Annotated in this window: 76 protein-coding genes, 2 rRNA genes, 4 pseudogenes and 1 riboswitch (1 of these 83 running past the window's edge); of the genes and pseudogenes, 44 read left to right on the plus strand and 38 right to left on the minus strand. The window is 68.8% G+C overall.

The window, feature by feature from the left end:
* From ABCR94_RS32580 to ABCR94_RS32635, 12 genes are all read left to right on the plus strand, one after another.
* Positions 1-1,255 (plus strand): 23S ribosomal RNA (locus ABCR94_RS32580); the annotation flags it as partial.
* Between the two features lie 73 nt (positions 1,256-1,328).
* A 5S ribosomal RNA gene (gene rrf, locus ABCR94_RS32585) occupies positions 1,329-1,445 on the plus strand.
* A gap of 147 nt (positions 1,446-1,592) precedes the next feature.
* Complete coding sequence (gene clsA / locus ABCR94_RS32590; protein ID WP_347124377.1) at positions 1,593-2,201, plus strand: cardiolipin synthase ClsA; 609 nt, start codon at positions 1,593-1,595, stop codon at positions 2,199-2,201.
* A 116-nt stretch (positions 2,202-2,317) separates the two neighbouring features.
* Positions 2,318-4,813, plus strand: coding sequence for a sugar phosphate nucleotidyltransferase (locus ABCR94_RS32595; protein WP_347124378.1), 2,496 nt, complete (start codon positions 2,318-2,320; stop codon positions 4,811-4,813).
* A 97-nt stretch (positions 4,814-4,910) separates the two neighbouring features.
* Positions 4,911-5,834: a DUF881 domain-containing protein gene (locus ABCR94_RS32600; protein ID WP_347124379.1), complete on the plus strand. Its 924-nt coding sequence runs from the start codon at positions 4,911-4,913 to the stop codon at positions 5,832-5,834.
* Positions 5,831-6,163 (plus strand): small basic family protein, encoded by a 333-nt coding sequence (locus tag ABCR94_RS32605; RefSeq protein ID WP_206964811.1) that lies wholly within the window; start codon positions 5,831-5,833, stop codon positions 6,161-6,163. The genes ABCR94_RS32600 and ABCR94_RS32605 overlap by 4 nt, the downstream gene beginning before the upstream one ends.
* Positions 6,164-6,168: 5 nt before the next feature.
* Positions 6,169-6,975: a DUF881 domain-containing protein gene (locus ABCR94_RS32610; protein ID WP_347124382.1), complete on the plus strand. Its 807-nt coding sequence runs from the start codon at positions 6,169-6,171 to the stop codon at positions 6,973-6,975.
* An 82-nt stretch (positions 6,976-7,057) separates the two neighbouring features.
* Positions 7,058-8,014 carry an FHA domain-containing protein gene (locus ABCR94_RS32615; RefSeq protein WP_347124556.1) on the plus strand — a complete coding sequence of 319 codons (957 nt, stop codon included), beginning with the start codon at positions 7,058-7,060 and terminating at the stop codon, positions 8,012-8,014.
* Positions 8,015-8,031: 17 nt separating this feature from the next.
* Positions 8,032-8,775, plus strand: coding sequence for a transcriptional regulator FtsR (ftsR, locus tag ABCR94_RS32620; RefSeq protein WP_347124384.1), 744 nt, complete (start codon positions 8,032-8,034; stop codon positions 8,773-8,775).
* Positions 8,776-8,828: 53 nt separating this feature from the next.
* On the plus strand, positions 8,829-9,302 hold the full coding sequence (locus ABCR94_RS32625; protein WP_006123076.1) for a bifunctional nuclease family protein: 474 nt from the start codon (positions 8,829-8,831) through the stop codon (positions 9,300-9,302).
* Between the two features lie 168 nt (positions 9,303-9,470).
* Positions 9,471-10,079 (plus strand): MerR family transcriptional regulator, encoded by a 609-nt coding sequence (locus ABCR94_RS32630; RefSeq protein ID WP_347124386.1) that lies wholly within the window; start codon positions 9,471-9,473, stop codon positions 10,077-10,079.
* Between the two features lie 57 nt (positions 10,080-10,136).
* Positions 10,137-11,651 carry a DNA polymerase IV gene (locus ABCR94_RS32635; protein ID WP_347124388.1) on the plus strand — a complete coding sequence of 505 codons (1,515 nt, stop codon included), beginning with the start codon at positions 10,137-10,139 and terminating at the stop codon, positions 11,649-11,651.
* Here ABCR94_RS32635 and ABCR94_RS32640 read toward each other — a convergent pair.
* The gene (locus ABCR94_RS32640; protein ID WP_347124390.1) at positions 11,579-11,944 is read right to left on the minus strand and encodes a PRC-barrel domain-containing protein; all 366 of its coding nucleotides are present in this window, start codon (positions 11,942-11,944) and stop codon (positions 11,579-11,581) included. The genes ABCR94_RS32635 and ABCR94_RS32640 overlap by 73 nt on opposite strands.
* A 114-nt stretch (positions 11,945-12,058) precedes the next feature.
* Positions 12,059-12,162: riboswitch (glycine riboswitch) on the plus strand.
* 210 nt (positions 12,163-12,372) lie between these two features.
* On the opposite strand from ABCR94_RS32640, the gene gcvP reads away from it, so the two are divergent.
* Positions 12,373-15,258 carry an aminomethyl-transferring glycine dehydrogenase gene (gcvP, locus tag ABCR94_RS32645; protein ID WP_347124391.1) on the plus strand — a complete coding sequence of 962 codons (2,886 nt, stop codon included), beginning with the start codon at positions 12,373-12,375 and terminating at the stop codon, positions 15,256-15,258.
* Between the two features lie 99 nt (positions 15,259-15,357).
* Here gcvP and ABCR94_RS32650 read toward each other — a convergent pair whose 3' ends face one another.
* A complete protein-coding gene (locus tag ABCR94_RS32650; RefSeq protein WP_347124393.1) occupies positions 15,358-15,555 on the minus strand; it encodes a DUF5999 family protein in 198 nt (65 codons plus the stop codon).
* A gap of 306 nt (positions 15,556-15,861) precedes the next feature.
* Entirely contained in the window at positions 15,862-16,449 is a 588-nt protein-coding gene (locus tag ABCR94_RS32655; protein ID WP_347124395.1) for a hypothetical protein, read from the minus strand.
* A gap of 483 nt (positions 16,450-16,932) precedes the next feature.
* On the opposite strand from ABCR94_RS32655, the gene ABCR94_RS32660 reads away from it, so the two are divergent.
* Complete coding sequence (locus tag ABCR94_RS32660) at positions 16,933-18,441, plus strand: glutamate-cysteine ligase family protein (RefSeq protein WP_347124397.1); 1,509 nt, start codon at positions 16,933-16,935, stop codon at positions 18,439-18,441.
* A 143-nt stretch (positions 18,442-18,584) separates the two neighbouring features.
* On the opposite strand, the pseudogene ABCR94_RS32665 reads toward ABCR94_RS32660, so the two are convergent.
* Positions 18,585-20,358: pseudogene (locus ABCR94_RS32665) on the minus strand (substrate-binding domain-containing protein).
* A 163-nt stretch (positions 20,359-20,521) separates the two neighbouring features.
* Here ABCR94_RS32665 and ABCR94_RS32670 point away from each other — a divergent pair.
* A complete protein-coding gene (locus ABCR94_RS32670; protein ID WP_347124399.1) occupies positions 20,522-21,322 on the plus strand; it encodes a CPBP family intramembrane glutamic endopeptidase in 801 nt (266 codons plus the stop codon).
* A gap of 75 nt (positions 21,323-21,397) precedes the next feature.
* Here the strand turns inward: ABCR94_RS32670 and ABCR94_RS32675 are convergent, their stop codons facing one another.
* The gene (locus ABCR94_RS32675) at positions 21,398-22,219 is read right to left on the minus strand and encodes a PhzF family protein (RefSeq protein ID WP_347124401.1); all 822 of its coding nucleotides are present in this window, start codon (positions 22,217-22,219) and stop codon (positions 21,398-21,400) included.
* A 194-nt stretch (positions 22,220-22,413) separates the two neighbouring features.
* Here ABCR94_RS32675 and ABCR94_RS32680 point away from each other — a divergent pair, with 194 nt between their 5' ends.
* On the plus strand, positions 22,414-23,004 hold the full coding sequence (locus ABCR94_RS32680) for a PadR family transcriptional regulator (protein ID WP_347124403.1): 591 nt from the start codon (positions 22,414-22,416) through the stop codon (positions 23,002-23,004).
* Between the two features lie 102 nt (positions 23,005-23,106).
* Here ABCR94_RS32680 and ABCR94_RS32685 read toward each other — a convergent pair whose 3' ends face one another.
* Positions 23,107-23,535 (minus strand): type II toxin-antitoxin system Rv0910 family toxin, encoded by a 429-nt coding sequence (locus tag ABCR94_RS32685; protein WP_347124405.1) that lies wholly within the window; start codon positions 23,533-23,535, stop codon positions 23,107-23,109.
* Positions 23,536-23,663: 128 nt separating this feature from the next.
* Positions 23,664-23,846, minus strand: a complete 183-nt coding sequence (locus ABCR94_RS32690) for a hypothetical protein (protein ID WP_347124565.1) — start codon at positions 23,844-23,846, stop codon at positions 23,664-23,666.
* A 244-nt stretch (positions 23,847-24,090) separates the two neighbouring features.
* Here ABCR94_RS32690 and ABCR94_RS32695 point away from each other — a divergent pair, with 244 nt between their 5' ends.
* From ABCR94_RS32695 to ABCR94_RS32705, 3 genes are all read left to right on the plus strand, one after another.
* Positions 24,091-24,621 (plus strand): Clp protease N-terminal domain-containing protein, encoded by a 531-nt coding sequence (locus tag ABCR94_RS32695; protein ID WP_347124407.1) that lies wholly within the window; start codon positions 24,091-24,093, stop codon positions 24,619-24,621.
* Between the two features lie 58 nt (positions 24,622-24,679).
* Positions 24,680-25,675: an EamA family transporter gene (locus tag ABCR94_RS32700; protein WP_347124409.1), complete on the plus strand. Its 996-nt coding sequence runs from the start codon at positions 24,680-24,682 to the stop codon at positions 25,673-25,675.
* 160 nt (positions 25,676-25,835) lie between these two features.
* Positions 25,836-26,843 carry a DMT family transporter gene (locus tag ABCR94_RS32705; protein WP_347124410.1) on the plus strand — a complete coding sequence of 336 codons (1,008 nt, stop codon included), beginning with the start codon at positions 25,836-25,838 and terminating at the stop codon, positions 26,841-26,843.
* Between the two features lie 33 nt (positions 26,844-26,876).
* Here the strand turns inward: ABCR94_RS32705 and ABCR94_RS32710 are convergent, their stop codons facing one another.
* Together ABCR94_RS32710 and ABCR94_RS32715 are read right to left on the minus strand one after the other, a co-directional pair.
* Positions 26,877-27,533 carry an FMN-binding negative transcriptional regulator gene (locus tag ABCR94_RS32710; protein ID WP_347124411.1) on the minus strand — a complete coding sequence of 219 codons (657 nt, stop codon included), beginning with the start codon at positions 27,531-27,533 and terminating at the stop codon, positions 26,877-26,879.
* A gap of 9 nt (positions 27,534-27,542) precedes the next feature.
* On the minus strand, positions 27,543-28,205 hold the full coding sequence (locus ABCR94_RS32715) for a pyridoxamine 5'-phosphate oxidase family protein (protein WP_347124412.1): 663 nt from the start codon (positions 28,203-28,205) through the stop codon (positions 27,543-27,545).
* A gap of 35 nt (positions 28,206-28,240) precedes the next feature.
* Here ABCR94_RS32715 and ABCR94_RS32720 point away from each other — a divergent pair, with 35 nt between their 5' ends.
* Positions 28,241-29,575, plus strand: coding sequence for an aminotransferase class I/II-fold pyridoxal phosphate-dependent enzyme (locus ABCR94_RS32720; protein WP_347124413.1), 1,335 nt, complete (start codon positions 28,241-28,243; stop codon positions 29,573-29,575).
* Here the strand turns inward: ABCR94_RS32720 and ABCR94_RS32725 are convergent.
* Complete coding sequence (locus tag ABCR94_RS32725) at positions 29,566-30,594, minus strand: DMT family transporter (RefSeq protein ID WP_347124414.1); 1,029 nt, start codon at positions 30,592-30,594, stop codon at positions 29,566-29,568. The two genes, ABCR94_RS32720 and ABCR94_RS32725, sit on opposite strands and share 10 nt — an antisense overlap.
* 74 nt (positions 30,595-30,668) lie before the next feature.
* Between ABCR94_RS32725 and ABCR94_RS32730 the strand changes: the two genes are divergently transcribed.
* Entirely contained in the window at positions 30,669-31,574 is a 906-nt protein-coding gene (locus tag ABCR94_RS32730; protein ID WP_347124415.1) for a LysR family transcriptional regulator, read from the plus strand.
* An 87-nt stretch (positions 31,575-31,661) separates the two neighbouring features.
* On the opposite strand, the gene ABCR94_RS32735 is transcribed toward ABCR94_RS32730, so the two are convergent.
* Entirely contained in the window at positions 31,662-32,129 is a 468-nt protein-coding gene (locus tag ABCR94_RS32735; protein WP_347124417.1) for a pyridoxamine 5'-phosphate oxidase family protein, read from the minus strand.
* A gap of 114 nt (positions 32,130-32,243) precedes the next feature.
* Between ABCR94_RS32735 and ABCR94_RS32740 the strand changes: the two genes are divergently transcribed.
* Positions 32,244-32,894, plus strand: a complete 651-nt coding sequence (locus ABCR94_RS32740) for a cysteine hydrolase family protein (protein ID WP_347124419.1) — start codon at positions 32,244-32,246, stop codon at positions 32,892-32,894.
* A gap of 15 nt (positions 32,895-32,909) precedes the next feature.
* Here the strand turns inward: ABCR94_RS32740 and ABCR94_RS32745 are convergent, their stop codons facing one another.
* On the minus strand, positions 32,910-33,362 hold the full coding sequence (locus ABCR94_RS32745; protein ID WP_347124421.1) for a Rieske (2Fe-2S) protein: 453 nt from the start codon (positions 33,360-33,362) through the stop codon (positions 32,910-32,912).
* A 61-nt stretch (positions 33,363-33,423) separates the two neighbouring features.
* Positions 33,424-35,454, minus strand: a complete 2,031-nt coding sequence (locus ABCR94_RS32750) for a prolyl oligopeptidase family serine peptidase (protein WP_347124423.1) — start codon at positions 35,452-35,454, stop codon at positions 33,424-33,426.
* Positions 35,455-35,982: 528 nt separating this feature from the next.
* Here ABCR94_RS32750 and ABCR94_RS32755 point away from each other — a divergent pair.
* From ABCR94_RS32755 to ABCR94_RS32765, 3 genes are all read left to right on the plus strand, one after another.
* The gene (locus ABCR94_RS32755) at positions 35,983-36,633 is read left to right on the plus strand and encodes a LuxR C-terminal-related transcriptional regulator (protein WP_347124425.1); all 651 of its coding nucleotides are present in this window, start codon (positions 35,983-35,985) and stop codon (positions 36,631-36,633) included.
* A gap of 261 nt (positions 36,634-36,894) precedes the next feature.
* Positions 36,895-37,902, plus strand: coding sequence for a nucleotide disphospho-sugar-binding domain-containing protein (locus ABCR94_RS32760; protein ID WP_347124427.1), 1,008 nt, complete (start codon positions 36,895-36,897; stop codon positions 37,900-37,902).
* 215 nt (positions 37,903-38,117) lie between these two features.
* Positions 38,118-49,040 (plus strand): type I polyketide synthase, encoded by a 10,923-nt coding sequence (locus ABCR94_RS32765; protein WP_347124429.1) that lies wholly within the window; start codon positions 38,118-38,120, stop codon positions 49,038-49,040.
* A 113-nt stretch (positions 49,041-49,153) separates the two neighbouring features.
* Here the strand turns inward: ABCR94_RS32765 and ABCR94_RS32770 are convergent, their stop codons facing one another.
* Entirely contained in the window at positions 49,154-50,152 is a 999-nt protein-coding gene (locus ABCR94_RS32770; RefSeq protein ID WP_347124431.1) for a LuxR C-terminal-related transcriptional regulator, read from the minus strand.
* A 645-nt stretch (positions 50,153-50,797) separates the two neighbouring features.
* Between ABCR94_RS32770 and ABCR94_RS32775 the strand changes: the two genes are divergently transcribed.
* The 3 genes from ABCR94_RS32775 (at position 50,798) to ABCR94_RS32790 (ending at position 53,357) form a co-directional block, all read left to right on the plus strand.
* On the plus strand, positions 50,798-51,226 hold the full coding sequence (locus ABCR94_RS32775; protein ID WP_347124433.1) for a hypothetical protein: 429 nt from the start codon (positions 50,798-50,800) through the stop codon (positions 51,224-51,226).
* A 24-nt stretch (positions 51,227-51,250) separates the two neighbouring features.
* Positions 51,251-51,604, plus strand: coding sequence for a hypothetical protein (locus ABCR94_RS32780; RefSeq protein ID WP_347124435.1), 354 nt, complete (start codon positions 51,251-51,253; stop codon positions 51,602-51,604).
* Between the two features lie 988 nt (positions 51,605-52,592).
* The gene (locus ABCR94_RS32790) at positions 52,593-53,357 is read left to right on the plus strand and encodes a thioesterase II family protein (protein WP_521978392.1); all 765 of its coding nucleotides are present in this window, start codon (positions 52,593-52,595) and stop codon (positions 53,355-53,357) included.
* Positions 53,358-53,488: 131 nt separating this feature from the next.
* Here ABCR94_RS32790 and ABCR94_RS32795 read toward each other — a convergent pair whose 3' ends face one another.
* The 5 genes and pseudogenes from ABCR94_RS32795 to ABCR94_RS32815 all read right to left on the minus strand — a co-directional run.
* Positions 53,489-54,472 (minus strand): NAD-dependent epimerase/dehydratase family protein, encoded by a 984-nt coding sequence (locus ABCR94_RS32795; protein WP_347124439.1) that lies wholly within the window; start codon positions 54,470-54,472, stop codon positions 53,489-53,491.
* Between the two features lie 51 nt (positions 54,473-54,523).
* Complete coding sequence (locus ABCR94_RS32800) at positions 54,524-55,783, minus strand: nucleotide sugar dehydrogenase (protein ID WP_347124441.1); 1,260 nt, start codon at positions 55,781-55,783, stop codon at positions 54,524-54,526.
* Between the two features lie 520 nt (positions 55,784-56,303).
* Positions 56,304-57,152 carry an ABC transporter permease gene (locus ABCR94_RS32805; protein ID WP_347124558.1) on the minus strand — a complete coding sequence of 283 codons (849 nt, stop codon included), beginning with the start codon at positions 57,150-57,152 and terminating at the stop codon, positions 56,304-56,306.
* A complete protein-coding gene (locus ABCR94_RS32810; protein ID WP_347124443.1) occupies positions 57,149-57,649 on the minus strand; it encodes an ATP-binding protein DrrA1-3 family domain-containing protein in 501 nt (166 codons plus the stop codon). Before ABCR94_RS32810 ends, ABCR94_RS32805 begins: the two co-directional genes overlap by 4 nt.
* A gap of 64 nt (positions 57,650-57,713) precedes the next feature.
* Positions 57,714-58,124 (minus strand): annotated as a pseudogene (locus ABCR94_RS32815) (ATP-binding cassette domain-containing protein); the annotation flags it as partial.
* A gap of 287 nt (positions 58,125-58,411) precedes the next feature.
* On the opposite strand from ABCR94_RS32815, the gene ABCR94_RS32820 reads away from it, so the two are divergent.
* The 3 genes from ABCR94_RS32820 to ABCR94_RS32830 all read left to right on the plus strand — a co-directional run bounded on the left by ABCR94_RS32820 (position 58,412) and on the right by ABCR94_RS32830 (position 62,649).
* A complete protein-coding gene (locus ABCR94_RS32820) occupies positions 58,412-59,182 on the plus strand; it encodes an ABC transporter ATP-binding protein (protein ID WP_347124445.1) in 771 nt (256 codons plus the stop codon).
* Positions 59,182-61,728 (plus strand): FtsX-like permease family protein, encoded by a 2,547-nt coding sequence (locus tag ABCR94_RS32825; protein ID WP_347124447.1) that lies wholly within the window; start codon positions 59,182-59,184, stop codon positions 61,726-61,728. The genes ABCR94_RS32820 and ABCR94_RS32825 overlap by 1 nt, the downstream gene beginning before the upstream one ends.
* A gap of 231 nt (positions 61,729-61,959) precedes the next feature.
* The gene (locus ABCR94_RS32830; protein ID WP_347124449.1) at positions 61,960-62,649 is read left to right on the plus strand and encodes a PIG-L deacetylase family protein; all 690 of its coding nucleotides are present in this window, start codon (positions 61,960-61,962) and stop codon (positions 62,647-62,649) included.
* 119 nt (positions 62,650-62,768) lie between these two features.
* On the opposite strand, the gene ABCR94_RS32835 is transcribed toward ABCR94_RS32830, so the two are convergent.
* On the minus strand, positions 62,769-64,091 hold the full coding sequence (locus tag ABCR94_RS32835) for a sensor histidine kinase (protein WP_347124451.1): 1,323 nt from the start codon (positions 64,089-64,091) through the stop codon (positions 62,769-62,771).
* Between the two features lie 227 nt (positions 64,092-64,318).
* Here ABCR94_RS32835 and ABCR94_RS32840 point away from each other — a divergent pair, with 227 nt between their 5' ends.
* Positions 64,319-64,939 carry a DedA family protein gene (locus ABCR94_RS32840; protein ID WP_347124453.1) on the plus strand — a complete coding sequence of 207 codons (621 nt, stop codon included), beginning with the start codon at positions 64,319-64,321 and terminating at the stop codon, positions 64,937-64,939.
* A gap of 2 nt (positions 64,940-64,941) precedes the next feature.
* Here ABCR94_RS32840 and ABCR94_RS32845 read toward each other — a convergent pair whose 3' ends face one another.
* The 3 genes from ABCR94_RS32845 to ABCR94_RS32855 all read right to left on the minus strand — a co-directional run bounded on the left by ABCR94_RS32845 (position 64,942) and on the right by ABCR94_RS32855 (position 67,654).
* A complete protein-coding gene (locus ABCR94_RS32845) occupies positions 64,942-65,730 on the minus strand; it encodes an FkbM family methyltransferase (protein WP_347124455.1) in 789 nt (262 codons plus the stop codon).
* 122 nt (positions 65,731-65,852) lie between these two features.
* Positions 65,853-66,692: an ABC transporter permease gene (locus ABCR94_RS32850; protein ID WP_347124457.1), complete on the minus strand. Its 840-nt coding sequence runs from the start codon at positions 66,690-66,692 to the stop codon at positions 65,853-65,855.
* Complete coding sequence (locus ABCR94_RS32855; RefSeq protein WP_347124459.1) at positions 66,689-67,654, minus strand: efflux ABC transporter ATPase subunit, DrrA-related; 966 nt, start codon at positions 67,652-67,654, stop codon at positions 66,689-66,691. Before ABCR94_RS32855 ends, ABCR94_RS32850 begins: the two co-directional genes overlap by 4 nt.
* A 133-nt stretch (positions 67,655-67,787) precedes the next feature.
* Between ABCR94_RS32855 and ABCR94_RS32860 the strand changes: the two genes are divergently transcribed.
* On the plus strand, positions 67,788-68,579 hold the full coding sequence (locus ABCR94_RS32860; protein WP_347124461.1) for a TetR/AcrR family transcriptional regulator: 792 nt from the start codon (positions 67,788-67,790) through the stop codon (positions 68,577-68,579).
* A gap of 80 nt (positions 68,580-68,659) precedes the next feature.
* Here the strand turns inward: ABCR94_RS32860 and ABCR94_RS32865 are convergent, their stop codons facing one another.
* Complete coding sequence (locus ABCR94_RS32865) at positions 68,660-69,475, minus strand: enoyl-CoA hydratase/isomerase family protein (protein WP_347124463.1); 816 nt, start codon at positions 69,473-69,475, stop codon at positions 68,660-68,662.
* Positions 69,472-70,602, minus strand: a complete 1,131-nt coding sequence (locus ABCR94_RS32870; RefSeq protein WP_347124559.1) for a cytochrome P450 — start codon at positions 70,600-70,602, stop codon at positions 69,472-69,474. Before ABCR94_RS32870 ends, ABCR94_RS32865 begins: the two co-directional genes overlap by 4 nt.
* A 747-nt stretch (positions 70,603-71,349) precedes the next feature.
* On the opposite strand from ABCR94_RS32870, the pseudogene ABCR94_RS39285 reads away from it, so the two are divergent.
* A pseudogene (locus tag ABCR94_RS39285) lies at positions 71,350-71,460 on the plus strand (HipA family kinase); the annotation flags it as partial.
* A gap of 575 nt (positions 71,461-72,035) precedes the next feature.
* Here the strand turns inward: ABCR94_RS39285 and ABCR94_RS32875 are convergent.
* From ABCR94_RS32875 to ABCR94_RS32885, 3 genes are all read right to left on the minus strand, one after another.
* Positions 72,036-72,335, minus strand: coding sequence for a hypothetical protein (locus ABCR94_RS32875; protein ID WP_347124465.1), 300 nt, complete (start codon positions 72,333-72,335; stop codon positions 72,036-72,038).
* On the minus strand, positions 72,304-72,669 hold the full coding sequence (locus ABCR94_RS32880; protein WP_347124467.1) for a hypothetical protein: 366 nt from the start codon (positions 72,667-72,669) through the stop codon (positions 72,304-72,306). Before ABCR94_RS32880 ends, ABCR94_RS32875 begins: the two co-directional genes overlap by 32 nt.
* A gap of 297 nt (positions 72,670-72,966) precedes the next feature.
* Complete coding sequence (locus ABCR94_RS32885) at positions 72,967-73,413, minus strand: hypothetical protein (RefSeq protein ID WP_347124469.1); 447 nt, start codon at positions 73,411-73,413, stop codon at positions 72,967-72,969.
* Between the two features lie 439 nt (positions 73,414-73,852).
* Between ABCR94_RS32885 and ABCR94_RS32890 the strand changes: the two genes are divergently transcribed.
* The 3 genes from ABCR94_RS32890 to ABCR94_RS32900 all read left to right on the plus strand — a co-directional run bounded on the left by ABCR94_RS32890 (position 73,853) and on the right by ABCR94_RS32900 (position 77,707).
* The gene (locus ABCR94_RS32890; RefSeq protein WP_347124470.1) at positions 73,853-75,202 is read left to right on the plus strand and encodes a dsDNA nuclease domain-containing protein; all 1,350 of its coding nucleotides are present in this window, start codon (positions 73,853-73,855) and stop codon (positions 75,200-75,202) included.
* A 92-nt stretch (positions 75,203-75,294) separates the two neighbouring features.
* Positions 75,295-75,771, plus strand: coding sequence for a hypothetical protein (locus tag ABCR94_RS32895; RefSeq protein ID WP_347124472.1), 477 nt, complete (start codon positions 75,295-75,297; stop codon positions 75,769-75,771).
* 1 nt (position 75,772) lies between these two features.
* Entirely contained in the window at positions 75,773-77,707 is a 1,935-nt protein-coding gene (locus ABCR94_RS32900) for a hypothetical protein (protein ID WP_347124474.1), read from the plus strand.
* A gap of 322 nt (positions 77,708-78,029) precedes the next feature.
* On the opposite strand, the gene ABCR94_RS32905 is transcribed toward ABCR94_RS32900, so the two are convergent.
* On the minus strand, positions 78,030-82,634 hold the full coding sequence (locus tag ABCR94_RS32905; protein ID WP_347124476.1) for a sacsin N-terminal ATP-binding-like domain-containing protein: 4,605 nt from the start codon (positions 82,632-82,634) through the stop codon (positions 78,030-78,032).
* Between the two features lie 1,230 nt (positions 82,635-83,864).
* On the opposite strand from ABCR94_RS32905, the gene ABCR94_RS32910 reads away from it, so the two are divergent.
* Together ABCR94_RS32910 and ABCR94_RS39290 are read left to right on the plus strand one after the other, a co-directional pair.
* Complete coding sequence (locus tag ABCR94_RS32910; RefSeq protein ID WP_347124478.1) at positions 83,865-84,854, plus strand: FRG domain-containing protein; 990 nt, start codon at positions 83,865-83,867, stop codon at positions 84,852-84,854.
* 592 nt (positions 84,855-85,446) lie between these two features.
* Positions 85,447-86,540: pseudogene (locus ABCR94_RS39290) on the plus strand (IS110 family RNA-guided transposase).
* A 411-nt stretch (positions 86,541-86,951) separates the two neighbouring features.
* On the opposite strand, the gene ABCR94_RS32920 reads toward ABCR94_RS39290, so the two are convergent.
* A complete protein-coding gene (locus ABCR94_RS32920; protein WP_347124481.1) occupies positions 86,952-87,821 on the minus strand; it encodes a tetratricopeptide repeat protein in 870 nt (289 codons plus the stop codon).
* Between the two features lie 108 nt (positions 87,822-87,929).
* Here ABCR94_RS32920 and ABCR94_RS32925 point away from each other — a divergent pair, with 108 nt between their 5' ends.
* Complete coding sequence (locus tag ABCR94_RS32925) at positions 87,930-88,100, plus strand: hypothetical protein (RefSeq protein WP_347124483.1); 171 nt, start codon at positions 87,930-87,932, stop codon at positions 88,098-88,100.
* A 77-nt stretch (positions 88,101-88,177) separates the two neighbouring features.
* Here the strand turns inward: ABCR94_RS32925 and ABCR94_RS32930 are convergent, their stop codons facing one another.
* Genes ABCR94_RS32930 through ABCR94_RS32945 form a run of 4 tightly spaced genes read right to left on the minus strand, consistent with a single transcriptional unit; the run spans position 88,178 to position 90,931 of the window.
* Positions 88,178-89,098 (minus strand): IS3 family transposase, encoded by a 921-nt coding sequence (locus tag ABCR94_RS32930; RefSeq protein ID WP_347119122.1) that lies wholly within the window; start codon positions 89,096-89,098, stop codon positions 88,178-88,180.
* Positions 89,095-89,424 (minus strand): transposase, encoded by a 330-nt coding sequence (locus ABCR94_RS32935; RefSeq protein WP_347116874.1) that lies wholly within the window; start codon positions 89,422-89,424, stop codon positions 89,095-89,097. Before ABCR94_RS32935 ends, ABCR94_RS32930 begins: the two co-directional genes overlap by 4 nt.
* A 20-nt stretch (positions 89,425-89,444) precedes the next feature.
* On the minus strand, positions 89,445-90,560 hold the full coding sequence (locus ABCR94_RS32940) for an AAA family ATPase (RefSeq protein ID WP_347124485.1): 1,116 nt from the start codon (positions 90,558-90,560) through the stop codon (positions 89,445-89,447).
* On the minus strand, positions 90,557-90,931 hold the full coding sequence (locus ABCR94_RS32945; protein WP_347124487.1) for a hypothetical protein: 375 nt from the start codon (positions 90,929-90,931) through the stop codon (positions 90,557-90,559). Before ABCR94_RS32945 ends, ABCR94_RS32940 begins: the two co-directional genes overlap by 4 nt.
* 383 nt (positions 90,932-91,314) lie before the next feature.
* Between ABCR94_RS32945 and ABCR94_RS32950 the strand changes: the two genes are divergently transcribed.
* The 4 genes from ABCR94_RS32950 (at position 91,315) to ABCR94_RS32970 (ending at position 96,120) form a co-directional block, all read left to right on the plus strand.
* Positions 91,315-92,169: an alpha/beta hydrolase family protein gene (locus ABCR94_RS32950; RefSeq protein ID WP_347124488.1), complete on the plus strand. Its 855-nt coding sequence runs from the start codon at positions 91,315-91,317 to the stop codon at positions 92,167-92,169.
* Between the two features lie 1,022 nt (positions 92,170-93,191).
* On the plus strand, positions 93,192-93,410 hold the full coding sequence (locus tag ABCR94_RS32960; RefSeq protein ID WP_347124561.1) for a hypothetical protein: 219 nt from the start codon (positions 93,192-93,194) through the stop codon (positions 93,408-93,410).
* 378 nt (positions 93,411-93,788) lie between these two features.
* The gene (locus ABCR94_RS32965) at positions 93,789-94,301 is read left to right on the plus strand and encodes a hypothetical protein (RefSeq protein ID WP_347124490.1); all 513 of its coding nucleotides are present in this window, start codon (positions 93,789-93,791) and stop codon (positions 94,299-94,301) included.
* 379 nt (positions 94,302-94,680) lie between these two features.
* Positions 94,681-96,120, plus strand: coding sequence for a long-chain-fatty-acid--CoA ligase (locus tag ABCR94_RS32970; protein ID WP_347124491.1), 1,440 nt, complete (start codon positions 94,681-94,683; stop codon positions 96,118-96,120).
* Between the two features lie 49 nt (positions 96,121-96,169).
* Here the strand turns inward: ABCR94_RS32970 and ABCR94_RS32975 are convergent, their stop codons facing one another.
* From ABCR94_RS32975 to ABCR94_RS32990, 4 genes are all read right to left on the minus strand, one after another.
* Complete coding sequence (locus ABCR94_RS32975; RefSeq protein ID WP_347124493.1) at positions 96,170-96,604, minus strand: hypothetical protein; 435 nt, start codon at positions 96,602-96,604, stop codon at positions 96,170-96,172.
* Positions 96,601-97,683, minus strand: coding sequence for a flavin-containing monooxygenase (locus ABCR94_RS32980; RefSeq protein WP_347124494.1), 1,083 nt, complete (start codon positions 97,681-97,683; stop codon positions 96,601-96,603). The genes ABCR94_RS32975 and ABCR94_RS32980 overlap by 4 nt, the downstream gene beginning before the upstream one ends.
* 212 nt (positions 97,684-97,895) lie before the next feature.
* Entirely contained in the window at positions 97,896-111,152 is a 13,257-nt protein-coding gene (locus ABCR94_RS32985) for a non-ribosomal peptide synthetase/type I polyketide synthase (RefSeq protein WP_347124496.1), read from the minus strand.
* Positions 111,153-111,285: 133 nt separating this feature from the next.
* Positions 111,286-115,343, minus strand: the final stretch of a protein-coding gene (locus ABCR94_RS32990) for a type I polyketide synthase (RefSeq protein WP_521978394.1). 5,347 nt of this gene lie beyond the right edge of the window; the window shows 4,058 of its 9,405 coding nt (coding positions 5,348-9,405); its start codon lies beyond the right edge, outside the window — the gene reads right to left on this strand; its stop codon occupies positions 111,286-111,288.

Here is a 115,343-nt window from a genome sequence, read left to right on the forward strand (position 1 = left end):
GTGAACTATGGTTAAGGAACTCGGCAAAATGCCCCCGTAACTTCGGAGAAGGGGGGCCATCACTAGTGATCGGACTTGCTCCGTGAGCTGGGGGTGGCCGCAGAGACCAGCGAGAAGCGACTGTTTACTAAAAACACAGGTCCGTGCGAAGCCGTAAGGCGATGTATACGGACTGACGCCTGCCCGGTGCTGGAACGTTAAGGGGACCGGTTAGTGCACTTTCGGGTGTGCGAGGCTGAGAACTTAAGCGCCAGTAAACGGCGGTGGTAACTATAACCATCCTAAGGTAGCGAAATTCCTTGTCGGGTAAGTTCCGACCTGCACGAATGGCGTAACGACTTCTCGACTGTCTCAACCATAGGCCCGGTGAAATTGCACTACGAGTAAAGATGCTCGTTTCGCGCAGAAGGACGGAAAGACCCCGGGACCTTTACTATAGTTTGATATTGGTGTTCGGTTCGGCTTGTGTAGGATAGGTGGGAGACGTTGAAGCATGCACGCCAGTGTGTGTGGAGTCAATCTTGAAATACCACTCTGGTCGTGCTGGATGTCTAACCTCGGTCCGTGATCCGGATCAGGGACAGTGTCTGATGGGTAGTTTAACTGGGGCGGTTGCCTCCTAAAGAGTAACGGAGGCGCCCAAAGGTTCCCTCAGCCTGGTTGGCAATCAGGTGTTGAGTGTAAGTGCACAAGGGAGCTTGACTGTGAGACCGACGGGTCGAGCAGGGACGAAAGTCGGGACTAGTGATCCGGCAGTGGCTTGTGGAAGCGCTGTCGCTCAACGGATAAAAGGTACCCCGGGGATAACAGGCTGATCTTCCCAAGAGTCCATATCGACGGGATGGTTTGGCACCTCGATGTCGGCTCGTCGCATCCTGGGGCTGGAGTCGGTCCCAAGGGTTGGGCTGTTCGCCCATTAAAGCGGTACGCGAGCTGGGTTTAGAACGTCGTGAGACAGTTCGGTCCCTATCCTCTGCGCGCGTAGGAATATTGAGAAGGGCTGTCCCTAGTACGAGAGGACCGGGACGGACGAACCTCTGGTGTGCCAGTTGTCCTGCCAAGGGCACGGCTGGTTGGCTACGTTCGGAAAGGATAACCGCTGAAAGCATCTAAGCGGGAAGCCTGCTTCGAGATGAGTATTCCCACCACCTTGAGTGGTTAAGGCTCCCAGTAGACGACTGGGTTGATAGGCCAGATGTGGAAGCCCGGTAACGGGTGGAGCTGACTGGTACTAATAGGCCGAGGGCTTGTCCTCAGTTGCTCGCGTCCACTGTGTTAGTTCTGAAGTAACGAACTGTGTATACACCGGTTGGTTAACTTCATAGTGTTTCGGTGGTCATAGCGTTAGGGAAACGCCCGGTTACATTTCGAACCCGGAAGCTAAGCCTTTCAGCGCCGATGGTACTGCAGGGGGGACCCTGTGGGAGAGTAGGACGCCGCCGAACAATTATTGTGGGAAAGCCCCGCACCTTATGGTGCGGGGCTTTCCTGCGTTCCCGACCTGGAGCCCCTCCACCCCTGTGCGGCTGCCGGCCGTGGCTGAGGGTAGGGTCAGGGGGCATCATTGGCACGTTCCAACAGGAGGCCCCCGGGTGGAGGTCCAGGAGACTCGCGTTCAGACGGACCGGGTCCTCACCATCCCGAACATCCTCAGCATGGCTCGCCTCGTCGGCGTACCTGTGTTCCTGTGGCTGATCCTTCTCCCCGTGTTTGGTGAGCCCAAGCGCGACGGCTGGGCACTGCTGGTGTTGATGCTCAGCGGTATCAGCGATTATCTCGACGGGAAGCTCGCCCGGCGCTGGAACCAGATCAGCAGCCTGGGGCGGCTGCTGGACCCCGCGGCAGACCGGCTCTACATCCTTTCCACCCTGATCGGGCTCACCTGGAGGGAGATCCTGCCCCTCTGGCTCACAGCGGCCCTTTTGGCCCGTGAGCTGATGCTTCTGGTGATGGTGGGAATCCTCCGTCGGCACGGCTATCCGCCGCCCCAGGTGAACTTCCTCGGGAAGGCCGCGACGTTCAACCTGATGTACGCGTTCCCGTTGTTGCTTCTCAGTGACGGAAACGGTTGGCTGTCATCACTGGCTGCTATTTTCGGATGGGCGTTCGCCGGATGGGGTACAACTCTGTATTGGTGGGCAGGGATCCTCTATGTGGTTCAGGTCCGCCGGCTGGTGAAGGCGGACACAGCGGCCGACTGAGCTTGCCGATAGTGGCGCAGTACAGTGCCTGGCTGTTCGCGCGCGATGCCTGCGGATCAGCCCCGGCTGGGTGAGGTCGGCCAGACCGTCGTCTCTTCAAGGAGGACCTTCCCGACATGAAGGCCGTTGTGATGGCTGGTGGCGAAGGTACACGCCTTCGCCCCATGACCTCGAGCATGCCCAAGCCGCTGCTTCCTGTGGCCAATCGGCCGATCATGGAGCATGTGCTGCGGTTGCTCAAGCGGCATGGGCTCAGTGAAACCGTCGTAACCGTGCAGTTTCTTGCCTCACTCGTCAAGAATTACTTCGGTGACGGCGAAGAGCTCGGAATGGAGCTCACCTATGCCAATGAGGAGAAGCCACTCGGTACTGCGGGCAGCGTAAAGAATGCCGAAGCAGCGCTGAAGGATGACACGTTCCTTGTTATCTCGGGCGACGCCCTCACCGACTTCGACCTCACCGACCTGATCCGTTTCCACAAGGAAAAGGGCGCAATGGTCACCGTGTGTCTGGCCCGAGTACCGAATCCCCTTGAATTCGGTATCACCATCGTGGATGAAGAGGGCAAGGTCGAGCGCTTCCTTGAGAAGCCCACTTGGGGCCAGGTCTTCTCGGACACCGTCAATACGGGCATCTACGTCATGGAGCCCGAAGTCTTCGACTACGTCGAGGCAGACACCTCAGTCGACTGGTCCGGTGATGTCTTCCCTCAGCTGATGAAGGAGGGCAAGCCGATCTACGGCTACATCGCCGAGGGCTACTGGGAGGACGTAGGCACGCACGAGAGCTACGTCAAGGCGCAGGCCGATGTCCTTGAGGGCAAGGTCGACGTCGACATCGACGGCTTCGAGATCTCCCCGGGTGTCTGGGTGGCCGAGGGTGCCGAGGTGCACCCGGACGCCGTGCTGCGCGGGCCGCTCTACATCGGCGACTACGCCAAGGTCGAAGCCGGCGTGGAGATCCGCGAGCACACGGTCGTGGGGTCGAACGTCGTGGTGAAGAACGGGGCCTTCCTCCACAGAGCGGTCGTGCACGACAACGTCTACATCGGCCAGCACAGCAACCTCCGCGGATGCGTGATCGGCAAGAACACCGACATCATGCGGGCGGCGCGCATCGAGGACGGCGCTGTCATCGGGGACGAGTGCCTGGTCGGCGAAGAATCGATCATTCAGGGCAATGTGCGGGTCTACCCGTTCAAGACCATCGAGGCCGGCGCCTTCGTCAACACCTCGGTGATCTGGGAGTCGCGCGGCCAGGCGCATCTGTTCGGCGCGCGCGGCGTGTCCGGCATCCTGAATGTGGAGATCACCCCGGAGCTGGCAGTACGGCTGGCTGGGGCGTACGCGACGACGCTCAAGAAGGGCGCCACGGTCACCACAGCGCGTGACCACTCCCGTGGTGCGCGGGCGCTGAAGCGAGCGGTGATCTCGGCGCTCCAGACGAGCGCCATCGACGTACGGGATCTGGAGAACGTGCCGCTGCCCGTCGCACGTCAGCAGACGGCGCGAGGCAGCGCGGGCGGCATCATGATCCGTACGACGCCGGGTGTGCCCGACTCCGTGGACATCATGTTCTTCGACGAGCGCGGCTCCGACCTCTCGCAGGCGGGCCAGCGGAAGCTGGACCGGGTCTTCGCGCGTCAGGAGTACCGACGTGCGTTCCCCGGCGAGATCGGCGATCTGTATTTCCCGGCCAGCGTCTTCGACTCGTACACCGGATCCCTGCTGCGGAACCTGGACACCACGGGAATCGCGGAGTCGGGGCTGAAGGTGGTCGTCGACGCGTCGAACGGCAGCGCGGGCCTGGTCCTGCCCAGCCTGCTGGGACGGCTCGGCGTTGACGCGCTGACCATCAATCCGGGGCTCGACGAGTCCAGGCCGACCGAGACCGCCGATACACGTCGGTCCGGTCTGGTGCGGCTCGGGGAGATCGTCGCGTCGGCTCGGGCGGCCTTCGGGGTGCGGTTCGACCCGGTGGGTGAGCGGCTGTCGCTCGTCGACGAGCGTGGGCGGATCATCGAGGACGACCGGGCTCTCCTGGTGATGCTCGACCTCGTTGCGGCGGACCGGCGCAGTGGCCGGGTGGCGCTGCCCGTCACCACCACGAGGATCGCCGAGCAGGTTGCGGCGTACCACGGGACGCAGGTGGAGTGGACGACCACTTCGCCCGACGATCTGACCCGAGTGGGCCGTGAGGAGGCCACGATCTTCGGTGGTGACGGCTGCGGTGGCTTCATCATTCCGGAGTCCAGCAGCGTCTTCGACGGCTCGGCCGCATTTGTGCGGCTGATTGGGCTGGTGGCAAGGACGCAGCTCACTCTCAGTCAGATCGACGCGCGCATCCCGCGGGCCCATGTGCTCAAGCGGGACCTGGCGACACCTTGGGCGGTCAAGGGGCTCGTCATGCGCAGTGTGGTCGAGGCGGCCGGCGACCGGTCGGTGGACACGACCGACGGTGTGCGTGTCGTCGAGGCGGACGGTCGATGGGTGATGGTGCTGCCCGATCCGGCCGAAGCTGTCACTCATTTGTGGGCCGAAGGGCCCGACGACGAGTCGGCCCAGGCCCTGCTCGACGAGTGGACGGCGGTCGTCGACGGTGCAGGTCACTGAGGTGTGACTGGTGTGCCGGACGTTGTCTTCATACGACGTCCGGCGCACCGGTGGGGCCATTCGGTGGTAGGGCCTTCGACGTGCGACGATGTGCGTCATGTCGCAGCAGCCGCCCGGGAGGAGCACCTCCTCCTCCCCACCACGGCGCCCGGACGCGTCCATGTCGCTGCTGACAAATGTGATGGACCACAGCCTCGACGACGGGTACGCGGAAGCGACCGCCCGCAGGCAGGCCGACGGCAGCGCGGGGATGCCGCGCACGCTTCGCGCGAAACTCGGGCTTGCCGCAGGGCTCGTGCTGGCCGCCCTGGTCGTCACTGTCGGTGCGGCGCAGGCGCGTATAGCGGCCCCTGTGGTCGCCAAGGAGCGTGAGGAGCTCATCGATCGGATCGAGGCGGAGACCTCGGCGGCCGGCAGGCTTGAGGACGATGTGGACGCGCTCAGGGCCGAGGTCGGAGAGCGTCAGCGCAAGGCACTCCAGGAACACGGCGGCGAGCAGGGCCAGTTGGTCGCGTTGCTGTCCGGTGCGACGGCGGTGCGGGGTCCGGGCGTGAAGCTCATGGTGGACGATGCCAAGGACACGGAGCAGGGTGGCGGAGGGCCGCGCGAGAGCAGCAGTTTCTCCGACACCGGCCGGGTGCGTGACCGTGACATGCAGCGGGTCGTCAACGGGCTGTGGGCGTCGGGCGCCGAGGCTGTCGCCATCAACGGGCAGCGCCTCACGGCCCTGTCGGCGATCCGGGCCGCGGGCGACGCGATACTGGTCGACAACAAGCCACTGGTTCCCCCGTACACGGTGCTCGCCGTGGGGGACGGGCGGCAGCTGAGCACCGACTTCCAGGACAGCGCCGATGGCCAGTACTTGCATGTGCTGCAGCAGAACTACGGCATCAGGACGAGCATTTCCGATCAGGAAGAGGTTCGGCTGCCGGCCGCGCCGAGCCTGATCGTACGTACAGCAGAACCGCTGGCCACGGGCGCCGGGAAAGACGTGGCCAACACAGGGAAGGGCACATCGTGATCGCCGTACTGGGCCTCGTCGTGGGAGTCGTGGTCGGACTGTTCGTTCGCCCCGAAGTGCCGGCGGTGGTCGAGCCGTATCTGCCGATTGCCGTCGTCGCCGCGCTCGACGCGGTATTCGGTGGCCTGCGGGCCATGCTCGACGGCATCTTCGTCGACAAGGTCTTCGTCGTCTCCTTCCTCTCCAATGTCGTGGTGGCCGCGCTGATCGTGTTCCTGGGTGACAAGTTGGGCGTCGGCGCGCAGCTGTCCACCGGTGTGGTCGTTGTGTTCGGCATCCGGATCTTCTCCAACGCTGCGGCGATTCGCCGGCACGTTTTCCGGGCGTGAGGCCGATGAATACGGAAGAGAACCCGCAGGGCGAGAACCCGCGGCCGGGCCAAGAGGCGCCGGATTCCCAAGAACTGGCGGCGCAGCAGGCGGAGACCGGGCGTCAGCGGCTGATCGCCGCCCTCTGGCCACCGCGTGTCACGCGGGCCCAGCTCATCGTGGCGCTGCTGCTGTTCGTGCTGGGGCTCGGGTTGGCCATCCAGGTCCGATCGACCAGCGACGACAGTGCGCTGCGCGGGGCCCGTCAGGAGGACCTGGTTCGGATCCTCGACGAGCTGGACGGTCGTACGCAGCGACTCGAAGACGAGAAGCAGCAGCTGGACGATCAGCGCACCGAGCTGGAGACCAGTTCGGACCAGGCGGAAGAGGCCCGCAAGCAGACGCTGGAGAAGGAACGGCAGCTCGGTGTCCTGGCCGGCACAGTGGCGGCGCAGGGACCCGGGATCAAGCTGACCATCAGCGACCCGACCGCCGCGGTCGAGGCGGACATGCTGCTCGACGCGATCCAGGAGCTGCGGGCGGCGGGCGCGGAGGCGATCGAGATCAACGACGTCCGCGTGGTCGCGAACACCTACTTCTCCGACGGGGACGGCGGCATCCGGGTGGACAAGCAGAAGATCGGCGCGCCGTACCGCTTCGAAGTGATCGGCAAGCCGCAGGATCTGGAGCCCGCGCTGAATATCCCGGGTGGAGTTGTGCAGACTCTGGAGAAGGAGCAGGCCACCGTCACGGTGACACGGGCCGAGAAGATCGTCGTGGATGCCTTGCGACCGGCGAAGCGGCCTGACTACGCTCGGTCGTCATCGCAGTGAGGCGGGGGTGCATGGGGGCCGTGGGACACGGGCATGAGGTTGCGGGGGGTCGGCGCATCGAAGGCTCGGTGCGTGGTGGAAACTGTTTGGCGGATACGGACGTTGTGAAGATGTCCGAGTCGGCAGGTGTGTTCATTCAGGGTTCGTCCTGCCCCACGGGCGGGTCTGTTTCGGTCAAGGGGAATCGCCCGTGAAGTTGTTTGCGAAGTTGTTCGGCAAGAGCACACGCGAGGACGGTGCCAACAGCGCCGCCCGGCACCGTGCCCCGCGCCATGGAGATGCCGAGGAACCGGGCGGGGACCGCCCGCTGTTCCGGGACGAGGTCGCTGGTCCGGGTGGTGACATTTCGGGTGGCCAGGGCGCGTCGTCTGTTGACCCTGCGGGTCCCGGCCGCATAGGTTTCGGGGAACCGTCAACCTCAAGTACGGGTGGAGGGTTTACCTCCGACCCGTATGCAACCAACGCCTCTGCGGGGCAGCCGCGGCAGGAGGATCCGTCCATGTCGGCCTTGCCGGTTTGTACGAGGTGTGGGCATCGCAATGCCGAGGCCAGCCGGTTCTGCTCCAACTGCGGAGCGCCGCTGAGGGCCGGGGCATCGCCCGAGCGCCCCTCGGAGACCACGTCGACCATCTCCATCTCGGGGCTTGAGGCGTACGAGGCGGAGGCGACGGGCCAGACCTCTGCCCCCTCGCTGTCGCCGGAGGCTCAGGCGGCCGTCGACGCGCTGCCGCTCGGTGCGGCCCTGCTGGTGGTGCGCCGCGGTCCGAATTCGGGCAGCCGCTTCCTCCTGGACGGCGAGCTGACCACCGCCGGGCGACACCCGCAGAGCGACATCTTCCTCGACGACGTGACGGTCTCGCGACGCCATGTGGAGTTCCGCCGGGGTGGGGACGGTGGGTTCACCGTCTCCGACGTCGGCAGCCTCAACGGTACGTACGTCAACCGTGAGCGCATCGACGCGGTGCTCCTGTCCAACGGTGACGAGGTGCAGATCGGCAAGTACCGGCTGGTGTTCTACGCGAGCCAGCGGGCCATGTGACGCCTACGGGAAGACCCATGCTGCGAACAGCGACAGGCGGTGCCGGAACCGGCACCGGCACCGCGGGTGACCGCCTGGTGAGTATCGGCACGGTGCTCAGCCTGCTGCGCGAGGAGTTTCCCGAGGTCTCGATCTCCAAGATTCGCTTCCTGGAGACCGAGGGTCTTGTCGAGCCGCGGCGCACGCCGTCCGGGTACCGGAAATTCAGCCCCGAGGACGTTGAGCGGCTGGCCCAGGTGCTGCGGATGCAGCGGGACCACTACCTGCCGCTGAAGGTCATCCGTGAGCATCTGGACGCGCTGGAGCGCGGTGAGCAGGTCCAGCTACCCGCCTCCGCGGGTCCGTGCGACCCGCTCGACGGTTCACCTGAATCCGGCATCGACCGCCCGACCGCGGTCCGGATCGGTCGGGCGGAGCTCCTCGCGGCCGCGGAGGTCGGCGAGGCCGAGCTCGACGCGTGGGAGTCGTATGGCCTGATCTCGCCGATGCCGGGTGGCGGTTACGACGCTGAAGCCGTCACCGTCGCCAGGCTCGTCGCGGATCTGGGACGTTTCGGCCTGGAGCCGCGGCATCTGCGCGCGGTGAAAGCCGCCGCCGATCGCGAGGCCGGCCTGGTCGAACAGGTGGTCGCTCCGCTGCGCCGGCACCCGAATCCGCAGACCAGAGCACGTGCGGAGGAGACCGTGAAAGAGCTCGCCGAGCTGTCCGTCCGGCTCCACGCCGCGCTCATTCAGACGGCCCTCGGGGTGCGGCTGCACTGAGCTTGGAGGAGCCCGACTACCCAAACCTGCCAGGCACGTCCTAGGGTTGCTGTGTGAACGAGCTCGACGTCGTAGGTGTCCGGGTGGAAATGCCCTCCAACCAGCCGATCGTGCTCCTGCGTGAAGTGGGAGGCGACCGGTACCTTCCCATCTGGATCGGGCCGGGAGAAGCGACCGCGATCGCTTTTGCCCAGCAGGGGATGGCCCCTGCCAGGCCGCTGACCCATGACCTCTTCAAGGACGTACTCGAAGCGGTTGGCCAGGAGCTCACCGAAGTGCGCATTACGGACCTGCGGGAAGGGGTCTTCTACGCCGAGCTGGTCTTCGCCAGCGGAGTCGAGGTGAGTGCGAGGCCCTCGGACGCCATAGCGCTGGCGCTGCGCACCGGAACGCCGATCTATGGCAGTGACGGTGTGCTCGATGATGCCGGGATTGCGATCCCGGACGAGCAGGAGGACGAAGTGGAGAAGTTCCGCGAGTTCCTCGACCAGATCTCTCCCGAGGACTTCGGGACCAATAGTCAGTGACCTGCGCGTCAGGGCGCGTCGGGACATTCGGGGAGCCGTTCCCGGAAGAGGCGCACGGGAAACCACTCTTAGGGTGATTATCACTCGGCGTGGCGAGCGCGGCGATCGTTGACGCACCCCAAGCGACTGCCTACCGTCGACAAGGGCAGGTCAAGGACGGAGGTCGGCGTGAGAAGCAGCGGCGACGGTACGGTGGCGGGCGGGCCGTATCCGCTTTACGGCAATGCGGTAGAACCCACCGCGAGGCAGCAGGCTGTAGCGTCGGCCACGGGTGAGGCAGCGACCGAGAGCGTGGGATACCGGGGGCCGACCGCGTGTGCGGCGGCGGGGATCACGTACCGGCAGCTCGACTACTGGGCCCGCACCGGGCTGGTCGAGCCGAGCGTCCGGCCCGCCTACGGGTCGGGCACGCAGCGTCTCTACAGCTTCCGGGACGTCGTAGTCCTCAAGATCGTGAAGCGATTCCTGGACACCGGTGTCGGACTGCAGAACATCCGGACGGCGGTCCAGCACCTTCGGGCCCGCGGGTTCAAGGATCTCGATCGGATGACGCTGATGAGCGACGGCGCGACGGTGCACGAGTGCTCGTCGCCCGATGAGGTCGTCGAGCTTCTCCAGGGTGGCCAGGGCGTCTTCGGAATCGCCGTGGGCGTGGTCTGGCGGGACGTGGAGAGCGCTCTGTCCCAGCTGCACGGCGAGCGGGTCGACACCGGCGAGACCCTGATCGGGAGCAACCCCGCCGACGAGCTCGCGCGACGCCGCAACAAGGCTGTCTGAGCGCCTGTTCGTGCTCCCGACGGTCGATTGTCAGTGCCGTACGGCAGCATCGGTGATGTGAGACCCGTACCGACCATCCTGCATCTGGACATGGATGCCTTCTACGCCGCCGCGGAGCAGGCGTCGAAGCCGAGCCTGCGCGGGAAGCCGGTGGTCGTCGGGGGGATCGGCACGCGTGGGGTGGTCGCCACCGCGTCGTACGAAGCCAGGCGATTCGGGGTGCACTCCGCGATGCCGGTGGCGCAGGCCCGGCGGCTGTGTCCGAACGCCGCGTATCTCAATCCGCGCTTCTCCCTGTACCGGGCGGTGAGCGATCAGGTCATGGAGCTGCTGGGGCGGCTCTCGCCGCTGGTGGAGCCGCTGAGCCTGGACGAGGCCTTCGTGGACCTGGAGGCGGGTGGGGTGGCCGACGACGCCGCCTCCGCCCGGACGGCCGGAGAGCGGCTGCGGGAGGACATCAGAGCCGTCACCGGGCTCACCGGGTCGGTGGGGCTCGCGGGATCCAAGATGCTGGCGAAGATCGCCTCGGAGCAGGCGAAGCCCGACGGTCTGGTGCTGATAGAGCCCGGCACCGAGCGGGAGCTGCTGGCGCCGATGCCGGTGCGGATTCTGCCGGGGGTCGGGCCGGCCACCGGGGAGCATCTGCGGCGGGCCGGGATGACGACCGTCGTCGAGCTGGCCGAGGCGGGCGAGGACGAGCTCGTACGGCTGCTGGGGAAGGCGCACGGTGCGTCGCTGTACCGGATGGCCTCCGGGTTCGACGACCGGCCCGTGGTGTCCGAGCGGGACGCGAAGTCCGTATCGGTCGAGGACACCTTCGAGGTGGATCTGCACGACCGGGTCAGGATCAGGGCAGAGGTGGGGCGGCTGGCCGACCGGTGCGTGGTGCGGCTGCGGGCGGCCGGGCGGTCGGGCAGGACGGTCGTGCTCAAGGTGCGGCGGTACGACTTCTCGACGCTGACGCGCTCCGAGACCCTGCGCGGGCCCACGGACGATCCGGGCGTGGTGCGGGAGGCCGCGGGGCGGCTGCTGGAATCGGTGGACACCACGGGCGGGGTGCGACTGCTCGGCGTGGGGGTCACCGGGCTCGCGGACTACACCCAGGAGGACCTCTTCGCCCAGGCGGCGACAGAGAAGGCTGAGACCGAGAGGGCAGCGGCGGAGGAGGCGGCAGGCGAAGACGCGGGGGCCGAGGAAGGAAATGCGGGGGAAGGAGAGCCGTACGGGGGCGGAGCGGCGCTGGAGCGGGCGCCCGAGCCGCTGCCGGAGCGGCGGTGGCACGCGGGACACGACGTACGGCATGCCCAGCACGGAGCCGGCTGGGTGCAGGGCAGCGGCCTGGGGCGGGTCACGGTGCGCTTCGAGGAGCCGACATCGAGGCCCGGGTGGGTACGGACCTTCAAGGTGGACGATCCCGATCTGGAGCCTTCCGATCCGCTTCCGCTGGTACGGGCGGCGGACGAGTCGGCGGAGCCGGGGGAATCAGGGGGCCGGGAGGCTCAGGTGGTGTCCTCGCCCGCCAGCTTGCCGAAGTCCCGGTCGGATGCGGGCGGCGAGATCTCCAGCCCGTAGTGGTGATAGAGCTGCAGCTCCTGCTCCGGGGAGAGATGGCGGCCCACGCCGAAGTCCGGGGCGTCCTTGATGAGCGCCCGCTCGAAGGGGACGTGCAGTGACTGGTCCACGACCTCGCTCGGCTCCAGGGGCACGAAGGCGTCCCGGCTGAAGAGGCCGGTGCGTACGGCCGCCCATTCCGGGACTCCCGTGGCGTCGTCGAGGTACACCTCGTCCACCGTTCCGATCTTGGTGCCATTGCGGTCGTACGCCTTGCGGCCGATCAGGCTGCGCGGATCGATGTCGGTCTGCACGGTCCCTCCAACTGATCGCAACTGCTCCGTAAACACTACGAAAGTGCACATCGGGGACCCCGGCCACTCGAGGGATGGGTGACTGGGCTCGCTGGTAGGCTGGCAAACGGCTACTGACCCCGTGCGGGAGAGTCCTCCGGCGAACGTGAACGTGCCGGAGGCGCCGAAGGAGCAAATCCTCCCCGGAATCTCTCAGGCCCCCGTACCGCATGGACGAGGTCACTCTGGAAAGCAGGGTGGGAGTCGCACGGGCATGTCTCCGCAAGGAGCACTGCCCGGACGGAGCCTTCCCTCACCGACGGTGAAAGTCGGAGCGTGTTTTTCGCGCCCCGGTGAAGCTCTCAGGTTGAGATGACAGAGGGGGAGGCCGTCCGGGTACCCGCAGTGGTGCCCTCGCAGGTCGCGTCAGACCAGGAGGCCTTCCGCAGATGACCGCAAACCGCATTCCGCTCTCACAGCTTGAGCGTGGCATCCCCTTCGAGCAGCGCCACATCGGCCCCGATGCCGAAGCGCAGGCCAAAATGCTCGCCCAGGTCGGCTACGGCTCGCTCGACGAGCTGACCGCGGCCGCGGTGCCGGACGTCATCAAGAGCACCGAGGCGCTGGCCCTGCCGGACGCGCGCACCGAGGCCGAAGTACAGGCCGAGCTGCGCACGCTCGCGGACAGCAACCAGGTGCTCGCCCCGATGATCGGGCTCGGCTACTACGGCACCTTCACGCCGCCGGTGATCCTGCGCAACGTGATGGAGAGCCCCTCCTGGTACACGGCGTACACGCCCTACCAGCCGGAAATCTCGCAGGGCCGGCTGGAGGCGCTCCTCAACTTCCAGACGATGGTGGCCGACCTGACCGGGCTGCCCACCTCCGGCGCCTCGCTGCTCGACGAGGGCACCGCCGCCGCCGAGGCCATGGCACTCTCCCGCCGGGTCGGCAAGGTCAAGAAGGGCGTCTTCCTGATCGACTCCGACGCCTTCCCGCAGACCGTCGCGGTGATCCAGACCCGCGCCGAGCCGACCGGTGTCGAGGTCGTCGTCGCCGATCTGAGCGACGGGATCCCGGCCGAGGTCGCCGAGCGCGGCGTCTTCGGTGTGCTGCTGCAGTACCCGGGAGCCTCCGGCGTCGTACGGGACATCAAGCCCGTCGTCGCGCAGGCGCACGAGCTCGGTGCGATCGTCACCGTCGCCGCCGACCTGCTGGCGCTGACGCTGCTCACCTCGCCCGGCGAGCTGGGTGCGGACATCGCGGTGGGCACCACCCAGCGCTTCGGTGTGCCGATGGGCTTCGGCGGCCCGCACGCCGGCTTCATGGCCGTGCGCGAGAAGTTCGCCCGCAGCCTGCCCGGCCGGCTCGTCGGTGTGTCCGTCGACGCCGACGGCAACAAGGCCTACCGGCTGGCGCTGCAGACGCGTGAGCAGCACATCCGCCGGGAGAAGGCCACCAGCAACATCTGTACCGCGCAGGTGCTCCTCGCGGTGATGGCCGGTATGTACGCCGTCTACCACGGCCCGGACGGGCTGCGCGGCATCGCCGGCCGCACCCACCGGTACGCCGTACTGCTCGCCGAGGGCCTGCGGGCGGGCGGCGTGGAGATCGTGCACGGCTCGTACTTCGACACTCTCACCGCGCGCGTCCCCGGCAGGGCCGCCGAGGTACTCGCCGCGGCGCGTGAGGGCGGGGTCAACCTGCGCCTGGTCGACGCCGACACCCTCTCGATCGCCTGCGACGAGACGACGGCCCGCGCCGAGATCACCGCGGTCTGGTCGGCCTTCGGTGTCGACGGCGACCTGGAGGCGCTGGACGTGTCGACGGCCGAGACGCTGCCCGCCGGCCTGCTGCGCACCGACGACTACCTGGCCCACCCGGTGTTCCACCAGCACCGCTCCGAGACCGCGATGCTGCGCTACCTGCGCAAACTCGCCGACCGCGACTACGCGCTCGACCGCGGCATGATCCCGCTCGGCTCCTGCACCATGAAGCTGAACGCGACCACCGAGATGGAGCCGGTCACCTGGCCCGAGTTCGGGCAGATCCACCCCTTCGCGCCGGTCGAGCAGGCACAGGGCTACCTGACGCTCATCCGTGAGCTGGAGGAGCGCCTCGCTGAGGTCACCGGGTACGACGCGGTGTCCATCCAGCCCAACGCCGGATCGCAGGGTGAGCTCGCCGGCCTGCTGGCCGTACGGGCCTACCACCGGGCCAATGGCGACGCTCAGCGCACCGTGTGCCTGATCCCGTCGTCCGCGCACGGCACCAACGCGGCGAGCGCGGTGATGGCCGGGATGAAGGTCGTGGTCGTCAAGACGCGCGAGGACGGCGACGTCGACGTCGACGACCTGCACGCGAAGATCGAGCAGCACGGCGCCGAGCTCGCGGTGCTCATGGTCACCTACCCGTCCACGCACGGTGTGTTCGAGGAGCACATCAGCGACGTCTGTGCGGCCGTGCACGACGCGGGCGGCCAGGTGTACGTGGACGGTGCGAACCTCAACGCGCTGGTGGGCCTCGCCAAGCCGGGCAAGTTCGGCTCGGACGTCTCCCATCTGAACCTGCACAAGACCTTCTGCATCCCGCACGGCGGCGGCGGCCCCGGGGTCGGCCCGGTTGGCGTACGGGCGCACCTCGCGCCGTATCTGCCGAACCACCCGCTCCAGCCGACGGCCGGACCGCGGACGGGCGTCGGTCCGATCTCGGCCGCTCCGTGGGGCTCGGCGGGCATCCTGCCGATCTCCTGGGCGTACGTACGCCTCATGGGCGGCGAGGGCCTCAAGCGTGCGACGCAGGTCGCCGTGCTCGCGGCGAACTACATCGCCAAGCGCCTGGAGCCGCACTTTCCGGTCCTCTACGCCGGTCCGAACGGGCTGGTGGCGCACGAGTGCATCGTTGATCTCCGGCCGTTGTCGAAGTCGACCGGTGTGAGCGTCGACGACATCGCCAAGCGCCTCATCGACTACGGCTTCCATGCTCCGACCATGTCGTTCCCGGTGGCCGGCACGCTGATGATCGAGCCCACCGAGAGCGAGGACCTGGCGGAGATCGACCGGTTCTGCGACGCGCTGATCGCGATCCGCAGCGAGATCGACAAGGTCGCCTCGGGCGACTGGCCCGCCGACGACAACCCGTTGTGCAACGCGCCGCACACCGCGGCCGCGCTGGGCGGGGAGTGGGAGCACGCGTACAGCCGTGAGGAAGCGGTCTTCCCGGCCGGAGTCTCGGCCGCGGACAAGTACTGGCCGCCGGTCCGTCGTATCGACGGCGCGTTCGGCGACCGCAACCTTGTCTGCTCCTGCCCGCCGCTGGACGAGTACGACAACTGACGTGCTCGCGGCCACTCGGCCGCAGGAGACGGGCGCGGACACGCGTCGGGGCCGGTTCGGAGGATTCTCCGGGCCGGCCCCTCGTTGTACTGCCCGGAGCTACGCGGCGGTCACCACGTCCAGCGGGCGGTGCGGAGCGATGATCTGCCCGTCCGGCAGCAGCTCACCGGTGTCCTCGAATAGGAGAACTCCGTTGCACAGCAGGCTCCAGCCCTGCTCAGGGTGGTGCGCCATGAGATGGGCGGCCTCCCGATCGGCGGATTCGGCTGATGGGCAGGCTGGCTGGTGCTGACACATGGAAGGGTTCTTTCGCTGCGTTGTAGTGAGTGTCCTGTGGCTCGATGCGGTGTTCATAACCGCCCCCCGTATCAATCGGTCCGTTCCCAGTGTTGCCCTACGGACGTGTTTCCGCAGGGATTTCACGGCAGCTCTCCTTACTGATTGATGACGCATCACCCGTGCGGACGGTTCAGCTCAACTGGGTTGTCTTTTTGGGTGGTTCGGGGTGGCCGGTACGGGCTACGCCGTTCGGGGCAGGACTGTGCCCCGTGACCACCAGTACTGGTCACGGGGCACAGAGCGGCCGACTGCCTGGCGGTGCGGTCAGGCGGGCTGGCTGAGGAGAGGGGCGGGGGTCAGTCGGTTGGTCAGTACGGTCAGCAGGTCGGCGACCCGGTGCGGATGGTGCGACGCGATGCCGGGCGGGGCCGGCGCGAGGGGCACCAGCACATCGGTCGGGAGGGGCATGTCGTCGGAGGCGTCCGCCTCCGGCTCGCCGTGCAGCCAGAGATTGAGCATGTATAGCTCGGGCACGGACAGGAGCCGCGGCTGGTAGCGGCCATTCATGGCCTCGGCCTGGCGCAGGGCTCGCTCGCTGGAGGCGATGTACGGGCCCTCGCAGAAGTGCGAGAAGGCCCAGCCGTCGGGGGTGAGCATGGTGTCGGCGGCGGCCACCGTGCGGTCACCGCTGCGGATGAGGAATCGCCAGCCTGTGAGCCGCGTGCGCGGCGGTCGGCCGGTCGGGACCATGCGGTCCAGTACGTGAAGGGGCAGGGCGAGTTCGGGGCTCAGCGGTCCTTGGGCGGAACGGAGAGCCGGGGTACGGGCCTCGCGTACTGCGGTGGGAGAACCGAGAGCCGCGAGGACACTGCGCAGAGCCGGCGCGGGAGCCGGGGGGACAAGCAGCGGCATGATGGTGGGTCGCCTCTCACTTGGGAGACACGGTGATGCGTGGGCAGTGCGGACGGCGCTGTCTGCGTGCGGGGTCAGAGGGGGCCGTGGGATGGTGGCCGGACGCCAACTCTCTGCCTCGTTTGCGGAGTTTATACGACGTGTGTTCACGTGGTGTTTCTTCTAGCCGCCGCAGGCATTATGGGCAAGGTGGTATTCGGCTCTTCTTCTGCGGAGAATCTCCCGTTTGTTCGGGAGCGCAGGGCTGTGGCCTCGAATTATTCCGCAGGAGCGGTAGGCCGAAAATCGTCGGCCTTTTTCACCAGCAGTCGCCGGCCGAACTGCTTTTTGCTGCATGCCGAGTGAATGTGCCACTGGGAGCCTGCATCGAGGGTACTCGGCACGCGGTGGCCGTGGGGCGTTATGGATCAGACTCTCTGGGCATCATCGATCGTGACGCGAGCGCCCCATGCTGCGGGGCGCCACCCGAGGAAGGATGCTTCGATGGGGGAGAAGGTGGTGGCCGGCGGGTTCGATCTGTCCGATCGGCAGAAGTACCGGCGCAAACTCCAGCTGTGCCTCCAAGGTCTCGATCAGCTGCTGGCCGAGAAGCGCTTCGATCGCCCCAAGAATCTCATGGGGGTCGAGATCGAGCTCAATCTCGCCGGGGCCGACGGGATGCCGAGTATGATGAACGCGGAGGTCCTGGAAAGGATCTCAAGCCATGATTTCCAGACCGAGCTGGGAATGTTCAATCTGGAAGTTAATATTGTTCCGCACCGGCTGGAGGGCCGGGTATTCGATCAGCTCTCGGAAGAACTCCGCACGGGCCTCGCGTACGCCCACCGAAAAGCGGTGGAGGTCGACGCGGGGATCGTGATGATCGGAATTCTGCCGACGCTCGGGCGTGCGGATCTTGTTTCCGCGAATCTCTCCGACGTGGACCGTTACGTCATGCTCAACGATCAGATCGTCGCGGCGCGCGGCGAGGACTTCGAGCTGGACATCGAGGGGGTGGAGCGCCTCACCTGTACCTCCGCCTCCATTACGCCCGAAGCGGCTTGTACGTCCGTGCAGTTGCACCTCCAGGTCACGCCGGCCCGCTTCGCGGATGTGTGGAACGCCGCGCAGGCCGTGGCTGCCGTACAGATCGTCGTGGGCGCCAACTCGCCGTTCCTCTTCGGCCGCGAGCTGTGGCGTGAATCCAGGCCGCCGCTGTTCCTGCAGGCCACCGATACCCGGCCGCCCGAGCTGCAGGCCCAGGGCGTACGGCCCAGAACGTGGTTCGGCGAGAAGTGGATCGACTCGGCGTACGAGCTCTTCGAGGAGAACCTGCGCTTCTTCCCCGCCCTCCTGCCGATCTGCGACGAGGAGGACCCGCTGCTCGTGCTCGCCGACGGCGGGGTGCCGCGGTTGCAGGAACTCGTGCTGCACAACGGGACGGTGTACCGCTGGAACCGGCCCGTGTACGGGCTGGCCGACGGCGTACCCCATCTGCGGGTGGAGAACAGGGTGCTGCCGGCCGGCCCCACGGTGACGGACGTAATCGCCAATGCCGCCTTCTACTACGGTCTGGTCCGGGCGCTGGCCGAGGACACGCGGCCCGTGTGGAAGAGGCTGCCCTTCGAGGCGGCGGCCGAGAACTTCGACGTCGCGTGCCGCCACGGAATCGACGCCGAGCTGATCTGGCCGAAGCCGGGCCGCGCGGCCGGCACGGCGCGGGTGCCGGGCGTCCGGCTCGTGCTCGACGAGCTGCTGCCCCTGGCCGCGGCCGGGCTCGACGCCTGGGGCGTCGAGCCGGCGGACCGCGACTTCTACCTGGGCGTCATCGAGCAGCGGTGCAAGCTGCGCGTCAACGGCGCCTCCTGGCAGGTGGACACCTTCCACCGCGCCCTGGAGGCCGGTCTTGAGCGCGAGGCCGCGCTGTCCGCCACCACTCGCCGCTACAGCGAGCTGATGCACGAGGGCGAGCCGGTGCATACCTGGGAGGTGGGCTTCCCGGCGTCGAAGTGACGCGCCCCTGGGGGCCTGCGGTGTGAGCGGCGCGACCGGTGCCCGCGCGGCGGCTGTGGTGGTCGACCTCATCGGCCCCGTCGACCTGGCTGACCCGGTCGGTCCGGTCGGCTGCGGTGCTCAGGTGCTGGAGGTGGGGGGTATCAGGCGCCCTGACCCGCCTCCATGATCGCCTTGAGGATGACGGCGTGGATGTCGGCCGGGTCGGTCACCTGGTATCCCCCGCCGCCGGTGACCGAGGCGATCTGCTCGACCTCCTCGCTGTCGGCGTCCGGGCCGACCGCGATGGCGATCAGCGGGACCGGCCGCGCCGGGTCGGCGAGCTGCTTCAGTTCGGTGATCAGGCCGCTGCGGGAGATGCCCGCGGTGTCCTGGTTGGAGCCGTCGGTGAGGATGACGACGGCGTTGAACCTGCCGCTCGCGTAGGAGGCCTGCGCGTCCTTGCAGGCCGCCAGCGTGGTGTCGTACAGACCCGTCGCCCCGTCGGGTACCGGGGCGAGCGCGGAGAAGGCCGCCGAGAGCCTGTCGCGGTGCGTGCGGCCGCCCGGCGCGGGGTCGCCGAGACGGGTTGGTCGCCACCTTCTTGCGGTAGTCGCGCGGACCGTCGAGGTTCGTCGCGAAGTCCCACAGGCCGACCGCGTCCTCCGGGGTGAACTGCGCGAGAGCCTGGATCAGCGAGGCCTTGGTGACATCCATGCGGGTCTGCTCGCCGCGCCCCGGCACCAGCGTGGCCATCGAGCCCGAGGCGTCGACGACCGTCGTCAGCCGGGCGCTCTGCACGGTGATGGTCCACATGCCGAGCGTTTCCTGGATGTCCTTCTGGGAGGGCGCCTTTCCGGGGGCCGAAGCGAAGGGCTGGGGCGCGCGGCCGCCAGCCGTCCGTACGACGGTCGGGGAGGCGGGCTTGTCGGGCGTACGGAAGCCGCGCCTCGCCAGGATGCTCCGGCTCTCCCGCTCGCCGAGCAGGGTCATGAAACGCAGGGCCGCGCGGCTCTCGTCGGTCGACAGCCTGCCCTCGTCGACCAGGGCGTACGGGTAGTCGAGCTGCGCGGTGCCGTCCTTCGGGTAGAAGAGTTCGAGCCCCGGTGCGCCGTCCTTGGTGTTGTGCGCGAAGGCTGCCTGCTCGGAGAGGAGCAGGGCCTGATTGCGGCGGGGGTTGCCCTTCTCCGTGCCGGACTCGTCCCGTGCGAGGCTCTGTGGCACCTGCTGGTCGCTCTCCGATATGCGCTGCGAGAGCAGCTTCGCGGCGGCCGCGACCCTGGTGTCGGCGTCGGGGCCCTCGCTGTGCGTGGACCGGCCGATGCTGGTGAGCCCGAGCAGGCCGGTGGCGCTGCGGGCGGGGTCCGCTGCGCCGAGGCGCAGCGTGCCCTTCTCGGCCGCGGCCGCGGACAGCTGGGCCCAGGTGTACGTCTTGTCGGGCCAGCCCAGCGACTTGGCGGCGGAGGGGACCGCGGCCAGGGCGACCGGGGAGAAGGCGATATTGCCCACCGGGGTGAGGCGGGCACCGTCGCCGGAACTCTGGGCCCGCTGGACCCACAGGTCGGAGTCGGGGATCCAGACCTGGTAGTCGGGCTCGGCCTTGCCGGCGCTGAGCGTGTCGGCGACCTGGTAGGCGTCACGGGCCACGACGTCCACGTCGATGCACTGTCCGTCGGAGGTGATCTGCCTGTCGCGGGCCAGATCGGCGACCTCGCGGACGGCGGGAGCGACGGCGGGGGACGCGACGACCTCCAGGTGGACGGCGGAGTCGGCGCACGATCCGGCGAAGGACAGCATGCCGCCCTCGACCACGACCGCGGCGCCCCCGGCCACCCCAAGAACGAGCACAGTGGCGATGGCGACCGTACGACGTCGTACCGATGAGCGGGACCTGGTGCCGTCCTTCGCGCCCTCGTCGGGCAAGCTGTGACGTCCCATGGCGGTAGAGCCCCTCCTTGAATCGTGAACAAGGAAAAGGGGGACCCCGCCACCGCAATGGCGCTCGTCCCCCGGCCTGTCGCGTGCGATATTCGCACCTGCATTCGAGACCCTAGTGGGGTGGGGTTGGGGATGAGGCGGGATTGATGAACTGGAGGCAGGTGTGCAGGCGGAGGCGGGACAGGTGGCCGATTCTCATCCCGGACACGGGGTGACACGACGGATTTTCCGGACCGAAGTCCTGATCGTGCTCGCGATCTCGCTCGGCGCGAGCGGAGTGTCCTCCCTGATCAGATTTATCGGGGCGCTGACGAAACCCGGTGGTCTCAAGGACCAGGCAGCGAACCTGAACGGGTCGCAGGCACCGGGGCGGCCGTGGCTGGATCTGGCCTGGCAGTTGTTCGGCATCACCTCTTCGCTGGTGCCTGTCGCGCTGGTGGCGTACCTGCTGATGCGGGAGGGGACGGGACTGCGAGCGATCGGCTTCGACCGGACGAAGCCGTGGCCGGACCTGGGGCGGGGGACGCTGGTCGCCGCGGGCATCGGCAGCGCCGGACTCGCTTTTTATCTGGTCGCCATCGAGGCGGGGTTCAACCTCACCGTGGTGCCGGAGTCGTTGCCCGAGGTCTGGTGGAAGTTCCCCGTACTGATTCTCTCCGCGGTGCAGAACTCCGTACTGGAAGAGGTCATCGTTGTCGGGTATCTGCTGCGCAGACTCGGGCAGTTGGGGTGGACGCCGATGGCGGCCCTGGTGGCGAGTTCGGTGCTGCGTGGTTCGTACCACCTCTACCAGGGGATCGGCGGCTTCATCGGCAACATGGTGATGGGCGCGGTCTTTGTGCTGCTGTACCGGCGCTGGGGGCGGATCGGGCCGCTGGTCGTGGCCCATGCGCTGCTCGACATCGGGGCGTTCGTCGGATACGCGCTGCTGGCCGGCAATGTGGGGTGGCTGCCGACGGCTTGAGCGCGCACGAAGGGGGCGTACGGATGCATCCGTACGCCCCCTTCGTGTGTTCTTCCGTCGGCGGCGGGTCGGTGCTCAGGGGGAGGTGAGCAGTTCGCCGTCGATGACAGTGACGGCCCGACCGGTCAGCAGGGTGCGCTCGCCCCGCAGTGATGTGCGTACGAGACCGGAGCGGGCCGAAGCCTGGAGGCCCGTCAGCTCGTCGCGGCCCAGGCGGGCCGACCAGAATGGCGCGAGGGCGGTGTGGGCGCTGCCGGTCACCGGGTCCTCGTTGATGCCGACCCGGGGGAAGAAGCCGCGCGAGACGAAGTCGTAGCCGCGCGAGGCGTCGTCGGCGGCGGCCGTGGCGATGATCCCGCGCCGGGAGTGTGCCGCGAGCGCGGCGAAATCGGGCGCGAGGGCCCGTACGGCCTTCTCGTCGGCCAGTTCCACGAGCAGATCGCCGGTGTGCGGACCCGTGTCGTGGGCCGAGAGGACCTGCGCGCCCAGGGCCTCACCGACGCCGTCGGGAACCGGGACCGCGATGAGCGGCGCGGTCGGGAAGTCGAGCGTGAGCGAACCGTCCTCGTGCGCGGTCGCGGTGAGGATGCCGCAGCGTGCCGCGAAGCGCACGGCGCCGGTCGAGGCGCCCGTGGTGTGCAGGACGTGTGCGGTGGCCAGGGTGGCGTGGCCGCACATGGCCACCTCGGCGGCCGGGGTGAACCAGCGCAGCGCCCAGTCGGCTTCGCCGCCCGCCGGGAGCGGGTGGGCGTATGCGGTCTCGGAGTGGTTCACCTCGGCGGCGACCTGCTGGAGCCAGCCGTCGTCGGGGAAGGCGGCGGAGTCCAGCAGCAGGACTCCGGCCGGATTGCCGGTGAAGGCGCGGTCGGTGAAGGCATCCACGATTCGAATCCTCATGGCATCGAACGTAGGGGCGGGCGAAGCCCCGGGCCACGGCCAATTTCAGGCGACTGGCCCCTTCGGCGCGGGCTCTGGGGTGTGCCCGATGTGCACCCGGTGTGCGCCCGATGTGTGGTCGATGCTTGCTGAGCGACTCATTCCGATATATCGTTGACGCATCGCGACAGATCAACGATGGAAGGAGCGTAGTGATGCATTCACATGGACATGGGGAGTGGGGACCCGGCCATCACGGTCGGGGTGACTCCGAGGGCCGACGTGCCGCTTTCGGTCCCTTCGGACCGCCTTTCGGCGGACCGTGGGGCGGCGGCGGTCGAGGCGGCAGGGGCGGACCCCGCGGCAGGGCGCGGCGCGGCGACGTCCGCGCGTCGATCCTGGCGCTGCTGGTGGACCGGCCCATGCACGGCTACGAGATGATCCAGGAGATCGGCGAGCGCAGCGGCGGGGCCTGGCGGCCCAGTCCCGGCTCGGTCTATCCGACTCTCCAACTGCTGGAGGACGAAGGCCTGATCACCAGCGAGAGCGAGGGCGGCAAGAAGCTGTTCACGCTCACCGACGCCGGTCGCACCGAGGCCGAAGCGGGGCCGCAGGCCCCGTGGGAGGAAGCGGGACGCGGCGTCGACTGGGAGACGATGAACGAGATCCGGCAGGCCGGCTTCGGCCTGATGGAGGCGTTCAGCCAGGTCTGGAAGACCGGCTCCGCCGATCAGCGGCAGAAGGCCCTGGCGGTCATCAACGAGTCCCGCAAGAAGCTCTATCTGATCCTCGCCGACCAGGACTGACAGGTCCCGGTCGCGCACGGCGGCGCCCCGCGGTCATCCGCGGGGCGCCGCCGTGGTTTCGCCGGGCTGTCGGGTGGGCGGGGATCGTGGGGCTTCGGAGGGTCAGGTGACGAGGCCTTCGAGCTTGCGCAGCGACTCACTCAGCGCCGCGCCCGCCGAGTCCTTGAGCTTGCCCGCCATCATCGAGACCGCGGCGCCGGTGAACTCGCCCTCGATGCGGACGAGAGTGGCGTCGCCCTCGGGTGCGAGCGAGTAGCGCATGGCGAGATTGACGCCCATGGGCCCCTTTCCTGTGGTCACCAGCAGCCGGGCCGGCACCAGCTCCTCGACCGTCCAGGTCACCTCGGCGGGGAAGCCCATGAGCTTGAGGTTCTCCGCGTACGTCGCCGAGACCTCAAGCACCGCGGGGCCGCCCCTGGGGAAGTTGGTGTGGGTTGCGTTCCACCGGTCCCACGACGTGAAGTCCGTCAGCTGCGCCCAGATCTTCTCGGCCGGTGCCTCGATGCGTGCTTCCGCGCTGGCTTCGGCCATGCGACCACCCCTTCTCGTCGGCTCTGTGTCGCGGAACGTAGCTGTGCGGGGCAGAACATTCAATACTGATGAACTGTCAGAAATTGCTGCCCGGTGCGCCCGAAGTGCCCGGTGGCGGCGGAGTCGCGTCAGAACTGCCAGATCTCGGCCGAGTCGAAGGCGTCGGACGCCCGCGGGTGCGGTCCCTCGTCGTGGCAGTGGAAGGCCGCCCAGAAGACGTCCGCGAGCAGCGCGTCGTACGGCGCGTACACCCGGTAGACGTATTGGCGCCCGTCCAGGGCGGGGAGGGCGACCATCCAGCGCATGGACATGGGCTTGCTCGCTCCTCTCCCGGCTACCGGTGGCCCGCGTGGCGTTCGTGTCCGTGGGGCGAGCCCCGGGAGGGCCGTGGTTGCGCACGGGGCGCGGGGCGGGGCGGCGCGCGCCCCTCGGGGGAAACTCCCTGCTCTCATCCGTAAGGAGGAGACCCCGGGCAGGCGTGCCCAACGTCGGTGGGATGGGCGAATGCTTCCCGGCGGGGATGTTCCCGCCGCCCGCCCCTGATGGGGTGGAGATGTGCAGAGTCGTACTCCCCGGGTGACCCAACAGCCCGCTCCCCACCGCGCGGACATCGAAGCCGGGCTCACCGCAGAGCTCGCCCCGGTGGTGGCCGGCGCGCGCAGGCGGGCCCTGAGGGACGGCGACCGGCAGATCGACACCGCCCATCTGCTGCACTCGGTGATCGAGTCCGATCCGGCCGTCAGGGCCGTTTTCGCCGGCGACCCCCAGGTCGCCAGAGTGCTCGGCTATCTCGTCCAGCGCAGTATCGGCTACGGCCTGCGGTGGCAGGGCGCGGTGGAGGATTCCGGTGCGTTGCCCCTGGTGGGGGAGGCGGATGTGGCGGGCTGGTCGCCGGGCGCCGTGTCCGCCATGCGGCACGCCCTGGCCGGCGCCGCGGCCCGCGGCGATCAGCGGGCCGACGGACGCGATCTGCTCGCCGCCCTCGCGGCGGACCAGGGGTGCAGGGCGGTCGAGGTGCTCGTGCGGGCCGGGGTGGACACCGAGGTGCTGGCCGGGCGGCTCCGCGAGGAGTTCCGTCAGGTGTGACAGGTATGACAGGTGTGACAGGGGTGACGCTCCTGACGTCAGCTGACATGATGTGCCGATGCACGCGTCTCAGGGGAGGAGCGTCGGCCTGGGACTTGCCCTGGTCTCGGCGTTCGCATTCGGTGGTTCAGGTGTCGCGGCCAAGCCGCTGATCGAAGCGGGACTCGACCCCCTGCATGTGGTGTGGCTGCGGGTGGCCGGCGCCGCCCTGATCATGCTGCCCGTGGCCTGGCGCCACCGGGCGCTGGTCCTGCGCCGACCCGCCCTGCTCGCCGGGTTCGGCCTGCTCGCGGTCGCCGGTGTGCAGGCCTTCTACTTCGCCTCGCTCTCCCGTATCCCCGTCGGTGTCGCGCTGCTCGTCGAATACCTGGCCCCCGCGCTGGTCCTCGGCTGGGTCCGCTTCGTGCAGCGCAGGCCGGTGACGCGCGCCGCCGCTGTCGGTGTCGTGCTTGCCGTGGGCGGTCTCGCCTGCGTCGTGGAGATCTGGGCCGGACTGAGCTTCGACGCGCTGGGCCTGCTGTTCGCGCTCGGCGCGGCCTGCTGCCAGGTCGGTTACTTCGTCCTGTCCGACCAGGGCAGCACCGGCGACGACGCCGCCGACCCGCTCGGCGTCATCGCGTACGGTCTGCTCATCGGCACCGCGGTGCTGACCGTTGTCGCACGGCCGTGGGGCATGGACTGGTCTCTCCTCGCGGGCAGCGCGGACATGGGCGGGACCCAGGTGCCCGCCGTGCTGCTGCTCGGCTGGATCGTGCTGCTCGCCACCGTCGTCGCGTACGTCACCGGTGTGCTCTCGGTGCGCAAGCTCTCGCCGCAGGTGGCGGGTGTGGTCGCGTGCCTGGAGGCGGTCATCGCGACCGTGCTGGCCTGGGTGTTGCTGCGCGAGCACCTGTCAGCTCCGCAGATCATCGGCGGAGCCATGGTGCTGATCGGTGCCTTCATCGCCCAGTCCTCGACGCCGAAGGCGCCGACCGGGCCCGTGGCGGGCGGACCGCCGGGCACCGGTCTCCACGATGCGGACAAGCAGTTGTCCGCCGGGCGGACCGCGCCCTAGGGTGTCGATCATGCTGCTGAATGTGCTTCCGCCTCCTGCCGCGTAACGCGGGCGGCTTTCCCCTGACGAAGACCGGGCTCGGGCAGTCCCCGAGCGGTTCGTCGCTGCCCGCGTGCGGAGCCGAGCGACCACCAGTCCCGTCTTCACGCGGAGAATTCACATGCCCAGCTCTTCCTCCCTGCCCATCGGCCTGCCCTCAGGTCTGCCCACCGGGCGCGGCCTGCTCTACCTGATCTTCGCCGGTGTCGCCTGGGGCACCGCGGGGGCGGCCGCCTCCTTGGTTTTCCTCCTCAGCGACCTCGGGCCGCTCGCCCTGTCCTTCTGGCGCTGTGTCGGCGGCCTCCTGCTTCTGCTGCCCGCCTGCCTGCTGCGCTCCCGCGCGCGTGGGACGACCGCGCACGCTGAGCCGCGCGGGCGCCGGGTCACGCGCATCCTCGTCACCGGACTCGGGCTCACGCTGTTCCAGAGCGCCTACTTCGCCGCCGTCCAGGCGACCGGCCTGGCGGTCGGCACCGTCGTCACCCTGGGCGCGGGACCCGTGCTGATCGCGCTGGGCGCGTGGCTGACCCTGGGGGAGCGGCTGGGGCGCGGCGGGATCGTGACCGTCACCGGCGCGCTCGTGGGGCTCGCCGTGCTGGTCCTCGGCAACGACGGCGGCACGGTGCGTCCGTTGGGCGTGGCCCTCGGGGTGCTGTCGGCCGCCGGGTACGCGGCCATCACGCTGCTGACGCGTCGGCTCGGGCGTGACGGGGGCGGGGCCGACCCGGTCGTGACGACCACCTGGGCCTTCGCGATCGGTTCGCTCACCCTGCTGCCACTCGCGGCGGCGGAGGGCCTGCTGCCGCACGGCGCGGAACTCGCCCGGGTGGTCTGGCTGATGGTGTACGTCGCGGCGGTGCCGACGGCCCTCGCCTACGTCCTGTACTTCGCCGGAGCCGCTGTCGTACGGTCCGCGACCGTCTCGGTGATCATGCTCCTGGAGCCGGTGAGCGCGGCCGTGATCGCGGTCGCCCTGCTGGGGGAGCGACTGACGGTGGCCACCGTGGTGGGGACGCTGCTGCTGCTCTCGGCGGTGGCGGGGCTCGCGGTCGCGGAGGCGAGGACCGCCGCCACGACGCGTCGGGCCGCGGTCCTCGTACGGGCCTCCGAAGCCGACCTCAGGAGCTGACGGCTCCGAGCCTGCCGGCCGGATCTTCGGGCGCTACGCGCGCGTGGGGCCCGAAGTGCGGCGGCGCAGATGGTGGGCGTGCGCCGCCGTATCGTGCGCCCCCGCCCGCTCGGTCAGACCGGCGGCCGTCCGCTCCTGTACGTCCTGCTGTTTGTGGCTGCCGTACTTGAACTTGGCCCGAACCTCGGTCACTTCGAGGCGCAGCCCGCGGATACCCGACAACATCGGGCCGTACGGCGCCGTACCGACGGCCGCCGGGGCCGACCCGCCCTCCGGCTGGAAGTGACCGACCTGGACGTTCAGCAGGTCGGCCTTCTGGGCCGGGTCGTCCACGAGGTGGGCGGTGCAGCGCAGCTGGACGGCGGCGTAGAAGCTGGTGGGCACGCCGTGTTCGGTCGGAGTGTCCGCCGGCGACTGCCAGGGGCCGGGGACGAAGGCGTAGTCGTCCACGACGCTCAGCAGGACGTGCGGATCGGCCTCGACGGCCTGCCACAGCGGGTTCGGGCGGGCGAGGTGGGCGATGATCTCGCCGTGCGCGCCCGGCTTCGGGTCGTACACGAAGTGCATCGGCTGGATGTACGGCGCGTGGCCAGGCAGCCCGTTGACGGCCAGTTGGCCGAAGTCATGGGTGGCGAGCCACCGCTGCCACTCGTCGTCGTCGAGCGGCGCGTCCCAGGGGTGGATCAGCACGTCAACTCCTCACAGGGTGGTCAGGTAGTCGGGCAGCCGGACCGCCGGGTCGAGATCGTCGGCGGGGATCGGCACACCGTAACCACGGACCAGCGGGACGACACCCGTCCAGTACGGGAGGGTCTCGTCCTCGGGCTCGTCGTTGGGGCCGCCGGAGCGCACCTTGGCGGATACCTCGTTGAGGTCCAGGAACAGCACGGCGGTCGCCGCCAGCTCCTTGGCGTTGGCGGGGCGCGAGTCGTGGGAGCGGCCGGGGACGACATGGTCGACGAGCGCGTCGAGCGCGGTACGCCGCTCTTCCTCGTCCAGGACCTGGTGAGCGATGCCGTGGACCACGACGGAGCGGTAGTTGATGGAGTGGTGGAAGGCGGAGCGGGCCAGCACCAGGCCGTCGACATGGGTGACGGTGAGGCAGACGGGGAGACCAGGATCGGCCTGGCCGGCCATGCGGAGCGGACGAGAGCCGCTGGAGCCGTGCACATAGAGGCGCTCACCGACCCGGCCGTAGAGCGTCGGCAGGACCACGGGCGCACCGTCCCGGACGAAGCCGAGATGGCAGACATAGCCCTCGTCGAGTATCGCGTGCACCAGGTCCTGGTCGTACGAGGCACGTTCCCGGGCGCGGGTCGGTACGGTACGCCCGGTCGGCGTGTAGGCGGTGGTCTCCGACATTGCGATCTCCATTGCACTAGTGCATAATCTTGATTGTGCTAGGAGAATATAGGATCAGCGGGCGGCGTGCATCGGAGATTGCCGCGAGTGTGGAACGCGCGGTGGGTTCGGGGGAGCTCTCACCCGGCCAATCGCTGCCGCCCATGCGGGAGTTGGCGGGTGATCTGGGGGTGAATCCCAATACGGTCGCGGCCGCGTACCGCGCTCTGCGCGAGCGCGGGGTGATCGAGACCTCGGGCCGCCGGGGCAGCCGGGTCCGTCCCCGGCCCGCGAGCACGGCCCGTGAGTCCATCCGGGTCGACGTCCCGCCGGGGGTACGGGACCTGGGCAAGGGCAATCCGGACCCCGCCCTGCTGCCGTCCCTGCGCGAGGCGCTCGCCGCCGCGGCCCGGCACAACGCGGCCCGGCCCGGTCTGTACGGACAGGAGCCCGTCGATCCGGAGTTCGCCCGGCTCGCGCGGGCCGCGTTCGATGCCGACGGAGTGCCGGACGGCCCTGTCGCCGTCACCTCGGGAGCCCTGGACGCCATCGAGCGCGTACTGGCCGCGCATCTGAAGCCGGGTGACGCGGTCGCCGTGGAGGATCCGGGTTGGGGCAGTCTCCTCGACCTCATCCCGGCCCTGGGGCTGCGGGCCGTCCCGGTCGCGCTCGACGACGACGGGCCACTGCCCGCCGAGGTCGAGCGGGCGCTGCGCGCGGGGGCCCGGGCGGTCGTGGTCACCGGCCGGGCGCAGAATCCGACCGGCGCCGTGGTGGGCGCGGCGCGCGCCGCCGAGCTGCGTGCTGTGCTGGCCGGGCATCCCGGGGTGCTGCTGATCGAGGACGACCACGGGCACGGCATCGTCGATGAGCCACTGAGCCCGCTCGCCGGGGTGACGGACAGCTGGGTGTTCGTACGCTCCGTCGCCAAGGCGTACGGGCCCGATCTGCGGGTCGCCATGATGACCGGGGACACGGTCACGCTGGACCGGGTGATGGGCCGCCAGCGTCTCGGCCCCGGCTGGGTCAGCAGGCTGCTCCAGCGGGCCGTCGTGCAGCTGTGGACGTCCGGGGCGGTGGACGCGGCGGTGGTCGCGCGTGCCTACGGGCTGCGGCGCGATGCCCTGGTGGCGGCCCTGGCGGAGCGTGGGGTCGAGGCGTACGGGCGCAGCGGCATGAATGTGTGGGTGCCCGTGCCGGACGAGACGGGGGCGGTGGCGCGGCTGCTGCACGCCGGATGGGCCGTCGCGCCGGGGGCGCGCTTCCGGATGGTCGCGCCCCCTGGCGTACGCCTCACGGTGTCGACGCTGACCCCGCAGGACATCGATCCGGTCGCGGACGCGGTGGCGTCGGCGACCGGTCCCGCGTCGCGCGGACGGCGCTACGACTGACGACACCCTCTACGGTCGAGAAGTGTTCGCCAGGCCCGAGGGGTGCTGGGGAGGCCGCCGCGGTCGCGCGGTCGGCCCCGGCTCTGGGTGAGGGCGGCGCCCGCCAGCACGATGACGGCTCCGACGGGGGTGTTCCACCCCAGGTGTTCGCCGAGGACCGCGACGCCCGCGATCGTGGCGATGACCGGGATGAAGTACGTGACCATCTGTGCGGTCGTCGGGCCGATCTCGGCGACCAGGCCGTACTGGAGAAGCACCGCGAGGCCGGTCCCCAGAGCGCCGAGAGCCAGCACGGCCAGCAGCGGCACCAGCGGGAAGGAGGTCGGCACAGTGGTGAACAGCGGTGTCACCAGAGCCAGTTGCGCGGTGGCGATGAAGAGCTGCACACCGGTCATCGAGAGGTTGGATTCCTTGCTGCCCGCCAGGGTGCGGCGCACATAGATCCAGCCGATCGGATAGCTGAGAGAGGCGAGCAGCGCCATCGCCGTGCCGCCGAAGTCGAGCCCGGAAAAGCCCTGCCAGGCTCCCAGGACGGTCAGCACGCCGATGAACCCCAGGCCGAGCCCCGCGACCCGGCGGCGGGTCGGCCGGTCCTCGGACAGGGCGACCATCGACAGGGCCATGCCCCACAGCGGGGATGTGGCGTTGCAGATGCCCGCGAGGGTCGAGGGGATCGTCAGCTCGGAATAGGCGAACAGCGAGAACGGCAGGGCGTTGAGGAAGAACGCGGCCACGGTGAGATGGCCCCAGGTGCGGGCGGAGCGCGGCAGCCGTTCCCGCTTCACGGCCATCGCCACGGCGAGCACGGCCGTACCGAACAGCAGCCGTCCGAAGGTGACCTGGAAGGGGGCGTAGGCCTCGGTGCCGACCTTGATGAGCAGGAAGCTGAAGCCCCAGACCAGCGAGAGCACCCCGAAACGGATGCGCCAGTCCACCGCCGGGCGCCGGGCGGGTGAGGCGAGGGCGGTAGCGGAGGCAGCGGCGTCCGGCTGGGTTCTGGGCGAGGTCGCGGAGCTCATGGGGTCAACCTTCGCGCGAGTCATCTCTTAGCACAAGCAAGATAAATTTGCAGGCATCGCTTAGCATTGCTTACATGTTGAATCTGGAGCGCCTACGCACCCTGGACGCCCTGGCCCGCCACGGCTCGGTCAGTGGAGCGGCCGAGGGGCTGCATGTGACGACGTCCGCCGTTTCCCAGCAGATGGCGAAGCTGGAGCGCGAGGTCGGCCAGCCGCTGCTGGTCAAGAACGGCCGTGGCGTCCGGCTCACCGACGCCGGGCGACTGCTCGCCGACCATGCCGAACGCATCCTCTCCCAGGTCGAACTGGCCCAGTCGGACATCGAGGCTCAGCGCGGCAGGGCTGTCGGTGAGCTCCAGATCGGCGCGTTCCCCACGGCCGCCCGCGGGCTCTTTCCCGCGGCGCTGGCCGCTCTGCGTGCCGGTCACCCGCAACTGCACGTCAGATCGCGGGAGATGGAGCCCGCGGAGGCGGTGCGCCGTGTCGTACGCGGAGACCTCGACCTGGCGGTTGTGCTCGACTGGTACAACAAGCCGCTGCCCATGCCCGAGGGCCTCGCCAAGCGGGCCCTCCTCGACGACCCCGCCGATGTGGCGATGCCCGCGGACCACCCTCTCGCGGGCCGCGCCGAGGTGGACCTCGAAGACTTCGCGGACGACGAGTGGATCACCTGGCCCGATGGGGAGTTCTGCTGCGACTGGCTGCTGTTCACCCTGCGCGGGAAGGGGATCGAGCCCCGCATCGCGCATGTCGCCGAGGAGCATGCCACTCAACTGGCCCTGATCGGTGGCGGGTTGGGGGTGTCCGTGACGCCGAGGATGGGTCGCGGCCCGGTGCCGCACGGGGTGCGGGTCGTGCCCGTGCGGCACGCGATGAGTCGGCATGTGTACGCCGTCTGGCGCGCCGACGCCGACCGGCGGCCGTCGATCCGTGCGGCGGTGGACGCGTTGGGCGAGGCCGCGGCGACGCTCTCCGGCTGAGCGCCGCCGGCCCGCAAGCTCGCGGCCGGCCCGCCATTGCCCTACCCGCCTGCCACCGCCCCACCCGCCTGCCGTCCCGCGTGTCCGTCAGGCGTCGCCGAGCTTGCGGAAGTCCCATGAGGCGATGGCGTCCGGAGTCAGCCGCAGCCAGGCGTGCCGCCCGTCGTGCGGCATGACCTCCATCCCGAAGTACTTCCGCGTGAACAGGGCCTCGGGTACGTCGAGTTCCGGGCAGGGGGCGCCGGTGCGCGGGGCCTCGCCCACGAAGTCCGCGTCGCCGGAGAGTTCGACGCCGCGCAGGTCCCCGTACTCCACACCGTCGTCGACGACCACGGCGAGCCGCGGGTCCCGGGTCAGCTGAGTCCAGCGGCGACTGCGGGTGATGGAGTACAGCCAGAGCGAACCGCCGTCCCACACGAACCACAGGGCCCCGATGTGCGGCCGTCCGTCGGCGGAGACGGTGGCCACCCGGCAGGTGCGCTGATCGGCGAGGTAGGTGTCCCGCTCGGCCGCGGTCATCATGATGCGGCGGCCTCGGCGCTGTGTGGCGACCATACGTCATCCCTCCCATAGCTGACTGTGTGTCAGAAAGAGGATGCGGTCTCTTCCTTCGCGACGCAATGGCGGTTAGCCTCACGCGCCCGGTCCGGTCCGACCTGAGGGGGAGCCTTGCCGTCCAACGAACAGCTCGCGGAGCAGCTCGATCCGGCGACCACGGTCCTGCTCACCGTCGAATGCCAGCAGGGTGTCGTGGGCCAGGACAGTGCCCTGCCCGAACTCGCCAAGGAGGCCAGGTCTTCCGGCGTGCTCCGTAACGTCGCGCGGCTGGTGGCGGGGGCCCACGAGACCGGCGTGCAGGTCTTGCACGCGGTGGCGGAGAGGCGCCCGGACGGGCGCGGGGCCAATCACAACGCGCGGCTCTTCCGCGCCGCCGCGCGCCTGCCGGTCCAGCAGCTTTCCGGGACCACGGCGGTGCGTGTCGCGGAGCCGATCGAGGTCTGGGACGAGGACTTCGTCGTACGCCGGCTCCATGGGCTCTCGCCGCTCGCCGGTACGGACGTCGACGCCTTGCTGCGCAACCTCGGCTGCCGGAACCTGCTGGTCACGGGCGTCTCGGCCAATATCGCCATTCCTAATGCCGTCTTCGACGCGGTCAACCTCGGCTACACGGCCGTCGTGCCGTCGGACGCCATCGCGGGGGTGCCGTCGGACTACGCCCACGCGATGGTCCGGAACACGCTCGCCCTCGTCGCCACGATCACCACGACGGACGCCGTTCTCGCGTGCTGGAAGGGGCCGTGGCGAGGTGCGCAGGGCTGAACAAGGTCGGACCCGTCAGGCGAGGGTGATCGAGTCGCCCTCCACCGTGATCTGCACGGGAGGCAGCGGCTTGGTGGCCGGGTCGTGGGTGACGCTGCCGTCCGCCACGGCGAACTGACTGCCGTGGCACGGGCAGTTGATCATGCCGTTCTTGATCGTCGTCACGGCGCAGCCCTGGTGGGTGCACTTGGACGAGAAGGCCTTGAACTGGCCCGCCGTGGGCTGTGTGACGACGACGCCCTGATCGGCGAAGATCTTCCCACCGCCCTCGGGGATATCGGCGGTCTTGGCGAGTACCGCGCCCGCGTCGGCGCCGTCCTTGCTGGGCACCGGTTTCTCGACCGCGGTGTCCGAGGCGTTGTCCGAGTTTCCGCACGCGGTCAGTGCGGCGGCGAGCCCTACGGCGCCCACAGCAGTGACGATCGTGCGGCGCCCGACCATTCGGCCGGCCTCCTGAGATGCGGTCATGTCTGCATTCCCCTTCCGCTGCTGGCTATGTGATGTTGTACGCGCGCCGAGAACATCATGTTCAGACGCCGAGCGACTTTTTGAGGAAGTCGAGCTCCAGCAGCAGGAACGTGTCGGCCACTCCTTCTCCGGCGACCGTATGACCCGTCCCGGAAAGCGGCATCACCGTGTGCGGCCGGCCGGCGGCGAGCAGCGCCCGGGACAGGCGCAGCGTGTGCGCGGGAAACACATTGTCGTCCGCGAGCCCGTGCACCAGCATCAGCGGCCGGGTCAGCCGGTCGGCGTACGGGATGAGCGAGGAGCGCTCGTAGTTCTCGGGCTGGACGTCCGGGTGGCCCAGGAAGCGCTCCTCCCAGTACGTGTCGTACAGCCGCCGGTCGCTCGGCGCGGCGCCCGCGACCGCGGCGTGGAAGACATCGGGCCGGTGCAGCACCGCGCCCGCCGCCAGATAGCCGCTGAACGACCAGCCGCGGACGGCCACCCGGTCCAGGTCGAGGGCGTCCAGGCGCCCGGCCGCCGCGTGCAGCGCGTCGATCTGGTCGTCCAGTACGGGGCCCAGCCGGTCGCCCAGGATGGCCCGCTGCCAGTCCACGCCGCGCCCCGGAGTGCCGCGCCCGTCCGTGACCAGTACGGCGAAACCCTGCTCGGCGTACCACTGGCAGACCGTCGTGTGCCACGTCCTGGCCCTGGTCACCACCTGCATGCCGGGGCCCGCGTACGGGCTGAGCAGCACCGGCAGCCGGTCCGAACCCCTCTCGTACCAGGACGGCAGGTGCAGGCGGCTGCGCAGTGCCCGTTCGCCGAGCGTGAGGTGGATCGGGCGGGGGGTGACCAGCGGTTCCTCGGTGAGCACCGCGATCCGGCCGACGGGGGCGCCGCCGCGCAGGACGGTCACCTTCTGGCCTTCGGACGTCCTGCTGTCGACCACGACCGTGTCGCCCCCGGCGGCGGCCGTGTGCACCCCGGGCTCGTCCGTCAGCCTGACGAAGCCGCTGCGCGGATCGTGCGACCAGACATGGGTCTCGGTCGGCTCCTCGCTCGCGGTGAACCACACCTGCTCGCCCACCGCGCCGAGCACCTCGCGGACCTGGAGTCCGGCAGGGCTGGGGACGCCGTCGATCCGGATTCCCCGGGCGTCACCGCACGGCGGGGGCTCCACCCGGAGTCCCGACGCGGTGTGCAGGGGCGTGCCGGGCTGGAACTCCACCCAACCCCGGTCGGTCAGCCGTGTCAGCGGTTCGAAGGCGCCGGTCACCGGGTCGACCCGGCCCGTCCAGGCCGTGCGCTGGTCGCGGCTCTGGAGGCTCACCACGGGATCGTCGCCCTCCCAGGAGACGGCGACGACGTACTCGAAGGCCCGGTCGTTCCAGACACCGGGCGGGGCCTCCTCCCCGGGCGCCGCGTGCGGCAGCCGGACGGGAGTTGGTGAGCCGTCGACCGTGACGAGGTGCAGCGCGGTCCGCGCGTTGGCCGTGCCCGCCGCCGGATAGCGGACCGCGCGGGGCGCTCGCGCCGGATCGGCCGGGTCGGAGACGTACCAGCGATTCACCATTGACGCGTCGACACGGGCGACGATCAGCGCGTCGCTCCGCGGGGACCACCAATAGCCGCGTGACCTGCCGATGGACTCGGCCGCCACATGATCCGCCAGGCCGTACGTCACATCGGGGCCCTCCGGCTCGGTCAGCGGCCGGTCACCCGTCCCGTCGGCGCGTACGACGCGCAGGGCGCCCCCGGCGACGTACGCGATCAGGTCGCCATCCGGTGAGGCGCGCGGGTCCATGGCCGGGCGCACGGTCGGGATGACGCGCGGGGCGCTCGCGTCCGTCCGCACGCCCCAGAGCTCACCACCGGTCGCATACACGGCGAAGCGCGCCGCACGGTCCGTCGCGTACGCCGCGACGCCCGGGCCGGTGAGTGCCCGCTCCTGCCCGGCCTCGTACAACCAGAGCCTGCTCAGCGCGTCCGTGCCGCTGTCCGTACGGACGAACAGCACCCGCTCGCCGTCGGGCGACACCGTGAAGCCGTGCGGCGCGCCGAGCGAGAAGCGGCGGGTACGGGCGAACTGGAGCGGGAAGGCGTGGAGATCCATGGGGCACTCTAGGCAGGCGTACGCAGCCAGAGGCGCCTACTTGCCGGCGCGTTGCTGACGGCCGATGGGGCCGCCGATTTTCCGTTGGTGCTGCCATGCACGCAGTCGGTTCCTGTACCAGCGGATAGTGGTTGACCAGGACCGTGCTGTGCTGCGGGTCGACGGCCGTGAGTCGTGCTGGTCGCTGAGCGCGAACAGCTTTCCATGAGTCGCTGAGGTCACGCGGGTGTCCTTGGCGACTTGACCGGAGCGAGGACCTCCGGAATGTCGTTGCGGAAGGGTTGGATCACAGGGTCTGAACGGACCGGCCTGGAGCGGCATTTCGGGCACACATACACGTTGCGGTATCCATGTCTGCCCGGTGGACAGTCCCGCAACGCATTTCCAATCGCCTGCCAGAGGCGCGTCTTCCGGCCATCCCTGACCCGTGCGAGTGACTTCCCACCGGTCGTCCCACGTGCGGGCGGCATACTGTCTGTCCATCAGAGGACCTGGAGCGGGTCCGCCGCCGGGGGTGATGGAGAACTGATGCGTGTCGTGCTCGCCGAGGACCTTTTCCTGCTGAGGGACGGACTCATCCGGCTCTTGGAGGCGTACGATTTTGAGATCGCAGCGGCGGTCGACAACGGCCCCGATCTCACCAGGGCCCTGGAGGAACTGAAACCGGACGTGGCGGTCGTCGACGTCCGGCTCCCGCCGTCCTTCACGGACGAAGGGCTCCAGTGCGCGCTCGTCGCGCGCCGCAGGCGGCCCGGGCTGCCGGTTCTGGTGCTCTCCCAGCACGTCGACCAGCTCTACGCCCGGGAATTGTTGGCGGACGGCAGCGGCGCCATCGGCTATCTGCTCAAGGACCGTGTCTTCGACGCCGAGCACTTCATCGACGCCGTACGACGCGTCGCGTCCGGGGGCACGGCGATGGACCCCGAGGTCATCTCCCAGCTGGTGTCCCGCCGTTCGGCCTGGGAGCAGCCGATCAACCGGCTGACCCCGCGCGAACGCGAGGTCATGGAGCAGATGGCCCAGGGACGGTCGAACGGCGGGATCGCCGCGCAGCTCGTCATCACGGAACGCGCCATCACGAAGCACGTCGCGAACATCTTCGGCAAGCTCGGGCTGGCCCAGGCGGACGACGACAACCGCCGCGTACTCGCCGTCCTCGCCTATCTCGACAGGGACTGAGAAGGCCCGCCGGCCCGCGGAACCTCCGTGAGGTATTCCGTGAAGGCAAATGGGCGGATGGGCGTACCGGTCCGGGCGCCGTTATTCACCGAATCCATGACTCGGGATGCGGTCGTTACTCAACCCCTAGAAACCGGGGTGAGGCGGCCGGAGCTTCTTCTAGGGGTAGTTCGGGCGAGAGAGCCGGTGCAACGATGAATGCCGCCGATAGGAGCATTCGCGCGCACTGCTGACCGTTGCCTGCCGTTGGAGAGGTTCCCCATGCGTGTCCTGCTCGCCACTCCTTCCTCGAGTGAGCGTCTGCACAATCTCGTACCCCTCGGATGGGCATTGCGCGCCGCTGGACATGAGGTGCAGGTCGCGGGAGCTCCCGCCTTCACCCCTGTCATCAACGCCACCGGACTCGTCGCGGTGGCCGTCGCGGCGGACGGGGATGCCACCGGCGGAGAGGACCGGGAGCTGGCACGGCACTTGGCGCGCTGGCAGCCGGACGTCGTCGTCCACGACGAACACGCGCACACCGCGGCCACGGCCGCCGCGTCCGTCGGTGCGCTCTCCGTACGCATGCTGCTCTGCGGCTCCGACGGCGGTACGGAGGGGCCCGGCACCGGTCCGGCGGGACAGCCGCGGCTGACCATCGACCCGACACCGGAACCTCTGCGCGCCCCCCTCGACCCGTCGCATCTGCCGGTCCGTCATGTCCCCTACGCGGGCTCGGCGGAACTCCCCGGCTGGCTGCGCAGGATGCCGAAACGCCCCAGGGTCGCGCTGACTCTGCGGGGGGAGAAGGCGCCGGTCGGCATGGTGCTGGCGGTGCTCGGCACGCTGGATGTCGACGTCGTGGCCGCGCTGCCTGTGGACCGTCTGCCGCAGGGGACGGCCGTACCGGACAACATCCGGCTCTTCGACACCGTCCCGACGAGCGCCCTGCTGGACTCCTGTTCCTTCGTCGTGCACGATGGCGGAGTGTCCGCTGTCGCCGACGCCCTGTCCTACGGGCTGCCGCAGGTCGTGCTGGTCGGGGACGACTCCGGCGCCACCGCGTCCGCCGCGCGCCGGCTTGCCGAACACGGCGCCGCCCTGGTCGCCGAACCGGACCAGCAGGACGGTGCGGGCGCCGCCGGGCTCGTCCGGCGACTGGTGCGGGAACCGCAGTACCGCGAGGCGGCGGCCCGCCTCCGGCACAAGCAGCTGGCCGTGCCCAGCCCCAGGGACCTCGTACAGGTACTGGCGCACGCGGCGGCCAACCGGGCCGACCGCGCGAACTAGGGGCCGGACGGACCCGGTTAGGGGTTGGGGCCCGTAAAGGACCCTGGATACGGTCCATTGCCGAGACGGTTACCGCGGAATATCCGGGCCGTCGAAATACGCCCGGGCGGAGACCGGCGTGCGGAAAACAGTTGGCGGGCCGGCAGGAGAGATTCCGGGCGGGCGCCTGCCGGTATTTCTCGGAAATTCGGACGACGTGGCGTGGGGGAAACGGCGTGACGAGCGAGGAACGACTTCTCAGCTACCTCAAGCGGGCTACCACCGATCTCCGCGACGCCCGGCGCGAACTCCGGGAGAGCCAGGACCGGGTCACCGAGCCGATCGCCGTGGTGGGGATGGCGTGCCGCTATCCCGGTGGGGTGGATTCGCCAGAGGCGTTGTGGGAGTTGGTGGCTTCGGGGGGTGACGGGATCGGTGGGTTCCCGTCGGACCGTGGCTGGGACCTCGGCCGGCTCTACGACCCCACCGGTGAGGCGGTCGGCACGAGTTACACCCGTGAGGGTGGATTCCTCTACGAGGCCGCCGACTTCGACGCCGACTTCTTCGGAATCTCCCCGCGCGAGGCCGTGACGATGGACCCCCAGCAGCGACTGCTGCTGGAAACCTCCTGGCAGGCGCTGGAAAGCGCCGGAATCCCGCCGGCCACGCTGAAGGGCAGCCGGACCGGCGTCTTCGCCGGGCTGATGTATCACGACTACCCCGGCGCGAGCAGCGTCGGCAGTGTGGTCTCGGGCCGGGTGGCTTACACCCTGGGCCTTGAGGGGCCCGCGGTGACGGTGGACACGGCGTGCTCGTCCTCGCTGGTCGCGATTCACTGGGCGGGCCAGTCTCTGCGGCGCGGGGAGTGCCAACTGGCGCTGGCCGGCGGCGTCACCGTGATGTCCACACCCGAGACCTTCGTCGGTTTCAGTGAGCAGCGGGGGCTGGCTCCGAACGGGCGCTGTAAGCCGTTCGCCGGGGCTGCGGACGGCACGGGCTGGTCCGAGGGCGTCGGTGTGCTGGTTCTTGAGCGGTTGTCGGTGGCTCGGGCGAATGGTCATGAGGTGTTGGCTGTTCTGCGGGGCAGCGCGGTGAATCAGGACGGTGCCAGCAACGGACTCACGGCGCCGAATGGTCCGTCGCAGGAGCGGGTGATTCGGCAGGCGTTGGAGTCTGCGGGGTTGTCGGTGGCTGATGTGGATGTGGTGGAGGGGCATGGGACGGGGACTCGGTTGGGTGATCCGATCGAGGCGCAGGCGTTGCTTGCGACGTATGGGCAGGGGCGGTCGGTTGGGCGTCCGTTGTGGTTGGGGTCGGTGAAGTCGAATATTGGTCATACGCAGGCGGCTGCGGGTGTGGCTGGTGTGATCAAGATGGTGGAGGCGTTGCGGCATGGGGTGTTGCCGCGGACGTTGTATGTGGATGAGCCGTCGCCGTATGTGGACTGGTCGGTGGGTGAGGTGCGGTTGTTGACGGAGGAGCGTGACTGGCCTGCGGTGGAGGGTGGGTTGCGTCGGGCGGCTGTGTCGTCGTTCGGGCTGAGTGGGACGAACGCGCATGTGATTGTGGAGGAGGCGCCTGGGTGTTCGGAGGTGGTGTCTGTTCCTGCGGTGGGTGTTGGCCGGCCGGGGTTGGTGGTCTGGCCGTTGTCGGCTGCGGCGGCTGAGGCGTTGCCTGCCCAGGCCGCCCGGCTGCTTGCCCAGACGCCTGCGTACCGTGCCCACTCCGTCGGCGATGTGGGTCACGCGCTCGCCACGAGGCGGCAGCAACACAAGCATCGCGCCGTCGTCCTCGGCACCGACCACGAGGACTTCGTCCGTGGTCTCCATGCCCTCGCCGAGGGCACGGAGACACCCCAAGTCCTGCGGGGCACGGCAGGGGTGAACGACGCGACCGCTTTCCTTTTCACTGGGCAGGGTGCTCAGCGGGTGGGGATGGGGCGGGAGTTGTATGGCGTCTATCCGGTGTTTGCGAGGGCCTTGGACTCGGTCTGTGTGTTGTTCGGCAAGGAGCTTGATCATTCTCTGAAGAGTGTGATGTGGCCGGTCGTAGAGGACTCCCCGGGTCTGACGGGTTTGCTGGACCGGACGGAGTACACGCAGTGCGCCTTGTTCGCGGTGGAGGTGGCGTTGTTCCGGTTGTTGGAGTCGTGGGGTGTTACTCCGGACTTCGTGGTGGGGCATTCGGTGGGTGAGCTGGCGGCTGCTCATGTGGCCGGGGTACTGGAACTGGGCGACGCGTGCATGTTGGTGGCGGCTCGTGGTCGGTTGATGGGTGCGCTGTCGGAGGGCGGTGCGATGGTTGCTGTTGTGGCTTCGGAGGCGGAGGTGTGTGAGGCGCTGACGCCGGGTGTGTCGGTCGCTGCCGTCAATGGGCCCTCGTCGGTGGTGGTTTCGGGTGATGAGCAGGCGGTGCTCGCTCTGGCCGGGCGTTTCACCGCGCGGGGGCGTAAGACTCAGCGTCTGCGTGTCAGTCGTGCTTTCCATTCCTCGCTGATGGATCCGATGCTGGGTGAGTTCCGTCGGGTGGCCGGTGGGCTGGTGTTCTGCGAGCCGCGGATCCCGGTGGTGTCGAACCTGTCGGGCGCGGTGGCTGACGTGGGTGAGTTGTGTGATCCGGAGTACTGGGTCCGGCAGGTACGTGAGGCGGTCCGCTTCGGCGACGCCGTCGGCACCCTCGAAGCCGCCGGGGTGACGCGGTATGTGGAGATTGGTCCGGATGCGGTGTTGTCGGGGATGGCGCAGGAGAGTGCCGAGGGTGTTTTTGTGCCGTTGCTGCGGCGTGACCGGCCGGAGGCGGAGCAGGTGGTCTCTGCTCTTGGGCGGTTGCATGTCAGCGGGGTGCGGGTCGACTGGGACGGGTTCTTCGGGCCCGGTGCGCCGGGCGAACGCGTCCGCCTCCCCACCTACGCCTTCCAGAAACAGCGCTACTGGCTGACACCGGGCCAGGGCGGACACGGCACCGACGTCGCGTCCGCAGGGCTGACGGCAGCGGGCCATCCCATGCTGAGCGCGGCGGTCTCCCTTCCGGAGACTGACGGGCTGCTGCTCACCGGCCGGCTGACGGCCGACGCGCTGCCGTGGCTCGCCGACCACGTCGTACTGGGCCGGACACTGCTGCCCGGCACCGCGTTCGTCGAGCTGGCGCACCGGGCCGGTGACCGGGTCGGCCTCGGCCACGTCGAGGAACTGACCCTGGAGGCACCCCTGGTGCTCCCGGACGGCGGCGGGGTCGCCGTCCAGGCCTACGTCGACGCCCTCGACGGATCGGGGCGGCGTACCTTCTCCCTCTACTCCTGCTCGGACGACGATCCGGCCGAGGCGGAGTGGATCCGCCATGCCACCGGCGTTCTCGGTGTCACCCCGGCCGAGCGGCCCGCGGACGGTCCGACCCAGTGGCCGCCGCCGGGCGCCGAGGCCGTCGACCTCGCCAGCCACTACGACGAGCTGGCCGCAGCCGGCCTGGTCTATGGCCCCGCCTTCCGGGGCCTGCGCGCGGCCTGGCGCCGCGGCGACGAGGTGTACGCCGACGTCGCCCTCCCTGATGAGATGCGGGCAGAGGCCGACGCGTACGGCCTGCACCCCGCCCTGCTCGACGCCGCACTGCACGCCGCCACCCTGCTCGGAACCGATGAACCCCAGGAGTCCGCCGGTCTGCGGCTCCCCTTCGCCTGGGCCGGACTGTCCCAGTGGGCCGGTGGTGCATCGGCGCTGCGGGTCAGCGTCACCCGCTCCAGTGCGGACGGCGTCCGTATGGAGCTGGCGGACCCGACCGGTGCCGCAGTCGCGTCGGTGGAGTCGCTCGCCGTGCGCGAGGTGAGCGGCGAACAGCTCGCCGCCCCGGGCGGATCGCGGTCGCTCTACCAGCTCGACTGGGTGGCGGCCCCCACCGTGGGCTCCCGCCCGGAGCCCGGCGCACCGATGGTGCTCGTGGGAGAGGACCCGTACGGAATCGGCGCGGCACTGGGAGTCGCCCCACGTACTGAGACAGGGAACGGGGCGGATCGGTCAGGCGCCGGACGGCTGGCCGTATGGTCCGCGCCGGTGCCGGGGACACGCGGTGTCGCACACGACGCACTCCGGGCGGTGCAGAGCTGGCTGGCCGAAGTAGAGACGGCGGAACGCTTCGGAGACCGCCTGGTGGTCGTCACACAGGGGGCGATGGCGACCGGTGCGACGGACGATGTGGCGCCGGACCACGCCTCGGTGTGGGGGCTCGTGCGTGCCGCGCAAGCGGAACATCCTGGGCGTCTGCTGCTCGTCGACATCGACGACCGGGACGAATCACGTCGCGCGCTGGCCGGCGCCTTCCTCGCCGATGAGCCGGAAATCGCGCTCCGGGAGGGGGCGTTGCTCGTTCCCCGGCTGTCTCCGGTCACGGCGGCTCCCGAGGCGGACGCCACCGTGACCGACGGCGGACTCGCCGGAGGCACCGTCCTGATCACCGGAGGCACCGGCAGCCTGGGCGCGCGGGTGGCCCGGCACATGGTGGCCCGGCACGGCGTGCGGCACCTCGTGCTGACCAGCCGCCGAGGCCCGTCGGCACCCGGAGCGGCCAAGCTGGTGGCGGAGCTGACCGACGCCGGTGCCTCGGTCGAGATACCCGCCGGGGACGTCACCGACCGGGACTTCCTGGCAGCCACCGTGGCGGGCATCGACCCGGCCCAGCCACTGACCGCCGTGATCCACCTGGCGGGAGTGCTCGACGACGGTCTGGTCGAAGGTCTCACGCCCGAGCGGCTGGACGCGGTACTGCGCCCGAAGATCACCGCGGCGACGCACCTGCACGAACTCACCGCCGAACTGCCGCTCACCGCTTTCGTTCTGTTCTCCTCCCTCGCCGGCACGCTCGGTTCGCCCGGCCAGGCCGGGTACGCCGCGGCCAATGCCGGCCTCGACGCGCTCGCCCAGCACCGGGTGGCCCGCGGCCTGTGCGCCGTCTCGCTCGCCTGGGGTCTCTGGGCGGACGAGATCGACAACGGTGGCGAAGCCCGAGCGGGCATGGGAGCCGGGCTTACCGCCACCGACCTGCGGCGCATGAACCGCTCCGGTGTACGCGCCCTCACCTCGGCCGAGGGGCTGGAACTCTTCGACGCCGCGCTCGCCTCCCCCCGCTCTCTGCTCGTCCCGGCCGCGCTGGACCTGCCCGGGCTGCGCGCGGGTGCGGCGACGGGCGGGGTGCCCGCGGTCCTGCGCGGCCTGGTCCGGCCCGCCGTTCCCGGCAGGCGGCGCGCGGCTGCCACGGGCGACAGGTCCGGTGGTGGCGAACTGGCCGGACAGCTCGCCGCAATGCCCGCGCCCGACCGTGAGCGGTTCCTGCTGGATGTCGTCCGCTCGCACGTCGCCGTCGTGCTCGGACATACGACAGGCGAATCCATCGGCGCCGACCGGGCCTTCAGCGACCTGGGTTTCGACTCCCTGGCCGCCCTGGAATTCCGTAACCAGCTCGGCGCGGCCACCGGGATACGGCTGCCCGCCACCCTGATCTTCGACCACCCGACCTCGGCGGCGGTCGCCCTCCTGCTCGCCGACGGCCTGCTCGGAGCTGCCGGGACCGCCGTCCCGGAGCGGCCCGCTGCCACAGCCTCCGTGCAGGACGACGATCCGGTGGCGATCATCGCGATGGCCTGCCGCTACCCCGGGGGCGTCACCACCCCCGAGGAGCTCTGGCGACTCGTCGCGGACGGGGCGGATGGCATCACCGGTTTCCCGAAGGACCGTGGCTGGGACCTGTCGTCGCTGTTTGACCCCACGGGGGAGGAGCCGGGCACCACCTACGTCCGCGAGGGCGGATTCCTTCTCGACGCGGCCGAGTTCGATCCCGGATTCTTCCGGATCAGCCCGCGTGAGGCCATGGCGATGGACCCCCAGCAGCGGCTGCTGCTGGAGACGTCCTGGGAGGCATTTGAACGCGCCGGGATCGACCCCGGGTCCCTGCGCGGCAGCCGGACCGGTGTCTTCGCCGGCGTGATGTACCACGACTGGGGACGTCAGGGAGACATCCCCGAGGACGTCGCGGGTTACGTCGGCAGCGGCAGCATGGGCAGTGTGGTCTCGGGCCGGGTGGCTTACACCCTGGGCCTTGAGGGGCCCGCGTTGACGGTGGACACGGCGTGCTCGTCGTCGCTGGTCGCGCTGCATCTGGCGGCGGATTCCCTGCGGCGTGGTGAGAGCACCCTCGCGCTGGCCGGCGGCGTCACCGTCATGCCCGACCCCAGCTCGTTCGTGGACTTCAGCCGGCAGCGAGGGCTGGCTCCGGACGGCCGGTGCAAGCCGTTTGCGGGGCTCGCCGACGGCACCGGCTGGTCGGAAGGGGTCGGCATCCTCCTGCTTGAGCGGTTGTCGGTGGCTCGGGCGAATGGTCATGAGGTGTTGGCTGTTCTGCGGGGCAGCGCGGTGAATCAGGACGGTGCCAGCAACGGACTCACGGCGCCGAATGGTCCGTCGCAGGAGCGGGTGATTCGGCAGGCGTTGGAGTCTGCGGGGTTGTCGGTGGCTGATGTGGATGTGGTGGAGGGGCATGGGACGGGGACTCGGTTGGGTGATCCGATCGAGGCGCAGGCGTTGCTTGCGACGTATGGGCAGGGGCGGTCGGTTGGGCGTCCGTTGTGGTTGGGGTCGGTGAAGTCGAATATTGGTCATACGCAGGCGGCTGCGGGTGTGGCTGGTGTGATCAAGATGGTGGAGGCGTTGCGGCATGGGGTGTTGCCGCGGACGTTGTATGTGGATGAGCCGTCGCCGTATGTGGACTGGTCGGTGGGTGAGGTGCGGTTGTTGACGGAGGAGCGTGACTGGCCTGCGGTGGAGGGTGGGTTGCGTCGGGCGGCTGTGTCGTCGTTCGGGCTGAGTGGGACGAACGCGCATGTGATTGTGGAGGAGGCGCCTGGGTGTTCGGAGGTGGTGTCTGTTCCTGCGGTGGGTGTTGGCCGGCCGGGGTTGGTGGTCTGGCCGTTGTCGGCTGCGGCGGCTGAGGCGTTGCCTGCCCAGGCCGCCCGGCTGCTTGCCCAGACGCCTGCGTACCGTGCCCACTCCGTCGGCGATGTGGGTCACGCGCTCGCCACGAGGCGGCAGCAACACAAGCATCGCGCCGTCGTCCTCGGCACCGACCACGAGGACTTCGTCCGTGGTCTCCATGCCCTCGCCGAGGGCACGGAGACACCCCAAGTCCTGCGGGGCACGGCAGGGGTGAACGACGCGACCGCTTTCCTTTTCACTGGGCAGGGTGCTCAGCGGGTGGGGATGGGGCGGGAGTTGTATGGCGTCTATCCGGTGTTTGCGAGGGCCTTGGACTCGGTCTGTGTGTTGTTCGGCAAGGAGCTTGATCATTCTCTGAAGAGTGTGATGTGGCCGGTCGTAGAGGACTCCCCGGGTCTGACGGGTTTGCTGGACCGGACGGAGTACACGCAGTGCGCCTTGTTCGCGGTGGAGGTGGCGTTGTTCCGGTTGTTGGAGTCGTGGGGTGTTACTCCGGACTTCGTGGTGGGGCATTCGGTGGGTGAGCTGGCGGCTGCTCATGTGGCCGGGGTACTGGAACTGGGCGACGCGTGCATGTTGGTGGCGGCTCGTGGTCGGTTGATGGGTGCGCTGTCGGAGGGCGGTGCGATGGTTGCTGTTGTGGCTTCGGAGGCGGAGGTGTGTGAGGCGCTGACGCCGGGTGTGTCGGTCGCTGCCGTCAATGGGCCCTCGTCGGTGGTGGTTTCGGGTGATGAGCAGGCGGTGCTCGCTCTGGCCGGGCGTTTCACCGCGCGGGGGCGTAAGACTCAGCGTCTGCGTGTCAGTCGTGCTTTCCATTCCTCGCTGATGGATCCGATGCTGGGTGAGTTCCGTCGGGTGGCCGGTGGGCTGGTGTTCTGCGAGCCGCGGATCCCGGTGGTGTCGAACCTGTCGGGCGCGGTGGCTGACGTGGGTGAGTTGTGTGATCCGGAGTACTGGGTCCGGCAGGTACGTGAGGCGGTCCGCTTCGGCGACGCCGTCGGCACCCTCGAAGCCGCCGGGGTGACGCGGTATGTGGAGATTGGTCCGGATGCGGTGTTGTCGGGGATGGCGCAGGAGAGTGCCGAGGGTGTTTTTGTGCCGTTGCTGCGGCGTGACCGGCCGGAGGCGGAGCAGGTGGTCTCTGCTCTTGGGCGGTTGCATGTCAGCGGGGTGCGGGTCGACTGGGACGGGTTCTTCGGGCCCGGTGCGCCGGGCGAACGCGTCCGCCTCCCCACCTACGCCTTCCAGAAACAGCGCTACTGGCTCGACGCCCCCACCGTCGCTGGTGAGAGCGGTGTGAGCCGCGCGGGCCAGAGCCCGGCCGAGCATCCCCTGCTCGGCGCCGTGGTCGAACTCCCTGAGTCGGGGGGCGTCGTACTGACCGGACGCCTGTCGCCGCACACGCAGCCCTGGCTTCTGGACCACGCCGTCCAGGGCACCGTCCTCCTCCCGGGCGCCGCGTCGGTCGAGTTGGCGATACGCGCGGGCGACGAGGTCGGCTGCGGGACGCTGGAGGAGCTGACCCTGGACTCCCTCCTCGTACTGCCCGCGGAGGGCGGTGTCCGGATCCAGGTCACGGTGGATGCGCCCGACGCCGCCGGCAGCCGTGCCTTCGCCGTCCACTCCCGTGCCGAGGACGGCGGCCCCGACGAGCCGTGGGCCCGGCACGCCTCCGGACGTCTGGTGCCGACTCCCGCCGACCGGGCACCCGTCCCCGTCACGGACGACGTATGGCCGCCGAAGGGCGCGACCGAGCTCGATGTGACACAGCGGTACGAGGCGCTGGCCGGACAGGGGCTGGAGTACGGCCCCGCCTTCCAGGGCCTCCGGCGTGCCTGGAGCCTCGGCGACGAGCTGTACGCGGAAGTGGAACCGGCCGCGCCGGAACGGGTGTCCGGGACGGACTTCGGCCTGCACCCCGCTCTGCTCGATGCCGCACTTCACGCCATCGGGCTCGCCACCCCCACCGCCGACGTGGCGGCCCTGCCGTTCGTCTGGTCGGACGTCACCCTGCTCACCGCCGGCGCGCACGCCCTGCGGGTGCGGCTGACCCCCGCGGGTGAGAACGCCGTGTCGCTGACGGCCGCCGATCCGCAGAACACCCCGGTCCTGTCCGTCGGCCGGCTGGCCCTGCGCCCGTTCACCGCCGACCAGATCGCCGCCCGGCCCAAGGCGCACGACGCGCTGTTCGGTGTGGACTGGGTGCCGTGGCAGGCCGATGACTCAGTGGCCCCGACGGGCGGCGGCCTCGCCGACTGCGCGCTGATCGGCACCGACACCCTCGGGCTGGGGGCCGCGATCGAGTCCGTGGGCGGTGCGGTCCGTACGTTCCGGGATCTGGCGGAGCTCGCCGCGTCCGTGGACCGTACGGGCTCGGTGCCCGCCGTGGTCTTCGCGGCCCTGCACCGGGGCGCACAGGCGGCGGGGGAGACAGGAGACATGACGAACGCCGACGTCGCCTCGGCCACACACGAGGCGGCCAGGCACATGCTGACGCTCGCCCAGGACTGGGTGACGGACGAACGGTTCGCCTCCGCACGGCTGGTGGCGGTCACCGGCGGGGCCGTCGCAGCCGGGGCCGGCGTAGCTGGATCCAGCGCTGCCGTCACCGACCTCCCGCACTCCACGGTGTGGGGAATCGTCCGCACGGCGGAGCTGGAGTACCCGGGCCGCTTCTCCGCCCTGGACGTGGTCTCGCCGGTCTCTTCCGCGGCCACGCTCACCACCGCACTGACCGCGGCCGCCCGTTCGGACGAGCCCGGCCTGGCTGTGCGCGACGACCGCGTCCTCGTCCCGAGGCTGGCCCGCGCGACGGCGGCTTCGTCGGCCGAGGGCTCCACGGGGCCGGTCTTCGCCCCCGCCGGAACCGTGCTCGTCACCGGCGGAACCGGCACACTCGGCGCGCTGGTCGCCCGGCACCTTGTGGCCGAACACGGCGTCCGTCACCTCCTGCTGACCGGCCGTCGCGGTGCCGACGCCCCGGGGGCCGCCGCACTGGCGACTGAGCTGACCGGCATGGGCGCCGAGGTGGAGGTGGCCGCCTGCGACGTGGCCGACCGGGAGGCGCTGCGGCGGCTGCTCGACTCGGTACCGGAGCAACGGCCCCTGACCGCCGTCGTGCACGCAGCGGGAGTGGTGGACGACGGCGTGCTGACGTCGCTGACGGGCGCGCGCATGGACGCCGTACTGCGGCCCAAGGTCGACGCCGCCTGGCATCTGCACGAACTGACCGCCGGCCTGCCGCTGACCGCGTTCGTGCTCTTCGCCTCGGCCGGCGGCACGCTCGGCTCTCCCGGTCAGGCCAACTACGCCGCCGCAAACGTCTTTCTGGATGCCCTCGCCCACCACCGCAGGGCCGGCGGACTGCCCGCCCAGTCGCTGGCATGGGGACTGTGGGCGGAGGCCGGCATGGCGGACGGGCTGGCGCGCACGGACCTCGCGCGGATGGCCCGCTCGGGTGTTGTCGGCCTCGCTCCCGCCGAAGGACTCGAGCTGTTCGACCGGGCACTCGCGTCCACCGAGCCGGCACTCGTCCCCGTACGGCTGGACCTGGCCGCGTTCACCCGCCACCCGGACGCCGCCGTCCCGCCGGTGCTGCGGGCACTCGTACGGGTCCCGGCCAGGCGCAGGAGCGAGGCGCCCGGTGCGGCGGGCGGGGACGGAGCATGGGCGCGCGCGGCGGCCCTGACGGGCGAGGACCGCTCGCAGGCGGTACTTGACCTCGTCCGGGCCACGGCTGCCGCCGTGCTCGGCCACGACCGCAAGGAGGCGGTCGATCCGGAGAAGGGTTTCCTGGACATCGGATTCGACTCACTGACCGCGGTCGAGTTCCGTAACCGTCTGGACGCCCTCACCGGACGCCGCCTGCCGGCCACACTCATCTTCGACCACCCGTCGGCGCATGAGCTGGCGGACCGGCTGGAAACCGATCTGCCCGCCGATTCGCACGGTGACGCCCCCGGCGGAGTCACCGCCCAGCTCGACGCCCTGGCGGTCGCGCTGGCATCGGCACGGCCGGGCCCCGGGGAACGCGAGGACGTCGCCGCCCGGCTCAAGGCGCTGCTCGCGGCGTGGAACACGTCCGACGGGGCGTTGGAGGGCCCGGACGAGTCGGTGGACATTACGAGCGCCACCGCGGACGAGCTGTTCGACATCCTCGACGACGAACTGGAGAGCAGGGGCTGATCCTTGGCCCGAAGACGGTCGGCGGCACAGCACTGCCGCCATCGCGCACGATCACGCGATGGCGGCAGCCTTGCTCTGACCCGAATCCGTCACCGGCCTGAGCCGAGAAGGCCTCAGGCCAGTCGGGTACTGATCTCCGCGCAGTACGCCTCGTGTGCGAAGGACCGGGGCTTCTCGTGCTCAAGTGCGAGGGTGTCCAGCTCGGGCGGGAGATCGCTGCGGCCCTTGACGCCGAGCTTGCGGTAGACCCGGGTCAGATGCTGCTCGACAGTACTGACCGTGATGAACAGGATGCTGGCGATCTGCCGGTTCGTCCGTCCCTTGACGGCCAGTTGGGCGACCCGCTGCTCGGCGTCGCTCAACGCGGACGAGGTCTCGGCGACTGTCTCGGTCGACGGCGGGGTGAGCAGCTGCGTCGCCCCCCAGGCCGCCGGAGCCGCCGTCTGTGGGGTGTCGGCGGGAATGGGCTGCGAGGAGGAACACCCGCGCTGGCCCGGGATACGCAGGCCCGGTCCGGTGGCGTGACCGGTCGACGACCCGTCCGTGGCCACGCGTTCCTCGCCGCTGCCCCGCTGCGGCATCGAGATGATCGTGCTGTAGCTGAGCTGCGCGTTGGCCCGCTTGAGGTCCCCCTGCCAGGACGCGAGGATGTAGGAGTCCATTCCCCACTCCACGGACAGCGTCCGGCACTGTTCGAAGTCGCTCACCGCCGCAAGGAACCGTCCGGTGGCCATGTGGTAGCGCCCGCGTGCCCACATGTACTGCAGTCCGCCGGCGGTCTTGAACATCGCCTGGGGCACCGAGTGGTCCAGCGCCTCCGCGGCCTCGTCGTACGCGCCCCTCGCCGTGTTCGCGAGCAACAGTACGGTCAGTGGCTGGCTGACGGCTATGCCCCACCCGGCGTTGTCGAGCGACCCCAGCGCGGTCCGGGCCTGCTCGACCGCCTGCTCCGAGTCGCCGCGGCGCAGCGCGATCCTGGCTCCGACGCTCTGGAGCATCGCTCGCCAGGTCACCGCTCCCCGCTGCTCGGCCAGGCTGATCAGCCGGCGGCACCACCGCTCCGCCCGTTCGGCCTGGCCACCGTGTTCGAGTGCCACGATGGCCGTCGCCATTGCTTCCAGAGTCGTGTCGTCCAGACGGCAGTTGAGCAGAATATGTTCGGCACTCTCCAGTACTGACTTGCTGGGTCCATCTGCCCATACCCGGGACAGGGCGCGAGCGGTATGAACCCAGGGATTTTCTCCGGAGCAGGGAGCGTCGTCGGAACCTGGAAACTCGCGGTGCGTCGGAGTGAAATGCCACTGGCAGGCAAGGCTCAGGAGCGCGCGTGTTTCATGACCACAGGCCTCGCGGGAACAGGGGAGAGCGTCGAATGCGCGAGCGAGCAGCTGTTCGTCGCCCTGCCACAGGGCATGCCGTGCGACCGTCACGGCATCACGAGGTTCGGGAGTTCCGCTTGTCAGAGAGGCGAGGAGCGGCCCGAGATGCAAGGCCGTCGCGGAAGGATTCCGCCGCCAGTTGATTCGGGCGAGTGCCCGGCTGAGGAATGTGCGCTCCGCGCCGTCGACATTGGTGCTCAGCGCCAACTCCAGGCAGGAAGCCGCGAATTCGATGTCGTGGACGGCCGCAGCCTGTTCCGCGGCGTTCCGCAGGACGGGCGCGGCCCAGGGGCCCGGTGACCGTCCCGCCGCCACCAGGTGGCGTGCGACCTCCTCCGCGGGGAGCGCTCGCCGGTAGGTGAGCTCTGCCGCCTGTCCGTGCAGCGCAGCGCGTCGAGCAGGGGGCATGCTGTCCAGCACGGCCTGTGCCGCGACCGGGTGGCGGAAGTTTTCACCCGTGAGAACACCCGCCGCGGTGAGGATGTCCAGCACCTCCGTCAGGCCGCCCACGGGAATTCCCACGGCCTGCGCGACGAGTTCCGCCGAACCTCGCTCGCCGAGTACGGCCAGGGCCTGGGCTATTTCGAGATGAGTCGCGTCCCACCGGGTGAGGCAGCTGATGACGGCCTGCGCGAACGAACTTTCCGTGACGGGTTTGCGATTGAATTTACCGGCTGCCCAGTCCGTGATGAGTGCATTTATCAGGAGAGGGTTTCCGGCCGCAATTCCATGCAATTCCACGGCGATTTCTCTATCGGCGGCACAGCCGGTTTCCGCGCGTATGAGATCTTCCACCGTGGATACTGATACGGGGGCGAGGGTGATTTGTTTGTGCGCATTCCTGATGAGATCGGCATGCGACGAATGGAGGCTGATGTGCGGTCGATCCCATTGCCCGAGAAGCATCAGTACGCGCGTAGATTTGATGCGTCGATGCAATTGGAGAAGGAAACGTACCGACCATTCGTCGACGAATTGCAGATCGTCGACGGCGATGATGAGCGGGCGCTCCTCGGCCAGTTCCAGGAATGCGTCGCAGACGTTTCGGATGAACTGCACGCCGCTCGGGGTGATCGCGTTGGCCGGTGCGTGCGTGCCGTCCCCGGCCAGCCACGTACTGCTCTCGGCGAGGAGCCGCCTGGCCCGGTCGGTGGCCTTGGCCGGCAGTTCGGCGCTCTTCAGTAGCTGGTCCACTACGCCCATTCCCAGCGAGCGCTCGTCCCTCGCTCCGATCGCACTGAGGGCAATTGCGTCCGTAACCTCCTTACTCCGGCGAATGAACCCGTCGAGAACGAAGGTCTACAATAGATGTGATATAAAATAGTGAACGACAGGGGTAAGTGAGTGGACAATTACAAAGTGTAAAAAGAAAAGAGGGGAAAGATAAGAGAATTGATATAATATGTGTATGGTCATTTCCCCCATGATTGGTGCCGATCCAGCCGATACCAATCCCGATACTATCCCAAGGGTTACTGGAGTCTCACTCGTTCGGATGAAATCCGTGTCACATTCTTTGATGCTGCGCCGGTTAGGGTTTGTCTCACATGGTGAGTTTGCGAGTTTCTTGTAGCAGGTCAGGGTTGCTACGAAGGCAAGGAAGTGGCCGCCTTTTCGCTCGTACCGGACGGTGAGGCGTCGGTAGCCGAAGAGCCAGGCGATGAACCGCTCGATCTTCCAGCGGTGGCGTCCGAAGCCGTTCCCCGGACTCGATGCCGGGCCGGGCGATCCGGGGGGCGAGGTTGCGGCGGGTATGCCGAGGATCAGCGGCTTGAACGCCTGGCTGTCGTGCACGTTTGCACCCGACACCGCGATGGCCGGCGGGATGCCCTGGGCGTCGGACAGGACACGTACACCACCGCCGTGAACACCGCCCGCTAATCGACCGGAGCCGTACCACCGCCCTGCGGACGGGACTTGAACCTCGGCAGCAACGGAGCCGCCAGCTCCCACAACCCGTCGGGAACAAGCCGACGCGACAAATCAACGCTCACAGTCCAGCACCACGCTGCATCAACAGTCAGCCCCCGTGAGGCATCCTCTTAGTGAATGAGGGGTGGTCGCGCAGCCTCTGGAATATGACGTCCTGCAAAAAACCGGAATCCATCATTCTGGAAAAATAGGGGTTGACCCCCGCTTGGCACCATTGATAGATGTTCTTTACGTGGAAACTATCACCAAATACAGCGACCCCTGGATACGCCGATTCCAGCCCGCGGACGACGCACCGGTCCGGTTGGTCTGTTTTCCGCATGCGGGGGGCTCGGCAACCTTCTACTTTTCGGTGGCAACGGCACTCTCACCGGACGTCGATGTCCTGGCCGTTCAGTACCCAGGCCGACAGGACCGGCGGAACGAAGAGTGCGTCGACGACATTCACGTACTGGCCGACCAGATCTTCGACGCGCTCCGTCCGTGGGCCGACCGCCCGTTGGCCGTCTTCGGACACAGCATGGGTGCCACCGTCGCCTACGAGGTCGCGCGCAGGATGGAGAGTGAGGGGAATGCTCCGCTCGGACTCTTCGCCTCCGGTCGGCGCGCCCCGTCCCGCTATCGCGACGAATCGGTGCACCGCCGCGACGAGGCGGGGCTTATCGCCGCGCTCAAGGAACTCAGCGGAACCGACGAGGCCGTACTCGGCGACGAAGAACTGCTGCGCATGGTGCTGCCCGCGGTCCGCGGTGACTACAAGGCGGTCGAGACCTATCGGCATCGCGAAGGACCTCGGCTGACCTGCCCGGTCGCGGTCCTGGTCGGGGACAGTGATCCCGTCACCAGCCTGGATGAGGCGGAGGCCTGGCGGGAACACACCGACGGCCCGTACACGCTGGACGTGTTCGCGGACGGTGGGCATTTCTATCTCAACTCGCAGAGCGAGCGGGTCCTGAAGGCCGTCGACCGGTCGGTCCGTACCTGGGCGACCGCCCTGACCGGCTGAAACACCGGCTGAAACACCGGCTGAAACACCGGCTGAAACACCGGCCATGACTCCGGCCGTGACACCGGCGAAAGGGGCGTTCCGCATCTCGCGGAACGCCCCTTTCGCCGGTGTCACGGCCGGCAGCATCGCTACCCGCTCAGCGCGTTGTCCGACGCCTCGCGACGCTCCGCGATCACGGCGGCGACGATGTCGTCGAGGGTGCGCGAAGGCGCGAAGCCGACCGCGGCGCGCGCCTTGCCGCAGTCGGGGATCCGGCGCTGCATGTCCTCAAAGCCGGGGCCGTACGCCTTCTCGTAAGGAACCATCTCGATGCTGCTGGACGAACCGGCCGCCGAGATGATCCGCTTCGCCAGCTCAGTGATGGTGACCTGCTCGGAACTGCCCAGGTTGTACACCGTTCCGTGCGTGCTCCGGTCCGCCAGCAGCGCGACGAGCGCGGGCACCACGTCGGACACATGACAGAAGCAGCGGGACTGCTGACCGTCACCGAACACGGTGATCGGTTCGTCCGCCAGCGCCTGTTCCACGAAGCGCGGTACGACCATGCCGTAGCGGCCCGTCTGACGGGGGCCGACGGTGTTGAACAGCCGCACGATCACCGTGCTGAGGCCGAGTTCGGCGCTGTACAGATAGGCGAAGGTCTCGTCGAGCGCCTTCGCCTCGGCGTACGACCAGCGGTTCAGCAGCGGGGATCCGACGATGCGGTCGTCGTCCTCGCGCAGTCCGTCCTTGGTGTTCTTGCCGTACACCTCGCTTGTCGACGCGACGAGGATGGGCGTGCCGTGCCGGCGGGCCGCCTCCAGCGCGGTCTCCGTGCCGGTCAGATTGGTGCGCAGACTCGACAGTGTCTTGTCGAGGATCGTGAACACCCCGACCGCGGCGGCGAGATGGAAGACGGCATCGACCCCTTCCATCGCGGTGTCCACCGTCCCGGGGTCACAGACGTCGCCTTCGACGAAGCGCAGCCCGGTCTCCGTGCCGGCTGCAGGGAGGTTGGCCCGGCTTCCGGTGCTGAGATCGTCCAGGACTGTCACCTCGTGGCCGAGGCCGAGGAGGTATTCGGTCAGATGGGAGCCGATGAAGCCAGCCCCGCCGGTGATCAGGTATCGCACGCTCGGTTCCTTTCCCGAAGCCGGGGACGATTGAGGAAGCCGGGCACGGCGTCAGCGGGCGCCGGCCAGTTCGAAGCGGTAAGTGGCATCCACGACCGTGGGGCAGTCGGCCACCCAGTCGTAGTTGTGTCCGGGATGCGCGGTGTGGATCAGCGCCACGTCCCAGTCGTTCCCGCGTGGCTGGACGACGCTTTCCAGCACCTTGCCGTCCAGCAGGGTCAGCCGGCGGGCGAGCGGGTCGTAGTAGTCGACCTTCGCGCCACGGGCACAGAGCTGGTCGATGATGTCGAGGGCGGAGGACGACCGGACGTCCTGCACACCGGGCTTGTACGTCACCCCCACGACGAGCACACGCGCCCCGGCCAGCCCCCGGCCGGCGGCGGACAGTGCCTCCAGTAGCCGGCTGACCACCTGGCGCGGCCGATCGGCGATCGAGGTCATGGCCTGGCTGAGCAGCGGGGCGGTACCGCGTGACTCGCGCAGCTGCCACAGCAGGTAGTGCGGGTCGCACGGAATGCAGTGCCCGCCGACACCGGGACCGGGGTTGAACCTCATGAAGCCGTACGGTTTCGTCGCCGCCGCGTCCGTCACCTCGATGGGGTCCAGGGACAGTTCGGCGCAGACCTCGGCGAATTCGTTGGCCAGCGCGATGTTGACCGCACGGAAGGAGTTCTCGTACAGCTTGGTCATCTCGGCGGCCTCGGGGGAGCCCACCACATGTGCCACCGGGGTGAGGGCCTCGATGACCTGCCGAGCGCGCTCGGCGCACTCGGCGCTCACGCCGCCGATCACCCGGGGAGTCTCTGCCTGGGTGTGTGTGTTGTTGCCGGGGTCGATGCGCTCGGGGCTGGACGCGACGTGAATGTCCTCGCCGACGACGAACCCCTTCTCGGTGAGCGGCGCGACCAGCAGCTGCTGGGTCGTGCCGACGAAGCTTGTCGACGTCAGGATCAGGGTCTGGCCGGGCCGCGCGTGTTCCAGAATCGCGGCACAGGCGCTCTTGAGCGCGGCGAGGTCGGGCATCCGATGACGGTCGACCGGCGTTGGTACGCAGACCATCACCGTGTCCGCCTCGGCCAGCCGTGCCAGGTCGGTGGTCAGCTGGAAGGTCTCCTGCGGCAGCGACTTCTCAAGCCGGCGCTGGTCCGCCTCGATCAGATCGGCCCGGCCCGCCCGGATCGTCTCCAGCCGGTCCGGATCACGGTCGACGCCCAGGACGGTGAGTCCGCCCGCGTGCAGCCCGAGCGCGGTCGGCAGACCCACGTAGCCCATTCCGATGACGGCTACAGACGAATTCTGCTCTGGTGGCATTTGTTTTGAGTCCCCACTCCGTCAGGGAGTTGCTGGCGAATTGCTAAGCGCCCGACGATTTCCGGAAAAGGGTGGTATTGTCGATGATCTTCCGGTTGCTTCGCAGGCGTTACGAGCGGATATTCGTGCCCCGCTCCAAGAGTTCTCGAACACCGTTCAATTCCGTGTCGATGCCTGAAGGATAAGGTCCGCCGGGAAGCAATTCCTACCCCTATTCGCCCCTAACGTGATCATTAACGTCGATCTTGCGTGATTGGCCGTCAGCTTTGGCCGTCAGCTTTGGCCGGCGGCCAATCCGCGTTCGTGCGGTGGTGACCAGTTGGGCGGCGGCAGAGAAGAGCCGCAGGCGCAGACGGCGGGGCTCCCAGAGGCGGGCGGTGCCACTCAGGGCGAGCATGGGCAAGGACCCTGGGCAAGGACCCTGGACAAGTCCCATCGTTGCAGGTCAGGAGCGTTCTTCGGGTTTACGATCAAACATCGGACAGCCCGTCACGTGAAAGCGCGAGGCCAATCCGAGTGCTCAGCGCAACGCGCGCCGCCGGAAGAGATACCCGGCGAGGGGGACGACGGCCACCAGCACTCCGAGCCACCAGGCCAGCGCGATCCAGGCGCTGTTGCCGATCGGGGTGCCCAGGAGCAGCCCGCGTACGGCATCGATGAGCGGCGTGAAGGGCTGGTGCTCGACGACCCCGCGCAGCGCGTCCGGCATCGTCGACGGCGGCACGTACGCGCTGCTCGCGTACGGCAGGAACACGATGATGAGGCTGATCCCGCTGGCCCCCTCCACGGTCTTGGCGAGCAGGGCGCAGACCGTGGCGAGCCAGGACGCCGCGGCGGCGAACACCAGCAGCAGCCCGAGCGCTGCCAGCCATTCGAGCACGCCGGCCTTCGGCTCGAAACCGATGACCAGGCCCAGCAGCACCACCACCGTGATGGAGATGAAATGGCGCACCACGGATGCGGTGACATGCCCGGTCAGCATGGCGGTGGCGACGATCGGCATGGAGCGGAACCGCTCCACGATTCCTTCCTGAAGATCGTTGGCCAGGCCCACCGCGGTGTTCGACACGTTGAAGCCGATACTGATGATGATCACGCCGGGAATGACGTAACCGGCGTAGTCGACGTCGCTTCCGGTATTGATCGCTCCGCCGAACAGATAGCGGAAGACCAGCAGTTGGACCAGCGGCAGCACGGTCGAGACGACTACCTGCTCGCCGTTGCGCAACGCGTGGCGCACACTGCGTCCGATCAGGACGAAGGTGTCGCTCAGCGCCCAGAAGAGCCGTGAGTGCCCGAGAGGCTGTACCGGCCGGGCCGGCCGCTCCGAGGGTTCCAGGGGCTTCAGCGATGGTGCCTGGGTGCTCATGTGGCAAGGGCCTCCGCCCGCTCGGCGCCCGGGTCGGGCGCGCTCTTCCCGGTCAGGGTGAGGAACACGTCGTCGAGCGTCGGCCTGGACAGGGTGATGTGCTCGATGTCGGTCCCGGAGTCCTCGACCTGATCGAGGATCCGCTTCAGATGCCTGGAGTCGTCGACCGCGGCGCTCAGCCCGAACTGCTTCCGCTCGTCGCGGACCGCCTGGCCGCCCAGGATCCCCAGCGCCGTCTGCAGCTCCGTCTCGTCGCGGAAGGTCAGTTCGAGGCGGTCCTGGCCGACCTGCTGCTTGAGCTCGGCGGCGGTGCCCTCGGCGACGACCGTGCCGCTGCTGAGCACCCCGATCCGGTCGGCCAACTGGTCGGCCTCCTCCAGGTACTGGGTGGTCAGGAGGATGGTGACGCCGTTCTTGAGCAGGTCTCTGATGATGTCCCACATGGTGGCGCGGCTGCGCGGGTCGAGGCCTGTCGTCGGCTCGTCCAGGAAGATCACCGGGGGGGGCGCCGATGAGGCTCGCCGCCAGGTCGAGCCGGCGCCGCATACCGCCGGAGTACGTCTTGGCGTTGCGGTCCGCGGCGCCCGCCAGGTCGAACTGTTCCAGCAGCTCGTCCGCCCGCCGCCGGGCCGTCTGCCGTCCCAGGTGGTAGAGCCGGCCCATCATGACCAGGTTCTCCCGGCCCGTCAGGCCCCCGTCGACCGCCGAGTACTGGCCGGTGAGACCGATCGAGGCACGCACCGGCCCGGGGTCGGCGACGACGTCGTACCCCGCGACCCGGGCCGTGCCCCCGTCCGGGGTCATCAGCGTGCTGAGGATCCGTACGGTGGTCGTCTTGCCCGCGCCGTTCGGGCCGAGCAGCGCGTACATCGTCCCGGGCGGGACGGCGAGGTCGACCCCGGAGAGCACCGGCACCTTCCCGAACGCCTTGGTGAGACCCTGGATCGCGATGGGGGGACTGGTGTCAGTCATACGTGCCCTCGCGCTTCTGTATGTGGCATAAACGTCGAGTACGCGTTTTACACGGTCACCTGTGCGGCGTCAACATGATTTGAGCGGAATCTGATACTCAGTGGGGTGAGTTAGGGGTACCTGGATTTCTTCATTTCGGCCGGTAGGGGGTGTAGAAAACACCACCGTCGGAACGCCTCTCAACTCCGTGTTGCCGGCCTGGCAGCCTACCTACGGTGAGGGGGCAGAGTTCAACGGGCGACGGAAAGCCGGAGATACGAGACGTGGAAACCCAAAACAGTGCCGCGATGGAAGCCGTGATCAGGCTCACCGACGTACGCAAGATGTACGGCAAGGGCGGCAGCAGGGTCACCGCACTGGGCGGTGTCACCGTCGACTTCCACCGCCGTGCCTTCACCGCCGTCATGGGTCCTTCGGGATCCGGCAAGAGCACCCTGCTCCAGTGCGCGGCAGGACTCGACGAGCCGACCTCGGGATCGGTGAAACTCGCCGGACAGGAACTGGCCGGCCTCGACGAGACCCAGCTGACCCTGCTGCGCCGCGAGAAGGTCGGGTTCATCTTCCAGTCCTTCAACCTGCTGCCCGCGCTGACGGCCCAGCAGAACGTCACGCTGCCGCTGCAACTCGCCGGCCGGAAGGTCGACAAGCGCCTCGTCCGCACGGTCCTGGAAGAGGTGGGTCTCGGTGACCGACGCGACCACCGCCCCGATGAGATGTCCGGGGGGCAGCAGCAGCGGGTGGCCATCGCCCGCGCCCTGGTCACCCGGCCGGACGTGATCTTCGCGGACGAGCCCACGGGCGCCCTGGACACCAAGACCGCCAAGTCCGTTCTCACCCTGATGCAGCACGCGGTCCGTGCCGAGGGCCAGACCATCGTCATGGTCACCCACGACCCGGTCGCCGCCTCCTACGCCGACCGCGTGGTCTTCCTGGCCGACGGTGTGTTCGCGGGCGAGCTCTTCCAGCCGACCGTCGAGGCGGTCGCCGAGCACCTCGCGCATCTCGGGGCCGACAGCCCCCGCGCCGCCGCCGGCGTGTACGCCAGGGAGACCCTCTGATGTTCATGCTCGCCATGCGCACCCTGCGCTTCCGCAAAGGCAGCTTCGTCGCGAGTTTCCTCGCGATGTTCCTCGGCTCCGTTCTCCTCATGTCGTGGGGCGGCCTCTTCGAATCGGGAATCAAGAACGTCGTCCCGCCCGAGAGGCTGGCCGCCGCACCGGTCGTTGTCGCCGGCGACCAGGCGTACAAGCTCAGTGACGGCAGTACGGAGGTGAAGCTGCCGGAACGCGTCCCCGTCGAGGCTGCCGTGGCCGCCGAGATCGCCGCGCTGCCCGGTGTGGCCAAGACCGTCGTCGACGTCTCGCTGCCCGCCGGCGTGATCAAGGACAAGGAGAAGGTCAAGGGCGACCGGCCCACCGTCGCTCACGGCTGGGACTCCGCTGCCCTCGCTCCCTACCGGCTCGGTGACGGCAAGGGCGCGCTGCGGTCCGGAGAGATCGTCCTCGACAGCGACCTGGCCGGGCGCGCGGGCCTGAAGGTCGGCGACGAGACGACCGTCGCCGCCGGTGGCACCACCCGCACCTACCGGCTCGCCGGAACCGCCGAGGCCGACCACGTCACCAACCAGGACGCGGTCTTCTTCTCGCAGGCAGACATCGCCGGACTCCTGCCCGACAAAGGCGAGGCCGCGGCCATCGCGGTCCTGCCCGAACCGGGCACCGAAGCCGGGCAGTTGCGTGAACGGATCGACACCGTGCTCGGGGACCGCCCGGCGGTCGCGCTCACCGGCGACGACCGGGGACTCGCCGAGTTCCCCGAGGCCCAGCGTTACACCATGAACCTCCAGATCGTCTCCATCGTCTTCGGCGGCATGGTGACCGCGGTCGCCCTGTTCGGCGTCGCCTCACCGCTCGCCCTCGCCGTCCAGCAGCGCCACCGTGAGATGGCACTGCTCCGAGCCAGCGGCGCCACCCCCAGGCAACTGCGGCGGATGGTGCTCAGCGAGACCTTCGTGCTGTCGCTCGTCGCGACCGCCCTCGCGATCCTGCCGAGCCCCTACCTCAGCCGCTGGATCATGGAACGGCTCGTCGACGGACAGGTCGCCTCCGCCCAGATGACCTTCCAGCTGGGCTGGATCTCCATCGCCGGCACCGCCGTACTCGCCCTGGCCACCGCGCTCGGCGCCGCGGGTCTCGCCTCCAGGCGGGCCACCCAGGTCCGTGCCACCGAGGCGCTCGCCGATGCCGATGTCCAGCGCCGGCCGCTGGGCAAGGCCCGGATCTTCTTCGCCGTGCTCTGCTTCCTCGGTAGCGCCTCGACCGGCGTGATGACGGTGACCGTGATGCAGGGCCCGCTGGCGGGCAGCACCGCCGGCTCGTCGACCACGCTGTTCGTGATGGGCCTGGCCCTTCTCGGTCCGCGCATCGCCCAGGGCATGCTCGCCTTGCTCAGCGGCCCCATGCGGCTCTTCGGTCTCTCTGGACGGCTCGCGGCCCTCAACACCCGGGCCCGTACCGCCCGTATCGCCGCGGTCATCACCCCGATCATGCTGCTCACCGGTATCTCCTGCGCCGACCTTTATATGGGCACCACCGAGGTCGCCATGGCCAAGGAGCGCTACTCGGAGAACATGCACGCCGACGCGGCACTCATCGCGCCGCCCGGCGGATTCGCCCCCGGCACCCTGGAGAAGGTCCGCGAGGTTCCCGATGTCGCCGCGGCCTCGGCGTTCGTCACCAGCGTCGGCTACATCGACTCGCCCAAGGACAGTAAGCAGACCAAGGACGGCTGGCCCACCCAGGGCATCACCGCGGCGGGCTCCGCGGGCACCGCGCCCGTCACCCCGACCGACGGCGACCTCGGCATGCTGCGCGGGAACACCGTCGCACTCGCCGAGACGCATGCCGAGTCCCTCGGGCGCGGGGTCGGCGACACCATCACCATGCGGCTGGGCGACAGGGAGCGGGTCACCCTGGAGGTCACCGCGCTGTTCAAGGCGAGGGACGGCTTCGAGACCATCCTGCTGCCGGCCGACCTGCTCGCCGCGCACACGGACACAGGCTTGACCACACGGATCATGGTCAAGGCGGCGCCCGGCGTCTCCGTCGACGAAGTCACCGCCTCGCTCACGAAGTTCGCCGGCACCGTCCCGGGCGCCGAGGCGGCCGACCGCGACGCGCTCACCGACAGCTATGTGAACGCCTTCAACACCGAAGTCCTCGCCAGCTACCTGGTGGTGGTCGTCGTCATCGGATTCGGCGCCCTCGCCATGGTGAACGCGCTCGTGACCGCGACCGTTCGCCGCACCCGGGAGTTCGGCCTCCAGCGGCTGGCCGGTTCGACCAGGAAGCAGGTCCTGCGGATGGTCGGCATGGAGGCATCCGTGATCGCCTTCTCCGGACTGGTACTCGGGACCATCGGCGCGATCGTCGGTCTGCTGCCCTTCTTGCTCTCCCGCTTCGACCTGATGGTGCCCAGGGGATCCGTCTTCGTCTACATCGGCATCATCGCTTTCGTCGCCCTGCTCACCCTGACCGCGACGATCATGCCCACCCGGCGCGCCCTGCGAGTGAGGGCGATCGAGGCGGCCGGACACACGCAGTAGAGGTTTCCCCAGACCCCCGGTCCCCCGGGCAGCCCCGAGATTAGGGGTATCCCCGTCACCCGGGTCGGTGCCAGGATCAGGCCATCCCCCCGCCTGGTCCTGGCACCCTTTTTCGTGCGACACAGTTACGCACCCCCGGGCGGGGCGCAGCCGGCTCTGCCGCACCGGTCATCAACCCGACGCGCGCGACCGCACTGCCGGTCGCGCCTTCGCCGCCCACGGGGGCCCCAAGTGGAGACACAGACCGAAAAACTGCTTGTCGTCGGCGCACACGGCGACGACGAGACGCTCGGCGCCGGCGGCACCATCGCCCGCCTCGCGGAGCGTGGTGTCACGGTCGCCCTGTGCGTCCTGACCAACGACGACGGATCCCGCTCGGCCGGCATCGACGGTCCGCCGGCGACCAACCGGGTTCCCGCGATCGAAGCCGCGGCGGCCGTCCTCGGCATCAAGCGGCTCACCATCCACGAGTTCGGCGACAACCGCCTCGACACGGTAGGCCAGTTGGAGCTCAACCGGCTGGTGGAGGAGGAGGTACGGGAATTCGAGCCGGATACCATCTTCACCACCAGCCTCGCCGACCTCAGCCTCGACCACCAGCTGGTCAGCCGTGCCGCGCGGATCGCCGGCCGCCCCGCGCGCGGCTCCGTCCGGCAGGTGCGCAGCTTCGAGATCCGCTCGGCCACCGACACCGGGGAGGCGTCCGGCATCACTCCCGGCTTCCGGCCCACGGTCTGGCAGCCGCTCGAGGAGAGCCACCTTGAGCGCAAGATCGAGGCCCTGCGCTGCTACGGCAAGGAACTCCAGCCGTGGCCGGCCCCGCGCAGCGAGCGGGGCGTGCGCGCACTCGCGGAGTATCGCGGCTCGCAGATTGCCCGTCCGCTAGCCGAGGCGTTCGAGCTGGTGCGCGCGGTCGTATGAGTGCCCGGCCGGGCGGAGGCGTGCCGGCGTACGGCGCCGGACCTCCCGGTCGGCCGGCGCCGGGAATCCCAGGGGTCGTTCAGGAGCCGTACGGGAGCCGGGACTTCACAGGCCGCCGTTCACGAGCCCGCCTGGTCCTGGGCGGGTGCCGCTTGGACCAGCAGGCAGGGAACGTCGATCCGGGCCCGCGTCGGCCCGCCCACCGGGCTGTCGATGACCAGCGTCCCGTCGAACGTGCCCAGCCTGCGCTGTACCCCGGCCAGGCCCGTGCTCTCCCGGCCCGCTGCTCCGCTGCCCGCCGGGTCGGCCGCGCCGCCGCGCCCGTTGTCCGACACCTCGGCCACCAGCCTTCCGGGCCCCCGGTCGTGCTCCCGCTCGTAGCGGATCTCCACATCGATCCGGCCGGCCCCCGAGTGTTTCGCCGCGTTGGTGAGCAGCTCGCTGATCGCGAAGTACACGGCCGTCTCCACCGGCGCCTCCGCGCGGCCCGTCGTCTCGACCCGTACGCCCACCGGCAGCGGCATCCGCAGCGCCAGCGCTCGTACGGCGTCGCCGAGACCGCGCTCGGCCAGCACCGGTGGGTGGATTCCCCTGACCAGGTCGCGCAGTTCGGTCAGCGCCTCGGCCGACGAACGCCGTGCCGCCGCCAGCATCTCCCGGGCCCGGGCGGGGTCCTTCTCGATCAGTACGTCGACGGTATGGAGGTTCATGCCCATGGCGACCAGCCGCGCCTGCGCCCCGTCGTGAAGATCCCGTTCGATCCGGCGCATCTCCGCGGCCGACGCGTCCACCGCGTCGTGCCGGGACTCCGTCAAGTAGGCGACACGTTCCGCGAGTTCGGTCCGTGGCGGCGCCAGAAAGGCCGCGGCCATCCGGAAATGGGCCCGCAGCAGCGCGGGGTTGGCGCCGCGCGCCAGGAGCAGAAGTCCGGCCCCGAGCACCGGCATGGTCACGAACACCCCGGGGTGCGACAGGTCGAGCAGCCAGAAGCCGTACCATTTACCGCGCTGTCCGGACAGCCAGTACAGCAGGGGCAGCAGGAACCCGGCCGCGCCGTACACGAGCAGCGCCGCGGGGAGCAGCGCGACGAGATAGCCGGCGAAGGCGTCCGCCCACAGCCACAACTGCTCGCGCCAAGTGGCCGGGTCCCTCATCAGGGCGCCGAAGTACCGCACCCGCCCGACGAGACCCGGGCCCGGCGGTGGCGGCCGGTGGCTGGTCGGGATGACCACACCGGTCCACGCGTGCGCCCACACCCGTCGGTAGTCGGCGAAGCCGCGGACCCACGACAGCACGACCGGTGTTGTCCAGATCCCCACGCCCACCACGGTCAGGATGAGCGACACCAGGCTGAGGACGATGAGCGCCAGGGAGCCGGCCAGGGCCGCGAGGGCGAGCCCCAGCCCCCGCGCCCCCGCGACCAGTGTGCTGTGAATCCTCATCCGTGCTCTCCCCGGTGCTTCCTGTTCCCGTTCCATCACGTCAGCAGTCAGTCTGCCGTCTCCACCCGGCCGGGGCATGGGTGGTGTGCCTCCGCCCGAGGTGTACCCATGACCACCGCACAGACGGGAGTTAAAGCCATGGTTCACGGCAGGCGCGCTGCCGCAGGCTGATACACGGGGCTCCGTCCGTCCACGGGTCCGCCGACCGCTCGCCATCCGGGAGCCTCATGTCCCACCCCCTTGTGCACGCCGCCGAGGTCCTGCGCGGAACGCTGGACTCGCCCTGGTTGTGGATCATGGTGTTCCTCGTCGCGGGGTGCGGCGGTCTGCTGCCGTTCACGCCGAGCCAGACGAGCGTGGTCGCGATCGGATTGCTCATCGGCCCCGACCCCCGCCTGCTGACGGCGCTCGCCGTCGTCACGGTATGCGGGGTGGTGGCGGGCGACTGCGCCGGATACTGCGTCGGGCGGTTCGCCGGGCCGCGCCTCACCCGCCGTCTGTCGCGCGGAACGCGCGGTGGCCACCTGTTCACCCGTGTGCGGGGCCTGTTCGCCCGCCACGCCACCGCCCTCGTGGTCGTGGGCCGCTTCTTGCCGGGCGGCCGGGTGTCGTCGACGCTGGCCGCCGGCAGCGTGGAGCTTCCGGTACGTCGCTTTCTCCTGCTGGACGCCGCCGGCGCGCTGCTGTGGACCGGGTACGTCATCGGCATCGGGCTGCTGGGCGGGGCCAGTTTCGCGAGCGACCCGGCCAAGGCGCTGTCGCTGGCCCTGGGGGTCACCCTGGTGGCCGGCCCGCTGACGGCGTGGCTGTGCCGCCGCGCGGCGGTGCGCGCGGCGACGGACCACTGATCTCAGCCGCGTACCGCGTCGATCATGTGCGTACTGGCTCCGTCGTAGACGTCCTGCTGTACGTCATTGATCGCGAAGTCGTGCTCGCGCAGCAGCCGCAGGAACTCGTCCAGGCGCCCGTCCACGTCGTGCACCTCCGCCACCACGGTGCGGATGAGCGGCCAGTGCCGTTCCTCGATCCCGCGCAGCACATCGAGCTCCGCCCGCTCCACGTCGATCTTCAGCAGGCCGATGTCCTGGATGGCGTGGTCGTCGATCAGCTGGGACAGCGTAATCACCGGAACGTGGAAGCTCCGGGCCTCGGAGCGGGACGTGGCGATGAACGAGTCCCGCTTCGCGGGGTCGTCGATGCCGAAATTGGTGAGAGCCGCCTCCATGTTCCGGCGGTCGTCCGTCTCGTCCACATGCAGCGTGGTCATGACCTCACTGTGCGGGTAGTACGTCAGCTCCGCCGTGCCCGGCTCAGCGCCGATCGCGGTCTGCACGGGCACCCCGCCCGGCAGCAGCCGGGAGAAGTTGTCCCGCAGGCAGGCGTACGTCGGAGGGGCCGGCTCGCAGGAGACCACGCGCAGTTCGTCGGCGGCGTCCGCGAAGAGGAGCGCCGTGAGTCCGACATGGGCGCCGATGTCGACGACGGTCTCACCGGGGCGGAGCCTGGCGGTGCATTTCGCATAGAGCCCGTCCGCGAATTCCTGCCAGACTCCCGCCGTATTGAATTGATTGGTGCACGTGATAATGCGGCCGTCCGGGAGGGTGTACTTCTCGAAGTGCTGATCGTCACGATCCGTCATGGGCTCTTAATCCTTGTTCGGTCGCGGTGGGGATAAGCCAGAAATCGTCCGAGGCGTCATCTTGCAGGCCGTACGGAGCCATTCCTACCCCTACTCGCCCCTACTGCGGGTCGGGGGCCGGATCAGCGCACGGACCGCCGGCGGAACAGCAGGCTCGCCACCGGGATGGCCGTCAGCAGAATGCCGGCCCACCAGGCCAGTGCGATCCACCCGCTGTTGCCGATCGGCATGTCGAGCAGCAGCCCGCGCACCGAGTCGATCAGCGGGGTGAAAGGCTGGTTGTTGACGAACCCCTGGAGCACTCCCGGCATGGTCTCCGGCGGCACGAACGCGCTGCTCGCGTACGGCACGAACACGATGATCAGGCTCAGCCCGCTGGCGCCCTCGACGGTCTTGGCCACCAGGGCGAAGATCATGGAGAGCCACGACACCGCCGCGGCGAACACGGTCAGCAGCCCGAGTGCGCCCAGCCACTGGACGAAACTGCCCTGTGGCTCGAAGCCGATCAGCAGCCCGACGAGCACGACCACGGTGATCGAGATGAAGTGCCGGACCACCGAGGCGACGACGTGCCCGGTCAGTACCGAGGTGCTGAGCATGGGCATCGACCGGAAGCGCTCGACGATTCCCTCGCTCAGGTCGTTGGCCATGCCCACGGCCGTGTTCGACGCGTTGAAAGCGACCGAGATGATGATGAGCCCGGCGATGACGTAACTCGCGTACCCCACTGGGCCGGTGTCGATCGCTCCGCCGAACAGATAGCGGAAGACCAGCAGTTGGACGAGGGGGAGCATGGTCGCCACGACGATCTGCTCGCCGTTGCGGGTGGCGTGTTTGACGCTGCGGCCGATCATGACGCCGGTGTCGCTCAGCGCCCAGTACAGGCGGCTGGTCAGCGGCGGTGTCTGTGCGGTCGGGCCGTTCGCCGTCGGGCTGTTCGTGGTCAGGTCGTTCGCGCTCACTTGGACGTCACCTCCGCCGCCCGGGAGGCGGTCTGCTTGCCGGTCAGGGCCAGGAAGACGTCGTCGAGAGTCGGCTTGGACAGCGTCACGCTCTCCACCTCGACGCCGACGTCGTAAATCTGGTCGAGAATCCACTTCAGGTGCCTGGGGCCGTCCACGGGTGTGCCGAGCGAGCTGCCGGCGCCGCCGAGTACGTCGGCCCTGCCATCCAGCACGCGTACCGCGGTGGCCAGGTCCTCCGGGGTGGAGAAGGACAGCTCCAGTCGCTCCTTGCCGGCCCGCTGTTTGAGTTCGGCGGGGCGGCCCGTGGCAACGATCGTCCCCTCGTTCAGAACCCCGACCCGGTCGGCCAACTGGTCGGCCTCCTCCAGGTACTGAGTGGTCAGCAGGATGGTGACGCCGTCCCTGAGCAGGTCCCTGATGATGTCCCACATGGTGGCGCGGCTGCGCGGGTCGAGGCCTGTCGTCGGCTCGTCCAGGAAGATCACCGGAGGTTCGCTGATCAGGCTCGCCGCCAGGTCGAGCCGGCGCCGCATACCGCCCGAGTACGTCTTCACCGCGCGGCCGGCGGCCTCCACCAGGTCGAACCGCTCGATGAGGCGGTCCGCCCGCCTCTTCGCCTCGGGGCGCCGGTGGTGGTAGAGCCGCCCCATCATCACCAGGTTCTCGTGGCCCGACAGCTGCTGGTCGACGGCCGAGTACTGGCCCGTCAGACCGATGACGCCGCGCACCGCCCGCGCCTGGGTGGACACGTCGTACCCATTGACCAGGGCCGTGCCCGAATCCGGGCTCAGCAGAGTGCTCAGAATTCGGACAATGGTGGTCTTTCCTGAGCCGTTCGGGCCCAGCAGGGCAAACATTGTGCCGTGTTCGACAGAGAAGTCGATCCCTTTGAGTACTGCTACCTCACCAAATGATTTTGTGAGCGCCTGAACTGCGATCGGGTTGTCGATACCTGCCATTGGTACCCTCTTTCCCGGGCGTCGACCGATCGAACGGAATGGGCAATCGGATCGCCATCTGCATGCGTCGTACACTAACTGTGTATAAGGTACGCAGAAAGTTGTTGTGACGTCAAGCGGTGAGGGGACAGAGGTGTCGGAAGAGGTCAGACAAGGTGATGCGAAGCCGGGGGACATCGAGCGAAGTCTCGATCTGCTGTGGTCGGTGGGGGGCCGGACGGGCCGCGGACCGCAGCCGAAGCTGAGCGTGGCCAAAATCGTCGACGCGGCTATCCGCATCGCGGACGCCGAGGGCCTCGACGCCCTGTCGATGCAGCGGCTGGCGGGCGAATTCGGGTACAGCACGATGTCGTTGTACCGCTATGTGCCGGGGAAAGTGCAGCTGGTCGACATCATGGCCGACGTCGCCTGCGGGCCGGCGCCGGACATGTCCCAGGTCGCCGGAGGGTGGCGGGCCGAGGTCGAGCTGTGGGTTGACGAGCTGTGGAAGGTCTATCAGGCGCACGACTGGCTGGTGCGGGTCCAGATCAAGAATCCACCGATCGGCCCGAACCAACTTGCCTGGTTCGAGGCGCTGTTGAGCGGTGTCTCCTCGATCGGCCTGTCGCGCGACGATATGGCGGCGCTCGCCATGTTCGTCTCGTCGGCCGTCCGCGACCTGGCGCGATTCACCAGAGACCTGGTGCCCATGGGACTCGGTTACGCGCAGGTGCTGGAGAACATCCTGGAGACGGATCGTTTCCCCATGGTGGCCGCGCTGGTCACCCAGTCCGGGGAGCCCCCGGTGGGCGGCGACTCGGACGCTTCGCAGTCCGATCCGTCCGAGTCCGGCGAGGGCGCGGTGCGCCCGGTGGTGCACTTTGGAGTGCAGCGCCTGCTCGACGGGATCGAGGTGTACGTGGCCGGGAAGGCGGCGCAGATGTAATTCCCGCGGACCTTCGTCGATGGTGACAGGCGCGGCATGACGGTCTGTGATGGCTGTCGATCTGTCACATTGGCGGTGGACTACCGGATCGGCACCGGCCCCGTCCCGCCGGCGTTGCGGGTCCGGCGGGTCGCGGCGGCGACCGAGGCCATGAGTTCCGCGTCCAGGAGGGACGGGTCGGCGAGGCGGGTCGCGGCGGCGTACGAGTTGAGCAGTGCCTTGGTGACGCGCAGGGCCGCCTCGGGGCGGCGGACGATCGGCTTCGACCAGGCGGTCACGGCGTCGTCGAGAGCGTCAGCGGGTACGACGCGTTGCAGGATCGACAGTTCGTACGCCTCGGCGGCGTCGAAGGACCTTCCCGTGAGGATGAGTTCGCGGGCCCGCGCGGCGCCGACCTCGTGGATCAGCCGCGGCAGCACACCGCCCCAGGCGGTGGGCAGACCGAGTGCCAGCTCCGGCAGCCTGAATCCGGCGGTGTCGGCGCCGACGCGCAGGTCACAGGCGAGAGCGAGTGCCAGACCAGCGCCGATGGCCTTTCCCTGCACCCTGGCGATGGTGACGGCCCGGTTGGTGGAGATCGCCTCACAGACCCGGCGGGCTTTGTCGCCGGCGATGCGGATGCCGCGTCCGGTGGGGTTCTCGTCGAGCCAGTCGGCGAACTCGTTGCGGTCCCCGCCCAGGCAGAAGTCGTCCCCGGCGCCGCTGAGCACCAGCACCCTGACATCGGGGTCCTGTGAACTCAGGACTGTCAACAGGTCGTCCAGCATGTCCTCGGTGACGGCATTGCCGGTGGCGGGGGAGTCCAGTTCGACATGGAGGACCGACCCTGCGTCGATGGTCCGTACCGTGCTCGGCCGCCCGTAGGGGGGCAGGGGGGCGGGAAGGGAGAGACTCACAACGTCACGTTCAGCGAGGTCACACGCCGGAAGACCATGCGGGACGCGTACGTGGGTGGCGCGACGGCACGCAGGTCGGGGAAACGCTCAAGCAGTTGGGTCAGCAGGGTGCGCGCCTCCAGCCGGGCGAGTGCCGCGCCCAGGCAGTAGTGCGCGCCGCCCCCGAAGGTGAGGTGGTCGCCGCCACGCAGGATGTTGAAGGCGTCGGGGTCCTGATTGCGCCGTGGGTCGTGATTGGCGGCCCCGTGCATGACGTGGACCATGGAGTCCTTGGCAATCGGGACACCCGCCAGGATGGTGTCGGCCCCGGCTACACGGCTGTTGATATGGATGGGCGGGTCGTAGCGCAGCACCTCGTCGATGGCGGCGTCGATGTGCTCGGGATGTTCCCCGAGCCACGCCCAGCGGCCGGGCTCGCTCAACAAAAGCCACACCATGGCCGACAGCAGCGTCGCGGTGGTCTCCAAGCTGGCGATGGTGACGAACATGACGAGCCGGTAGAGCGTCTCGTCCGCCATCGCGCGGTCCGGCTCCAGTTCGTCCCAGGTCCGTATCCACTTGGACAGCACGTCGTCGCCGGGCTGCGCGCGGCGTTGCTCGATCAGGTCGGTGAAGTACGCGCGGAGCTGGACAGTGGCCTCGGCGGACACATCGAGCTCGCTTTTGGTGGGGATCAGCTCCTGGGCGTGCACCTGACGGTGCGTGATGTCCAAGATGCGCGCGTAGTCTCCCTGTGGGAGGCTCAGCCAGGAGCCGATGGTGCTGATCGGCAGCTGCTCGCTGATGGTGCTGACGAAGTCGGCCTCGCCCCAGCGCAGTTTGTCGGCCAACTCGTCCAGGAGCCGGGTGACGTCCCGTTCCACCTGGGGCGTCAGCTCCGAGATGGTGGACCTGTCGAAGAGATTCCCGAGACTGCGCCGCTGGCACGTGTGCTCGGGCGCGTTGAGGCGAGCGAGCGTCCTGGTCATCTCCCGGGTGGCGGGGGCATCCCAGTGCCCGACGTCCGCCCGCCGCTCCTGCCAGGCGAAGTCGGGTGCCAGCCAGGTGCGGCCGCGTAACACCTGGCTGCAGGCGTCGAAGCCGGTGACGAAGTACGCGCCCCAGGGGGCGCGTACGACGTCGCCCATAGCCCTCAGGTCACCCAGCAGGCCGTAGGGCTCGGCCTGCCCCTCTGGCGTTTTCAGCCGTCGGAGCAGCGAGATGAGGGCGCGGCGGTCGAAGGGCCTGGCTATGCCAGCTGTAGCGCTCACGCAGAGTTCCTTGCCCTCGCCCCATGGATGCCGACCAGAACCTACCCTTCCGCATATGCCTGCCATGCACGGATAACTGTTGGCCCCGTCACAGTGAAACGTCCCTAATGAGCCTTGTCATATACGGAAGGGCGGGTTCAGGCGCGGAATGCGGAAGACCCGCAGACTCACCGGCGAGCCACCCCGAACTTGTGCGGAACCTGACCCGGGATCAAGAACCAACCAACGGACCAAACGCTCAGTCAGGTGTGCCAGCGGTGTGCGTATCCCTCCCGCAAAGGCCCGCCCCGTCACCCCGCGGCAGTTCATATCCGCACGTCAACGCACCCACGCGGCCGTCGCCTTCCTGAAGTGGCTGAAGGCCCACGAACTCACCCTGGATACCTGCCGGCAGGCCGACCTCGACCGGTGGCTTACCGACGACTCTGCCACCTACCGGCAGACGGCCGGGCACTTCATTCGCTGGGCTCGCACCAGCAGACTCACCGCTGTCCACGTCCCCGCCGTCCGCTGGAACGGCCCCACTCAGCCGCGCCGGGCCGTCGACGGTTTGTTCCTCCGGAAGAGCGGAGGTTCGGCCCACACCGTGGATCGTGAAGCTCGACGGCCGGTTAGCCTGGGAAAATGCTGACCGAAGTCATCGCCACCCGATACGTCACGCCCCTGCGTGAGGGCGGCTCGCTCCCGGGGATCGTCGAGGCCGACGATCTCGGTACGTACGTCATGAAGTTGTCTACCTGATGGCGCTGACCTGCGGTTTCGGGGTTCTGTGGGCCTCTGAACTGCAGGGACGCGTCTTTCGGTGTCTTTCAGCTTGGTACTGCGTTATGCAGCCGATTCTCCCCACGCGCTCCCCAAGCCTTCGAATACTCCCCAGATTCTCCCCAGAGGATCCTGTACCGGGCGCACTGTGACACGGGGAGGGCCGGTCTTCCTGCGGCTGTAGGACCAGCACGTTGAGTGACCACGGCGCGCTTTGGCCGCCCACGCTAGCGGCTGACCGAGATGGGATTGAGGGGCAGATGCCGGCGGCGGTCGGTCCCACATGGCACAGGTTGTAGATCGCGTCTTGTGCGGTCCAGGTGGTCCATGTGAGTCGCGTAAGCGCAGGTCAGGTACCTGTGGTCCAGGTGCGTCGACGCTGTTGGTGATAGGTATGTGAGAGCTGGAGTACCCCCGTCGGCTGGTGCCGACGGGGGTACTGCGTGTCGCGGCGGGTCTCGCTGTGGTGCGCTCGATGCGGCCTGTGGGGGTCCGGGGCGTCTACGTCCCTTCTGCTGGGGGCAGGCGGTGACGACGCTGTGATGCGTTCAGTGAGGTTGGCTTCTGCGGATAGGGAGGACGCTCAGGGCCATGACGGTGCCGTCGTCGTGGAAGGAGATCGGCCCGTTCCATCTGCCGGTTACGTGGGGGTCTTGCGGGGTCGAGCGGCTTTGGAAGGCGGCTTGACGGTATTCCTCCACACGGCCCTTCTTGATGAGTTCGTAGGAATGCTCGGCCATACCGGAGAATGCCTCGATGCGTACGGACCCCATACGGAAGACATGGTCCGTGCCGCCGATTTGGATTTCTGCATTGTCAACGCTTGACGTGGCGGCGAAGGTGAGCACGTCGTAGTGCTGTCGTCCCCTGGCGCGTGGTGAGGTACTGGGCAGTTTGGGGTCCTCCGCCGGCCAGAGCGGTCAGGTTGGCGGCTCCGGTACGGGCCAGGAGCTGGCCGAACCAGCCGAGGTCGCTCTCGCTTACTAGGAAGCCGTCGACAGTCTGTGCCCGTTTCCCCCCGTGGGCGGGTATGCGAATCGCGTTGGGGTAGGGGAGGCCGGACTTGTCGCGGATCTCCATGTCGGCGTTTCCCGGTGTGCGGAGGGGAAGAAGGGATTCGCCACGCGCCTGCAGGACATTGACCACGATTCCGCCCTGCCCCATGAGTTCTGTGGACAGCATCAAAACGGCGTCGTATTCCACGGGCCGATGTGCATGCCTTCGGTCAGCTCGGCGCCCTTTGCAAGTCGCTGGACCGAGGTGCTGCGTGTCCTCCCGCCCCGCTTGCTCGGCTTCTGGTGGTTCCCCCGGCAGGCTATGAGCGTGACTTTCGACGGCTCGCCGGGTTTCCACGCTTCGATGAGGTAGTCAGGGCGAGGTCGCGAGCTCTTGTTCCGTTGTGAGACGCTCAGGGGGCCAGCCGGCTCGCAGGACCGTACTGGTGTCCACGATCGAGATGACGTGGTCCGGGTATCGCTTCTACACAATGTGCTCAGCCACAGCGAGCCCGAAGCCGACGGCCAACTCCCGGGCCTGCATGGCTTTGTACCAGCGCTCAGGGGTGCGGCCCTTGTCGGTGAGATCCATAGCGCCGGCGCGATTGTCGCCCAGCGCTTCGCAGAGCTTCAGGCTCACCCAGTGTTCCGCGAGCCCGCGCCCCATTCCCTGACCGGCCAGAATGTAGTCACGGGCTACGGCGTGCAGTACCTGCCACGGCGTCAGTTCGATTGTCTGACGGTACTCGGCCCCTGGAACGGGGAGCAGTTCAGGGCTTCTGCGTACCGGCGCCTGTCCCTTCTCTCGGCGCTTCTTGTCGAAGGCCGCCGTTGCTGAGCTGACATGGGCAGCGAGTTCTGCAGTCGACCGGATGTGGATGTTCGTCGAGCGGCTGAGTGTGTTCAGGATCTGTCGCGCGGTTCTTGCCATGCGTCCCCCAAGATGCCCGCCTGCCCTGGCCGGCCAGGAACGGTAATTCAGGGCACATGGGCGTGCGCAAGTGCGCATGGTGCGGTCACGGTGCAGATCCAGCCGCACCGGCCGCTTCTGTGAGAAGAGAGGACCCTGCCGGCCTGGCGGAGGCGGGGCTGCCGCCCCTGACGCATTGCCGCTTCCGAGGATGAGTCCCGAGGCTCTCCGGCCGTCTCGCTGCAATTTTGAACGCTGTCAGACGGAACCTCAGGACGCTCGCCTAGGCGCTGCGACCCGGGGGTGCGTTGCCGCCTCTCGACGAGCGGAGCGGGATCTGCTGTGATCGAATGGTTACGGAGTGCGTGGTTGCTGTGGTAGTTGTGGTGATCTTCCGTCGCTGGCCTTGTGGCCGAATCTCCAACGGCGGTGTGGGGGAGTGGTGGGTGTAGCTGTGGGCGTGGCAGGCGAGGGCATTGCGGACGAAGAGTCCGACGAAGGGTTCGTTCATCGGATCTTCCGCGAGGCACCGCAGGAGGACAGTGGATCGGACACCCTGGGCAACTATCGCTATCAGGCCGAAGTAGCCGCTCAGATGTGCATTGCGCTGGTCACTCAGGACTTTGTCGAGTCGGTGGTCTGCGAGTGGCACGAAGACTTGGTGGTCTCCTACGCTGACGGATCAGTTGAACTCGTATCGGTGAAGCACCGCGGAAAGCGGCGGGCTCCCTGGAACGTGGCGGAACTCTGCAAAAACGGAGGGCTTGCCCACCTCTTTGACCGATGGTGCGCGTGCGATGGTCTGAGCAATGTCCGGCTTCGGCTGGCCACGAATGCGGGCCTCACATCGGGCAAGGGAGGCGCAGCCACGCTGAAGGCCATGTGCGGGGCCGATCCGGAGATCACCTCCGGGTTGGATGCCATGGCAGGCACCGTCGCTCAGCACCTTTTGAAGGTCCGTTGGAAGCAGCCCTACGCCACCATTCCCGAAGTCCCCGAGGTCGCCCGGGTCGGCGACATAGCCGTCCCGGCCGGCTTCACCGATACCGTCAAGCTGTTCTTCGCCGCCTTGCACATTGATGATGAGCTGCCGTCCCGTCGGCATATCACTGACGTGAATCTTCAGAGTCTTCTTATCCCTGCGATCGCGACACTGCAGCGGGATCATGTGGACGTCGAGGCCACCTACCGTGCATTGGTCGAGCGGATCGAGAAGTCGAACCGCGACGAGAGCGACCGTGGACAGCTCGCTGTGTACCTTGCCGATCCCGCCAGGGTTCTTCACAGCGTGCAGATCCAGCAGCGCATCGCGCGGCGCAGACTGACCAGGCCCACGGTCCTCGACACGTTCGTCTCCAGTCGAGCCGGGGTGCCCACTTTCGCCCGCGGCCAACTGCCGATCGTCGCCCCGGGCGGGGGCAACCTGCGCAAGAAGATGGCCCGCGGCCAGATTCCGGCTGATGAAGCTGCCCACGCGGAGCGCCTTAGATCAGCCTGGTACGTCACGTGGTCCGAGCACCGGTCCGGTTTGGCGGGAGACACGGCGGAGTTGGCCAACGCGAGCTTCGAGGTTCTGGACACCGTTTTCTCTTGCCGTGAGCAGGCCGAAGGGGAGTTGCCGGCTGGTGCTGTCTACGGGCGGCGTATGAACCACCTGATGGCTCGGCACCTGACGCCAGACGCACTTGGAGGCGGGCTGCAGATTCCCGTCAATGGGCAGCATCTGCGGGGTCTGGCCTACCAGCTCTGCGACGACTGCGACTTCTACTTTTCCGACTGGTTTGACCCCTCTGACGAGCAGGCGTCGTGACGGGCGCTGGTGACCGTCTGATCGCGACCGCGCGTGTCAGGGACCGGACCCGTCGGCAGGAGCAGCGTGAGGCTCACTATCACGAAGCCCGTGTGCTGCTGCTGATCGACCGGTTCACGGGAGCGAAGAAAGGACTGGATGGTCTCACCAAGCTCGCCAAGCTCGATTTCCTGCTGCGCTACCCAGCCATGTTGGAGCGACTCCTGGCCGAGGACGGCATTTCCTGGCCCCCTGGCGTGCAGCCAACCTCCGCTGAGCGGTTGGCCGTGGAGAGCCGCATGACCCGGTACAAGTACGGGCCCTGGGACCAGCGTTACTACAGCATCTTGGGATCTCTGGTCGCCCGTGACCTGGTTACCTATGGTGCCACCGACCGGGCCGAGTTCCGTATCACCGCCTCCGGTGCGGTCGCCGCTGCGATGCTGGCAGAGACGGACGAGTGGGTCGTGGTGGCGAAACGCGTCACTCTCCTTAAGAAGCACTTCAACAAGTCAGGTTCGACCCTGAAGACCCTCATCTACGACCGTCTGCCGGACGCGGTCGACAGGCCCTGGCGGACGGAGATCTGAAATGGCATTTCACCTTCGGTTCCATACCCTCACCGTCACCACCGCCGATGCTGAGAAAACCTACCGTTTCGAGGGGCCGGCCACCGTTGTCAGCGGTCCCAGTGGTACCGGCAAGTCCAGCCTCCTCATGCTGCTCAAGCATGTGGTGGGCGGCAAAGCCGTGCTGACCCCGGCCGTCCGCGACCATGTCCTCTCTGCCCGTGCCGAGGTCTCTATCGGCGAGGAGCACATGGTCCTCAAGAGGACCGTCAACGACGGTCGCTCCGACCGGGTAGAGGTCCTGGACCCCGCCACCCTGGCCACGCGCGATACATTCGCCGTCCGCGCGAACGAGGATCTGAGATCGCTGTCGGACTACCTTCTGGCAGCCGTCGAATTCCCCCGCGAGACGATCCCCGCCAGCCGCGATGGCAAGGCCACCACACGTGACCTTACGTTCATTGACCTGTTCGCCTACGCGTACCGGGAAGCGCGCAACATCGACCGCGAAGTCGTGGGTCACCTTGACCCCTGGTTCAACCCCAAACGCACCGCACTCTTCAAGCTGATGTTCGCGCTGACCGACAGCACTGTGCTGGAACTCAGCCGGCAACTCGGCGCGCTGAAGGAAGAACTTCGAACGAAGGCAGCCGAGTCCGAGAACGTCCTCAATTTCCTTGGCGTGTCCGACCCCCGCACGGAGGAGGAGCTGCGAGCCGAGCTCGTAAGTCTCCGGGACATGCTGCGCCGCGCCGACGCAGCGCTGGGATCGCTGCGCCACGAATTGGAGGAGAGCACCGCAGCCGACACTGTTCTCCGTCAAGAGCTGCGTATGGCAGTCGACAGCGCTCGCGCTGCGGCGCAGGAGGTTTTGGCGGCACAAGAGCTTGTAGAGGCTCGTGCCGCAGTCGTTGCCCAGGTGGAGCTCGACCTGTCCCGCCTCGACCGCTCTGCCACCGCCATTGAGAAGCTGTCGCCCTTCGACTTCGTCGTCTGCCCTCGTTGCATGCAGCGGCTCACCTCGAGACCGGTTCCCGAGGATCACTGTGTGGTCTGTCTGCAGCACGACCCACACGACGAGGACGTCGATCCTGCCGCTATCGCGCAGACCCGAACGGCTCTTGCCCTTCAGCTGCAGGACGCCCAAGCCGTGTTCGAGGCCGATGCCCGAGTACTGGAGAGGGCGCGGCAGCGAGCACAGCAGACGGATTTCCTCGCCCACAGCGTGCGCCGCCAACTCGATGCACAGACCCGAGATCTGGTGGCACCGCGCTTCGACGCCATTGCAGAGGCCAGCGCCCGGGCGGCCTCGCTCAGGGCGGCCATCGACTCCGTGACTCAGCTGCGCGACTCGTGGGCGCGAGCACACGCCATTGAACGAGAAGTGCGAAAGCTCAAGGCACAGCGAACCCGCGCAAACGCCGACAAGAAGGCCCGGACCGCCGAACTTGCCGCACGCCAAACCCTGGTTACAGACCTTGGCCGGGATTTCAACGCCATGATCTCGGAGCTGCGACCTGCTCCCTGGATCGAGTCCGCAACGATCGACTCAACGTCATATCTGCCAGTAGTGGACAACCACTCATTTGAGAGTCTGCAGGCAGACGGCGGTGGCATCGTGACCTGCATCAACGTCGCATACAGTCTCACCCTGCTGGAGTTCGGCATCGCGCACCCAGACGTTCGCGTGCCGTCATTGCTGATCATCGACTCCCCGCGAAAAGCATCTGGGAGCAACCTCGACGACCAAGCGCGTGGCCACCGGACCTACCGGCGCTTTCGGACACTTGCCGAAGACCACGCCTCCCAGATACAGCTGATCATCGCCGACAACGACTCGGCGCCCATCCCAGGCACCGCCTTCGGCAAGATCGAGCTCGACTACGATCAACCGCTCGTCCCCGGTGTGGCCCACCCTGGGCCCGAGCACACCCATCGAGCCGAGGACGAATCCTGACCAAGCGGATTCTCTCTCGTGCTGACATCGAACCTGCTGAACGGGTTCGCACGGGATGCGACTGTTATTTGACGCTGAACCTGGACCGTTTCCCAGGGAAGCCGGATCGGCTACCAACTCCCGTCTGGCAGACGCTGCGAGGCGCGGGCGGTGTTCGTTTATGGCCGATCTTGATCAGCTCATCCGCGGTGTACCGGGCAACGGTGTGCAGTCCTGCTTTCTCAACCTCCTCGCCTGTGGCGAGGTGAAGCTGGCACGGGGCGCACCGCAGCCCCTCGGCTGTCAGCTCCATATCAAATAGCAAGGCGGTGCTGGCGGGGTACTACTCCGTGCTGGGCCACTCGTACACGGTCGACTCCACTGAGAGGTCACATACGCCCTTGAGACGGACATCCGTTGGCGGTTCGACTTCGAAGCGGTGCACGGGGTCGTTCACCAGGCGGAGGGTCGGCATGCCGACGCCCTTCTCCAGGTGTGAGGCGATCACGAGTGTGTAGTTCTCGCCCTCCGACCAGGCCCGTACGAACTCCGAACGAGTCAGGGTCAGTTCGCCAGGGACAGCACGCCCGTGGGCCTTGATCTCGTAATAGCGCCCGGTCGAGTCGTATGCGTCGGCGCCCATGCCCGACGCACCCCGCTGGTCGTCCAGCTCGACACCCTGCTCTTGCAGGATCCGGCGGAGCGCCTGGATGACGAGCTCCTCCTTGTGGTGGTCTGCGTACCCGAGCGGTGAGGCATGGCTGCGGGGCGGGGCCCCTCCGAGCCTGGGCGGGGGGAGCGGGGTCCCGTGTCGGCGGGGTGAAGGTCCCGCCGTCCCCGGCGTAGGGGCAGGGGGGGTGCCCGGTGTAGAGGGCGCTTCAGTGTGGGTGACCTTGCCGGGCAGCACGTCGAAGGCGGCCGCGTCTACCAGGGGGCGCGCGGCCGGCGCGTGCTGCGGGCCGGACTGGGTGCCGGGTCCGGGGTTCCCGGGCGTGGGCGCGGGAGCTGAACCGGTGCGGGGTGGCGGGATGAGGCCGGTTGGGCCACCGGGGACAGCAGGGCCGGTGGCCGTGGCACGCTGAGCGGCCGGTTTCCCGTTCGGCATCGGCGGGGCGGGGGTCAGCTGTGCACGGCGGTGCAGTTCTTCAGCGAGCCGCTGCCGTTCCTCGCGGTCCCGCTGCCCTGCCGATGTGAGTGCGGATCCGGCCTCTACCTCCACCAGGTATTCCTCCCAAACGTCTCGCCAGCTGTGGCCTACGCGTGACCGGTCTTCCGCGAAGTGGGCGGCGATGGCCGCGCCCGCTCCTGCCTTGGTGGTCAGAGCCGTGTGCGAGTGCAGGAACAGAGTGTTGCGGCCGCGGTCGATCTGCGCTTCGACGGGGAGCTCAAGGGGCTCGTACGTGCCTCCTGGATCGAGGCGGATACGCAAGCTGGGGAGTAGCCGAACCTCAAGGCCCGCCAGCCAGGCCCAGCCGGTGAAAGCCTCCGCGGTCTCGGGCTCGTTGCGTACCAGAAGGTCCTGGAGCGCAGCGACCCCTCGTCGGAAGTCGTCGGTGAGACTCGTGTCGGCCGGTTGGCCCAGGACTGCGTCCCCAGCCCCGTCCTCGCTTCCGGTCTCGTAACTGACCTGGGCGCCCGCGACGTCCAGGGGGGTGACGTGCAGGCGCCCGAACAGCGCCGTGAACTGCTGTACGTTGCCTCCTGGCTTCCACAGCGGTAGACGGCCCGTCAGTACCCGCTCGACCGCGGAGTCGGCCACGGCGAACACCGATTGGCTCTTTCCTTTGATCCAGCCGGCCGTGGTCCATAGCGGCAGACTCCGCAGCCTGCTCTGCAGCCCCGGCGACATTGGTTTGTCGTCGGAGGAGATCACGTCCCGCAGGCGGCGCAGAGCGTCGAGCATCACACTTTCGCGCTCGGCGTCGGGTGCCGCGCCGGTCTCGGAGATCTCCCTCAGCACGTCGATGAGGTCATCGAGCCCGGGTTCGCGGATGCCCAGTACCTGCCACAGAGGGTCGACGTCCGCCCCGGTCAGGGTGAAGGGGCGGAACCCGCGCAGGATCGCAGGTCCCTGGAAGCACTTGCCTGACTCCGTCCAGCCCTGGTCGGTCAGCACGAGGTCCTCATACAGGAACTCTCGGCGGATCTGCTTCTCCACCGCCGTCTGGGTTGCCTCTGCCGAACGGTGAGTCAGACGTCGCGCCAGAGACTGGTAGACCAGCAGCGCCTCCGCTCTCAGGCTGTCCGGCACCTCGGCATCGGTATCGGCGGCGTTGTCGTCCTGACGATCCCGGAGTTCACGCAACCGTGCCATGAGACGTGATACGTCGGGATCGCCGGAGACACCGAGAGCGGTGAGGGCCTCCGTTCGGGTGGCCAGGGCTTGGTGGATCGCCGGGTGCAGGTATCCGGGATCCTCCGGTCCGTACAGGGCCTCCGTATCCGGTGTACGTAGGGTGAGGTCGGCCGGCGGCCGGAGTTGGCCTTGGCTGTCCTCCAGCCAGGCGGTCTCCCGGAGCCGCCACACCCAGATGGCCGCCGTCTCACCCGTGACGTTCCACTTGTAGTGGCCCCGGGCCATTGGGACGACCGCCTGGTCTGAACTGGTCAGCGGTGCGGTGAGGGTGCGCAGCAGGGCGGCTGTGCGGCGTCGTCGCTCGTCCACGTTCTTCTCGACCGCGATGTTCTTGACCACGGCGACGAGGTCGCTGCTGGTCAGGTCGTCCAGGGTGTGGTCGGCTCCCTTGCGCATCATCTGCATCCACCGGCCTGTGACGGACCACCTGCAGTTCCGTGCGAGCCCGAGACGGAGATCGCCCGGGTACATCTTGGTGTCCGCCCGGTCATAGACCTCGTGCACCAGAGTGAGCCGCGGGGCGTCCGCCACGCCCAGCAGCCGCAGGAAAGCCGTTCTACTCAGACCGCCTGCCTGGGCGGCGGAGAGCAGAGTTCTCGCGTAGGAGCGACGCACCCAGATCAGACCGGGAGTCTTACGTGCCGCGACCTCGAATCGGTCTCCGTCAGCGCTCTCCAATGCCTGGGGGAGATAGGCGGCGCCGGGCTTGACGCGATGAGACTGCTCGGTGCCGTCCTTGTCGTAGGCGAAGCCGTTGAGGAGGATGGCCCGTCCGATACCCGGACCGAGCGGGTCGCGTAGCTTCTTGGGCATCTCGCCGAGCGCCTGCTGCAGGGCGACGAGCCGGGTGGCCTCCATCTCCTCGTCGCCGTCGGCAAGTTGTTTACCGGCTTTTCCGAGCCGGGAGACGATCCTCAGTACGGCTGCCGTGTCGTCGCGGCGCACCAGGCAGTCCCGCCCACGCAGCCATGCCGTGACGGTCTTCGCCCAGGCGTTGTCTTCTGCGTAGGTGGGATGCAGGTCCAGAACGACGCCCAGCACGTCCAAGGGGCCGGTGGCCTCGCTGGACGCGTCGGCGAACGCGTTCTCCGAGGGCTGCGGCCGAAGTCGGCGCCCATCGGCGGTGACCAGGCAGGCCCTGCTGGCCAGCACAGACTCGTGGCCCGCTTTGAGGGCGACTGCGGTGAGCCGTACGAGCCGCGCGATGTCCTGCCATCCGTCGTCGGCGAACAGGCTGAGTGCGTCCATGACCTGCACCTCGGCGCGCAGCTCTGCAGCACCTGCCGCACGCCAGTCCGCGAGGACCTTTCGCCAGCGAACGTCACTGTCGCGGACGGCGGCAGGCAAGGCGTATGGGGCCTTGCCCAGCCGGGCGATGTCGGTGTCGTCGAGGACCCCCGACAGGGCGGCCTCCTCGACCGCGAAATCGGCCAGCGGGGCGTCGGGACCACCCTCCGCGACCGGGAAGGCCAGCTCGGCGGCGAGCGACTGCCGTGCACGGGTGAGCAGCTCGGTGCGGATCCGGTCCTGGAGCAGGTTGGCCGACGCGGAGCTCGGCGGGTGGGGAAGCGGAATGAGGTGCCACGCCGTGTGATCCACCCTCTCTAGCACATCGCGTACGCCGGCTGCCCACAGGTCGGCGATCACGGGGACGAGCTGCGCGTTGAGGCGGCTGCTGGCGAACCCCTCCCGGCTGGCGACGGGATCGAACTGGGTGTGGACGCGGGCAGCCACGTCCAGTGTGGCGACGGGCAGGCCGGCATGGACGCTGCCGTTCATCCCACGCGCCAAGGGCAGCGCGACACCCACGGGCACGACCGGGCCGAGCGCCTTGTGGCTCCGTTCCCAGTCGGGGTGCGGCGCCACCTGCGCCGTGTAGACACGCCAAAGCGCTCCCTCGGTCGTCCGGGCGTGCTGCACATTCACGTCATGCTCGACGCCATCGATCAGAAACCGACACCGCGTCACATCTTCCCAGGACAGGGTGAGTACGCTGCTGTGCCCGCCCGCCGTCACCTCAAGGCGGCGGAGGTGACGCAGGAAGAGCAGGGAGGCGTCGTTCCAGTCCTCAAACCATTCAAGAAGCTGGGCTGCGGTCAGTGTGCCGGGGGCCAGAGGGATGCGGAAGACAGTCCACTCGGGTCCGCTGATTTCGTCAGGGAGCTTTGGCGGCGCCGCGAGTTGCAGGTTGGTACCGGCGAAGCGCACGTGGAACGGGTCACAGTGCACCTCCCACACCGTGGTGAGGGCCCTGAGCGTGGACAGTCCAATGCCGAACCGGCCGGTGGCTTCGGTATCGGCCGTCTTACCGCTGAGCCAGGGCATGCCGAGCGGCAGGACATCAGCCAGGCGCAGGCCGGCCCCATCGTGGGCGACCAGAATGTCGTCGGACCGCAGCAGGAATCGCAGCTGTCCGGCCCCCGCATCGTCGGAGTTCTGGACGAACTCGGAGAGGACCTGGAGCCGGTCGGTCGAGAGCGTCTTGGCGCCGTGCAGCGCGCCCTCGGCCATCTTACGGTGGACCCCACGGCCGCTGCGCAGCCCCTCATCGAGAAGCCGGACGGCGCGTGCCGCTTCGTCCGGGGTCGACACCTCCACCTCCGTAAACGCGTCCGGATCTTCTAGAAGCGTCTGTACCGCAGCCGCGAGAGCGTCCACGTCCGTATCCCTCCCCCATTGGTGCCTGGTGATGTCGACAAGCCTGGGGTCCGGGACGGTTCCCGATGATCGAGCTGACGTGATCCAGCCATGTGCGTGAGTTGCCGCGACCTGCGGTGCAGTGCGGCTCATCGATGTCGGCACTGCGGTTGCGAGCGGCGGGGCGTAAGCCATCACGCTTTGGCACAGTGCCGAATGCGGCGGAAACTGACTCCGTCTGCCCTTCGGCTGTCAGACCGGCCTGGTACGGAGCCTCGGCTGGCCAGAACGCCCTGGTCGTGGAACCTGCCGACTGCGGACGACGCTTGATCGCGGCGATGACCTGTGGGGTCAATCTCTCGGGTGGCAGAACGGGCACCGATTCCGTAGACGTGCGCGCCTGCCTGTGGACTCACAAGGAAGGAAATTCGCCAGTTCGTGTCCGGTGGCGGCAGACCCGGACCCATTTGCTACCGACGCTGGATCGGCGACTGCTGTTCGAGCGGTCCGGAGCCCATGGCAGCGAACTTCCGTACCTTGGATTGGGCGGCGGAATCGTCCGGTGCCTCAAACGCTACGCTGCCTGCGAGGTGTTCCACCTGGTCAGGGCCATACAGTCGTGACCCCGTCGTAGGGGCCGTGAGGAGCTCCCGTCGGCTCATTCCGGCGGAGGTTCTGCGCGTGGCAGCAGCGCGTGCTCTGCATGTTCGACGGGGTCTTGGGTGTGCTCCGGCTCGCCGCTGGGTCGCGTCCGGTGGAGCGGTGTATCGACGCCACTCGGTGATCTCGTTTTGAGGCTATGCGGTCAGTTCGCTGGACAGGACGGTCTCGCCGGTTTCTGACTCGATCGGGTGGGGGCGGGCTGGCGAGGAGTTCGATGCCCATGTAGCGGCGTGCTTCGGCCAAAAGGCCGTGTGCGGCCCGCTGTCGGCCGATCGCCCACCTCGACGTCGCGCCCCACACCAGCGCCTTTGCGGTAGGGCGCGTATGGCCCCGTACTGAGTGCTGCGTTTCTGGCGATTTGCTGGACAAAATGCCCTTTTGGTTGATTACCCCGCTTCGATGAGGCGAAGGGTTCTGGCGTCATTGCGCTGTGTGCCCACCTCGCCCGTTTACGCTGCGAGCATGCCTGCTCACTCGCACCAGGCGGCTGGCCGTGACCGAGGCAGCCGCACGCGCACCAGTATGACCACTAGTGCTACCGGTTTATTGGCCGGGGATTTCTTTGCGGAACGTGAGGTCAACTCGCAGATTGGACTGAATGACACGCCAGAAAGTCTTTGGAAGTGGCTCACGGAAGGGGCGGAACGTAACCACTCTGCGAGCTATCCGGCGCTGCCCCGCTCGTCGGCTGAGAACGTCTTCTATCGGGGGCAGTCCGATGCCGATCACGGTCTCTCCTCTAGCCTCTTCCGAGTCCTTCGTGCCTCAGTGTCAAGAGTCACTGAATACAGGATGGCCAAGGTGGAGGAACACATACTGCAAGTCATGAGAAGCGAGGGGCTTGGACGGCTGATGACGGACGGACAACTCCTGGGCCTCTTGCAGCATCATGGCATTCCAACCCGGCTCATCGACGTGTCTAAGTCCCCGCTCGAAGCGCTGTTCTTCGCCGTGGATCAGGATCATGATCTAGACGGCCGACTATTTGTGATTCAGCTTCACCCAAGCGACGGTGGTGAGATGGATGCCATCGACCTTAACGACCAGCACGAACTGGAATGGGCAGACGCCGCACGCGGCGAGCAGTACGCCAAATCGAGCTGGACAGGGCGAGTGGCAGTCATTGATCCACAGGACCTCGACCCCCGAATGAGAGCCCAGCGGGGATGCTTCCTCGTAGGCGGCCTCATCGCCAACTACTCCCGGCGGCAGATGCAGTTTCGTGGCCAACTATTGGTAGCAGAGGATCTGGCCAAGATCACGACTCTCAGCATCCGGTTCCCGCAACGTAACGCACCAGGAAAAGCATGGTCTGCTACGGCCTGGACGGTACGCATTCCCGCATGTTGGAAGCGCCCTCTAGTCGATCTACTCAAAAGCGAAAAGGACCCGATCACCAAGGACACCATGTATCCACCCCTGACTGAGGTGAAACGTCTAGCGATCAGCAAGGCGAACGAGCTGTCCAGGACCACATGGGTGTCCAGGAAGTGCCCGCCCTCGCGCTCATGACAAGTCAGCGCCCCCGCGCTGGGCTGGGTGGCTTCATCTTCGACCATGCGGGGATGCCGTCGGCCCGCTCGTCGGGGCCCTACCGACCGCAGGACTCGCCCGCCCTCTCCCTCTACGCGACCGAACCCAGCCCCGCGTTGTACCGGCTCCACACTTCCGCATGGCCGGTCCGCGTGCGGGTTGCTTCCATCGCTCGCGTTGCTGTCACAGGCCGGGGCGGTCCGCCGTTCCCCTTCCCGACGCTGGCAGCAGGGGGAGAGGAGGGTGACGTGGCGGTCCGTGTGACGCCGAGGGAGTTCGCGGCGCAGTGCCAGAAGGCGCCGCCGTACTACGGCTGCCGCACCGCCAAATGCTTGGGCAATGTCCTGGGTATCTCGGTTGTGGCCCTGCACCGGGCTCTGGCTCGTGAGAGATCGGACCCGGGTGTCCTTTTCCGCCTTCGTCGATCACCAGTGCGGGGCGTACTGCCACCGGGCTCTTGAGGTGTGTCCCACAGGTAGCCATGCCGTGAACTGGGCACAGTCTCACCGCTGACCGCCTTGACGGCCCGGTGGAGAGGACCGGAAGGCTCGCAGAGTAGGAGGATGCCGCCCTGACGAGTATTGCAAGCTCCACAGAGCGTGCGCCTGTTGAGGGCGAGGTCGTCCTTGGTGTGGACACGCATCGGGACGTCCATGTGGCTGCCGCGCTCTCTACGCTGGGGGCGGTCATGGACACCGCGTCCTTTCCTGCCACGGCGGTGGGCTATCGCGAACTCTGAGAGTGGGTCGGCCGTCTGGGTGCCGTGCACAGGGCCGGGGTGGAAGGGTCCGGCAGCTACGGAGCTGCTCTCTCCGCTACTTGTTGGCTCGCCGGGTCGAGGTGTTCGAGGTGAACCGGCCTGATCGCTCGGCTCGTCGACGGCGGGGCAAGTCGGATCCGGTGGATGCTCAGGAGGCGGCACGGGCGGTGCTTAGCGGCCGAGCTCGCTCCCAGGCCAAGGCCGGGGATGGGCCGGTGCAGTGCGCCTGTCTGTTCAAACTGGCCAAGGACTCCGCCGTCAAGGCCCGTACACAGGGAGTCAATCAGCTCAAGGCGGTCCTGATCACGGCCGATCCCGATTTGCGCGAGGGGCTGAACGGTCTGAAGGCCCGGGCATTGGTCCGTACTTGCGCGCAGTTCGAAGATCGTGAGGATGGCGTCGGCGGGAGGAGTGCCGTCGAGCAGGCCACCCGTATCACCCTGTGTCTGTTGGCTCGGCGGATCGAGCAGCTGACCGAGCAGATTCGTGATTTGGAGCGTTGTCTGACTGGGCTGGTGGAGCGTCACTTTCCGCAGTTGCTCATTCCGGTGAGTATCGGTCCGGATAGTGCCGCAACTTTGCTGATCACGATGGGGGACAACCCGGAACGTCTGCGCAGCGAGGCGTCGTTCGCGGCGCTGTGCGGCGTCAGTCCCGTCGAGTACTCCTCCGGTTGTCAGCGTCGCCACCGGCTCAACCGCAGTGGTGATCGGCGAGCCAACGCGGCCCTGTATCGGATCGTGCAGTCGCGGCTCCGGTTCGATGCGCGTACTCGCAGGTAATACGAGCGGCGCACTGCGGAGGGCAAGACCCGGCGCGAGGTCATCCGCTGTCTTAAGCGCTATGCCGCCCGCGAGGTGTTCCATCTGGTCCGGTCCGAGATTGACTCCCGGGGCGTGATCTAGGTCTCGGACGAGGAGTCAGGCTTCGGTCAAGGGGGCCGCACCCGTCTTCGCGCGGTGCACGACAAAGTGGGCCGCGCGTCGCTGGATGCTGCCCTCAGCCCCCTGGCCAGGGGTGTCTCAAAGCTTGCAAACCTAGACCAGTGCGCAGGCCGCGATCCGAACCGCTCCTGGATGCCCCCGTCATAGGGGCATTGTGTGAGGCGAGGACCCCCGCTGGCTTGCTCTGGCGGGGGTCCTCGTACGGGCGGCCTACGCCACGGAGTCGATGCACTCGATCGCATGCGGCCTGGATCCTGGCGAGGTCCGGAAGCTTGTTCGTGGCGCCAGATCTCCGACAACTCACCAGAATTGGTGCGGGCGGTGATTGATAGTTCCTCGGAGACCACCCGACACCACGCCTGGTCGGCCACGCTAACTGTTGCCCCCGCTGAAGCTCCACCAGTACTGGTCCTTGTCACTGCTTCCGGTGGTTGGCTGGGGCTCAACGCGGTGCAGCAGGTCACTAAGAGCGCGAAATGTACTGCGGGTGTGTGGGTGCTGCTCACCGAGAAGCTGGGTTTGGCCGTCGAGGGCTGCCCGGTATTCGGCTTCGGCTGCTGCCAGGTCGCCCCGTTGGCCGAGTACCCACGCTAGTGCGTGCCGGGTGTGCAGGGTATGTGGATGGTCACAGCCCAGTATCTGTGAACGGTCCTCCAGTACTGCCCGGTACTCGGCTTCGGCTGCTGCCAGGTCGCCCCGTTGGCCGAGTACCCACGCTAGTGCGTGCCTGGTGTACAGGGTATGTGGATGGTCACAGCCCAGTATCTGTGAACGGTCCTCCAGTACTGCCCGGTACTCGGCTTCGGCCGCTGCCAGGTCGCCCCGCTGGCCGGTGATCCAGGCGAGGTTGTGCCGGGCCCACAGGGTATCGATGTGATCGATACCGAGGGTCCGTAAGCGACCTTCGAGGACCGCCCGGTACTCCGCCTCAGCCCCGTCCAAGTCTCCGCTCAGGTCAAGTACATGGGCCAGGGCATGCTGGGTCCACAGGATATGGGGATCGGCGTCATGCAGGAACCGGCGCTGGATGTCGAGCATTGCGCGGTACTCGGCTTCGGCTGCTGCGATGTCGCCTGCCAGTGCGGTGAGGCGAGCACGTTCGAAACGCAGCCTCAGGGCAGTTCGACCGTCGGAGGGCAGCGAGGCGCACACTGCGATGGCGCGATCAACTGTGGTTTTTGCGACGCCGTACAGGCCGGCGTCCCTGGCGTACTCGATGCAGGAGATGGCCGCGACGGTCATGCTCTCCGCTTCCGGACCGGCGCCCCCGTCCTCCGCCTGTTCAAGCAAGCGGTGCAGATGCCCGGTGGCGAGGTGCCAGAAGGGCCAGTCGGCCGGGCTGCGAGGGTCATGTCTGGCCGCGCCGTCGTGCAGACCCTGGGCGACCAGCGCGAGGTACTCACCACGGTGCCGACGGACATCGTCGAGTTGCCGGGTGACTTCGGCGACAAGCGGATGCAGGGTCACTGTGTAACCGGCCGGGTCGTCAGCGTCCCCGTTGGGAACCTGGGCGGTGACTAGGGCGTACTCGGCCAGCGCGTTGATTGCTTGCTGGAGATCGGCCCCGTGAGGTTCCCCCGGTGTGCGGGAGGTGCTGATCAGCTGGTCAGGATGGGTTGACGTGGTTTCAGGTTCGCTTGTTCGGTCGTCGCCTGGTTGGCGTAGTGCTTCTCCTCGAACTCGATGGGACTGAGGTAGCCGAGGCGTTTCTGGATGCGTCGGCTGTTGTAGAAGCCGTCGATGTACTCGAACAGCGCGAGGTTGGCCTCGGCCCGGGTGACGAAGACGCGTCCGCGCACGCACTCGGTCTTGATCAGCATCCACAGATTCTCCGCGAGGGCGTTGTCGTAGCTGTCGCCCACGGACCCCATCGACCCCTCAATACCCGCACGTACCAGCCGTGTTGTGAGCTTGATGGACGTGTATTGACAGCCGTGGTCGGCGTGATGGATCAAGGTGCCGGGCACGGGCTCGCGGCTGGCCAGGGCGTACTCGAGGCAGGACAGGACCAGGTCGGCGTCCGCGCGGGCGGAGGTCTCCCAGGCCACCACCCGGCGGGAGAAGGCGTCGCGGATCGCGGAGAGCCACAGCGGTCCCTCACCCGTGGGGATCATGGTGAGGTCGGTGACCCACAGCCGGTTCGGCACGGGAGCGGTGAAGTCCCGCTGCACCAGGTCCGGGGCGAGCGTGGCCGTCGGGTCGCGGCGGGTGAAGCCCTTGCCCGTGCGGCGTGGGCTGAGGCCCGCCAGATCGGCCTCGCGCATCAATCGCTCGACCCGCTTGCGGCCGATGGCCACGCCCTCGCGCTTGAGCACGGCATGCACGCGGGGCGAGCCGTAGATCCCGCCGGAGTCGGCATGGATCTCCTCGATCTTGGTCGTCAACTCCGCGTCACGGCGGCGGCGTTCACACGGCTCCTTCTCCTGCCGGCGCCAGCGGTAGTAGGTGGACGAGGGGACGTGCAGTTCCCGGAGTACGGGCTCGACACCGAGGTCACTGCGTTCGCTGAGGAACGTCAGTACCTGCGCCGGGTCGTGTCGAGTTCCTGGGCGAAAAAAGCCGAGGCCGTGCGCAGGATCTCGTTCGCCCGGCGCAGTTCCTTCACCTCCCGCCGCAGCTGGCCCAGCTCGTCCTTCTCCTCGGTGGTCAGCCGGTCGTCGCGCTCGCCGCGGTCGGCCTCGGCCTGGCGGATCCAGCCGCGCAGTGCCTCCGGGTGGACCCCCAGCTCAATGGCCAGGCGCTTGATCTGGGGCTTCGGCTCGGCGGTGCGATACATCCGCACCGCACGCTCACGCAACTCCAGCGGATATTTCCTCGGAGCGGCCATGGTCAGAGTTCCTCTCATGAGAACCATCTGACCCGCTGTCATCGCCCTCCGCATCTCGGGGGAACCTCACCGTGCTGGAGCTGGAACAGCGGGGAGGTACGAAGGGCCGAGTAGGGCAGCACTTCCGTGTATGGGATGGGTGCGTCACCGAAGTGCGCCAGCAGCCGGAGCAGCGGCCGGGTGTGGCCCAGCCGCCGCTTGGCCAGGAGATCGAGGGTGACTTCCCATGTCGCGGTGGCTCGGTGGTGTGGCAGGTGCGATGGCTGCCCTGCAGGGCTGTCCAGCAGTTCGTTGAGACGGGCGTCGAGTGCAATGCGATACGTCCCGAAGGTTCGAGGGCAGCGAGGTACGCCCGGCCACGGGGGATTACGGTCTGCACGGGAGAGATAGAGACCGGCCTGGTGGAGCAGCAGTGGCAGGTGGCCAAGTCGGTCCCCGAGCGAGGCGGCCTGGGCTTCGACTCCCGCTGTGGGGGCCCGGTCGAGGAGCAGCTCAGTCGCTGCCCGGCGGGAGAGAACGTTGAGCGGGTGCAGACGCACCCAGGCGCCCCATGCCTCGGGGTTCTGGTTGCGGCTGGTGATCAGCAGCTGTCCTGGTGTCGGCGGGCGGCGGATCCAGCCGTTGCCATCCTCTACGTGGCCGCCCGCGCCCGCCAGCAGCCCGAGGTCGTCGGCGTTGTCGACGATCAGCAACCATGGTCGCGTCCGTTGCTCCAGCGCTTCCCACACAAGGTCGGGAGCATCACCGACCGAGCCCGACCAAGCGAGCCTGAGCCGCTCGATGCCGACACCCAGCCGCACGGCAAGCGCACGTAGATGAGCGTCGAACGTAGCGGCGTCCACTGCGGACAACTGCCACACCTCGGCGCCCCGAGCCCGGGCCTCCGCCGCCACGGCCAGTGCGACCGTGGTCTTGCCGGAGCCTCCGCAGCCGCACACCACGTGCACTGTCCCCGGGGGAGCGGTGAGCAGAGACTCGATCAATCCCTGACGGCCCCGCACCGGATAGGCCAGTTGCCGAGGTGCAATGGACACCTGGCCAGCGGGGCCGAAATTCTCTCCGTGATGGTGAACATGCAGGTTGTTGGCGGCGGCGTAGGCGTCCCGGTCGGCTCCGATCCAGATGCTCGGCTGCTTCGAGTGTGGTGCGGTCATGGCGAGGAGCGATCTCCATGGTGATGTGTGATGGTCATGTCGTGTGCGGAGGTGTACGCGTCTTGTCCAGCGCGCACCTCAAAGCGCGCTTCCACCTGCCGCTGGTAATTCTCGGGCAACTCCGACCGCACCTGCTCGATCGCCTGCCGCAACTCCTGCTCAGCTTCGGGGTGCTGCCGGAGGAAGTCCGCCAACTGAGACTGCCATCCTGGGAGTAGGGTCGCGCGAGCCTCCTCCCGGCGGCTCTCGGTGGTGCGTTCCACCGCATGTGACTGTGCTTCTAGCTGGCCTTCGACGCAGGCCCGGCGGCCGTCCCGGCCGAGCAGTTGGAGGAAACGGGTGCGTGCCGTTTGCCAGGCGTCCGTGGCCATCGCCCCAACTAGCGCTGCTCCACCGGCAGCCGCGAGTCCAGCCAGCGCTTCGGTCGTCAAGAGTCCCCCACTCTCCGGAGTGAACAAGCCGTCGGAGGGCGTCGTCAGGGTCCGGGGCAATGGGTAAGGAGAGCGCAGTCTCAGGTGCCACACCAGCGCTTTCCTATCCAGCGCCCACACCCTGGCCGTGACAGCGCCCTGCTGATAAGTTCATCGCTCTCAAAAATGTTACGTTACGAATTTCTGCTACTACTTTAGGTAATCAGAATGAAGGACTCCCTGATCGGCCGAGGCCCGTATGTCTCTTCACCCATTTCGAGGAGTGGAAGTCCTGGCGAGAATGGCGTTCCGATGGTCTGCGGCCAGTAGGAACTGGAGGTCCCATGCTCGACGCTGGAGAACCCACGCCCGACCCTGTCGCAGCGGACCCGGTCGACAGTCCGGGGCCGCCGGCTGCCACGCTCCCGCTGCACGTCCGCAGCGCGGGTGAGACCTTGCTGGGACTCCTTCACCTGCCGCCAGGGCCCGGTCCGCACCCGGTGGTGGTGCTGTTGCACGGATTCCCGGGAAACGAGCGCAACTTCGACCTTGCGCAGGCGCTGCGCCGCGCGGGCTACGCCACGGCGGTCTTCCACTACCGGGGCTCCTGGGGCGTCGGAGGCACGTACGCGTGGTGCCACGTCCTTGAAGATAGTGCCTGTGTCGTCGCCGCGTTGCGTGAGCCGGGCACGGTGGCCGAGCATCGGCTGGCCCCGGAGAGGATTGCGGTCGTAGGCCACAGTGTGGGGGGATTCGCAGCGCTGATGACCGCCGCCGCGGATTCGCAGGTGTGCGCCGTGGCCTCTGTCGCGGGCTTCGACCTCGGTTCGGTCGGGGCCAGATGCCGGACGGACCCCGCAGCCCGGGCCGCGTTCGTGACTGCGTTTGAAGGGGAGTTGCTTCCGCTGCGTGGCACGAGTGGGGAGGCGCTGATGTCGGAGCTTGAGAGCAGCGGGGTCGAGTGGAGCCTTGCCCGGCTGGCCCCCCGACTCACCGATCGGCCTGTGCTCCTGGTCGGAGCAGGTCGGGATGACGTGGCCCCGGTCCAGATCCACCATGAACCTGTGGTCGCCGCGTACCGGATGTACGCGATTCCCCGTCTCGAGCATCGGGTCTTCATGACGGATCACTCTCTGTCCGACCACCGCGTGGCGCTGGCTAGGGCCGTGATCGACTTCCTTGACCGGAGCGTGGTGTAGCAGTTCGAAATGCGAAGGCCAGGCCGGGTGTCCGTGACACACCCGTGTGGAGGGATAACCGCCTCGGGGGCGCGGCGGTACCGCCGGCTCAACTGCGGAGGTGATCGGCCGACCAACGCCACCCTGTACCGAATCGGGTAGCCCCGCCTGCCGTCGATCTCCGCACGCAGGAGTACTTTGAGCGCCGCAGCAAGGAGGGCAAGACCCGACGCGAAATCGTCCGCTGCCCGAGAGGTCTTCCACCTGGTCAGGGCCACGCAACCACACCCCCGGTCATAGGTGCTGTCGTGACAGATGAGAGGCTCGGACGAGTGAGCGAGACACCGAAGCACACCCTCCAATACCGCTTTGACGGGCCAGAAGACGCCCCGGTCCTGATCTTGGGTCCCTCACTGGGTACCACATGGCATATGTCGTAGAAACCGTCCACGGGCGTCCAGTTGGTTCAGGGTGGGCGCGTAACTCCAGGTCAGGGCCTTGTGGCGCGACAGCGTCCGCGGGGTTGGTGACATGCCTGTGATTGCTCGTGACACGTGAGGACCCCCGTCGGCCTGCTCTGGCGGGCGTCCTGCGTAGACGGGGACCTGATACGACGACGCCTCGCCGGCTTGCTGCGGCGGGGCGTCGTCGTGCAGTTGATCATGGCGAATCGGGGCGTGCACCGGAGGCTCCGTTGTACTTCGGTTCGCCGCTCTCGAGTACGCGGAGGAGCGAGGCGGTGACGACGCGGGCGGTGCGGCCTATCGGTAGCACGCGGCATGGAATTCTCCGCGGCGAACGAAGTCGTAGCTCTTCGATCTCGACAAGCCGAACGCCTGGGCGGCGTCCCCGACGCTCGCCGACCCACTCCAGGTGGCGCGGACGTGCTCAAGGCTGAACAGCGTCGAGGTCCTGCTGAGCCGGTGCACGAAGTGCCTGTGTGACCGGCACTCCACCAGTGACAAGCGCATCGAAGTGCTCTTGAGCTCCCGCGAGGGACCGTCCGAAGCGGATCACCGCAGGGCGAGGTCGGCGTCGAGTTCATCGGCGCCATGGAGCATGGGGTGCTGGGGCGGTGCTGGGCCTACGACGGCTGCCGCGACCCCGTTGCCCGCCCTGATCGCGGGGCGGACGCAGGCCCGGGACCAGAACATCAGCGACACCCCCGACCGGGAGGTCATTGCCTCCTGTGCCGGCGCGGCCTCCATTCCCGCAGACTGCCACCGCCACCGCTATCGATGATCAAGAAGGCGCCGCGCTGACCACACCGCAGGGCACAACCCTCCGCCTGCGCAGAGTGCTTCAGCCCGCTCAGGACGGCCCGCTTCTTCCTCCGCAGGGAAGGATCGGCCACGTCACCGGCTCCTGGAGCATGTCGGACGGCATCCGCGGCCAAGGTGTTTGCTGTCATGCGCGCGAAGGGTGTATTTGCGTGAGCGAAGAGTGAGGAGTGAGAGTAAATCGTAGCACCCAAACCGAAAGCATGAAATTAGGCCGAATGTCTCGACGGGAGGCCTTTGATCGGCGAAGCTGTCCGCAATGGGCGTTCACTCAAGCCCAGTTGGACCACATCTGTACGAGCTCACGGGGGAACCATGACAAGGCTTACTCACCGTTGGTTAGCGCGCGCGGCAGGCGCGGTGGTCGCAGCGGTACTGATCGCCGGCAGCACGGCCGGCGCCACATTTGCTGCTGAGGCCGACCGCACGGCCAAAGCCGCCGAGGCATTCCTTCCCACGGTCGACATCACCTCGAATTTCGCGGTGGTCGCGACCCCGCATTGGGACACCGTGGGCTGCAATGGCTACAAGGTGGTCGGGAAGGGGACCTCCATCGGCAAGCCGCTCCCCAACGGCGGCACCTGGACGCAGGAGGAGGAGGCGTGCACCGCGACCGTCCCCGGCAAGTGGGACATCAAGGCGAAGGCGACGATCACGGAACCCGACGGTGACAAGCTCAACATCACCTACCACCTCACCGCGCCGGTGACGCAGAGCAACATGGTCCACCCGGTCGGCACGTTCACGATCACCGGTGGCGTCGGCAACTACGAGTTCGCGACCGGTGGCGGCAAGATGAAAGCCCGGGTCAACCTGCTGGACCACGATCATGTCAGCAGCACGTTGGTGGGAGACATCCAGTACCTCGGCTGATCTGACCAATGGTCACAGGCAGTGGCGGGTGACGGCGTGGTGCCGTCACCCGCCACCAGAGCCGGCTCCGCCATCGGGGCCGGCTCTGCGCGTGGGCGGACCCACCCCCCTTGACCCGCTGTTCCGGCCCTCTTAGGTTCGGGCGCGGAACAGGGAGTGAGTTCGCTGCTTCCGAAGGCTGCGCTTCTGCACGCGTGGCAGCCGCGGTTCGACGCTGGGCACCTTCTGACTGCGCACCTCTAAGGGGCCGCACCATGAAGAGCACGATGCAGGACCGTGAGCTGCTGGTCCGCGACATCCTCGCGCACGGGCAACGCGTCTACGGGGACAGCCGGGTGAGCGGGTCGCCACACTGGCCTGGAACACCCCCGAGCACCTGGTGGCATATCTCGCCGTACCGAGCATGGGCGCGGTCCTGCACACCCTCAACCTCCGGCTCCACCGCGACCAGTTGGGCTACGTCGTCGAGCACGCCGAGGACGCCTTCCTCCTGGTCGACGCGACCCTGCTGGACATGCTCGCACCCCTGCGGGACCGGTTGGGCAGCGTACGCCACGTGGTCGTCATGGGCGGCGAGCCGGAGGTGGACCTGCCCGGGCACATCGCCGTGCACCGCTGGGACGAGTTGCTGGCGGCCGAGCAGCCCGGCTTCGTCTGGCCCGACCTGGACGAGCGGGAAGCAGCGGCGCTCTGCTACACGACCGGCACCACCGGCAACCCCAAGGGCGTGGCCTACAGTCACCGCTCGATCTCCCTGCACACGCTCGGCGTCTCGGCCTGCGCCGGTTTCGCGATGCACGACGGCGATCGCGTCCTGCCGATCGTGCCGATGTTCCACGCCAACGCCTGGGGCTGGCCGTACGCCGCCTGGCTGGCGGGCGCCGATCTGATCATGAACGGGCGGCTGCTGCACACCCCGGACCTGGCCCGGATCATCAACGAGGAGCAGCCCACCGCGGTGGCCGCGATCTGCACGATCTGGAACAGCCTGGTGCACCACGGCGAGCAGCACCCGCTGGACCTGAGCAGGGTACGGCTCGCGGGCTGCGGCGGCGCGACCCCGCCGCGCGCCCTGCTCCAGCAGCTCAAGGACCGTTACGGGGTCCGCCTGAAGCAGGGCTGGGGGCTGACCGAGACCAGCCCCCTGGCCACCTTCGCGGTCCCCCCGCACGGCACCCCGGACGAGGACGAGGTCGACTGGCTGGCCAAGAGCGGCCGCGTGATGCCCTACGTCCAGGTGCGGCTGATCGCGGAGGACGGCAACGAGCAGCCGTGGGACGGAACCTCGGTGGGTGAACTGGAGCTGCGCGGCCCGTGGGTCACCGGGTCGTACTTCAACACCGAGGACTCCCCGGAGAAGTTCCACGACGGCTGGCTGCGCACCGGCGACCTGGGAGTGATCGAGCCGGGTGGCTGGGTGGTGGTCAGTGACCGGCTCAAGGACGGCATCAAGAGCGGCGGCGAGTGGATCTCCACCATCGAGCTGGAGAACGCGATCATCGAGCACCCCGCGGTGCTGGAGGCGATCGTGGTCGGTGTGCCCGACCCGCGCTGGGAGGAACGCCCGCTGGCCTGCGTGTCGTTGGTGCCGGGCGCCGAGATCGGCGGGGACGAGCTGCGGGAGTTCCTGACCGGGCGGGTGGCACGCTGGTGGGTGCCGGAGCGGTGGTCGTTCGTGGACGCGGTGCCCAAGACCAGTGTCGGCAAGTATGACAAGCGGTCGGTGCGGACGTTGTACGGGGAAGGAGCGCTGGACGTCTGGGTCCCGCGTGATCCCGACGCACAGGTGCCCACGGAGTCCGGGCAGCCTCAGGAGTGAACGGCGGTGCGGCGCCCCGCATCACCCGGAGCGCCGCCTCCCGTACGCCTCAGGCCGCCATCCGGTGCGCCGCCTCGACCAGCAACTCCCGTTGTTGGTCGGGTCCGAGGCCCAGCTCCCGTACCAGCCGGAGGGTGAGCACCAGCCGGGCCTGGATCGTTGTCTGGGGATCCAGGTGCTCACCGCCGGGCGCCGTGCCCCCGTGCAGGCCGTCGGCGACCAGACGTTCGAGGAACGCCGGGTCGAAGTCCTCTGCGCCGACGTCCAGCGAGCCGAGGAAGTCCGCGACGTAACCGCTGATCTCCTGCGGTGTCGCGCCCTGTGGGAAGCGGCGGCGGGCCGCGAGCTCGAAGGAGGCGCCTACCGCCTGCCCGTAGTGCGGGTCGGTGGGGTCGAGGGCGGCGGATTTCTGTGCGAACCCGATGAAGTCGAACGCCAACAGCGCGCCCAGCACGTCGAGTTCGGTGGAAGTGACGCTGGTCATGACGGCTCGCCTTCTGCCGTGGGAGAAGCGGTCGTGGTGCCGTGGGCGGCAGCGGTGATCGCTGCCGCGACGCGTTCGGCGTCCCGGCCGACGAAGCCGATCAGCGCCGAGCCGCGGGTACGCATCCGGTACAGCCCCAGGTAGTGGCTGCCGGGCAGCGCGCCCGTGCCCTCGGTGTGCCGGGGCTGCCCGGCGTCGTCGAGCATCTGCGGGTCGAGCCAGCTCCAGTCGGTGCGGTAGCCGGTGGCCCAGATCACGGTGGACGCCTTGAGGCGCTCGCCGCCCGCGACCAGCAGCTCGGCGCCCTCGGCCGAGGTGATCCGGCCCACCGTCCGGATTCGGCCCACCGCGACCAGCTCGGGCACCCGGTCGCCGACGATCGGGTCGGGTGCCTGCATGTTCACCGGCAGGCTCATCACACCGAGGACGCTCATCCACCAGAACATGTCCCGTCCGAGGACGGTCTGCGGCAGGGGCGGCGAGACGCTGTCGCTGCAACTGAGCACCACACTGTGGGTCTTGGCCAGCTCTCCGGCTATCTGCCGACCGGAGTTGCCGTCGCCGACGATCACCACAGTGCCCGGCGGCACCTGGGTGGGACCGCGGTAGTCGCTGGTGTGCAGGGTGGGCACGTCCGGACTCAGCTCGGCGGCGAACTCCGGAACCCGGGGCGCGCCGAACGCTCCGGTCGCGATCACGACCTGGTCGGCGCGGTAGTCGCCGTGCGTGGTGGTCAGCAGATAGCCGTCACCGTCCCTGCGCAGCGACAGCACCCGGTGGTCGGTCAGCACCGGGAGGTGGAACCGCTCGGAGTAGTCGCGCAGATACGCCACGACCTCGTCCTTGCCGGGGTAGTGCGCACCATGGCCGGGGAAGGGCAGGCCCGGCAGCCCGGAGAACTGCGCGGACGTGAACAGTGTCAGCGAGTCCCAGCGCCGCTGCCAGGTCTCGCCGACCTCGCTCCCCGCGTCGAGCACCACACACCGTACGCCGGCCTGGCGCAGGTGGTACCCGGCAGCGAGTCCGGACTGGCCCGCTCCGATGACGGCGACCGGCACGGTGGCCGGCAACGCGCTCATCGGCTCGCTCCGACGCCGGCCGACGTCGGCCGGTGGCCGACGGCCCTGGTCCGCTCCTCGGCGGGTGTGACGCGTGTCGGCCGCCGCTTCGGGTCGGCCTGATCTCTTCGCATACCGAATGTCCTCACTTCTTGGACCTGGACCCCCGGACCCGCACGACCAATCCGGGGCGGATGGCCGGGCCGCCTTCGATGCGGCCCGGCCGGTTCGGGTCAGTTGGTGTCGAGGGCCCGGCGCAGCTCACCGGCCAGGATGCGCAGCCGCTCGCCGCGCATCACCGTGTAGTGGTCGCCGGGTACGTCGACGAGGGCGGCGCACCCGGGGAAGTACTCCATCCAGCGGGACGCGGTCTCGACCGTCGCGCCACCGTCCGCGGCCCGCAGCGACACCACCCGCCCGGCGAAGCTGCTGGGCGCGTAGCGCAGGAGGGCCCGGTAGTTGTTCTGGAACCGGCCGACGATGCAGCTCAGCGTGTCGAGGTCGATGTCGTCGGACAACGCCCCCGCGGCACGGGCCTCTGTGTGCAGCACCTGCACCGGCGGGCGGCCGTCGAACGCCTCGGGCGGCAGCTCCCAGTCCAATCCGACCAGACCCGCCAGGTCCCGGGCGAACCAAGACAGCAGCACCTCTTCGGAGACGGGTGCGCCCTCGGCCGGTCCGGGCTGCTCCATCAGGTCGATCACGGCCAGCAGATCCACCTCGGCGCCCGCCGCGGTGAGCTGGGCCGCCATCTCCAGGGCGATCATCCCGCCCATCGACCAGCCGCCGAGCCGGTACGGGCCGTCGGGCAGTTCCTCGCGGACCGCCGCGGCGTAGTGGGCGGCCATGTCCTCGACGCTGAACAGTTCCGTGTCCGGCAGCTGAAGCGCGTAGAACGGCTGGTCGTCGCCGAGGAGTTCGGCGAGTTCCGCGTAGCAGAGCACGTCACCGCCGACCGGGTGGACGAACACCAGCGGCGTCCGCGAGCCGGTGGTGCGTACGGGTACCAGCGCCCTGCGGCCGTCCTCGTCGCTTCCGGCCTCCCGGACCGCCTGGGCGAGCAGTTCGATGGTCGGCCGGGCGAAGAGGCTGGACAGCGGCAGGCTGCGGCCCAGACCGCGGGCGATCCTCGCCATCAGCCGCACCGCGAGCAGTGAGTCCCCGCCGAGTTCGAAGAAGCTCGCGGTCACCCCGATCTCGGTCACGCCGAAGAACTCCGCCCAGATCTCCGCGAGCCGGCGTTCCACGTCGTCGCGGGGCGCGACGAAGCCGGCGCCTTCGACCGCGACCTCGTCGGGTGCAGGCAGTGCCGCCCGGTTGACCTTCCCGTTGTCGCTGAGCGGCAGTTCGTCCAGGACGAGGATGCGCTGCGGAACCAGATGCTGCGGGACCACCTGGCGCAGCGCCCTGGTGATCCGCTGCTCGGTGTCGTCGCGCCCGTCGTCGAGAACGACGTAGGCGATCAGCCGCTTTGGCCCGTGCTGTTCGCCCGCAGCGACGACCGCGGCGGTCCGTACCCCCTCGCACTGGGTGAGAGCGGCTTCCACCTCGCCCAGTTCGATGCGGTAGCCCTGGATCTTGACCTGGGAGTCCTGCCGGCCGAGGAATTCGATGGTGCCGTCCGGCAGGAAGCGTCCCAGGTCGCCGGTGCGGTAGAGGCGTTCACCGGTGATCGGGTGGTGCAGGAAGGCGGCGCGGGTCTTGGCCTCGTCGTTCAGGTAGCCGCGGGCCAGACCGACCCCGGCGATGTAGAGGTCGCCCGGCACCCACACGGGGCAGGGCCGCATCGCGCTGTCGAGCACGTGGAAGCGCTGGTTACGCATCGCCTTGCCGTAGGGGATGCTCACGCAGTCGTCCTGGACCTCCCCGATGGGGTGCAGGATCGACCAGATCGACGCCTCGGTGGCGCCGCCGAGGCTCCACAGCTCGGCGTCCGGCAGCAGCAGCCGGATCCGGCCGGGCAGTGTCACCGGGATCCAGTCCCCGCTCATCATGACCAGCCGCAGCGGCAGCCCGGTGAGGCCGTTCGCGAGGGCGTGTTCGGCGAACATCTCCATCAGCGCGGGCACGCTGTTCCAGATGGTCACCCCGTGCTCGGTGACAAGTTCCGCCCAGCGGGCGGGTTCGCGGTGCGCGGCCGGTTCCGGCAGGACGAGGGCGCCGCCCACCGACAGCAGTCCGAAGACGTCGTAGACCGACAGGTCGAAGTGCATCGCGGACAGTCCGAGGGCCCGGTCCGCCGCGGTGACGCAGTAGCGCTCGTTGACGTCGATCACCGTGTTCAGGGCCGCGCCGTGCTCGATCATCACGCCCTTGGGCAGCCCGGTGGAGCCCGAGGTGAAGATCACGTAAGCGAGGTCGGTGGGCTTGGCGCCGGACGGGCCGAGCGGGAGCTCCTCGCCCGCCTCGCCCTCTTCGTCCGCCCGCACCACGGTCCTGGCTACGCCCTGCGGCCAGTCGGCCGCGTCGTCCACCCACGGCTGGGTGACGACGCGGCTGATCCCGGCGCTGTCCAGCAGCATGTGCAGCCGCTCGGCGGGCACCCGGGCGTCGATCGGGACGTACGCCGCCCCGGCCCGCAGGATGCCGAGGGCCGCGACGACCTGCTCCCAGCCCTTGTCCATGACGATCGCCACCAGGTCGCCGGGGCCGGCTCCCTGAGCACGCAGCCGGTGGCCCACCTGGTTGGACCTGCGGTCGAGGTCCGAGTACGGCAGGGTCAGCGCCTGCGAGATCACCGCGGGCGCGTCGGGTGTGGCTTCGGCCTGGGCGAGAACCGCGTCGTGAAGCAGCCCGTCGGGCACGGGCCCGTCGGTGGCATTGGCCGCGGCCCGTACGTCCAGGTCGGCGGCCGGTGTGAGGGCGGGCCTGGGCCGCTGCCAGGCCGCCGGGTCGCGGGACAGGTCGTGCAGCATCCGCAGATAGGCGGCGAACATGGCGTCGACGCAGCCCGCGGGGAACAGTTCCTCGATCACGTCCCAGTTCAGGACGAGTTCACCGGCCTCCTCGACCGCCTGGTGGTCCAGCCACACCTGCGGAGTGCGGACCGAGCTGCTCACCTGGCGGCCGTTCTCACCGATCCCGGCCAGGTACTGCACGACTCCGCGCTGCTCGGAGTCCTGCTGGCCCGCGAAGTTCACCAGGCTGGTGAAGACGACCGGCGCGGCGGCCCGCACCGAGGCGCCGCGGGCCCGGTTCAGCTCCCTGAGCACCTGCACACCGCTGACTTGGCTGTGCTCCATGTCGGTCCACAACTGGCGCTGGACGTCGGTGGCGCGGGCGGCGAACGCGGTGCCGCCCGAGTCGCGGATTTCCAGCATCAGGGTGGTGGAGAAGTTGCCGATGACGTCGCCGACCTGCGGATGCAGCGGCAGCCGGTTGAAGAACAGCAGGTTCAGTGAGAAGTCGGGAGTGGCGCTCCACTCCGCGATCACCTGCGAGTACGCGGTGCACAGGGCAGCGGAGGCGCTGACCCCGGCTGTCGCCGCGTGCTTTTTGAACCGGGCCCAGTCCTCCTCCGACAGGGTCGCGCCACGGTGGTTGAACACCGGCCGGTCCACGCTCGACGGGCTGACGGCCAGCGGCAGTTGGGGCGCGGGCGGCAGGGTGTCGAGCCGGTCCCGCCAGTAGGCGAGCGCCCGGTCGTACTCGGTCCCGCCCTCCAGGGCGCGGACCTGCTGAACATAGTCCCGGTAGCGCAGCCGCAGTTCGGGCAGCGTTTCACCGCGGTAGTGCGCGGCCCACTCCTTGAACAGGATCGACGTGCTGAAACCGTCGATGATCAGGGCGTCGAAGCCGACGTGCAGCCGTATCACCCGGTCGTCGATCCGGGTCACCCGCACGTCGAACAGCGGCCAGCGGGTGGTGTCGAAGACCTGGTGCCGCATCTCCTCGTGGACGGCGGTCAGTGCGGCTTCGCGCTCGGCCGGGCCCAGGGCGGAAACGTCGGTCTCACGGATCACGTAGGCCGGGACATCGCGCTGTACGCGCTGCTCGCCCTCGGCGGTGAAGACCGCGCGCAGCATGTCGTGGCGTTCGATCATTGCCCGCAAGGACATGCCGAGCCGGTCCAGGTCCACGTTCTCCAGGTCGATCTCGATCTGGAAGTAGGTGGAGGTGTTGCCGAGTTCGAAGGCGTCGCCGCGGCCTACGAGGTACGCCTGCTGGAGGTCGGTCAGGCCGAACGGCTCGTAGCGTTCCGCGTCGTCCCCCGGTGCCGTGGTGGCTTCGCCGTCGGCTTGCGGGGTCTCCGCTTCGACTCCGGCGCCGAGGGCAGCGAGTACGTCCTTGGCGATGTCATCGGCGCTGCGGCCGGCGAGGAACGCCGTCATCGGCAGCAGGACGTCGAACTCCCGGTTCAGCGTCGTCCGTATCTTCATCGCGATCAGTGAGTCCAGGCCGAGCGCCTGCAACGACTGCCAGGCGTCGAACCGGGCCGCCGCGGTGCCCAGCGCCTGGGCGACGGTCCGGGTCACGAAGGCCCGCACCGCCTCGGGTGTCACGGCGGGTGTTGCCTCCGGCGCGTCGGCCGGGGGCGGGGCGGGAGCCGTCGGGACCGCGGCTCGCCGACGTGGTTCGGGCACCACCGCGGGTGCGTGTACAGCCGCGGGCCGGGTCAGGGCGGGGGCGAAGCGTACGCCGTCGGCCTCGGCGACCAGCCGGCCGCGTGCGGTAACGAGTCGGATGCGTGCCAGGGCGCCGCCGTCGAACAGTTCGGCGTGACATCGGAGCCCGTCCTGGGGGCCGCCGCGGTGATAGTGGACGAAGCGGTCGAGACCGACCGGCACGAGGGCCGGGTCGTCCGTGGGGAAGCAGGCCAGCGCGGTCTGGAACATCGCGTCGACCAGCCCGGGGTGCATCAGGTAGGGCTCTGCCTCGCCGGGCATGCCAGGCCGGATCTCGGCGGTGGCCTCGCCCCGGCCGAGCCTGATCCGCTCCACCCAGCGGGCGGCGGAGCCCAGATACATCGCGCGCTGCCACAGCAGCCGGTACAGCTCGTCGCCGGTCAGCTCGAGGCCCGACCCGACTGGTGCGAGCGTCACGGTGGGGGCGGCCGACGCGCCCGACTGGGCCCGGCCGCGCGCGTGCAGCTGCCAACCGCCGGTCGAGTCCTGGGCGTAGTAGCGGAACTGGCCCTCATCCAGGATGAGTTGGGCGGCGCGTCCGGCAACAGCCGTCGACCGTTCGGCGCCGCCCGGTTCGAGCACCAGGTCGACGGGCAGTTCCAGGTCTTCGACGGTCACTGATCCCGGCCCGGCGAGTTCGGTGACCGCCTCGATCAACGACTCCACGAACACCCCGGCGCTGACCACCGGCCGCCCGCCGACCACGAAGTCGCCGAGGCAGAGGTGTGCTACCGGGTCGAGCCGCGGGGCGAACTGCGCCTGCGCGAGTGGCGAAGACGGCAGTCGTACACCCAACAGGCCCATCGTTTCAGCAGATTGTTCTGCCGGCCGCGGCGAGCTGTGCGGGGCGGCGGCGGGTTGGGGTGTGAGCCAGTAGTGCTGGCGTTGGAAGGGGTAGGAGGGTAGTTCGATGGTGTGGGCGTGGTAGGGCGTGAGGAGGGTGGGCCAGTCGATGGTGACGCCGTGGAACCATGCTTCGGCGGCGGACTGGATGAAGCGTTCCAGGCCACCGGTGTTGCGTTGGAGTGTTCCGATGACGGCGCCGGTTCTGCCCGGAGTCTCCAGTGTCTCCAGTGTTTCGGAGATGCCGGAGACGAGTACGGGATGTGCGCTGACTTCTATGAACACGACTGTGGGGGCTGCCAGTTGTGTGATGACTTCCGCGAGTCGTACTTTGCTGCGCAGGTTCCGGAACCAGTAGTCCGCGTTGAGTTCGCTGGTGTCCAGTACGCCACCGGTGACGGTGGAGTGGAACGTTATCCGGCCTGTGTGGGGGGTGACGTCCTGCAGTTCGTGCGCGAGGGTGTCGCGGATCTCGTCGACGTGCGGGGAGTGGGAGGCGTAGTCGACCGGGATGCGGCGGGCCCAGACGTCCGATGCTTCGCAGTGGGTGAGTAGTTCGTCCAGGGCGTCGGGTTGCCCGGCGACCACGGTCGAGGAGGGGCCGTTGACGGCGGCGATGGAGATCTGTCCGGACCATGGGGTGAGGAGTTGTTCTGTCTGTGATTGCGGGATGCCCAGCCAGGCCATGCCGCCGCCGCCGGAGAGCACTCGTAGTGCCTTGGATCGCAGGGCGACGATCTGGGCGCCGTCTTCCAGTGAGAGGCCGCCGGCGACGACCGCGGCTGCGATCTCGCCTTGTGAGTGGCCCACGACCGCGGTCGGGTTCACACCGCTGGCACGCCACAGTGCGGCCAGGCCGAGCATCATGGCCCAGGAGGCGGGCTGGACCACGTCGACCCGGTCCAGGCCCGGTGCGTTGTCCTCGCCGCGCAGGACTGCCGTCAGTGACCAGTCGACGAACGGCGCCAAGGCTGTCTCGCATTCGCTGATCGCGTGGGCGAACACCGGCGAGGAGTCCAGCAGCCCCACCGCCATGCCCGCCCACTGCGACCCCTGCCCCGAAAACACGAACACGACAGGAGCCCCTGACACGCGGCCCGGCTTCGCACCCGAGACAGCCGCAGTCTCGCCGTCGATCTGGTGGGAGGCCAGTGCGTCCAGGCCGGCGAGCAGCCCTTCGCGTCCGTCCGTTCTGTCCGTGCTGGGGATCACCACGGCGCGGGATTCGAAGGCGGAGCGTCCGGTGGCCAGGGAGAACGCCACATCGGCTGGGGTGAGTTGGGGCCGTGCTCGTACGTATTCGGCCAGTCGGCCGGCGGCCTGGGCCAGTGCGTCCGCCGAGCGCGCCGACACCAGCCACGGCAGGGTTGCCCCGTCCAGGCGGATTGTGTCGTCCGGTGTTTCCGGGGTGATCTGTGGTTCCTGTGCCGTGTCATTGGCTGACGGCTCGGTGGGGGGTTCCGCGAGGATGATGTGGGCGTTGGTGCCGCTGATGCCGAACGACGACACGCCGGCCCGGCGGACCCTGTCCACCTCAGCGGGCCACGGACATCGTTCGGTGAGTACTTCGACGGCGCCTGCGGTCCAGTCGACCAGCTCGCTGGGCTTGTTGACGTTCAGGGAGGCGGGCAGTTCGCCGTGGCGCAGGGCCATCACCATTTTGATGATGCCGCCGACGCCGGCTGCTGCCTGTGCGTGTCCGAGGTTGGATTTCAGTGAGCCCAGCAGGAGGGGTCGGTTGTTGCGTTCGCTGCCGTAGGTGGCGAGGAGGGCCTGTGCTTCGATCGGGTCGCCGAGTACGGTGCCGGTGCCGTGGGCCTCGACCGCGTCGACACCGGCGAAGGATATTCCGGCGTCCTGGAGGGCTGCCCGGATCACTCGTTCCTGGGCGGGGCCGCTGGGTGCGGTCAGTCCGTTGGAGGCGCCGTCCTGGTTGACCGCTGTGCCGGCGACGACGGCCAGTACGGGGTGGCCCAGTCGCTGGGCGTCCGAGAGCCGTTCGACCACGAGGACGCCTGCGCCTTCGGCCCAGGCGGTGCCGTCGGCGTCCGCGGAGAACGACTTGCACCGGCCGTCGGTGGCGAGTCCCCGCTGGCGCGAGAACTCCACGAAGATGCCTGGTGTCGACATCACTGTCACGCCGCCGGCGAGGGCGAGTGAGCATTCCCCGGACCGCAGGGCGTGGACCGCCAGATGCAGCGCGACCAGCGACGACGAACACGCTGTGTCCACCGTCAGTGCCGGACCCTGCAACCCCAACGTGTAAGCCACCCGGCCGGTGGCGACGCTGCCGGCGGTGCCGGTCAGGAAGTGGCCCTCGGCCTCCTCCGGTAGCCGTCCGCCACCGCCGTAGTCGTGGTACATCACCCCGGCGTACACCCCGGTGTCGCTGCCGTGCAGCGATCCGGGCGTGATTCCGGCCTGCTCCAGGGCCTCCCACGACACCTCCAGCAGCAGCCGCTGCTGCGGGTCCATCGCCAGCGCCTCACGCGGCGAGATCCCGAAGAAGGCTGGGTCGAACTCGGCGGCCTCGTGAAGGAATCCGCCGTTGCGTACGTAGGACGTGCCGGAGTGGTCCGGGTCGGGGTGGTAGAGGCCGTCGAGGTCCCAGCCCCGGTCGGCCGGGAAATCGGAGATCACATCGCGCTGCTGGGCGACGACCTGCCACAGCGCCTCGGGCGAGTCCACCCCGCCCGGGAAACGGCACCCCATGCCGACGATCACGATCGGATCATCGTCCGTACGCGGTGCGACGGCGGTGACAGGCTGTGGGGTGGCACTCTCGGCACGTTCCCGCGCGAGCGCGAGCGTGAAGTCGACGACGGCGGCCGGTGTGGGGTGGTCGAAGACGAGGGTGGCCGGAAGACGCAGGCCGGTGGCGGAGTTGAGGCGGTTGCGCAGCTGCACCGCGAGCAGCGAGTCGATGCCGAAGCTCTTGAACGGTTGGTCCGGGTCGATCCCGTTCGCCGAGTCGCGGGCGATGACCGCGGCGAGCTGGGTGAGTACGAGGTCGAGCAGTAGGCGGCGGGCCTCCTCCTCGGACATCCGGCCGAGCCTGCGGCGCAGGCCGGACTCGCCGGGGCGCCGCTGCGGGACCCGCACCAGCGAGCGCAGCACCGGGGACAGGGTCCCGGTGAGCGCGTCGGAGCGCAGCGCGGCCAAGTCAAGGCGGGCCGGTACGAGCATCGGGTGGTCGTCGGCGAGCGCCCGGTCGAGGAGTTCGAGGCCCTGTTCGGTGGAGAGCGGGGCGACGCCGCGGGTCGAGAGGGTGTCGTCATCCAAGTGCCCGGTGAGGCCGGTGCGTTCGGCCCACAGGCCCCAGGCGAGCGAGGTCGCCGGGCGACCGGTGGCCCGGCGGCGGGCGGCGAGCGCGTCGAGGAAGACGTTGCCCGCGGCGTAGTTGGCCTGGCCCGGGTTGCCGAGCACGCCCGCCACCGAGGAGAACAGAATGAAGGCCGTGAGGTCCTGGTCCGCGGTCAATTCGTCGAGGTGTGCGGCGGCGTCCACTTTGGGCCGCAGCACGGTGGCGAGCTGGTCCGCGGTCAGCGACCCGATCACGCCGTCGTCGAGTACCCCCGCGGTGTGGACGACGGCGGTGAGCCGTATGCCGGCCAGTAACTGCGCGAGCGCTTCGCGGTCGGCGGCGTCACAGGCGGCGAGGATGACCTCGGCGCCCAACTCGGTGAGTTCGGCGGCCAGTTCCGCGGCGCCCGGCGCGTCGGGGCCGCGACGACTGACCAGCAACAGACGGCGAGCACCGTGCTCGGCGACCAGGTGCCGCGCGACAGACGCGCCGAGCACCCCGGTTCCGCCGGTGATGAGTACGGCGCCGTCCGGGTCGAGCCGGGCGGCGCCTACCAGGTCGGCGACGGCGGTGTGCCGGACCAGCCGAGGGACGAGGATCGTGCCTGCCCGCAGGGCGAGCTGGGGCTCGGTGAGTACTGCCCCGGGCACGGTATCGGCGTGGTTCGCCTCATTCGAGTCCAACAGCGCGAAACGGTCGGGGTGTTCGGACTGTGCGGTCCTGATCAGGCCCCACACGGTCGCCTGGGCGGGGTTCTTGACCTCGGGGCCGACGGCGCCGTCGGTCAGCACCACCAGCCGGGAGCCCGTGAAGCGGGCATCGGCCAGCCACTCCTGGGCCAGGCTGAGCGCCCAACTCGCCGCCTGGTGTGCGTTCTTGGCGAGGCCGGCTCCTGTGTTGTCGGAGTCCTGCGATGCGACCGGACATCGTACGGCGACCACCTCCGGTACGGGGTCCGGGACGTCCGCCAGGTCCGCGACCAGGCACACGTCGACGTCGGCCGTGGCGGCCGGGACCGGCTGCCACTCCAGCCGGAACAGTGAGTCGGCTCCGCGTCCGGCGGCCAGGTCGGCGGTGAACGGCCGCATCGTGACGGCCTCCGCGGACAGCACGGGCTTTCCCACGCTGTCGGTGACGCGCAGGGTCACCCCGTCCTCGCCCCTCGGGCTGAGCCACACCCGCAGGGCGTCCACGCCCTCGGTGTAACGGGTGACGCCGGACCATGAGAAGGGCAGGACGGTACCGCCGTCCTCGCGGAGCAGGCCGACCGCGTGCAAGGCCGCGTCCAGCACTGCCGGGTGCAGCCCGAAGGAGGTGGCGTCCAGCTCGGCGGGCAGGCTTACCTCGGCGTAGACGTCGCGGCCGGTGCGCCAGGCGGCGCGCAGGCCCTGGAAGGCGGGGCCGTAGTCGTAGCCTGCTTCCGCGAGGGTGTCGTAGCGGGTCTCGACGTCGATCTCGTGGGCGCCTGGCGGTGGCCACTCGACGAGGTCGAAGTCTGCGGTGTCGTCGTCGATGTAGAACAGTGCCGCGGCGTGCCGCGTCCACGGGTCACCCGGGTCGGCGTCCTGCGGCCGGGAGTGCACGGTCAGCTCCCGCTGCCCGTTCGCGGTCGGCGGTTCGACGGTCACACGAAGTTGTACGGCTTCGTCGGGTGGGAGCACCAGTGGTGTCTGGAGGGTGAGTTCGGCTAGCCGTCGCCAGCCCACCCGGGCGCCCACGGCCATCGTGAGTTCGAGGAACGCGGTGCCGGGCAGCAGTACGGTGCCGTGCACGGCGTGATCGGCGAGCCACGGCTGCGTGTCGAGGGCGAGCCGCCCCGTGTACACCAGCCGGTCCTCCTCGACGAGTTCGACCACGGCGCCCAGCAGCGGGTGCCCGGCCGAGGTCAGACCGAGTCCGCGGGCGTCGGTCGCGGCGGGTTGGGGTGTGAGCCAGTAGTGCTGGCGTTGGAAGGGGTAGGAGGGTAGTTCGATGGTGTGGGCGTGGTAGGGCGTGAGGAGGGTGGGCCAGTCGATGGTGACGCCGTGGAACCATGCTTCGGCGGCGGACTGGACGAAGCGTTCCAGGCTGCCTGTGTTGCGTTGGAGCGTTCCGACGACGGCGCCGGTACTGCCTGGAGTCTTCAGTGTCTCCAGTGTCTCCAGTGTTTCGGAGATGCCGGAGACGAGTACGGGATGTGCGCTGACTTCTATGAACACGACTGTGGGGGCTGCCAGTTGTGTGATGACTTCCGCGAGTCGTACTTTGCTGCGCAGGTTCCGGAACCAGTAGTCCGCGTTGAGTTCGCTGGTGTCCAGTACGCCACCGGTGACGGTGGAGTGGAACGTTATCCGGCCTGTGTGGGGGGTGACGTCCTGCAGTTCGTGCGCGAGGGTGTCGCGGATCTCGTCGACGTGCGGGGAGTGGGAGGCGTAGTCGACCGGGATGCGGCGGGCCCAGACGTCCGATGCTTCGCAGTGGGTGAGTAGTTCGTCCAGGGCGTCGGGTTGCCCGGCGACCACGGTCGAGGAGGGGCCGTTGACGGCGGCGATGGAGATCTGTCCGGACCATGGGGTGAGGAGTTGTTCTGTCTGTGATTGCGGGATGCCCAGCCAGGCCATGCCGCCGCCGCCGGAGAGCACTCGTAGTGCCTTGGATCGCAGGGCGACGATCTGGGCGCCGTCTTCCAGTGAGAGGCCGCCGGCGACGACCGCGGCTGCGATCTCGCCTTGTGAGTGGCCCACGACCGCGGTCGGGTTCACACCGCTGGCACGCCACAGTGCGGCCAGGCCGAGCATCATGGCCCAGGAGGCGGGCTGGACCACGTCGACCCGGTCCAGGCCCGGTGCGTTGTCCTCGCCGCGCAGGACTGCCGTCAGTGACCAGTCGACGAACGGCGCCAAGGCTGTCTCGCATTCGCTGATCGCGTGGGCGAACACCGGCGAGGAGTCCAGCAGCCCCACCGCCATGCCCGCCCACTGCGACCCCTGCCCCGGAAACACGAACACGACCCGGGAAGGGGGCACACCGTTCTCGCCGTCGACCTGGTGGGAGGCCAGTGCGTCGAGGCCGGTGAGCAGCCCTTCGTGTCCGTCTGTGCTGGGGATCACCACGGCGCGGGATTCGAAGGCGGAGCGTCCGGTGGCCAGGGAGAACGCCACATCGGCTGGGGTGAGTTGGGGCCGTGCTCGTACGTATTCGGCCAGTCGGCCGGCGGCCTGGGCCAGTGCGTCCGCCGAGCGCGCCGACACCAGCCACGGCAGGGTTGCCCCGTCCAGGCGGATTGTGTCGTCGGGTGTTTCCGGGGTCGTCTGTGGTTTCTGTGCGGTGTTTTTGGCTGACGGTTCGGTGGGGGGTTCTGCGAGGATGATGTGGGCGTTGGTGCCGCTGATGCCGAACGACGACACGCCGGCCCGGCGGATTCTGTCCTCCGCAGGGGGCCACGGACATCGTTCGGTGAGTACTTCGACGGCGCCTGCGGTCCAGTCGATCAGCTCGCTGGGTTTGTTGACGTTCAGGGAGGCGGGCAGTTCGCCGTGGCGCAGGGCCATCACCATTTTGATGATGCCGCCGACGCCGGCTGCTGCCTGTGCGTGTCCGAGGTTGGATTTCAGTGAGCCCAGCAGGAGGGGTCGGTTGTTGCGTTCGCTGCCGTAGGTGGCGAGGAGGGCCTGTGCTTCGATCGGGTCGCCGAGTACGGTGCCGGTGCCGTGGGCCTCGACCGCGTCGACACCGGCGAAGGATATTCCGGCGTCCTGGAGGGCTGCCCGGATCACTCGTTCCTGGGCGGGGCCGTTGGGTGCGGTCAGTCCGTTGGAGGCGCCGTCCTGGTTGACCGCTGTGCCGGCGACGACGGCCAGTACGGGGTGGCCCAGTCGCTGGGCGTCCGAGAGCCGTTCGACCACGAGGACGCCTGCGCCTTCGGCCCAGGCGGTGCCGTCGGCGTCCGCGGAGAACGACTTGCACCGGCCGTCGGTGGCGAGTCCTCGCTGACGTGAGAACTCCACGAAGATGCCTGGTGTCGACATCACTGTCACGCCGCCGGCGAGGGCGAGTGAGCATTCCCCGGACCGCAGGGCGTGGACCGCCAGGTGCAGTGCGACCAGCGATGACGAACACGCTGTGTCCACCGTCAGTGCCGGACCCTGCAACCCCAGCGTGTAAGCCACCCGGCCCGACGCCACACTCGACGTCGTCCCCGTCAACCCGAACCCGGCGGCACCCGCACGCGCCTCACCCAGACGCGGACCGTACTCCTGGGCGATCGCTCCCAGGAACACGCCCGTTGACGTGCCGTGCAGCGATCCGGGCGTGATTCCGGCCTGCTCCAGGGCCTCCCACGACACCTCCAGCAGCAGCCGCTGCTGCGGGTCCATCGCCAGCGCCTCACGCGGCGAGATCCCGAAGAAGGCTGGGTCGAACTCGGCGGCCTCGTGAAGGAATCCGCCGTTGCGTACGTAGGACGTGCCGGAGTGGTCCGGGTCGGGGTGGTAGAGGCCGTCGAGGTCCCAGCCCCGGTCGGCCGGGAAATCGGAGATCACATCGCGCTGCTGGGCGACGACCTGCCACAGCGCCTCGGGCGAGTCCACCCCGCCCGGGAAACGGCACCCCATGCCGACGATCACGATCGGATCGTTGGTGCCCGCCTCCAGTTCGCGGACCCGCTGACGGGACTGGTGGAGGTCGACGGTGAGGCGCTTCAGGTATCCGACCAGTTTGTCATTGTCTGTTGTTGTCATGGTAATGATGCCCCCGTAGGCGTCGTGAAGCTGTACGTACGCTCGGTCTCCGGGCCCGTGCGACGTGCGTGAGCGTGCCGCGCGCGGCGAACGTGATGAGCAGGTTGAGGGTCCGGGCGATGCGGAAGTGGGGTCAGAGTTCGGAGTCGATGAACGAGAGGAGTTCGTTGACCGACGCCGACTGGACCCGTGCGGTCAGATCGATGTCGTCGGCCTGGGCCCGCTGAGCCGGTACACGGGCCAGCAGTGCCTGGAGTCGTTGGACGATCTCGGCTCTGGTGTCGTCCTGGGTGTTGTCCGGCAGTTCGGCAAGTGCCGCTTCCAACCGGTCGAGTTCGATCAGGCCCGGTATGGCCGTCGTGGCGGTCTGCGCGTCGGTGGAGCTGACGGATTCCGTGTCGGCCGGGGCCAGTTCGGTGTGTAGGTGGGCCACGACCGCCAGGGGCGTCGGGTAGTTGAAGAGGAAGGTGGCGGGCAGCCGCAGATCTGCGCTGGTCTGCAGCCTGTTGCGCAGTTCAACGAGGGTGAGCGAGTCGCAGCCCATGTCCTTGAAGGGCCGGTCGGCGGCAATGCCGGCCGCGGAGGACTGCCCCAGTACGGCGGCGGTCTGCACCCGGACGAGATCCAGCAGCAGTTCCTCCTGCTCGGCCGGGCTCAGCGCGGCGAGCCGGTCGTGCAGGGTCTCGGTCCTCGGGGTCGCGGCGGTGGCCGGCGCCTGGGCCGGTCGCGGTGCGGTCGGGGCCAGGTCCCTTAGCACGGTGGGCAGTTGCGGTTCGAGCGAGCCGAGCGCGGCACGGTCGAAGGGCGCGGGCACGAGCACGGCGGTGTCCCCGCGCAGCGCCGCGTCGAGCAGGGCCAGGCCCTCCGCCCGGCCGATGGGCGCGAGGCCGGTTCTGGCGATCCGTCCCCGGTCGGCTTCGGACAGGGCGCCCGCCATTCCGGTGGCGCCTGGCCTTCCCGCGGTGTCCGCCCACATCCCCCAGGCCAGGGAAAGCGCGGGGAGGCGATGTGCCTTGCGGTGCTGGGCCAGGGCGTCCAGGTAGGCGTTGGCGGCGGCGTAGTTGCCCTGGCCGGCGCCGCCGATGACACCCATGACGGAGGAGAAAAGGACGAACGCCGCGAGGTCCTGGTCCACGGTCAGTTCGTGCAGGTTACGGGCCGCGGTGGCCTTGGCGGCGAGCACCGTGTCGAGGCGTTCGGGGGTGAGCGCAGTGATCACGCCGTCGTCGAGTACCCCCGCGGTGTGGACGACGGCGGTGAGCCGTATGCCGGTCAGTAACTGCGCGAGCGCGTCGCGGTCGGCGGTGTCACAGGCGGCGAGGATGACCTCGGCGCCCAACTCGGTGAGTTCGGCGGCCAGTTCCGCGGCGCCCGGCGCGTCGGGGCCGCGACGACTGACCAGCAACAGACGGCGAGCACCGTGCTCGGCGACCAGGTGCCGCGCGACCAGTCCGCCGAGGGCACCGGTGGCACCGGTGACCAGGACCGTACCGTCCGGGTCCAGGACCGCGGGCAAGGTGAGGACGACCTTGCCGATGTGCCGGGCCTGGCTGACGTAGCGGAACGCCTCCGGTGCCCGGCGGACATCCCACGTGCTGAGCGGCAGCGGGGTCAGAGTCCCCGACGACAGCAACCGCAGGACAGCCGTGAGCAGTTCGGCGATCCGCTCGGTCGGTTCCTGGAGCAGGTCGAAGAAGCGGTAGTCCACCCCGGGGTGGTCGGCCGCGACCAGCCCCGGGTCGCGCAGATCGGTCTTGCCCATCTCGACGAAGCGACCACCGCGCGGCAGCAACCTCAGGGAGGCGTCCACGAACTCACCGGCGAGGGAGTTCAGTACGACGTCCATGCCGCGGCCCTCGGTGGCCGCGCCGAACGCGGTCTCGAAGTCCGGGGTGCGGGACGACGCCAGGTTCGCCCCGCCCAGGCCGAAGGCACGCAGGGCGTCCCATTTGCCGGGGCCCGCCGTACCGTAGACCTCCGCCCCCAGATGCCGAGCCAGTTGGACGGCGGCCATACCGACGCCGCCCGCGGCGGCGTGGATCAGGACGCGCTCGCCCGCGGCCAGGCCGGCGAGGTCGACCAGGGCGTGGTAGGCGGTCAGGAACACGATGGGCGCGGACGCCGCCTGAGCGTACGTCCAGTCGGCGGGCATGGCGGCGACCCGCCGCTGGTCGGCGACGGCCACCGGGCCGAACGCCCCGGAGAACAGGCCCATGACCCGGTCGCCGACGCCGAGACCGGTGACGCCGGGCCCGACCTCGGTGACCACACCGGCTCCTTCGAGGCCGAGCAGACCGGGGTCACCGGGGTAGAGACCGAGGGTGTTCAGTACGTCGCGGAAGTTGACGCCCGCGGCGCGCACCGCGATGCGTATCTCGCCGTTCCCCAGCGGGGCCAGGGCCTCCGGGCAGGGTTCGAGCGCCAGGTGGTCCAGGGTCCCGCGGTCGCGTACCCCCAGCCGCCAGGCGGTCACCCCGGCAGGGAGACCCAGGGCACTGTCAGCCGTCGCCCGGCCGAGCCTGGGCACCAGCAACGCCCCGTCCCGTCCCGCGAGTTGCGGCTCCGCACCGATCAGCGGCAGTGCGGTACGGCAGTCGGCCGCCGACTCCACGTCGAGCAGCCCGACCCGCCCGGGGTTCTCGGTCTGCGCCGAGCGCGCCAGACCCCATACGGCCGCGCCGTCGGGGTCCACGTCGGCGTCCGGTGCGGTGGCCACGGCTGCCCGGGTGACGAGCACCAGCTGGGAGTCGGCGAGCCGGTCGTCGGCCAGCCATGCCTGGAGCAGAGCCAGTGCGCGGTGCACAGGGGGGTGGATGCCGGCCGTCGGACCGTCCGCGAGGTCCGCGAGCGGGGCGAAGACCACCGCGGGGGCGGGAAGCCCCGCGTCGACGGCCTGGCCCAGGGCCGCGAGGTCGGCGTACTGCGGGCCGACGCCCAGGTCGGCGGAGCCTAATGCGGCGGCCGACGGGGACGGGGCATGGTCCGCCGGGGCAGGTTTCCAGTCCAGGCGGTGGAGGGACGGCGGGACGGCCACGTCATCGCTGACAGGGCGCAGGACCAGCTCCTCGACCTCGGCGATCACCGCGAGGGACTCGTCCAGGAGGGTCAGCGACACCGCGTCCGGTCCGGTGGCGGAGATCAGGGCGCGGGCGGTACTGGCGCCGGGCTGGTGGATGGTCACGCCGCGCCAGGAGAAGGGCAGCAGACGGCGGTTGCCGTCGTCCAGTGCGGTCATGACGATCGGGTGCAGGGCCGCGTCAAGCAGCGCCGGGTGCAGCCCGTAGGAGGCGGCGTCGGTGACGGACGGCGGCAGGGCGACCTCGGCGAGCAGATCCGCGCCGTTCCGCCACGCGGCGCGCAGGCCCCGGAAGACCGGGCCGTAGGCGTAGCCCGCGGCGGCCAGTTCGTCGTAGCAGCCGTCAATGGGCAGGGGCTCGGCCTCGGCCTCGGCGGCGTACCGGCCCGCGGCGGTTGCGGGGGCTCCGTCGTGTGGGGCGAGGGTGCCGGTGGCGTGCAGGGTCCACGGCTCGGTGGCGCCGTCCGGCGTCTCGGTGCGGGCGTGCACGGTCAGCGCACGCTGTCCGTCGTCGCCGGGTGCGGCCACGACGGCCTGTACCTGGGCGCGGCCTTCTTCGGGGATCACCAGGGGGGCGATCAGGGTGAGTTCGGAGACACGCGGCGTACCGGTCTGCGTTCCCGCGTGGGCGGCGAGTTCGAGGAAGGCGGTGCCGGGCAGCAGGACCGAGCCGAGGACGGCGTGGTCGACGAGCCAGGGGTGGGTGCGGCGGCCGAGCCGGGCGGTCAGCACGGCCTGCCCGGATTCGGCGAGTTCAACGGCGGGGCCGAGCAGTGGGTGACCGGCCGGTCCTACGGTGCCGTGCGCGGTCAGCCAGTAGCGCTCCCGCTGGAAGGCGTACGTGGGCAGGCCGGGCGTCCGCCCCGGGCCGAACACGGCGTGCCAGTCCGGGCTTCGGCCGCGGATGTGCAGTGCGCCGAGTGCGGCGGCCAGGGCGCGGCACTCGGACCGGCCGCGGCGCAGCACCGGGACGAACGCCAGCGCGTCGTCGTTCAGACAGTCCTGGCCCAGTGCCGACAGCACACCGTCCGGGCCGAGTTCGAGGAAGGTCCGCATCCCGAGGTCGTGGAGTGCGGCCAGACCGTCGGACATCCGTACTTCCCGGCGCACTTGCT

It is taken from the genome of Streptomyces changchenzhani (genome assembly GCF_039766235.1).
GTDB lineage: Bacteria > Actinomycetota > Actinomycetes > Streptomycetales > Streptomycetaceae > Streptomyces.

Bases quoted from the DNA above. Each gene is read 5' to 3' on its own strand.
- ABCR94_RS32825 (WP_347124447.1), top strand. From the start codon at position 59,182: ATGTTCATGCTCGCCATGCGCACCCTGCGCTTCCGCAAAGGCAGCTTC.
- ABCR94_RS32845 (WP_347124455.1), bottom strand. From the start codon at position 65,730: ATGACGGATCGTGACGATCAGCACTTCGAGAAGTACACCCTCCCGGAC.
- ftsR (WP_347124384.1), top strand. From the start codon at position 8,032: ATGCTGCGAACAGCGACAGGCGGTGCCGGAACCGGCACCGGCACCGCG.
- ABCR94_RS32760 (WP_347124427.1), top strand. From the start codon at position 36,895: ATGCGTGTCCTGCTCGCCACTCCTTCCTCGAGTGAGCGTCTGCACAAT.
- ABCR94_RS32805 (WP_347124558.1), bottom strand. From the start codon at position 57,152: ATGAGCACCCAGGCACCATCGCTGAAGCCCCTGGAACCCTCGGAGCGG.
- ABCR94_RS32835 (WP_347124451.1), bottom strand. From the start codon at position 64,091: ATGAGGATTCACAGCACACTGGTCGCGGGGGCGCGGGGGCTGGGGCTC.
- ABCR94_RS32755 (WP_347124425.1), top strand. From the start codon at position 35,983: ATGCGTGTCGTGCTCGCCGAGGACCTTTTCCTGCTGAGGGACGGACTC.
- gcvP (WP_347124391.1), top strand. From the start codon at position 12,373: ATGACCGCAAACCGCATTCCGCTCTCACAGCTTGAGCGTGGCATCCCC.
- ABCR94_RS32730 (WP_347124415.1), top strand. From the start codon at position 30,669: ATGTTGAATCTGGAGCGCCTACGCACCCTGGACGCCCTGGCCCGCCAC.
- ABCR94_RS32745 (WP_347124421.1), bottom strand. From the start codon at position 33,362: ATGACCGCATCTCAGGAGGCCGGCCGAATGGTCGGGCGCCGCACGATC.
- ABCR94_RS32725 (WP_347124414.1), bottom strand. From the start codon at position 30,594: ATGAGCTCCGCGACCTCGCCCAGAACCCAGCCGGACGCCGCTGCCTCC.
- ABCR94_RS32840 (WP_347124453.1), top strand. From the start codon at position 64,319: ATGTCCCACCCCCTTGTGCACGCCGCCGAGGTCCTGCGCGGAACGCTG.
- ABCR94_RS32985 (WP_347124496.1), bottom strand. From the start codon at position 111,152: ATGACAACAACAGACAATGACAAACTGGTCGGATACCTGAAGCGCCTC.
- ABCR94_RS32655 (WP_347124395.1), bottom strand. From the start codon at position 16,449: ATGCCGCTGCTTGTCCCCCCGGCTCCCGCGCCGGCTCTGCGCAGTGTC.
- ABCR94_RS32950 (WP_347124488.1), top strand. From the start codon at position 91,315: ATGCTCGACGCTGGAGAACCCACGCCCGACCCTGTCGCAGCGGACCCG.
- ABCR94_RS32660 (WP_347124397.1), top strand. From the start codon at position 16,933: ATGGGGGAGAAGGTGGTGGCCGGCGGGTTCGATCTGTCCGATCGGCAG.
- ABCR94_RS32820 (WP_347124445.1), top strand. From the start codon at position 58,412: ATGGAAGCCGTGATCAGGCTCACCGACGTACGCAAGATGTACGGCAAG.
- ABCR94_RS32880 (WP_347124467.1), bottom strand. From the start codon at position 72,669: ATGCTGTCCACAGAACTCATGGGGCAGGGCGGAATCGTGGTCAATGTC.
- ABCR94_RS32650 (WP_347124393.1), bottom strand. From the start codon at position 15,555: ATGTGTCAGCACCAGCCAGCCTGCCCATCAGCCGAATCCGCCGATCGG.
- ABCR94_RS32735 (WP_347124417.1), bottom strand. From the start codon at position 32,129: ATGGTCGCCACACAGCGCCGAGGCCGCCGCATCATGATGACCGCGGCC.
- ABCR94_RS32885 (WP_347124469.1), bottom strand. From the start codon at position 73,413: ATGGCAAGAACCGCGCGACAGATCCTGAACACACTCAGCCGCTCGACG.
- ABCR94_RS32940 (WP_347124485.1), bottom strand. From the start codon at position 90,560: ATGACCGCACCACACTCGAAGCAGCCGAGCATCTGGATCGGAGCCGAC.
- ABCR94_RS32925 (WP_347124483.1), top strand. From the start codon at position 87,930: ATGTCTGGCCGCGCCGTCGTGCAGACCCTGGGCGACCAGCGCGAGGTA.
- ABCR94_RS32800 (WP_347124441.1), bottom strand. From the start codon at position 55,783: ATGCCACCAGAGCAGAATTCGTCTGTAGCCGTCATCGGAATGGGCTAC.
- ABCR94_RS32600 (WP_347124379.1), top strand. From the start codon at position 4,911: ATGTCGCAGCAGCCGCCCGGGAGGAGCACCTCCTCCTCCCCACCACGG.
- ABCR94_RS32700 (WP_347124409.1), top strand. From the start codon at position 24,680: ATGCACGCGTCTCAGGGGAGGAGCGTCGGCCTGGGACTTGCCCTGGTC.
- ABCR94_RS32690 (WP_347124565.1), bottom strand. From the start codon at position 23,846: ATGTCCATGCGCTGGATGGTCGCCCTCCCCGCCCTGGACGGGCGCCAA.
- ABCR94_RS32900 (WP_347124474.1), top strand. From the start codon at position 75,773: ATGGCATTTCACCTTCGGTTCCATACCCTCACCGTCACCACCGCCGAT.
- ABCR94_RS32920 (WP_347124481.1), bottom strand. From the start codon at position 87,821: ATGACCGTCGCGGCCATCTCCTGCATCGAGTACGCCAGGGACGCCGGC.
- ABCR94_RS32595 (WP_347124378.1), top strand. From the start codon at position 2,318: ATGAAGGCCGTTGTGATGGCTGGTGGCGAAGGTACACGCCTTCGCCCC.
- ABCR94_RS32680 (WP_347124403.1), top strand. From the start codon at position 22,414: ATGCATTCACATGGACATGGGGAGTGGGGACCCGGCCATCACGGTCGG.
- ABCR94_RS32715 (WP_347124412.1), bottom strand. From the start codon at position 28,205: ATGTCGGAGACCACCGCCTACACGCCGACCGGGCGTACCGTACCGACC.
- ABCR94_RS32855 (WP_347124459.1), bottom strand. From the start codon at position 67,654: ATGGCAGGTATCGACAACCCGATCGCAGTTCAGGCGCTCACAAAATCA.
- ABCR94_RS32870 (WP_347124559.1), bottom strand. From the start codon at position 70,602: ATGGGCGACGTCGTACGCGCCCCCTGGGGCGCGTACTTCGTCACCGGC.
- ABCR94_RS32935 (WP_347116874.1), bottom strand. From the start codon at position 89,424: ATGAGAGGAACTCTGACCATGGCCGCTCCGAGGAAATATCCGCTGGAG.
- ABCR94_RS32610 (WP_347124382.1), top strand. From the start codon at position 6,169: ATGAATACGGAAGAGAACCCGCAGGGCGAGAACCCGCGGCCGGGCCAA.
- ABCR94_RS32675 (WP_347124401.1), bottom strand. From the start codon at position 22,219: ATGAGGATTCGAATCGTGGATGCCTTCACCGACCGCGCCTTCACCGGC.
- ABCR94_RS32980 (WP_347124494.1), bottom strand. From the start codon at position 97,683: ATGAGCGCGTTGCCGGCCACCGTGCCGGTCGCCGTCATCGGAGCGGGC.
- ABCR94_RS32685 (WP_347124405.1), bottom strand. From the start codon at position 23,535: ATGGCCGAAGCCAGCGCGGAAGCACGCATCGAGGCACCGGCCGAGAAG.
- ABCR94_RS32750 (WP_347124423.1), bottom strand. From the start codon at position 35,454: ATGGATCTCCACGCCTTCCCGCTCCAGTTCGCCCGTACCCGCCGCTTC.
- ABCR94_RS32910 (WP_347124478.1), top strand. From the start codon at position 83,865: ATGACCACTAGTGCTACCGGTTTATTGGCCGGGGATTTCTTTGCGGAA.
- ABCR94_RS32705 (WP_347124410.1), top strand. From the start codon at position 25,836: ATGCCCAGCTCTTCCTCCCTGCCCATCGGCCTGCCCTCAGGTCTGCCC.
- ABCR94_RS32975 (WP_347124493.1), bottom strand. From the start codon at position 96,604: ATGACCAGCGTCACTTCCACCGAACTCGACGTGCTGGGCGCGCTGTTG.
- ABCR94_RS32945 (WP_347124487.1), bottom strand. From the start codon at position 90,931: ATGGCCACGGACGCCTGGCAAACGGCACGCACCCGTTTCCTCCAACTG.
- ABCR94_RS32770 (WP_347124431.1), bottom strand. From the start codon at position 50,152: ATGGCGACGGCCATCGTGGCACTCGAACACGGTGGCCAGGCCGAACGG.